This is a genomic window from Lentzea sp. NPDC059081 (assembly GCF_042738015.1).
Taxonomy (GTDB): domain Bacteria; phylum Actinomycetota; class Actinomycetes; order Mycobacteriales; family Pseudonocardiaceae; genus Lentzea.
Window position 1 is genome coordinate 44,099 of the sequence record NZ_JBHYGW010000008.1, and the last position, 114,467, is coordinate 158,565.

Annotated in this window: 99 protein-coding genes and 3 pseudogenes; 62 read left to right on the forward strand and 40 right to left on the reverse strand. The window is 69.8% G+C overall.

What is annotated here, in order from left to right; genetic code table 11:
- The first annotated feature begins 374 nt into the window (after positions 1 to 374).
- The 10 genes and pseudogenes from ACFWV3_RS20000 (at position 375) to ACFWV3_RS20045 (ending at position 6,535) form a co-directional block, all read left to right on the forward strand.
- Complete coding sequence (locus tag ACFWV3_RS20000) at positions 375 to 1,211, forward strand: YbaB/EbfC family nucleoid-associated protein (RefSeq protein WP_382412882.1); 837 nt, start codon at positions 375 to 377, stop codon at positions 1,209 to 1,211.
- A gap of 12 nt (positions 1,212 to 1,223) precedes the next feature.
- On the forward strand, positions 1,224 to 1,550 hold the full coding sequence (locus ACFWV3_RS20005; protein WP_382412883.1) for a WXG100 family type VII secretion target: 327 nt from the start codon (positions 1,224 to 1,226) through the stop codon (positions 1,548 to 1,550).
- A complete protein-coding gene (locus ACFWV3_RS20010; protein WP_382412884.1) occupies positions 1,547 to 2,047 on the forward strand; it encodes a hypothetical protein in 501 nt (166 codons plus the stop codon). Before ACFWV3_RS20005 ends, ACFWV3_RS20010 begins: the two co-directional genes overlap by 4 nt.
- Positions 2,040 to 2,606: a hypothetical protein gene (locus ACFWV3_RS20015; protein WP_382412885.1), complete on the forward strand. Its 567-nt coding sequence runs from the start codon at positions 2,040 to 2,042 to the stop codon at positions 2,604 to 2,606. Before ACFWV3_RS20010 ends, ACFWV3_RS20015 begins: the two co-directional genes overlap by 8 nt.
- A gap of 5 nt (positions 2,607 to 2,611) precedes the next feature.
- Positions 2,612 to 3,277, forward strand: coding sequence for a hypothetical protein (locus ACFWV3_RS20020; protein WP_382412886.1), 666 nt, complete (start codon positions 2,612 to 2,614; stop codon positions 3,275 to 3,277).
- 52 nt (positions 3,278 to 3,329) lie between these two features.
- Positions 3,330 to 3,764, forward strand: a complete 435-nt coding sequence (locus tag ACFWV3_RS20025; protein ID WP_382412887.1) for a hypothetical protein — start codon at positions 3,330 to 3,332, stop codon at positions 3,762 to 3,764.
- Positions 3,761 to 4,084, forward strand: coding sequence for a hypothetical protein (locus ACFWV3_RS20030; RefSeq protein WP_382412888.1), 324 nt, complete (start codon positions 3,761 to 3,763; stop codon positions 4,082 to 4,084). The genes ACFWV3_RS20025 and ACFWV3_RS20030 overlap by 4 nt, the downstream gene beginning before the upstream one ends.
- A 160-nt stretch (positions 4,085 to 4,244) precedes the next feature.
- Positions 4,245 to 4,448 (forward strand): annotated as a pseudogene (locus tag ACFWV3_RS20035) (cold-shock protein); the annotation flags it as partial.
- Positions 4,449 to 4,478: 30 nt separating this feature from the next.
- Positions 4,479 to 5,183, forward strand: coding sequence for a cold shock domain-containing protein (locus tag ACFWV3_RS20040; RefSeq protein WP_382413093.1), 705 nt, complete (start codon positions 4,479 to 4,481; stop codon positions 5,181 to 5,183).
- Between the two features lie 44 nt (positions 5,184 to 5,227).
- Positions 5,228 to 6,535, forward strand: a complete 1,308-nt coding sequence (locus ACFWV3_RS20045) for a protein kinase (RefSeq protein ID WP_382412889.1) — start codon at positions 5,228 to 5,230, stop codon at positions 6,533 to 6,535.
- A 205-nt stretch (positions 6,536 to 6,740) separates the two neighbouring features.
- Here ACFWV3_RS20045 and ACFWV3_RS20050 read toward each other — a convergent pair whose 3' ends face one another.
- The 3 genes from ACFWV3_RS20050 to ACFWV3_RS20060 form a co-directional block, all read right to left on the reverse strand.
- Positions 6,741 to 6,932 carry a hypothetical protein gene (locus tag ACFWV3_RS20050; protein ID WP_382412890.1) on the reverse strand — a complete coding sequence of 64 codons (192 nt, stop codon included), beginning with the start codon at positions 6,930 to 6,932 and terminating at the stop codon, positions 6,741 to 6,743.
- 1,071 nt (positions 6,933 to 8,003) lie between these two features.
- The gene (locus tag ACFWV3_RS20055) at positions 8,004 to 8,756 is read right to left on the reverse strand and encodes a sigma 54 modulation/S30EA ribosomal C-terminal domain-containing protein (RefSeq protein ID WP_382412891.1); all 753 of its coding nucleotides are present in this window, start codon (positions 8,754 to 8,756) and stop codon (positions 8,004 to 8,006) included.
- Positions 8,757 to 9,015: 259 nt separating this feature from the next.
- On the reverse strand, positions 9,016 to 9,336 hold the full coding sequence (locus ACFWV3_RS20060; protein WP_382412892.1) for a hypothetical protein: 321 nt from the start codon (positions 9,334 to 9,336) through the stop codon (positions 9,016 to 9,018).
- A gap of 538 nt (positions 9,337 to 9,874) precedes the next feature.
- On the opposite strand from ACFWV3_RS20060, the gene ACFWV3_RS20065 reads away from it, so the two are divergent.
- Positions 9,875 to 10,840, forward strand: coding sequence for a hypothetical protein (locus ACFWV3_RS20065; protein WP_382412893.1), 966 nt, complete (start codon positions 9,875 to 9,877; stop codon positions 10,838 to 10,840).
- On the forward strand, positions 10,833 to 14,015 hold the full coding sequence (locus ACFWV3_RS20070; protein ID WP_382412894.1) for an MASE1 domain-containing protein: 3,183 nt from the start codon (positions 10,833 to 10,835) through the stop codon (positions 14,013 to 14,015). Before ACFWV3_RS20065 ends, ACFWV3_RS20070 begins: the two co-directional genes overlap by 8 nt.
- 388 nt (positions 14,016 to 14,403) lie before the next feature.
- Here the strand turns inward: ACFWV3_RS20070 and ACFWV3_RS20075 are convergent.
- From ACFWV3_RS20075 to ACFWV3_RS20085, 3 genes and pseudogenes are all read right to left on the reverse strand, one after another.
- Positions 14,404 to 14,559: pseudogene (locus ACFWV3_RS20075) on the reverse strand (CsbD family protein); the annotation flags it as partial.
- A gap of 76 nt (positions 14,560 to 14,635) precedes the next feature.
- The gene (locus tag ACFWV3_RS20080) at positions 14,636 to 16,153 is read right to left on the reverse strand and encodes a catalase (protein ID WP_382412895.1); all 1,518 of its coding nucleotides are present in this window, start codon (positions 16,151 to 16,153) and stop codon (positions 14,636 to 14,638) included.
- A gap of 226 nt (positions 16,154 to 16,379) precedes the next feature.
- A complete protein-coding gene (locus tag ACFWV3_RS20085) occupies positions 16,380 to 17,156 on the reverse strand; it encodes an ANTAR domain-containing protein (RefSeq protein ID WP_382412896.1) in 777 nt (258 codons plus the stop codon).
- 341 nt (positions 17,157 to 17,497) lie between these two features.
- Here ACFWV3_RS20085 and ACFWV3_RS20090 point away from each other — a divergent pair, with 341 nt between their 5' ends.
- Positions 17,498 to 17,932: an STAS domain-containing protein gene (locus ACFWV3_RS20090; RefSeq protein WP_382412897.1), complete on the forward strand. Its 435-nt coding sequence runs from the start codon at positions 17,498 to 17,500 to the stop codon at positions 17,930 to 17,932.
- 291 nt (positions 17,933 to 18,223) lie between these two features.
- Here the strand turns inward: ACFWV3_RS20090 and ACFWV3_RS20095 are convergent, their stop codons facing one another.
- Together ACFWV3_RS20095 and ACFWV3_RS20100 are read right to left on the reverse strand one after the other, a co-directional pair.
- Positions 18,224 to 18,955: an NADPH-dependent F420 reductase gene (locus ACFWV3_RS20095; protein ID WP_382412898.1), complete on the reverse strand. Its 732-nt coding sequence runs from the start codon at positions 18,953 to 18,955 to the stop codon at positions 18,224 to 18,226.
- A 63-nt stretch (positions 18,956 to 19,018) separates the two neighbouring features.
- Entirely contained in the window at positions 19,019 to 21,685 is a 2,667-nt protein-coding gene (locus ACFWV3_RS20100; protein ID WP_382412899.1) for a LuxR C-terminal-related transcriptional regulator, read from the reverse strand.
- A 227-nt stretch (positions 21,686 to 21,912) separates the two neighbouring features.
- Between ACFWV3_RS20100 and ACFWV3_RS20105 the strand changes: the two genes are divergently transcribed.
- The 7 genes from ACFWV3_RS20105 to ACFWV3_RS20135 all read left to right on the forward strand — a co-directional run bounded on the left by ACFWV3_RS20105 (position 21,913) and on the right by ACFWV3_RS20135 (position 31,219).
- Complete coding sequence (locus tag ACFWV3_RS20105; protein ID WP_382412900.1) at positions 21,913 to 23,340, forward strand: phosphatase PAP2 family protein; 1,428 nt, start codon at positions 21,913 to 21,915, stop codon at positions 23,338 to 23,340.
- A 38-nt stretch (positions 23,341 to 23,378) separates the two neighbouring features.
- Positions 23,379 to 23,852, forward strand: a complete 474-nt coding sequence (locus ACFWV3_RS20110) for a DUF4904 domain-containing protein (RefSeq protein WP_382412901.1) — start codon at positions 23,379 to 23,381, stop codon at positions 23,850 to 23,852.
- Between the two features lie 70 nt (positions 23,853 to 23,922).
- Positions 23,923 to 25,578, forward strand: a complete 1,656-nt coding sequence (locus ACFWV3_RS20115) for an NAD(P)/FAD-dependent oxidoreductase (RefSeq protein WP_382412902.1) — start codon at positions 23,923 to 23,925, stop codon at positions 25,576 to 25,578.
- Positions 25,575 to 26,099, forward strand: coding sequence for a flavin reductase family protein (locus tag ACFWV3_RS20120; protein WP_382412903.1), 525 nt, complete (start codon positions 25,575 to 25,577; stop codon positions 26,097 to 26,099). Before ACFWV3_RS20115 ends, ACFWV3_RS20120 begins: the two co-directional genes overlap by 4 nt.
- A gap of 11 nt (positions 26,100 to 26,110) precedes the next feature.
- Entirely contained in the window at positions 26,111 to 27,496 is a 1,386-nt protein-coding gene (locus tag ACFWV3_RS20125) for a cation:proton antiporter (RefSeq protein ID WP_382412904.1), read from the forward strand.
- 50 nt (positions 27,497 to 27,546) lie between these two features.
- Positions 27,547 to 29,541: an FAD/NAD(P)-binding protein gene (locus ACFWV3_RS20130; RefSeq protein ID WP_382412905.1), complete on the forward strand. Its 1,995-nt coding sequence runs from the start codon at positions 27,547 to 27,549 to the stop codon at positions 29,539 to 29,541.
- A complete protein-coding gene (locus tag ACFWV3_RS20135; RefSeq protein ID WP_382412906.1) occupies positions 29,528 to 31,219 on the forward strand; it encodes an AMP-binding protein in 1,692 nt (563 codons plus the stop codon). Before ACFWV3_RS20130 ends, ACFWV3_RS20135 begins: the two co-directional genes overlap by 14 nt.
- Here the strand turns inward: ACFWV3_RS20135 and ACFWV3_RS20140 are convergent.
- Positions 31,196 to 32,353, reverse strand: a complete 1,158-nt coding sequence (locus tag ACFWV3_RS20140) for an MFS transporter (RefSeq protein ID WP_382412907.1) — start codon at positions 32,351 to 32,353, stop codon at positions 31,196 to 31,198. The genes ACFWV3_RS20135 and ACFWV3_RS20140 overlap by 24 nt on opposite strands.
- 301 nt (positions 32,354 to 32,654) lie before the next feature.
- On the opposite strand from ACFWV3_RS20140, the gene ACFWV3_RS20145 reads away from it, so the two are divergent.
- From ACFWV3_RS20145 to ACFWV3_RS20160, 4 genes are all read left to right on the forward strand, one after another.
- On the forward strand, positions 32,655 to 33,665 hold the full coding sequence (locus ACFWV3_RS20145; protein WP_382412908.1) for an alcohol dehydrogenase catalytic domain-containing protein: 1,011 nt from the start codon (positions 32,655 to 32,657) through the stop codon (positions 33,663 to 33,665).
- A 126-nt stretch (positions 33,666 to 33,791) separates the two neighbouring features.
- Entirely contained in the window at positions 33,792 to 34,886 is a 1,095-nt protein-coding gene (locus ACFWV3_RS20150) for an ABC transporter substrate-binding protein (protein WP_382412909.1), read from the forward strand.
- On the forward strand, positions 34,864 to 35,919 hold the full coding sequence (locus ACFWV3_RS20155) for a FecCD family ABC transporter permease (RefSeq protein ID WP_382412910.1): 1,056 nt from the start codon (positions 34,864 to 34,866) through the stop codon (positions 35,917 to 35,919). Before ACFWV3_RS20150 ends, ACFWV3_RS20155 begins: the two co-directional genes overlap by 23 nt.
- Positions 35,916 to 36,695 carry an ABC transporter ATP-binding protein gene (locus ACFWV3_RS20160; protein ID WP_382412911.1) on the forward strand — a complete coding sequence of 260 codons (780 nt, stop codon included), beginning with the start codon at positions 35,916 to 35,918 and terminating at the stop codon, positions 36,693 to 36,695. Before ACFWV3_RS20155 ends, ACFWV3_RS20160 begins: the two co-directional genes overlap by 4 nt.
- A gap of 109 nt (positions 36,696 to 36,804) precedes the next feature.
- Here ACFWV3_RS20160 and ACFWV3_RS20165 read toward each other — a convergent pair whose 3' ends face one another.
- From ACFWV3_RS20165 to ACFWV3_RS20175, 3 genes are all read right to left on the reverse strand, one after another.
- The gene (locus ACFWV3_RS20165) at positions 36,805 to 37,011 is read right to left on the reverse strand and encodes a hypothetical protein (protein ID WP_382412912.1); all 207 of its coding nucleotides are present in this window, start codon (positions 37,009 to 37,011) and stop codon (positions 36,805 to 36,807) included.
- A gap of 175 nt (positions 37,012 to 37,186) precedes the next feature.
- Positions 37,187 to 39,643, reverse strand: a complete 2,457-nt coding sequence (locus ACFWV3_RS20170; protein WP_382412913.1) for a M48 family metalloprotease — start codon at positions 39,641 to 39,643, stop codon at positions 37,187 to 37,189.
- On the reverse strand, positions 39,633 to 40,076 hold the full coding sequence (locus ACFWV3_RS20175; protein ID WP_382412914.1) for a hypothetical protein: 444 nt from the start codon (positions 40,074 to 40,076) through the stop codon (positions 39,633 to 39,635). The genes ACFWV3_RS20170 and ACFWV3_RS20175 overlap by 11 nt, the downstream gene beginning before the upstream one ends.
- Positions 40,077 to 40,466: 390 nt before the next feature.
- On the opposite strand from ACFWV3_RS20175, the gene ACFWV3_RS20180 reads away from it, so the two are divergent.
- A complete protein-coding gene (locus tag ACFWV3_RS20180; protein ID WP_382412915.1) occupies positions 40,467 to 40,907 on the forward strand; it encodes a hypothetical protein in 441 nt (146 codons plus the stop codon).
- An 881-nt stretch (positions 40,908 to 41,788) separates the two neighbouring features.
- Here the strand turns inward: ACFWV3_RS20180 and ACFWV3_RS20185 are convergent.
- The 6 genes from ACFWV3_RS20185 to ACFWV3_RS20210 form a co-directional block, all read right to left on the reverse strand.
- Positions 41,789 to 43,735, reverse strand: coding sequence for a tetratricopeptide repeat protein (locus tag ACFWV3_RS20185; protein ID WP_382412916.1), 1,947 nt, complete (start codon positions 43,733 to 43,735; stop codon positions 41,789 to 41,791).
- 11 nt (positions 43,736 to 43,746) lie between these two features.
- Positions 43,747 to 44,265, reverse strand: a complete 519-nt coding sequence (locus ACFWV3_RS20190) for an SEFIR domain-containing protein (RefSeq protein ID WP_382412917.1) — start codon at positions 44,263 to 44,265, stop codon at positions 43,747 to 43,749.
- A gap of 563 nt (positions 44,266 to 44,828) precedes the next feature.
- Positions 44,829 to 46,766, reverse strand: a complete 1,938-nt coding sequence (locus ACFWV3_RS20195) for a dynamin family protein (protein WP_382412918.1) — start codon at positions 46,764 to 46,766, stop codon at positions 44,829 to 44,831.
- On the reverse strand, positions 46,763 to 48,334 hold the full coding sequence (locus ACFWV3_RS20200) for a hypothetical protein (protein WP_382412919.1): 1,572 nt from the start codon (positions 48,332 to 48,334) through the stop codon (positions 46,763 to 46,765). The genes ACFWV3_RS20195 and ACFWV3_RS20200 overlap by 4 nt, the downstream gene beginning before the upstream one ends.
- A gap of 740 nt (positions 48,335 to 49,074) precedes the next feature.
- Complete coding sequence (locus tag ACFWV3_RS20205; RefSeq protein ID WP_382412920.1) at positions 49,075 to 49,944, reverse strand: hypothetical protein; 870 nt, start codon at positions 49,942 to 49,944, stop codon at positions 49,075 to 49,077.
- Between the two features lie 52 nt (positions 49,945 to 49,996).
- Positions 49,997 to 50,389, reverse strand: coding sequence for a hypothetical protein (locus tag ACFWV3_RS20210; RefSeq protein ID WP_382412921.1), 393 nt, complete (start codon positions 50,387 to 50,389; stop codon positions 49,997 to 49,999).
- Positions 50,390 to 50,445: 56 nt separating this feature from the next.
- Here ACFWV3_RS20210 and ACFWV3_RS20215 point away from each other — a divergent pair, with 56 nt between their 5' ends.
- Complete coding sequence (locus ACFWV3_RS20215; protein WP_382412922.1) at positions 50,446 to 51,225, forward strand: transposase; 780 nt, start codon at positions 50,446 to 50,448, stop codon at positions 51,223 to 51,225.
- Positions 51,226 to 51,349: 124 nt separating this feature from the next.
- On the opposite strand, the gene ACFWV3_RS20220 is transcribed toward ACFWV3_RS20215, so the two are convergent.
- Positions 51,350 to 51,688, reverse strand: a complete 339-nt coding sequence (locus ACFWV3_RS20220) for a hypothetical protein (RefSeq protein WP_382412923.1) — start codon at positions 51,686 to 51,688, stop codon at positions 51,350 to 51,352.
- Between the two features lie 254 nt (positions 51,689 to 51,942).
- Between ACFWV3_RS20220 and ACFWV3_RS20225 the strand changes: the two genes are divergently transcribed.
- The 8 genes from ACFWV3_RS20225 to cydC all read left to right on the forward strand — a co-directional run bounded on the left by ACFWV3_RS20225 (position 51,943) and on the right by cydC (position 63,701).
- Positions 51,943 to 55,731, forward strand: a complete 3,789-nt coding sequence (locus ACFWV3_RS20225) for a helix-turn-helix domain-containing protein (RefSeq protein ID WP_382412924.1) — start codon at positions 51,943 to 51,945, stop codon at positions 55,729 to 55,731.
- A 513-nt stretch (positions 55,732 to 56,244) separates the two neighbouring features.
- A complete protein-coding gene (locus ACFWV3_RS20230) occupies positions 56,245 to 56,538 on the forward strand; it encodes a hypothetical protein (RefSeq protein ID WP_382412925.1) in 294 nt (97 codons plus the stop codon).
- Positions 56,539 to 56,663: 125 nt separating this feature from the next.
- Positions 56,664 to 57,776, forward strand: a complete 1,113-nt coding sequence (locus tag ACFWV3_RS20235; RefSeq protein ID WP_382412926.1) for a sensor histidine kinase — start codon at positions 56,664 to 56,666, stop codon at positions 57,774 to 57,776.
- Positions 57,773 to 58,438: a response regulator gene (locus ACFWV3_RS20240; RefSeq protein WP_382412927.1), complete on the forward strand. Its 666-nt coding sequence runs from the start codon at positions 57,773 to 57,775 to the stop codon at positions 58,436 to 58,438. Before ACFWV3_RS20235 ends, ACFWV3_RS20240 begins: the two co-directional genes overlap by 4 nt.
- A gap of 105 nt (positions 58,439 to 58,543) precedes the next feature.
- Complete coding sequence (locus ACFWV3_RS20245) at positions 58,544 to 59,797, forward strand: cytochrome ubiquinol oxidase subunit I (RefSeq protein ID WP_382412928.1); 1,254 nt, start codon at positions 58,544 to 58,546, stop codon at positions 59,795 to 59,797.
- A 9-nt stretch (positions 59,798 to 59,806) separates the two neighbouring features.
- Positions 59,807 to 60,568 carry a cytochrome d ubiquinol oxidase subunit II gene (locus tag ACFWV3_RS20250; RefSeq protein WP_382412929.1) on the forward strand — a complete coding sequence of 254 codons (762 nt, stop codon included), beginning with the start codon at positions 59,807 to 59,809 and terminating at the stop codon, positions 60,566 to 60,568.
- Complete coding sequence (gene cydD, locus ACFWV3_RS20255; RefSeq protein ID WP_382412930.1) at positions 60,565 to 62,148, forward strand: thiol reductant ABC exporter subunit CydD; 1,584 nt, start codon at positions 60,565 to 60,567, stop codon at positions 62,146 to 62,148. The genes ACFWV3_RS20250 and cydD overlap by 4 nt, the downstream gene beginning before the upstream one ends.
- Complete coding sequence (gene cydC, locus ACFWV3_RS20260; RefSeq protein ID WP_382412931.1) at positions 62,145 to 63,701, forward strand: thiol reductant ABC exporter subunit CydC; 1,557 nt, start codon at positions 62,145 to 62,147, stop codon at positions 63,699 to 63,701. Before cydD ends, cydC begins: the two co-directional genes overlap by 4 nt.
- A 67-nt stretch (positions 63,702 to 63,768) precedes the next feature.
- Here cydC and fxsT read toward each other — a convergent pair whose 3' ends face one another.
- Both fxsT and ACFWV3_RS20270 read right to left on the reverse strand, forming a co-directional pair.
- Positions 63,769 to 65,964, reverse strand: a complete 2,196-nt coding sequence (gene fxsT, locus ACFWV3_RS20265; protein WP_382412932.1) for an FxSxx-COOH system tetratricopeptide repeat protein — start codon at positions 65,962 to 65,964, stop codon at positions 63,769 to 63,771.
- Between the two features lie 208 nt (positions 65,965 to 66,172).
- The gene (locus ACFWV3_RS20270) at positions 66,173 to 66,622 is read right to left on the reverse strand and encodes an SHOCT domain-containing protein (RefSeq protein WP_382412933.1); all 450 of its coding nucleotides are present in this window, start codon (positions 66,620 to 66,622) and stop codon (positions 66,173 to 66,175) included.
- A 237-nt stretch (positions 66,623 to 66,859) separates the two neighbouring features.
- Between ACFWV3_RS20270 and ACFWV3_RS20275 the strand changes: the two genes are divergently transcribed.
- The 3 genes from ACFWV3_RS20275 (at position 66,860) to ACFWV3_RS20285 (ending at position 69,689) form a co-directional block, all read left to right on the forward strand.
- Positions 66,860 to 67,396 (forward strand): FAD-dependent monooxygenase, encoded by a 537-nt coding sequence (locus tag ACFWV3_RS20275; RefSeq protein WP_382412934.1) that lies wholly within the window; start codon positions 66,860 to 66,862, stop codon positions 67,394 to 67,396.
- 58 nt (positions 67,397 to 67,454) lie between these two features.
- Complete coding sequence (locus tag ACFWV3_RS20280; protein WP_382412935.1) at positions 67,455 to 68,612, forward strand: PucR family transcriptional regulator; 1,158 nt, start codon at positions 67,455 to 67,457, stop codon at positions 68,610 to 68,612.
- 114 nt (positions 68,613 to 68,726) lie between these two features.
- Positions 68,727 to 69,689 (forward strand): phosphotriesterase, encoded by a 963-nt coding sequence (locus ACFWV3_RS20285; protein WP_382413094.1) that lies wholly within the window; start codon positions 68,727 to 68,729, stop codon positions 69,687 to 69,689.
- 50 nt (positions 69,690 to 69,739) lie between these two features.
- Here ACFWV3_RS20285 and ACFWV3_RS20290 read toward each other — a convergent pair whose 3' ends face one another.
- Positions 69,740 to 70,774, reverse strand: a complete 1,035-nt coding sequence (locus ACFWV3_RS20290; protein WP_382412936.1) for a GlxA family transcriptional regulator — start codon at positions 70,772 to 70,774, stop codon at positions 69,740 to 69,742.
- A gap of 70 nt (positions 70,775 to 70,844) precedes the next feature.
- Between ACFWV3_RS20290 and ACFWV3_RS20295 the strand changes: the two genes are divergently transcribed.
- Positions 70,845 to 71,531, forward strand: coding sequence for a DJ-1/PfpI family protein (locus ACFWV3_RS20295; RefSeq protein ID WP_382412937.1), 687 nt, complete (start codon positions 70,845 to 70,847; stop codon positions 71,529 to 71,531).
- A gap of 47 nt (positions 71,532 to 71,578) precedes the next feature.
- Here ACFWV3_RS20295 and ACFWV3_RS20300 read toward each other — a convergent pair whose 3' ends face one another.
- Positions 71,579 to 72,433, reverse strand: a complete 855-nt coding sequence (locus tag ACFWV3_RS20300) for a helix-turn-helix domain-containing protein (protein ID WP_382412938.1) — start codon at positions 72,431 to 72,433, stop codon at positions 71,579 to 71,581.
- 101 nt (positions 72,434 to 72,534) lie between these two features.
- On the opposite strand from ACFWV3_RS20300, the gene ACFWV3_RS20305 reads away from it, so the two are divergent.
- The 4 genes and pseudogenes from ACFWV3_RS20305 (at position 72,535) to ACFWV3_RS20320 (ending at position 75,330) form a co-directional block, all read left to right on the forward strand.
- Positions 72,535 to 73,284 (forward strand): SDR family oxidoreductase, encoded by a 750-nt coding sequence (locus tag ACFWV3_RS20305; RefSeq protein ID WP_382412939.1) that lies wholly within the window; start codon positions 72,535 to 72,537, stop codon positions 73,282 to 73,284.
- A gap of 677 nt (positions 73,285 to 73,961) precedes the next feature.
- Positions 73,962 to 74,156 (forward strand): annotated as a pseudogene (locus ACFWV3_RS20310) (LLM class flavin-dependent oxidoreductase); the annotation flags it as partial.
- Positions 74,157 to 74,280: 124 nt separating this feature from the next.
- On the forward strand, positions 74,281 to 74,547 hold the full coding sequence (locus ACFWV3_RS20315; RefSeq protein WP_382412940.1) for a hypothetical protein: 267 nt from the start codon (positions 74,281 to 74,283) through the stop codon (positions 74,545 to 74,547).
- A 216-nt stretch (positions 74,548 to 74,763) separates the two neighbouring features.
- On the forward strand, positions 74,764 to 75,330 hold the full coding sequence (locus ACFWV3_RS20320) for a TetR/AcrR family transcriptional regulator (protein WP_382412941.1): 567 nt from the start codon (positions 74,764 to 74,766) through the stop codon (positions 75,328 to 75,330).
- Positions 75,331 to 75,629: 299 nt separating this feature from the next.
- Here the strand turns inward: ACFWV3_RS20320 and ACFWV3_RS20325 are convergent, their stop codons facing one another.
- The 7 genes from ACFWV3_RS20325 to ACFWV3_RS20355 all read right to left on the reverse strand — a co-directional run bounded on the left by ACFWV3_RS20325 (position 75,630) and on the right by ACFWV3_RS20355 (position 81,569).
- Positions 75,630 to 76,502, reverse strand: a complete 873-nt coding sequence (locus tag ACFWV3_RS20325) for a helix-turn-helix transcriptional regulator (RefSeq protein WP_382412942.1) — start codon at positions 76,500 to 76,502, stop codon at positions 75,630 to 75,632.
- A 145-nt stretch (positions 76,503 to 76,647) separates the two neighbouring features.
- A complete protein-coding gene (locus ACFWV3_RS20330; protein WP_382412943.1) occupies positions 76,648 to 78,162 on the reverse strand; it encodes a hypothetical protein in 1,515 nt (504 codons plus the stop codon).
- Positions 78,162 to 78,467, reverse strand: a complete 306-nt coding sequence (locus ACFWV3_RS20335) for a type VII secretion target (RefSeq protein ID WP_382412944.1) — start codon at positions 78,465 to 78,467, stop codon at positions 78,162 to 78,164. Before ACFWV3_RS20335 ends, ACFWV3_RS20330 begins: the two co-directional genes overlap by 1 nt.
- A gap of 34 nt (positions 78,468 to 78,501) precedes the next feature.
- Positions 78,502 to 79,035, reverse strand: coding sequence for a YbaB/EbfC family nucleoid-associated protein (locus ACFWV3_RS20340; RefSeq protein ID WP_382412945.1), 534 nt, complete (start codon positions 79,033 to 79,035; stop codon positions 78,502 to 78,504).
- 85 nt (positions 79,036 to 79,120) lie between these two features.
- The gene (locus tag ACFWV3_RS20345) at positions 79,121 to 79,996 is read right to left on the reverse strand and encodes a helix-turn-helix transcriptional regulator (protein ID WP_382412946.1); all 876 of its coding nucleotides are present in this window, start codon (positions 79,994 to 79,996) and stop codon (positions 79,121 to 79,123) included.
- Between the two features lie 290 nt (positions 79,997 to 80,286).
- Positions 80,287 to 80,652 carry a hypothetical protein gene (locus ACFWV3_RS20350; protein ID WP_382412947.1) on the reverse strand — a complete coding sequence of 122 codons (366 nt, stop codon included), beginning with the start codon at positions 80,650 to 80,652 and terminating at the stop codon, positions 80,287 to 80,289.
- A 2-nt stretch (positions 80,653 to 80,654) separates the two neighbouring features.
- Entirely contained in the window at positions 80,655 to 81,569 is a 915-nt protein-coding gene (locus ACFWV3_RS20355) for an NADP-dependent oxidoreductase (RefSeq protein ID WP_382412948.1), read from the reverse strand.
- Between the two features lie 50 nt (positions 81,570 to 81,619).
- Here ACFWV3_RS20355 and ACFWV3_RS20360 point away from each other — a divergent pair, with 50 nt between their 5' ends.
- Positions 81,620 to 82,192 carry a TetR/AcrR family transcriptional regulator gene (locus ACFWV3_RS20360; RefSeq protein ID WP_382412949.1) on the forward strand — a complete coding sequence of 191 codons (573 nt, stop codon included), beginning with the start codon at positions 81,620 to 81,622 and terminating at the stop codon, positions 82,190 to 82,192.
- Positions 82,193 to 82,217: 25 nt separating this feature from the next.
- Here ACFWV3_RS20360 and ACFWV3_RS20365 read toward each other — a convergent pair whose 3' ends face one another.
- Both ACFWV3_RS20365 and ACFWV3_RS20370 read right to left on the reverse strand, forming a co-directional pair.
- Entirely contained in the window at positions 82,218 to 83,510 is a 1,293-nt protein-coding gene (locus tag ACFWV3_RS20365) for an MFS transporter (protein WP_382412950.1), read from the reverse strand.
- A 74-nt stretch (positions 83,511 to 83,584) separates the two neighbouring features.
- Positions 83,585 to 84,226 carry a TetR/AcrR family transcriptional regulator gene (locus ACFWV3_RS20370; RefSeq protein ID WP_382412951.1) on the reverse strand — a complete coding sequence of 214 codons (642 nt, stop codon included), beginning with the start codon at positions 84,224 to 84,226 and terminating at the stop codon, positions 83,585 to 83,587.
- Between the two features lie 111 nt (positions 84,227 to 84,337).
- Here ACFWV3_RS20370 and ACFWV3_RS20375 point away from each other — a divergent pair, with 111 nt between their 5' ends.
- From ACFWV3_RS20375 to ACFWV3_RS20385, 3 genes are all read left to right on the forward strand, one after another.
- Positions 84,338 to 85,186, forward strand: coding sequence for a shikimate dehydrogenase (locus ACFWV3_RS20375; protein WP_382412952.1), 849 nt, complete (start codon positions 84,338 to 84,340; stop codon positions 85,184 to 85,186).
- Positions 85,176 to 86,978: a bifunctional sugar phosphate isomerase/epimerase/4-hydroxyphenylpyruvate dioxygenase family protein gene (locus tag ACFWV3_RS20380; protein ID WP_382412953.1), complete on the forward strand. Its 1,803-nt coding sequence runs from the start codon at positions 85,176 to 85,178 to the stop codon at positions 86,976 to 86,978. Before ACFWV3_RS20375 ends, ACFWV3_RS20380 begins: the two co-directional genes overlap by 11 nt.
- Positions 86,979 to 87,166: 188 nt before the next feature.
- The gene (locus tag ACFWV3_RS20385) at positions 87,167 to 87,778 is read left to right on the forward strand and encodes an SRPBCC family protein (protein WP_382412954.1); all 612 of its coding nucleotides are present in this window, start codon (positions 87,167 to 87,169) and stop codon (positions 87,776 to 87,778) included.
- Positions 87,779 to 87,809: 31 nt separating this feature from the next.
- Here the strand turns inward: ACFWV3_RS20385 and ACFWV3_RS20390 are convergent, their stop codons facing one another.
- On the reverse strand, positions 87,810 to 91,319 hold the full coding sequence (locus ACFWV3_RS20390) for an indolepyruvate ferredoxin oxidoreductase family protein (protein WP_382412955.1): 3,510 nt from the start codon (positions 91,317 to 91,319) through the stop codon (positions 87,810 to 87,812).
- A 96-nt stretch (positions 91,320 to 91,415) separates the two neighbouring features.
- On the opposite strand from ACFWV3_RS20390, the gene ACFWV3_RS20395 reads away from it, so the two are divergent.
- From ACFWV3_RS20395 to ACFWV3_RS20410, 4 genes are all read left to right on the forward strand, one after another.
- A complete protein-coding gene (locus ACFWV3_RS20395) occupies positions 91,416 to 92,573 on the forward strand; it encodes a PucR family transcriptional regulator (RefSeq protein ID WP_382412956.1) in 1,158 nt (385 codons plus the stop codon).
- A 65-nt stretch (positions 92,574 to 92,638) separates the two neighbouring features.
- Positions 92,639 to 93,154 (forward strand): hypothetical protein, encoded by a 516-nt coding sequence (locus ACFWV3_RS20400; RefSeq protein WP_382412957.1) that lies wholly within the window; start codon positions 92,639 to 92,641, stop codon positions 93,152 to 93,154.
- A gap of 93 nt (positions 93,155 to 93,247) precedes the next feature.
- On the forward strand, positions 93,248 to 93,544 hold the full coding sequence (locus tag ACFWV3_RS20405) for a hypothetical protein (protein WP_382412958.1): 297 nt from the start codon (positions 93,248 to 93,250) through the stop codon (positions 93,542 to 93,544).
- Complete coding sequence (locus tag ACFWV3_RS20410; protein ID WP_382412959.1) at positions 93,541 to 94,179, forward strand: hypothetical protein; 639 nt, start codon at positions 93,541 to 93,543, stop codon at positions 94,177 to 94,179. Before ACFWV3_RS20405 ends, ACFWV3_RS20410 begins: the two co-directional genes overlap by 4 nt.
- A gap of 335 nt (positions 94,180 to 94,514) precedes the next feature.
- On the opposite strand, the gene ACFWV3_RS20415 is transcribed toward ACFWV3_RS20410, so the two are convergent.
- Positions 94,515 to 95,147 carry a TetR/AcrR family transcriptional regulator gene (locus ACFWV3_RS20415; RefSeq protein WP_382412960.1) on the reverse strand — a complete coding sequence of 211 codons (633 nt, stop codon included), beginning with the start codon at positions 95,145 to 95,147 and terminating at the stop codon, positions 94,515 to 94,517.
- Between the two features lie 60 nt (positions 95,148 to 95,207).
- Here ACFWV3_RS20415 and ACFWV3_RS20420 point away from each other — a divergent pair, with 60 nt between their 5' ends.
- Entirely contained in the window at positions 95,208 to 95,468 is a 261-nt protein-coding gene (locus tag ACFWV3_RS20420) for a hypothetical protein (protein ID WP_382412961.1), read from the forward strand.
- 334 nt (positions 95,469 to 95,802) lie between these two features.
- Here ACFWV3_RS20420 and ACFWV3_RS20425 read toward each other — a convergent pair whose 3' ends face one another.
- A complete protein-coding gene (locus ACFWV3_RS20425; protein WP_382412962.1) occupies positions 95,803 to 96,492 on the reverse strand; it encodes a hypothetical protein in 690 nt (229 codons plus the stop codon).
- A 417-nt stretch (positions 96,493 to 96,909) separates the two neighbouring features.
- Here ACFWV3_RS20425 and ACFWV3_RS20430 point away from each other — a divergent pair, with 417 nt between their 5' ends.
- Entirely contained in the window at positions 96,910 to 97,161 is a 252-nt protein-coding gene (locus ACFWV3_RS20430; RefSeq protein WP_382412963.1) for a hypothetical protein, read from the forward strand.
- A gap of 40 nt (positions 97,162 to 97,201) precedes the next feature.
- Positions 97,202 to 98,578: an amidase gene (locus ACFWV3_RS20435; RefSeq protein WP_382413095.1), complete on the forward strand. Its 1,377-nt coding sequence runs from the start codon at positions 97,202 to 97,204 to the stop codon at positions 98,576 to 98,578.
- 39 nt (positions 98,579 to 98,617) lie between these two features.
- Here the strand turns inward: ACFWV3_RS20435 and ACFWV3_RS20440 are convergent, their stop codons facing one another.
- Positions 98,618 to 99,217, reverse strand: coding sequence for a TetR family transcriptional regulator (locus tag ACFWV3_RS20440; protein ID WP_382412964.1), 600 nt, complete (start codon positions 99,215 to 99,217; stop codon positions 98,618 to 98,620).
- Positions 99,218 to 99,300: 83 nt separating this feature from the next.
- Here ACFWV3_RS20440 and ACFWV3_RS20445 point away from each other — a divergent pair, with 83 nt between their 5' ends.
- The 6 genes from ACFWV3_RS20445 to ACFWV3_RS20470 all read left to right on the forward strand — a co-directional run bounded on the left by ACFWV3_RS20445 (position 99,301) and on the right by ACFWV3_RS20470 (position 106,940).
- Complete coding sequence (locus tag ACFWV3_RS20445) at positions 99,301 to 100,467, forward strand: FAD-dependent oxidoreductase (protein WP_382412965.1); 1,167 nt, start codon at positions 99,301 to 99,303, stop codon at positions 100,465 to 100,467.
- A gap of 261 nt (positions 100,468 to 100,728) precedes the next feature.
- A complete protein-coding gene (locus ACFWV3_RS20450; RefSeq protein ID WP_382412966.1) occupies positions 100,729 to 100,932 on the forward strand; it encodes a hypothetical protein in 204 nt (67 codons plus the stop codon).
- Positions 100,929 to 101,801: a fructosamine kinase family protein gene (locus tag ACFWV3_RS20455; protein ID WP_382412967.1), complete on the forward strand. Its 873-nt coding sequence runs from the start codon at positions 100,929 to 100,931 to the stop codon at positions 101,799 to 101,801. The genes ACFWV3_RS20450 and ACFWV3_RS20455 overlap by 4 nt, the downstream gene beginning before the upstream one ends.
- Before the next feature lie 128 nt (positions 101,802 to 101,929).
- Positions 101,930 to 105,208 carry a BTAD domain-containing putative transcriptional regulator gene (locus ACFWV3_RS20460; protein WP_382412968.1) on the forward strand — a complete coding sequence of 1,093 codons (3,279 nt, stop codon included), beginning with the start codon at positions 101,930 to 101,932 and terminating at the stop codon, positions 105,206 to 105,208.
- 205 nt (positions 105,209 to 105,413) lie between these two features.
- A complete protein-coding gene (locus ACFWV3_RS20465; protein ID WP_382412969.1) occupies positions 105,414 to 106,016 on the forward strand; it encodes a DUF998 domain-containing protein in 603 nt (200 codons plus the stop codon).
- Positions 106,017 to 106,109: 93 nt separating this feature from the next.
- Positions 106,110 to 106,940, forward strand: coding sequence for an alpha/beta fold hydrolase (locus ACFWV3_RS20470; protein ID WP_382412970.1), 831 nt, complete (start codon positions 106,110 to 106,112; stop codon positions 106,938 to 106,940).
- A 79-nt stretch (positions 106,941 to 107,019) separates the two neighbouring features.
- Here the strand turns inward: ACFWV3_RS20470 and ACFWV3_RS20475 are convergent, their stop codons facing one another.
- Both ACFWV3_RS20475 and ACFWV3_RS20480 read right to left on the reverse strand, forming a co-directional pair.
- Entirely contained in the window at positions 107,020 to 108,168 is a 1,149-nt protein-coding gene (locus ACFWV3_RS20475) for a histidine kinase (RefSeq protein WP_382412971.1), read from the reverse strand.
- Positions 108,169 to 108,256: 88 nt separating this feature from the next.
- The gene (locus ACFWV3_RS20480) at positions 108,257 to 108,880 is read right to left on the reverse strand and encodes a hypothetical protein (RefSeq protein WP_382412972.1); all 624 of its coding nucleotides are present in this window, start codon (positions 108,878 to 108,880) and stop codon (positions 108,257 to 108,259) included.
- Between the two features lie 177 nt (positions 108,881 to 109,057).
- Here ACFWV3_RS20480 and ACFWV3_RS20485 point away from each other — a divergent pair, with 177 nt between their 5' ends.
- Positions 109,058 to 109,825, forward strand: coding sequence for a DinB family protein (locus ACFWV3_RS20485; protein WP_382412973.1), 768 nt, complete (start codon positions 109,058 to 109,060; stop codon positions 109,823 to 109,825).
- A 167-nt stretch (positions 109,826 to 109,992) separates the two neighbouring features.
- Here ACFWV3_RS20485 and ACFWV3_RS20490 read toward each other — a convergent pair whose 3' ends face one another.
- Positions 109,993 to 111,054 (reverse strand): questin oxidase family protein, encoded by a 1,062-nt coding sequence (locus tag ACFWV3_RS20490; protein ID WP_382412974.1) that lies wholly within the window; start codon positions 111,052 to 111,054, stop codon positions 109,993 to 109,995.
- Between the two features lie 99 nt (positions 111,055 to 111,153).
- Between ACFWV3_RS20490 and ACFWV3_RS20495 the strand changes: the two genes are divergently transcribed.
- Positions 111,154 to 112,164 (forward strand): DUF5937 family protein, encoded by a 1,011-nt coding sequence (locus tag ACFWV3_RS20495; RefSeq protein ID WP_382412975.1) that lies wholly within the window; start codon positions 111,154 to 111,156, stop codon positions 112,162 to 112,164.
- 611 nt (positions 112,165 to 112,775) lie between these two features.
- Entirely contained in the window at positions 112,776 to 113,843 is a 1,068-nt protein-coding gene (locus tag ACFWV3_RS20500; RefSeq protein WP_382412976.1) for an IS110 family transposase, read from the forward strand.
- 74 nt (positions 113,844 to 113,917) lie between these two features.
- Here ACFWV3_RS20500 and ACFWV3_RS20505 read toward each other — a convergent pair whose 3' ends face one another.
- Positions 113,918 to 114,283: a hypothetical protein gene (locus tag ACFWV3_RS20505; protein WP_382412977.1), complete on the reverse strand. Its 366-nt coding sequence runs from the start codon at positions 114,281 to 114,283 to the stop codon at positions 113,918 to 113,920.
- Between the last annotated feature and the right edge of the window lie 184 nt (positions 114,284 to 114,467).

Here is a 114,467-nt window from a genome sequence, read left to right on the forward strand (position 1 = left end):
GAGACAGGCGGAACAGGGAGTTGGGCTCAGTGGTTCTTTTTTTTTTTTTCCCCTCCCTTCCCCTCCCCCCCCCGTCTTTTTCCCCCCTCCTCGCCAGGGTGCGCCGTGCGAGCCGACATCACACCCGCCGCAACCTGAACGGCCCAATTCAGACATCAGGCCCTGCGAATATGACTTCGGACTTCATCGACCGCTCCTTTTCGTGGTCTAGATCATCTTTCTCGTATGTGCGACGAAGGAAAGCAATTCTTTCTTGATTTGGAATATCTTCGTTCTCGTCACCCTGAGCTTCGAAGGCCTCTAGTCTCGGTTTCCGCCTTGAAAGCAGCCCGGTTCTTCCGGGACGCGAGTCCGTTTTCGACTCGAGGGGGAATGTGAAACCGGAAGAGGACTACGAGGTCCTTCTCGACGAGCACCGGGCGCTTCTGGCCCGGGTCAGGGCCGGCGGCGGGACACCGGCAGACGGCGCCGGCGGCCAGGAGGTGGCAGGCACTTCCGGTGACGGCGCGGTGCGCGTGGTCATGCGGGATCGCCGGCTCGTCTCGGTCGTCGTGAGCGAGGCGGTGCAGGGGAAGCCCCGCCGCGAGGTCGTGGACCTGTTGCTGGAGGCGATCAACCCCGCGGTGCGGCAGTCGCTGGCGCTCTCCCCGCAGACCGGCGATCCGGGACCGGACCTCGCGGCCGTCGGCACCGGGCTGGCGGAGGCCGCCCAGGAGGGCGGGCAGGCGCTGCGGCGGATCCAGGACGCGGTGGAGCAGTCGATGGCGAAACTGGCCGGCAAGGCCGAGGTCCGCGGTGACGCGTCACCCCAGTACGTCGACTTCCTCTTCGACGAGGCGCTGGAGGTGGTGCGGTCCATGCGCGCCGCGCTCGGCAGTGACGCCTCGGCGCCGGTCACCGGTGAGGGGCGGGACGAGGCGAACGAGGTCGTCGTCGCCGTGTGCCGGGGAGAACTGAGCCAGGTGGCGCTGAGCGGTTTCGCGTTGCAGATGTCGCCGGGCGAGTTCGGGCGTGCCGTCCAGCAAGCGGTCAACGACGCGCTGACGGACTGGGAACGGCGCAGCGCGGAGGCGACGCGGCCACCACTGGATCCGGAGGCGCTGCGACAGCTGGCGGAGCGGGCCGGTGCCGTACGCCGGCAGAGCATGGAGCACTTGACCACCTACACGAACAGCATGACCTCGATCATGCGCAACGTGGACCAGCGGTGAGGGGGCTGCGCGGTGTCAGGGGGATTCACCGTTGATCCGGAGGAAGTGGGCAGGGCGGCCGGCAACCTGCAGGGGGCGGGACAGGCGCTCGCCGGTGCGGTCGACCAGTTCCAGTCGCAGGCCGCGGCGCTGGCCGACGCCTTCGGCGACGACGACCTCGGCTCGGTCCTCGGGATGATCTACGAGGTCGCCTCCGAGGCGGCGTTCGAGAGCTTCCAGGACAACGCGGACGGCCTGCAGGAGATCGGTCACACGCTGCGGGAGATGGCCGAGCACTACGCCGAGGTCGAGTCGGCGAGCCTGGAGTCGTTCCAGCAGGTGCTGGGAGGGCTGTCGTGACGAGCGGAGTCATGCTGCCACCCGAACTGGCCGGGCTGCTCACCACCCTCGGCTTCAACTGGCCGCTCAGCGACGAGGGCAAGCTCTTCGACCTCGCCGGGCAGTGGTCCTCGTTCGCCGACCGGCTGGGACCCGCCGCCGCCGAGGCCGACGGTCACGCCCAGCAGGTGCTCGGCGCCAACTCCGGTGCCGCGGTGGAGAAGTTCGGGGCGTTCTGGTCCGACGGCGAGGCGCCGAAGCAGAACCTCGACGACGGCGCGACGGCCGCCACGCTGATCGGGACCGGCCTCTACGTGTGCGCCGGCGTGGTGGTGGCCCTGAAGATCGCCGTGGTGGTGCAACTGACCATGCTCGCGGTCGAGATCGCGCAGGCCATCGCCACCGCCGTACCGACGGCGGGCGCCTCCCTGCTCGAGATCCCGGTCTTCAAGAAGATCACCGACATGCTGCTGGACCTGGCGTTGGACCAGGCCATCAACGCGGTGCTCAATGGGTAGGCGCAGGAGTGGGAAGGCGGCCAAAGCCGGCGCCGGCATCCTGAAGCCCGCCCTGACGAGGCTGCGCACGTCGAAACGGCCCGCCGCCGCGGCGGCGGTGAAGTCGGCGGCGAAGAAGGCCGCGAAACCCAAGCCGGTGCCGGGAGCGTGGCTCACCAAGCTCAGCGCGAAGGACAAGAAGAGCTACGCCAAACTCAAGGACGCCGTGAGCGCGTCCCGCAACCGCACACCCGCCCAGATCCGCGCCAGCCTCTCGCGCAGCCAGCTCAGCAAGGGCAAGCGGGAACCCTACCTGCGCTCCATGTTCGTGGGCTCGGACATCGAGAAGGACGCCGCCCGCCGCGTGCGCCGGGACACGAACATCACCCATCTCGGTACGAGTCAACCCGGCAAAGCGGTACCGGACTTCGAGATCGGCGGACAGCACAACGTGGATGTCACCGGTGGCAGCGCGTCGTCGTTGAGAACGCACATGAACAGGCCGTACTACAGTCACCCGGACCAGATATTGACCTACCCGTCGCTGCCCGCCTCCACGCTCAACGCCATCTTCCGGTAGGAACCATGCACAAGCACGAAAAAGAGGAACTCGAGTACCGCAAGATCATCGAGTCGCCGGCGACGATCGCGGACCTCGACTTCGAGCGGTGCTCCTTCGCCGGGGGAGTGGTCATGCCGCCGGCCGACGACCCGGCCTACGAGCTGGTCGTCCGCAACGTCGTCCTGCGCAGGTGCAAGGCGGGCAACGTGGAGCTGTACGGCGTGCGGTTCGAGGACGTCACGGTCGACACCCTGAGCCACCCCAAACCCGTCGAGATCGAAGCGTGCGTCTGCTCGCACGTCGTCCTGCGGGGCAGGGTCGGTGCCGTCCACTTCCGCCCGGCGGTCGACGACGACGCACGCGCGGTGCTGGCCCCGGCAGCCGCCAAACTGTACGAAGACGTCGACTGGGCGCTGGACATCACCGAGGCCGAGTTCAGCGACGCCGAGCTCTGGGACATCCCGGGACACCTGGTGAGACGCGATCCGGAAACCCAGTTCCTCGTCCACCGCGCGGCGGCCGCGGCGGCCGAGATCGACACGCTGTCGATCGACGCGCAGCTCATCGTCGAACGCGCCGCCGAGGCCCCGTACGAGACGAGCGTGGTCGCCGCGCCCACGCGGGCCAAGAGCTTCCGGGAGCAGCTCGACGCCCTCCACGAGCTGCGCGGCCTGGGCATCGCGGAATGACGCGGATGAGCAGGCTTTCCGTCACGTCCACCCCGAGCCGCACAGGAGCGCGATGATCACCGATGTGTTCAGCGCCGGGCCCGACACCCTGCCCGGCTACCGGGCCGCGGGCTTCCCCGACCCGGCGACGTTCGGCTACCGCGCGGTGCGGGCCAGGAGCCTCGACCCGGTGGCGCTCGCGTCGCTGGACGTCCTGCTCTCCGGCGTCGCGTTCGAGACCGCTCTCGACACCGCGTGCACCTCCCCGTCGGACAACCCGAACCTCTACGAGGCCCCGGTGATCACGACCCTGAGCGAACGGGTCGTGCGGTTCCTGCCGTCCGTCGACGAGAGCAGCCTCGACCAGCTGGCCGCGGACTGGCGGGACGCGCCGGAACTGGCCGATCGCGACCCCGCGGCGCTGAGCTCGTGGCTGCGCCAAGTGTCCGACCTGTGCCGCGCGACCGTGCCGGCGGGGAACCTCCTGTTCGTCTGGAACTGCCTGTGAACGTCACCGAACGCCAGTTCCAAGCCGCCCGGCGACACCGCTGGCTGCAGGCCGCCTACTACCACTACGACGTCGTCGAGACCACGCTCGGCAACCCGGCGATCGCCGGCGACCCCGACATCAGCACCCCCGGCCTCGGCGACGCGGTGCCACTGGACTACCCGGACGCGCTCGTCGGCGGCACCAACCCGGTCTACGTGACGCCGGAGACCGAGACCAGCGAACGCGCCCACCTCAGCCGGCCAGGGGTGACCGATCCCGATCAGCTGATCACCTATGCCCCGGCCACCGACGAGGTCCTGGCGGAAACCTTCCAGTGACCCACAAGTGTTGCGGGGCAACGCTCATGGGTGACCCACCGCAGTGGACTCGTCTTCGGCGATGTGCTCACGGGCGGAGCTGCTGCGCGTCGGGGTCAGCAGGTGGACACGGCTCCTGGGACACTGGACGCCTGACCACCGGCTAGACCAGGAGTGCATTGTGCAGCAGGGAACCGTCCGCTGGTACGACCTCGAGCGCGGCTTCGGCTTCCTCGCCCCCGACGACGGCAGCGACGACATCTTCGTGCACGTCTCCCAGGTGCGAGGTGAGGGCGCGGCGCGGGCGCTGCGTGAGGGGCAGACGGTGGAGTTCGAGCCCGGTGAGGGACCCCGCGGTCCGCAGGCGCTGGACGTCGCCGTCATCGGGGACGTCTCGCCCGGTGCGACCCTGGGCGTGCTCGCCACCGTCTCCTGGTACGAGCCGTCCAAGGGCTACGGGTTCGCCGTGCCGGACGGCGGGGGTGCCGAGGTGTTCGTGCACTCCTCCGCCATCGTCACCGGGGGCGTGCTCGCGGCCGAGCAGCGGGTGGCCTTCGTCGTCATCGCGGGGGAGAAGGGGCCGCAGGCCCAGCACGTGGTGCCGCTGAGCTTCGACGCCGGAGTCCGCCGAGCGCCCCTGGTCGCGGCCGGTGACGGTGCTGACGGCTCCGTGCTGTGGTTCGACGAGGAGAAGTCGTTCGGTTTCGTGGCCGCCGACGACGGGGCGGGCGACGTGTTCCTGCACGTGCGCGCACTGGTCGACGACCGGTATCTGCCGGTCGAGGGTGACCGGGTCTCGTTCGCCACGGTCACCGTGGACCAGGGTCGTCAGGCGCGGGACGTGCGGTTCGTGGCCGCCGGTGAGCCGGTGGAGGCCGCCGCGACCACCGGCCAGGCCCGTCCGGCCGCCCGATCCGCGGCCCGTGCCGGCGACGGCACGGTGGCCCGCTACGACGCCGACCGCGGCTTCGGTTTCATCACCCCCGACGCGGGCGGGCCCGACCTGTTCGTGCACGTCTCGGTGGTCTCCGGCGAGCCCCTGGTGGCCGGCGAGCGGGTGCGGTTCCGCATCCGGCAGAGCGACCGGAGCCCGCAGGCCGACGCCGTCGAGCACGCCTGACCGCCCGGTGGCCGTAGCTCCCCCCTTCCCAGTAGCGTCGGCACGTGCCAGAAGAGGGTGAGGTCATCGCCGAGCGGTACCGGCTGGTGTCGCTGATCGGGCAAGGATCCATGGGCGTGGTCTGGCAGGCGCGCGACGAGCAGTCGGGTCGCGTGGTCGCCGTCAAACTGCTCAGCACGGACCGGCGGTCCCCGGACGCGGTGGCGCAGATGCTGCGCGAGGGCCGGGTGGCCGGGCGGCTGCGGCACCCGCACGCGATCCGCGTGCACGAGGTCGTCGAGCACGACGGCAAGCCCTGCCTGGTGCTGGAGTACCTGCCCTCCCGCAGCCTCGCGGCGCTGATCGCCGAACGGGGCGCGCTGCCGCCGGGCGTGGTCGCGGCCGTGGGCAGGCAGGTCGCCGCCGCGCTGGCGGCGGCGCACGCCGAGGGCATCGTGCACCGGGACGTCACGACGTTCAACGTCCTGCTGGCCGAGGACGGCATCGCGAAGATCACCGACTTCGGCATCGCCCGCGCGGTCGGCGAGGGCACGGTGACCGACGCCCGCTTGATCGTCGGCACACCGGCCTTCCTGGCGCCGGAGGTGGCCGCGGGCGAGGCGGCGACGTTCGCCTCGGACGTGTTCTCGCTCGGCGCGACCCTCTACGCGGCGCTGGAGGGCACGCCGCCGTTCGGTGTGGACGACAACCCCTACGCGCTCCTGCAACGCGCGGTCCGGGGAGAGTTCGAGCCGCCACGGGTGGGTGGCCCGCTCGGCGAGGTGCTCCTGCGCCTCTTGCAGCGTGACGCGGCCCGGCGCCCGACGATGGCCGAGGCCCAGAAGCTGCTCGCGGCGGTCGCGGAGGGACTGCCGCTGCCCGCCGCGCCCCCGACGAGCGGGACGCGGATGCTGCCCGTCCGCCGCCCCCTGCCACTCCGGGCGATCGCGATGGTCGCCGGTGCCGCCGTCCTGGTCGCCGCCGGTGTCGTGATCGGCACCGTCCTGCGGGGCGACCGGCCCAGCAGCAGCGCCCAGACCAACCCCACCACGACGACGACCACGGCCACGAGCGCCTGCGACGCCCGTTACGAGGTGACCAACTCGTGGCCGGGCGGCTACCAGGTCGAGGTGACCGTGCGCAACACCAGCGCAGGCGGCCTGACCGGCTGGACCATCACGTGGCAGCCGGCCGCGGGTCACACCATCGGCTCTCTGTGGAACGGCACCCTGACCCAGAACGCGACCGCGGTGACCGTCACCAACGCCGGCTACAACGCCGTGCTCGCTGCCGGGGGAACCACCTCGTTCGGGTTCGTCGCCGCCGGCCCGGAACCCGCCCGTCCGGCCGTGGCCTGCTCCACCGCCAACTGAACGCCGGCTCGCCGGTCACCGGAAGCGAGGCGATGCCTCAGCTCCGGTACCGCCGAGCACCGCTCATCACGCCGGGCGTTCGCGCTCACAGCGTCGCTGGCGTCTCGACCACTGCCATCACGGCACTCGGCGCGGGCGCGAAAAGCCGCTGTCGACGCCGGCGTCGCGCATGCCTTTCCCCAGTAGGACGAAGAAGGCTGCCAATTCACTCGAAGGTGTGAGCGATTCGATGGCCGCGGCCGATCATCAGCACTCCGCGCAGTTCGCCGTCCGCGATGACGGGGCCGGCCACGGCAGGACCGACGTCGGACGACCTCGCGGCCTGCTCCGACTGCTCGTCCAGCACCACGTCGTCGATGGCGACCGCACCCCCTGCGTCGACGGCCGGAGCCGACACCGACCCCTCCAGCGGAAGCAGCCTGTCCTCCTATTCACGGAGTTCGCCCGCGGCGACGGCGATGCGCAACCACCCCTCCTGCTCCGCGGGGACCGTGAGCGCGGCGGTGGCCGCACCAGCGCTCAACCGTGCGCATTCCACCAGCTCGCGGACCAGATTCGCTGGGGCACGCAGCGGATGCCGATGTGCGACCAGGAATGCGAGCCGCTGACGCCAGTCGCTGTCCGCACACGTGCAACAAGAATGATCCCGCAAGGATGAATCGGATGTCACAGCGCTGTCCTGTCTGCGAAATCGCGACCCATGGCCGGCTTGTGGGACCGACCACGGTGGTTGACCACATCAAAATCAGGATAATCACGCCGATGGCAGATGACGACAAGTGGTCTCCGGCGAGGTGCCCCGATCGCCTGCGGCCAGACCGGTGCTCGGCTGGTAGACGGCTCGCGGCCTCCGGTGCACTCGCTGGAGTGAAATTTGCTCCCGCACCTTTTCGGGGGGCTGGATCGCACTGTGCAGCTGAATTATCGATTTTCTTTTCGTGTGGAATACCGGCACGTGCACGGGGGAATCTGCGAAGGGCGTGCGGGCATGCCGGATCGGAGCGCGACGAGCTCGTCGGTGACTTTCGCGCCACGGGCCGCCGGTATTCGTCGACGACGCCCGGCCGGGTGACGCGGATCGTCACCGGTCGTCGCCACGACGTCATCGAGCTGGTCCGTCTGACTGCCCGAGGACCTGACCGACTGGCTGCGGGCTTGGCTGGGACCCTCTGCCCACCGCCATGTCCGTTGCCTCGCTGAACTGCGCGGTGCCGGGCTGCTGGACCTGTCCGCCGCCCTGGTCCAGTCCACCCACCGCGTGTCCACACCGTACGACGCACCGCAAACCAGGTTGGTCCCGCGACCGCCGACCGAGTTCGTGATGCCCCTGGGAGACAGGGGCGATCCGGAGCAACGCCGGCTCGAAATGCGGCAAGGGCGTCGCAGCGATTCTCGCCCGTTGCTCTGGGACCAGACTCCTCTGCGAGCAGCTCGACGTGCCTGGACGTGGTTGTCGGCACGTGCGGGTTCACCTCGGCGCGAGCAACCCGTAGTTGCCGTCGTGGCGGTGGTAGAGCACCGTGCCCCGCCCGGTGGTCGCGTCCCGGTAGAACAGGAACGGGTACTCGGTGTCCGTGAGGCGGTGCACGGCCTGCTCGAGGGACAGAGCCGGGGTCGGGTGCGGCTGGAACGTCAGGGGCAGGCGCGGGGGTGTGGCGGGCGGCCCCGGCGAGACCACGCGGGCCAGGCGGTACCCGGTGGGCCCGACTCGGTAGACCACGCTGTCCTGCCCGCTGCCGGCGTCGACGAACAGGTGCACGTCGAAGTCCAGCAGATCCATCGTGAGTGCCGCGTCGTCCGGGGAGCAGCGGGCCGGCCTCACCTCCTTGCGGCGCACGACCTCCGGGTGCCGGGCCGACGTCCAGAGGCGTCCCCGGCGGCCGGGCTCCGGCCACCGCCGGGGACGCCAGGGCTCGGCCAGGCGCGCGACCTGCTCGCCGAGTCGTGCGCTCACCTGGCTGCCCGCCTCCCGCAGGAAGGCGGCACCAACCTGCGCGCGGACATCCCGCCCGCCGGCTTCGGCGTTCACCTGGGCCACCGCCGGCCACGCCGCGGCCGGTGAGGTCGCGGCGGTCAACCTGACCCGCGCCGCGGAACACCGGCCCGCGAGCCGGTGGATGACCGAGGCGACCTGCCGGCGGACGAGCTCCTGCTCGTCCTCGGCCACCTCGCCCGTCGTGGTGATCGCGATGTCCTCCGGTGAAGCCACCTGCCGGCTCACTCGACCCTCCTCGTTCCAGCCGAACAACGCGATCATCGTCTGACCGCCGTCTGCCGGGCAGCAGGGCCGAACGTCCCTACCCGATGCCCGCCGAGGTCTCTTGATCCGGACGGCGCCGAGGCGGTCGTCATCACCGCCGGACGACCGGAGCCGCCTCGCCGAGCACCACCCGCTCGGTCCGATGCCGTCCCGCTCGTGGGTGCCGGGTCCGCCGTCGACACCGGGCGCGCTCCGCAGCACCGCGCCGGGACGAGCCCTGTCACCGTGCTGCGGCGGAGGCCTTCCTGCGCCGGTTCGAGACGTGCCGGTGCGAGCCCAGGACGGCGTGCAGCACGCCGATCCCGGTGACGAAGCCGAAGTCGTACCAGTTGCCGTTGTTGCGGACCTCGTAAATGCTCACTTGGTCGGTGAACAACGACACCACGAACGTGACCGGATAGCTGAACCCGTGCCACACGCCCTTCCAGAAACCAGCGACCGGCACACCCTCCACAGAGGACACCATGTTCGGTCCGGCCGCACACGCCGCGACCACCAGAACCACTGCCGCGAGAAGCAACCACAGCTTCGACCTCGTCATGGCGAGCACCCCGTCCCGAGTTCCCGCCGCCCGAGCGGTCCGCCTGCCACGGCTCCGCACGGCCGGCTTCGTCCTGTCAGCGTGGTGCTCGCCCGCACGGCGGGACAGGGCCCCAGGTCCTCGTCCGCAGGGGCGCTCCTGCACGGGGCCTGGCCGTTGAAGGCGCACAATCGACGCCGGCTCCTCGAGCTCGTGGCTCGGCGGCACCGTCCTGCTGCACAGCGGGATGCACGTCCTGTGCGACCGCACGACCGCCGGGCCGCTCCTCGATCCGGAATCAGGCCGCTCATCGTTCGCGAGGCGTCGTTGTCGATGCGGGTGGCCTCATTCCACGCGCAAAAGAATCCCGTGGAATGAGGTCACTTCTCGTGAGGACCTTGGGCTCTGCTCCTGCCGTGACGGGCGATTCTAGGGTGTCGGCAATGCAGCGGAATGTCGGGGAGAAAAGGGGCTGCCTGACATGGGCCCTGCTGATCGATCATCGGACGACAGGTTCGCCGGGCGGGACCTTTCCGGTCGTCGGATCGGTGTGGAGGACGTGGCAGAGGTCGAGATGGCGACCGATGACGTCCGCACCTCGGACTACCGCGACGGAGGAGGCTGCGTCGGAATCGCGCTCAACACCCTGCTCGACGCCGGCGCCAGCCTGCTCCTGTGCGATGTGCGGGACGATCTGCGTCCGCGCCTGCTCAGCGCGGTCGCCGACGTGCACAACATCGCGGGCTGGGTCGAGTTCGACCGGGGCCTGACCAACTCGGCCCTGGGGCACCTGAGCCGGGCCCGTGAGCTCGCCGGAGCGGCGGGGAACGCGGACCTCCTGTCGAACGTCGCCTACAGGACGGGCCGGGTGCACCTGCACAACGGAAATCCGCGGTCCGCACTGGACTCGTTCGACCGAGGGTGCTCCGTGCTGTCCCGCAGCCGGCAGTTCCACGCTCAGAGCATCCTGCTCGCGAACTCCGCCTGGGCCTACGCCTGCACGGGGGACGTCGAGTCGGCACAGGACTGCATCTCCGGCGCGAGGGACTTCTTCGGGCTCGCGGAGACCAGCCAGGTGTCGGCCTGGTCGTGGTTCTTCGACGAGGTGGACCTGTCCGCCGTCACCGGTCTTGTGTGGATGGAGCTCGCCCGCGCGGCAGATCCGAAGTACGCGGCGTTCGCGATTCCGGCGCTCGAGCGCGCCTGCGCCGACTACCCGGACGAGATGCGCCGAAGCCGCGTGTTCGCCCTCATCGCGAGCGCCGTCAGCCACCTGCGGAACGGGGAGATCGGCCTCGCATTCGAACGCGCCTCGGTAGCCCTCGACCTGTCCGCGAGCGTCGCGTCGACGCGGGTCACGGACCGGTTCCGCCCCTTGCTCGCCGAGTTCGCCGCGGTGCCCGTGCGGCGCAGGAACGAGGACGTCCGCGACCTGATCGGCCGGCTGACCGCGACGGCCGGGGGAGAGCTCGGCGGACGACCGGCCGACCGCCAAGGTGTGTCGACGGACGGCCGTGATGTCTGACGGCACCTCCGTCGCCTTCAGGCGGGAGACGAGCGGCCTCGCCATCGCGGCAGCGGCCTGCCTCGCCGTGCTGCCCGGTCTTCTGGCGCGACACCAGTTCTACGGGGCCGTCCTGCCTCTGTGGCCGTCAAGCGGCATCGCACTGGCGGCCGCCCTGCTGTGGTGGCGCGCGTGGCCGCTCGTCCTGCTGGCTCTCGTCACGGCGAACCTCGCACTGGGTCGTCCCGTCGTGCTCTCCGCCGCCGAAGCGTTGACCGAGACCGCGGGCGCGATGCTCACGGGATTCGCGCTGACACGTCTCGGTCTGCACACGTCGTTGCGCAGGGCACGCGACGCCGTGCTCCTCGTGTTGCCGGGTGCTGTGGTGGGCACCGTTCCCGCCGCCCTGGTGGGGAGCACGGCCGCGCGATGGCTCGACCCGGCCGCCGCGGCGTCGTGGCTCTCTTGGTGGGTCGGTGACGTGCTCGGTGTGCTCGTCTTCACCCCCTTGATCCTGGCCACCTGCGAGTTCGTGCACCGGCACGGGCAGCGCGGGTTCCGCTCCTGGATCGACGCCGTCGCCCTCGGGGCTCCCGTCGACGCCGGAACAGTGGTCGTCTGCTGCGCCTTCACTGCAGCGGCGGTCGCAATCGGCGGGCTTCCGTCGCTGCTCGTCCTGCTCCCGTTGAACATCTGGGCGGCGTGGCGGCTCGAGTACGTCGTCACAGCGTGGTGCGTGCTGTTGTCGGCCGTCGGAGCGATCATCGCCCACGCACGTGGCACAGGTGCCTTCGCCCACCTCGGCACGACGCAGAACTTGGCATCGCTGGGAACATCCGGCGTCTCGCTGGTCCTCACCACGTTGCTGCTGACCGTCGCGGCCCGCGAGCGGCGCAGGGCACTGGACAAGGCCGCGAGGACCGGTGTGGACCTCGACCAGCGGATCCGCCTGGAAACGACGGAACTCGCCGGCGCTGTGCGGCGGCTCGAGCAGCGTGAGGACCTGCTCACCCGTGCGCAGGAGATCGGGCACATCGGGAGCGCGGAGATCGACCTGGTCACGGGAGCGGCGACGTGCAGCGCGGAGATGCTGCGGCTGCACGGCCTCGACGAATGGCAGGACGGAGCCGGCCACGAGTTCCTGCTGCGACAGCTGCAGCCTGCCGACGTGGAGGCGGTGCTGGCCGCCCACCGGCGTGCCCTGCGCACACACGGGCGGGCGGACGTGGAGCATCGGCTCGACGTGGCAGACGGCAGCGTGCGATGGCTGCACCGCAGGATCGCCGTCGTGCTGGACACCGCCGGTGATCCGGTACGGCTGGTGGAGACCGCGCAGGACATCACGGCGGCTCGCGCGGCGCTGCGGCAGGCGCGCAACAGCGAGCAGAGGACGCAGACGTTGCTGGACTGCGTCCCCGACGCGATCGTCGGCATCACCGCTCGAGGGCACATCTCCCTGACCAACGCCCCGGCGCGGGAACTGTTCGGCTACTCCGAGCAGGAGATGCAGGGGCAGCCGGTCGAGTTCCTCCTCCCGCACCGGCTGCGGGACCGCCACGAGGAACACCGCGACGGCTACCTGTCGCACTCACCCCCGGTCGCCAGACCCATGGGCGTCGGCCACGCCCTGGTGGGCATGCGCAAGAGCGGCTCCGAGTTCCCGGTCGACGTGTCCCTGCGTCCTCTGACGGGATCGGGCGCCGAACTGGGCCAGGCCGTCGTCGTCGCCGCCATCCGCGACGTGACCGAGCGCAAACGCGCCGACGACGCCATGCGAGAGCTCGACCAGGCGCGCGGGCACCGCAAGCAGGCGCTGGAGATCAACGACAACATCATCCAGGGACTGGTCGCGTCCCTGTACACGTTCGAGCGCGACGACGGTGCCCACGCGATCGACACCGTGCACCGCACGCTTGATGCCGCGCGCGCGATGATGCGCAACCTGCTGTCCGGCAGTTCGAGCATCGAAGCCGGCGACCTCGCCCGCCAGTCGGCAGCCGGGCTGCCCCGCGCCGCCGAACATCCACCCGAACACGTCGCGAGGACCGAGGAGGCCGACCGCGTCGACAAGATCACCGTCGTGCTCGCCGACGACAGCCCCGAGGTGCGGCTGGCCCTGCGGCTCGCGCTCGACGCCATCGACCGCGTGATCGTGGTGGGCGAGGCCGGCAACGGTCTCGACGCCATCTTCGTCACGGCCGAGACCAGCCCGGACCTCGTCCTGCTCGACCTCGCCATGCCGACGCTCGACGGCCTGCAGGCCCTGCCTCAGATCCGCGCGGCATGTCCCAGCGCGAAGATCGTGGTGCTGTCCGGGTACGGAACCGACCAGGTGGCACGACAGGCTCTGGAGCTCGGAGCCACGACCTACGTCGAGAAAGGAGGTTCACTGCGCAACCTGGCCGGCATGCTGCGGCGCCTGTTCCCGAACACCGGCTTCAGCCCGGCTCCACCGCCCGCGGACCCGGCGGACGAGCCGTTCCGCACCGCGGCGCCACAGCGGTTCGACCGGACGGCCGGCCAGAGCGAGATCGTCACCGCGTGCGCGCACGAGCTGAGAAACCCGATCACCGCCGCCGCCGGCCTGAACCAGCTCCTGGCCGAGCGGATCGGCCGGCTTCCTTCCGCCGCGGTGCGCGAGCTGATCGAGGCGATCGGACGCAACCTCGGCCAGCTCGACCGGCTGGTCACCGCGATGTCGGACGCCCAGCGCGCCAGCGCGGGAAACCTCGACCTCGTGCTGGAACGCCGTGACATGTGCGCCCTCACCCGCACCGTCATCGCGGAGCTGCGGCAGCTGACCGCCGACAACCCGGTCACGATCACCGGTCCGGACGAGGTGTCGGCGGCCGTCGACCCGTTCCGCTACCGTCAGATGCTCACGAACCTGCTGTCCAACTCGGTCAAGGCGAGCCCCCGCACCGCCCCGATCACCATCACGATCGGCGAACGGGACCAGATGGTCGTCGTGGCGGTGGCCGACCGGGGCGCCGGCATCGACCAGGAGCAGCAAGCCGCGCTGTTCACCAAGTACGGCAGGACGAGACGCGCAGGTCACGGACTCGGGCTGGGGCTCTACCTCAGCCGAGAGATCGCCCGCGCGCACGGCGGGGACATCGTCCTCGACGAGTCGGGCCCGAACGGATCGACCTTCAGCGTGCACCTGCCGCTCGTCCGCACGGCACTGGACGACTGAGCACGACCGCTGCGCGGGACGACGGAGGTCGTTCCTGACAATAGATTTAACCGGATTTGCCACGTCGACAGGGCGGAGCCAGTATGTTCTCGCCGCCGGCCACCATGGGCAGTTCGTGTGTTCATGCGCTGTTGGGCGGCTCAAGCCCGGAATAAAGTGGACAGTCCGCACGATTCAAAATTTACCGCTGGTTTGTGTCGACTGAGGTGAGTGGGCCTCGTGGTGAACTGGCATGGCGAATTCCGGTCCGGGAATCAGGCGCATTTTCAGGGATCTACCGCATCGGCAGTGGTCGAAAACCCTCGCGGCGGAGTCGTCCACAGGCGTCCTCGTATCCACTCGACCTGCGCGAACGTGGATCCTGGGATTGCGTCAGGACTTGCCCTGATCACGTGAAAAGGGCGGGTCCCCGCAGAATCTGCGGGGACCCGCCCTTTCGTCGAAGCGCGCTCTGCTTGAACGCGTCTTTGACCTTCTCGACCGCTTCCTTCAGGTGGCCCCTGGACTGCTCAGCCTGACCTTCGGCGCGCAGTCCCGGGTCATCGGTGGCGTTGCCGCCCGAATCCCAGGTGTGAACGTCCTACGTCCGGTTGCCCAGGGGTGCGTCGGTCGAAACGTGATCAGGCTTTCCCCTGCATGCTTTCGCGAGCCGGATTCGCCTGCTTTTCCGCCTTCGGGTCCTTCTCGTCCTGCTTCGCCCGAACGCCTTCCTCGACGCGCTTGCCGATCTCGGCGTCGACGTTGCGCCAGTACTCGAAGGCCCGCCCGAGAACCGGCTCGGACACGCCGTTGAGCAGGTGTCCCACGACGTTGTCGACCAGCCTCGCCCGCGCGCCGTCGTCGAGCACCTCGCGGACCATGGTGCGGGCCTGACCCCAGTCGTCGTCCTCGGCGTGGGCGACGTAGGCGGATCGCACCATGTCACCCTGCGCGCCCCACCCGGCAGTGGGGCCGTACCGCTCGGCGTCTGCCTGCGGTCCGCCCTTGGAGTTCGGCGCGTACACCGGGTCGGAGACGGTGGTGAACCGCATCGCCCCGTCCTTGCTGTAGCTGTGCACGGGCGACTTGGAGGCGTTCACGGGCAGCTGCTTGTAGTTGACGCCGATGCGGTAGCGGTGCGCGTCGGCGTAGGCGAAGAGCCGGCCGAGCAGCATGCGGTCCGGGCTGGCGCCGATGCCGGGCACCAGGTTGTTCGGCTCGAACGCGGCCTGCTCGATCTCGGTGTGGTGGTCGGTGGGGTTGCGGTCCAGCGTCAGCCGCCCCACCTCGGTGAGCGGGTAGTCGGCGTGCGGCCACACCTTCGTGAGGTCGAACGGGTTGAACCGGTAGCCCTCGGCCTCGTCGAACGGCATCACCTGGACGAACATGGTCCAGCTCGGGTGCTCGTCGCGCGCAATCGACTCGAACAGGTCGCGCGTGTGGTAGTCGGTGTCCGCGGAGGCGAGCTGGTCGGCCTCGTCCTGGGTGAAGAACTCCACGCCCTGGTCGGTCTTGAAGTGGTACTTGACCCAGAACCGCTCACCGGCGGCGTTGACCCACATGTAGGTGTGGGAGCTGTAGCCGTTCATGTGGCGCCACGTGCGCGGGATCCCGCGGTCTCCCATCAGCCAGGTGACCTGGTGAGCGGACTCGGGGGAGAGCGTCCAGAAGTCCCACTGCATGTCGTGGTCGCGCAGGTTGTTGTCCGCGCGGCGCTTCTGCGACCGGATGAAGTGCTGGAACTTCATGGGGTCCTTGATGAAGAAGACCGGCGTGTTGTTGCCGACCATGTCGTACACGCCCTCGGTCGTGTAGAACTTCACCGCGAAACCGCGGGGGTCCCGCCAGGTGTCGGGGCTGCCGCGCTCGCCGGCCACGGTGGAGAACCGCGCCAGCACCTCGGTCGTGGTGTCGGGCTGGAACACCGCGGCCCGCGTGAACCGCGAGACGTCCGCGGTCACCTCGAACCGGCCGAACGCGCCGCTGCCCTTGGCGTGCGGCTGGCGCTCCGGAATCCGCTCGCGGTTGAACTGCGCCATCTGCTCGATGAGGTAGTGGTCCTGCAACACGATCGGGCCCGCGGGACCGATCGTCAACGAGTGCTCGTCGCTCTCCACCGGGATGCCGGAGTCGTTGGTCGTGGCGGGGTGGTCGGCCATCTGTTCCTCTCAACGGGAATTCGGGAACGCCTGCGGGCAGGCGACCGTGCGCGATGGGTCGGCCCCCTGCGGGAGCGCGCAAACATGTCGCCGGCGGACGCGGTCCGCTTCGTCGCTGCTCCTTCCGGTCCGAACCTCCTCACGATGCCCGGTCCGGCACTCACCCGCACTCCGGCGCCACCTCGGCCGAGGCGGCCGGCGCCCTGGGCTTCGTCGCCCACGAGGGTCACGGATTCCGGAGGGACTCGATGAGCGCTCTGGCGACGTCGCGGAGCTTGACGTTCGAGTGCTGCGACCGCTGGACCAGCATGGTGAACGCGGCTTCCGCGGAGCAGGAGTGGACGGCCATCAGCACGCCTTTCGCCTGTTCGATCGTCGCGCGCGAGCGGATCGCCCGCTCCATGATCTGCAGCTGGTCGAGGGAACGTTGCCGGCGCTGGGCGTTGGCGATGACGGCCGACGCGGCTGTGGTGAACAGCTGCATCAGGCTCTCGTCGAAGGGGTCGAACGCGGCGGCGGTACGGCTGTAGATGTTGAGCGTTCCGGTCCGCGGTGCGCCGGAGGGGCCTGCGGCGTGCAGGATGACGGGAACCGACAGGTATGCGCTCAGGTTGGTCTCGCACAACGCGACCTGGAACTCCGGCCACTCCTCGGAGTGCTCGCCCGCGGTCGCGCGCACGGGCTTGAAGGTGCGCGCCGCGTCGAGGCAGGGCCCGCGGCGAGCGTGGTACTGGGCTTCGTCGATCCGGACGAGTCGCTGGTCCGTCGCGGTCGCGGTGCTCGGCCGACCGGGAGCGACGATGGAGATGGTCACGCCGTCGGCGTGGGGGATCACTGTGGTGGCGGTGTCCGCGAGCCGCCACAGTGCGGAATCGAGAGGTTCAGCGCCGGAGAACGTGTCGCGCAGGACCACCAGTGCGTTGGTGACTTCGTCCAGCCGTGTCAGCGGGTCCTGGCGGTCGTCGCGCGCTTGCCCGGGTGCTGAAGTCGTGGAGTCGTGCATGCCGCGGTGCTCTTTCGGGCCGGAGGTGGAGATCCACGGCGTTCTGCTTGCTGCGTGGCAGCAGAGCGTACGGCGATCGAAGTCCCCTGGCTCAGAGCCCTTCGACTCTGTTCACCAGGGCAATGGGCCATCCGTGAACCGCGGCCGGGCGGATGTGCCTCTGCACGGCGAGCAGGGAGAGCACTCGCGCTCCGCGTTCCATGATCTCGACGCGATCGCTGCAAGCCGGTGACGGACCGAACGCACGCCGACCCGTAGAGTTCAGCGTGTGTGGTCGTGTTCAATCGGGTAGCACGCCGCGTCCGGCTTCATGCGGCCTGCGCTCCCAGGGGTAGATCTCGGTGAACATCTCCGCCTCCAGCGAACTCGTCGGCGACCAGCCACCTCCGTTCTCGCTCTCCACGGTCGAACCGGGGGAGGTGTTCGTCGTGAGAATGGCCGGAGAACTTGACATCATCGCGGTTGGCGAGGTGTCGGCGGCACTCGACGCCTCCGTGAGCAGCGGGCTGCCGGTGATCGCAGACGCGACCGAGGTGCGGTTCTGCTGCTCCACGGTTCTGGGAGTTCTTTACAACGTTCACGTCCGCGCGACCAAGGCGGGACGGCGGTTCGTGGTCGTCACCGACAAACGGGCGTTGTTGCGGCCGTTGAGGATCCTCGGCCTGCTGGACGCGATGACCGTGCTGCCGGACGTGGACGCGGCACTACGGGAGCTGGAGCTCTGGGACCTCGCCCCGTCGGACCTGGGCTTCGACGATCAGGCACGCCGGTCGTGACCGGGTGCGTGGTGTGTCAGCGCCGCGCCGGGGAAGGATGCGAAGGCCTCCGGGTGTGAAGCGGTCCTCAGCAGTCCCGCTTCACACCGGAGGCCTTCACCTGCCGTCACCGCGGACCATCACATCCGGAACGACGTCCCCGGACATCGCACCTGGTCGAATCTGCACTCGGTCGCACTGCGGGAGGCGGTGGCACCGCGTTTCCGCGCATGGCCCTCGGGGCACGCCCTCCTCGTCACCTCGGAGGAGCGACCGAGCAGCGGAGGCGAGCCGTCGCCGGACCGGCATCCCTCACTTCGCCGCGGCGAGCGCCTCACGGATGACCTGCGTGCTCGCCCGGGTACCGGGGAGCTCCCCGTAAGCGCCGTAAGGAGTCACGTACACCGGGGTGTCCCGCTGGGTGCGCCAGTTCTCGGCGAGCGGTCCGGCGTCCACGGTGTCGTAGCCGAGGCTGTCGAAGAGCTCGGTGACGGCCTGCTTGGCGGCCGCGTCGTCACCGGAGATCGGCAGCGCCGACCGGTCCGCGCTCCCCGCCGGACGTGCCAGGTCACCCAGGTGCCCGGCCCAGATGTTGTTGAAGCCCTTCACCACGTGCGCTTCCGGCAGGTGCTTCTGCAGCAGCTCACCCGTGGTGGTGGAGCCGTCCTCCAGCTCGTCGAAGACGCCGTCGCGGTCCGGGTAGTAGTTGTTGGTGTCGATGACCACCTTGCCCGCCAGCGGCTCCACCGGAACGTCCCGGTACGCCCGCAACGGCACCGTCACCACCACGACGTCGCCGGCCGCGGCCGCCTCCGCGGAGGTCGCGGCGCGCGCCTTCGGCCCCAGCTCGGCCACCAGGTCCTGCAGGGTCTCCGGGCCACGCGAGTTGCTCAACACCACGTCGTGCCCGGCGGCCACCGCCAGCCGCGCCACGGTGCTTCCGATGTTGCCACTGCCGATGATGCCAATCGTCGTCATGTCATCCAGAACCCCGCCGCCCCTGAACCGATTCCGACCTGCGGCCCACGGTGACGTGCGGCACATCGATTGCCGGTTCGGGTCGCTGCGCGTGCGCTCGTTCCCTGTGTGGCCAGAGGTCGAGCGGGACTACTCGGACGAGCCGGCGAAGGTGCCGTCCTCCCCGCACAGCGCGGCCAGCTCCGCGCGGTGGGAGATGCCGAGCTGCGCACACGCCCGGTACAGGTGGTTCTCCACCGTGCGCACCGACACCACCAGTCGCTGGGCGATGTCCCCGTTGGACAGGCCGCCCGCCGCGAGCGTGAGGATCTCGCGCTGCCGCCGCGTGATCTTCGGTGGCGCGGCCAGCGCGACCAGTGCGGGAGTCCGAGCGCCTTCGCAGGCTTCCGCGAGCCGGCGGGCGCGCGCCGTCGCCGTCTGGGCCGAGCCGCGCCGGTTGTGGCGCGCGTAGGAGGTCGCCGCCTGCGCGGCCGCGTCCATGGCCAGGAGCAGGGCGCCCATCTGCTCCAGCCGCACCGAGACGGCCTGCAGTCCCGGACCGTCGTCGGCAGCCAGCGCCCCGGCGTGTTCGGCCGCGATCCGGGCGCGGGGTCCGTTCACCTCGGTCGCCAGCCGGGCCAGCCGGTCGGCCACCGTGCTGTCGCCGAAGCGGACGGCCGTGTGCAGCGCGAGGACCTCCACCGCCGGCTGCCGCTGTGAGACGGCCACCTCGGCCGCCTTGCGGGCCAGCGCGGTCGCCTCGCTCACGCTGCCCTCGGCGGCGGCCACCCACGCGCGGGCCAGGAGCACGTCCGGGGCCAGGTAGACGTAGGTGGGATGGTGCTCGGCCGTCATCGCCGGCAGGGCCCGCCGCGCGGGCGCCGGATCACCGTGCATCCCCAGCGCGGTGGTGAGTCCCACCAGCCCGGTGAACGACCAGCCGTTGGCATCCGCGCCCTGCTGGGCCGCCACGGCCTGGCGATACCCGCGCGCCGCCGTTCCCACCTGGCCGCGGAAGAGCGCCGACTCCGCCGCCATGAAGCTCGTGAAGACGTCCACGGGCCGGCCAGGCGAGTCCGGGCACCGGTCCCGGAAGCGCTGCTCGAGCCGGTCCGCCTGGTCCGGCAGGCCGGCCAGCAGCAGCCCCCGCATCGCCGACATCACCACCACGCCCCACTGGTGCAGCCCTGCTCCCGGCGCGTCGGACTCCATCCTCCGCAACGCCGCCTCGACCTCGTCCAGCCGCCCGAGCCCGCCGTGCGCCAGCGACAGCCCCCAGCTGGCCCACGGCACCGCGGCGGGTGGGCACCGCGGATGGGCCAGCACCTCGCCACCGGTCCTGGCGGCCCGCTCCGTGCGGCCCAGGTAGGCGTCCAGGACCGACCGGACACCGGTCAGCACCAGGTCGGCGGCCTCGTCGGTGGCGGCGTCGACCGCGGCGTCGAGCTCGGCCTCCGCCTCCGCCGGACTTCCCGACCACGCCAGCACCTTCGCCCGGACCACCGCGGCCTGCGCCTGCTGGACGCCCGTGCGCGCCAGGCCGGTCAGAGCGGCCCACTCGCTGCCGGCCTCGGCCACCCGGCCGGTCCAGCCGAGCGCGCTGCCCAGCAGCAGCCGCGGTTCGAAGCCGCCGCCGGCCGACACCGCGGTCCTGGCGAGCCGCTCGGCCAGCAGGAGATCACCGCGTTCGACAGCCCGGCGGGCAGCGGCGGTGAGCAACGCGGCGTCGGGTCGCGCGTCGGAGTCCAGCAACAGCACCGCGTGCCGCAAGGGATCGTCGGCGCGCCGGCCACCCGACGCGCTCAGCGCGGCCGCGATCCGCAGGCGCAGCCGCCGGGCGTACAGCGCGCCCGTGCGTCCCCGCTGCACTTCGGCGATCATCGGGTCGGCCAGCCGGGCCACCCACCGGCGTCCCAGCGGCAGCACCTCGATCAACCCCCTGGCCTCCGCCTCCTCCAGCGCGTGCGCGCCGGTCAGGTCCGTCAGCAGCGGCACCTCCATCGCACCGCCGAACGCGAGCAGGTCGAGCACGCCGTGCTGGCGCCGCGGCAGCTCGCCGATCCGCGCCGACACCAGCTCCACCAGGGCCGGCGACAACGTGAGCTGCCCCGACCGCCGCCACACCCCGGCGGACTCGCGCAGCCGCCCGGTGACCAGCTCGTGGTCGACCAGCTGCCGCAGGTACAGCGCGTTGCCCTTGGTGGTGGACCACAGCCGCCGCACCGACGTGGTGTCCACCGGGCCGCCCAGCCTCGTCTCCACCAGGTCCGCGGTCTCCTCGAACGACAGCGGTTCGACCTCCAGCCGCGGCAGGTGACCGTCCTTCCACAACGCCGTCACCGCGTCCTGCGCTGGGCGCCCGGTGCGCAACGTGAGCACCACGCTCGCCGCCCTGCGCAGCACGAGCTGGTGCACCAGCACCGCGGACACCTCGTCGAGCAGATGCGCGTCGTCGACCACCAGAACGACCCCTGCCGGGCCGGCCCCCGCCAGCAACGCCTCGGCGGCCTGCGACACCAGCCGCGCCGGATCCGGGTCGGCGAGTCGCAAGGTCGTCGTGAAGGCCCCCAGGGGCAGCGCTCGCGCCGAAGCCGTGCCCGTCACCCACCGGACGCGCGCGCCCCGCTGCCGCGCCGCCGTCAGCGCTTCCCCCGCCAGGCGGGTCTTGCCCACACCCGGCGCGCCGATCAGCACGATCCCGGCAGGACCGTCCCGCCGGCGGATCGAGGCGGCGATCCGGGTCAGCTCCTCGGCCCGCCCGGCCAGGGGCCAGGCCCCGGTCGCGGACGTCAGCGGGTCGTCGCGCACCGCGGTCATGCAGTTCCTCCGATGGTCTCCTCACCGACGACGTCATGGACACGGTGTGCCGAGCCCGGGCGCAGATACCCCTGTGGGGCGGCAGTTTCCCGGCGCGAGCACGTCGGGGAGCTGAGTAGCCGACTACTCACGCCACGCCATCCGGCCGCGGCGACAGTCGTTGGGGAGAACGTTCAACCAGAACGGCCAGGCCCGCGCGGCCGCCGTCGACGGAGGTAAAACCACCGATGGATCCCATCCTGTACTGGAACGAAGTCGCCGCAGAGGCCGACCGGACCACGCACACGACGCTCCCGGCGAGCGAGCTCGGCGTCCGCGGCGGACCCGGCGGAGCCCGCGCCAACGCGATCGTGCACCTGGCCATGCACGACGCCTACTTCGGCATCCACACCGGGCAGTACGAGCCCTACCTGGGCGACGACCTGCCCGAGGTGTCCACCGAGGCCGACGCCGCCGCGGCGATCGCCAGTGCCGCGCACGCCACGCTCAGCGCCCTCTACCCGACGCAGAAGACGTTCTTCGACGCCAAGCACACCGCGGCCGGCCTGATCGCCGGCAAGGCGGACGTGGCTGGCCACGACTTCGGCCGCAAGGTGGCCGCCAAGGTCCTCGCGCTGCGCAAGAACGACCCCGGCTTCGGCGACAACGGGCACAGCTTCTCGGTCGCACCCGGACACCACCGGCAGGACCCCGACAACCCCAAGCAGGGCTTCTACGGGCCGTTCTACGGTGCGCAGTCCGCCTGCTTCGCGGCGACCTCCCGCCACCACCTCGACGCGCCGCCGGAGCTGGGCAGCGCCGAGTACGAGCAGGCCGTCAAGCAGGTCCGCGCCAAGGGCATCGCGCCGCACCTGATGGGCACACTCCCGGCCGACCTGTTCTCCGAGCGCACGCCCAACGAGACCGCCATCGGCCTGTTCTGGGGATACGAGGCCGCCAGCGGCGTCGGCACGCCGACGCGGCTGTACAACCAGATCATCCGCAAGGTCGCGGTCGCGCAGGGCAACGACACCGCGCAGAACGCCCGGCTGTTCGCTCTGGTCAACGCGGCCATCGCCGACGCCACCATCCTCTGCTGGGCCGACAAGTACGTCTACGACCTGTGGCGCCCGGTGCTCGGGATCCGGGAGCACGACTCCTCCACCGGCCCGGCCGGGGTGGGCGACGCCGCGCTGGACTCGGACGCCGACCCGTTCTGGCTCCCGCTCGGGGCCCAGGCGACCAACGTCACCGGTGGCCGGAACTTCACGCCGAGCTTCCCCGCGTACCCGTCGGGCCACGCGACGGAGGGCGGCGCGGCGTTCCAGACCGTCCGGCACTTCTACGGCCAGACCCAGTACGGCCCGGACAACCTGGCGGACAACCTCGAGTTCGTCTCCGACGAGCTCGACGGCATCAGCACCGACACGACCGGGAACGTCCGGACGCGCGTCGTGCGCACGTTCCCCGGCGGCATGTGGCAGATGATGATCGAGCAGGGCTTCAGCCGGGTTTTCCTCGGCGTGCACTGGGTTTTCGACGCGTTCGCCGTGGACGAGGACGGCGACGTCGACCTCTCGCGCAACATCGGCGGCGTCAAGCTCGGCATGGACGTGGCCGACGACATCGCCACCAACGGCCTCAAGGCGGCCAACGCCGCGGGCCCGACCGCCTGAACCTGTTCTCGCGCAAAGAAACCACCACTGGAGCACGCATGCCCACGACCCAGACGCCGGCGGTCAAGGACGCCGGCGACACCTACCCGCCGCTCACCGTCCCGGTGGCCAACGGCAAACAGCTCGACAAGGAGACCTACCGCAAGATCATCGAGTCGTACTTCCGCGCGTTCGAGACCCACGACTTCTCGAAGGTCCAGTTCTCCAGCGAGGTCGAGTTCCTCGCGCCCATCAACAGGCTCGCCCTCAAGGGCCGCGACGAGGTCGAGAGCTTCATCGGTCCCGTGTCGAGCCGGGTGCTGGCGGTCAGGGTGCTCAACACCAATGTGGACTTCCCGACCGCCAGCGGCCTGTGGCAGATCACGACCACGAAGGGCGCGCAGTACACGGTGCACAACTTCTTCCGGCTCGACGGCGAGGGGCTGCGCTACATCTGGCCCATCATCGACCCGCTCGTCGTGATCAACGACCCGCTGGGCGTCGTCCGGTGGCTGACCGGCAACGGCTACTGAGCATTCGGCACGGCCGGGCCGGACCGACCTCGCGCCCGGAACAGAAACCAGGAAGGGAAAGGTGAGTCCGGTGCCGGCAATCGACCCCGCCGCGGCGGACCGGTACGACGTGGTCATCCTCGGCAGCGGCATGGCCGGTGGGATGCTGGGCGCGGTACTGGCCCGCAACGGGGTGAAGGTGCTGATCGTCGACGCCGGCACCCACCCGCGGTTCGCCGTCGGCGAGTCGACCATCCCCTACACGTCGGGGATGATGCGGTTGATCGCCGACCGCTACGACGTGCCCGAGCTGAAAGCACTGTCCCACCACGACGGCACCGTCAAGGTCGCGCCCGGCTGCGGGCAGAAGCAGAACTTCGGCTTCGTGTACCACAGCGAGGGCGAGCCGCAGGACCCCCGGCAGGTCAACCAGCTGGTGGTCCCGATCGCGTTCCGCACCGAGTCGCACCTGTTCCGCCAGGACGTCGACGCCTACCTGTTCCACGTCGCGGTGGGCTACGGCGCCGACGCCCGGCTGGCGACCAGGATCACCGACGTCGACATCGATCCGGCGGAAGGCGCCGTGCTGCGGTCGGACCGCGGCGAGGAGTTCCGCGCCGCCTACGTCGTGGACGGCAGCGGGTACCGGTCGCCGCTGGCGGAACGGTTCGACCTGCGCGAGACCCCGACGCGGGCACGGACGCACTCGCGGTGCCTCTTCACGCACATGATCGGCGTGCGCCCGTTCGACGAGTCACCCACCGGCCGGCGGCACGAGCAGCCGAACCCCTGGCACCACGGGACTTTGCACCACGTCTTCGACGGCGGCTGGCTGTGGGTGATCCCGTTCGACAACCACCCCGGCGCGCTCAACCCGTTGTGCAGCGTGGGCCTGACCCTGGACCCGCGCAAGTACCCGAAGGGCGACCTGCCGCCCGAGCGCGAGTTCGCGGACTTCCTGCGCCGCTTCCCGGAGATCGCCTGGCAGTTCGAGGGGGCGAAGGCGGTGCGTCCCTGGGTCTCCACCGGACGGCTGCAGTACTCGGCGAAGAAGGTCGTCGGCGAGCGGTACTGCCTCACCTCGCACGCCGCCGGGTTCATCGACGCGCTCTACTCGCGCGGGCTGGCGAACACCCTCTCGGTGGTCAACGCCCTCGGGTGGCGGCTGATCGCGGCCGCACGTGACGGCGACTGGTCCACCGAGCGGTTCGCCCACGTCGAACAGCTGCAGCAGGGCCTGTTCGACTTCCACGACGACCTCGTCTACAGCTCGTTCGTCGGGTTCGGCGACTACGAGCTGTGGAACGCCGTCAACCGGACCTGGATGCTCGGCACGATGAGCGGCAACATGATGCTCGAGGACGCGCATCACCGGTTCCGGCTCTCCGGCGACGACAGCGTCTTCGTCGAGGCGGAGGGGTACGGCCACCCCGGGTCCCCGTTGCCGATCAGCGAGGCGTTCGTGCGGCTGGGCACCCGGACCCGTGAGCTCTGCGAGGAGGTCGAGCGGGGCGCGCTGGCGCCGTCGGCCGCCGCCGCGGAGATCCTCGACGCCGTGCGGAAAGCGGACTTCTTCCCGTACGCGGACCAGTTCGGCCTGCCGGAGAACGGCTGCTACCACATGACGCCGGACCGGATCGACGGCGCGAAGCTGTGGGCCCGTACCAGCGCACCGGCGGACATCGGTCCGCGCATGCTCAACGCGCTGGAGAACATGGCCGTCGCCAAGGCGGAGGAAAGCTCGTGAGCGCGCCGGCCGGCGTCGACGTGCGGCGCCTGATGGCCGGGTTCCCCACCGGGGTCTCGGTCGTCACGGCGCTGGCCGCCGACGGCAGCCCGCGGGGGATGACGTGCACGTCGCTGTGCAGCGTCGCCCTCGACCCGCCCACGTTGCTCGTCTGCCTGCGCCACGGCAGCCCCACCCTGGACGCCGTCCTGGACACCGCGGCCCTGTCGGTGAACCTGTTGCACCGCAGCGCGCGGCCGACCGCCGAGCTGTTCGGCTCGGGCGCCGCCGACCGGTTCGACCGGATCGCCTGGGCCGCCGTGCCGGGCGGCGGCCCGCACCTGTCCCAGGCGGCGCACACCATCGCCGACTGCCGGCTGAGGACCTGTCACACGGTCGGCGACCACGTCGTCGTCCTGGCGGAGGTCACCAGGATCACCAGCCTGCGCAGCCCGGCTCCGTTGCTGTACGGCATGCGGCGCTACGGGACCTGGGCCGAGGACGACGACGCCGCTTTCCTCTCCTACGACTTCATCTCGTGAAAGCCGCAACCATGAAAGCACCCCGCGAACCCACCGGGCACGGGCGCACCACCGCGGCCGTCGCCGTGATCGTGGCCGCCGTGGCGGCGGGCATGGTCCACGCCGTCCCGGCCTTCGGACAGCTGGCGGCCCTCCGGCACGGCGGCTGGGTGCTCGTCCTGCGGTTCCTCCTCGCCACCGCGTTGATCATCGTGGCGGGGCGCCTGGGCGGCTGGGTCTCGACCCGGTGCCGCCAGCCGCGGGTCATCGGCGAGATGGCCGTGGGCATCGCGCTGGGCCCGACCCTGCTGGGCCAGGTCGCACCGCAGGCCCAGCACTTCCTGTTCCCGCCGGTCCTGGTGCCCCACCTCGGCCTGGTCGCGCAGCTGGCGATCATCTACTTCGTCTTCCTCCTCGGCGCCGACCTCCCGCTGGACCTGCTGCGCGGATCGGGGCGGCGGGTGGCCGCGCTGGGAACGACGATGGTGGCCGTCCCGTTCGCCTGCGGGCTCCTGCTCGCGGCCGGGCTGGCCGCCGCGTACCGGCCGGCGGGCGTCGGACCGCTCCCGTTCCTCCTCTTCGTCGGCACGTCGATGAGCATCACCGCGTTCCCCGTGCTGGTCCGGATCCTCGCCGGGCACGGCCTGGTCCAGACCCGGATCGGCACGCTCGGCCTGGCCACCGCGGGGGTGGGCGACGCCCTCTCGTGGTGCCTGCTGATCGTGGTGGTCGCGCTGGCCCACGGCGGGTCGGCGGCCGCGGTCCTGCCCACCGCGGGGTGGCTCGTCCTGTTCGTCGCCGTGACGCTCGTCCTCGTCCGTCCGGCACTGCGCCACCTCCTGGCCGCCGCCGAGGACAACGCCGGCTGGCGGCGGGTCTCGACCGCGGCGCTGGTGCTCTGCGCGCTCTCCGGGGCGGCCGTCACCGACTGGATCGGCGTCCACGCGATCTTCGGCGCGTTGCTGGCCGGCGTGATCCTCCCGCGGGAGAACCGCGTGGTGCGCGACCTCGCCCGCACGGTCGGGCGCGGGGTGACCGTCGTCCTCCCGCTCTTCTTCGCGGTGATCGGGTTCAGCGTGCACGTCGGTTTCCTGGGCGACCCGCGAGACCTGCTGACGTGCGGGCTGATGGTCCTGGTGGCCATCGGCAGCAAGCTGGGCACGACCGCGCTCGTCGGCCGGCTGACCGGGCTGACCTGGCGGGAGTCGGCCGGGCTCGGCGTCATGGTCAACTGCCGGGGCCTGACCGAGCTGGTGGTCGTCTCCGCGGGACTGTCGCTCGGCATCATCGGCCAGGACCTGTTCGTCATGTTCGTCGCGATGACGCTGGTGACGACGGCCATGACCGGCCCGCTGCTCGGCCGGCTCCAGCTCGGCGGCGTCCGGGCACCCGCCCGCGCGGTCGCCGACTTCGTCTGAGCGCCACGGCACCACTCGCACATTCCGCACAACACCAGGGGAGATCTGCCATGTCGAAGACCCGCTCCGAACTCGTCGTCGCGATCACCGGCATGGGCCCGCGCGGGCTGTCGGTGCTCGAACGCCTGCTGGTGCGGCTCGCGGACCGGCCGGGCCCGGCGGTGTCCATCTGGGTCGTCGACCCCGGCGAGCCCGGTGCCGGCCGCATCTGGCGCACCGACCAGCCGCCCTGGTTCCTGATGAACACCGCCGCCGGTGAGGTGAGCATGTACTCCGGCGACCCCGACGACGGGCCCCCGAGAGCGGGTGCGGGCCCCTCACTGCACCAATGGCTCTCGGCGGGCGGAGCAGGTCCACAGTGGACGGACATGGGGGAGAGCGGGTACGCGCCCAGAGCCTGCTACGGCAAATACCTGCGCGACGTCTTCGACAACCTCGTCGCGCACAAGCCCGACCACGTGACCGTCCACTCGGTCCAGTCCAGGGTGGAGCGGGTCGAGCGGCGCGACGGCCGGCTCCGCCTGGTCACGCGGTCGGGCCGGATCGTCTTCGCCGACAAGCTCGTGCTCACCACCGGACACCCGGTCACCGTCCCCGGTGCGGAGGAGCGGGCACTGATCGAGCACGCCGCCGGTCTGCCGGACGTGCGGTACGTCCGCGGCGACTCGGCCGCCGACCTCGACCTCGCACCGGTGCGGGCCGGCGAGCCGGTCGGCGTCGTCGGGCTCGGACTGACCTTCCTCGACGTCGTCATGGCACTGACCGTCGGCCGCGGCGGCGAGTTCGGCAGCGGGCCCTCCGGCGACGTCCGCTACCGGCCGAGCGGCCGGGAACCGCGGATCTTCGCGGGATCCCGCAGCGGCCTGCCGATGCTCGCCCGCGGGGTCAACCAGAAAGCCCCGAAGTACCGGTACGAACCGAGGTTCCTCACCCCCGGCGCGCTCGCGGAGGCCCGGCGCCGGGCCCGGCGCCAGACCGGCTCCGCCCAGCTCGACTTCCGCCGCGACGTGCTTCCGTTGCTGCAGCTCGAAGTCGAGCACGTGTACTACACGACCCTCGTCCGCGACCGCGCCGGCGAGGAGGCCGCCGCCCAGTTCGCCCGCGTCCACCTGGCCTGCGCCCGGCGGAGGCGGTCGGAGGTCTTCGAGAAGGCGCTGGTCGAGTTCGGGATCGCGCACGCCGTCCCGATCGACCTCGAGCGGACGGCCCGGCCGTTCTCCGGCCGGCACTGGACGGGCCGCGACGAGTTCCACCGGCACGTCCTCGGCCTGCTCCGGGACGACCTCGCGGAAGCCCGGCAGGGCAACGTGCACGGACCGGTCAAGGCAGCGCTGGACATCCTCCGCGACCTGCGGGGTGCCGTGCGCGCCGCGGTGGACCACGGCGGTCTGCGGCCGGGGTCCCACCGGGACGACTTCCTCGGCTGGTTCACCCCGATCAACACGATGGTCTCGGCCGGTCCTCCCGCGGTCCGGACCGCCCAGGTGCGGGCGCTCGTCGAGGCCGGGGTGCTGCACCTGGCCGGACCGTCCCTGCGGGTGGGCCTCGCCCCCGGCGGCTTCCTGCTGGACTCCCCGCAGGTCGAGGACACCGCCCAGGTCGTCACCACGCTGATCGACGCCCGCATCCCCAGGCCTTCGGTGCGGCACGACGCTTCGCCGCTGACGCGTCAGCTCCTCGCCGACGGCCTGATCTCCGAGTACGTCAACGCCACGCCGGGCACCGGCGACCGGTTCGCCACCGGCGCGGTGGCCACCACCCGTGCGCCGTTCCACGCGATCGGTGCCGACGGGCGGGCGCACCCGGACCTGTACGTGCTCGGCATCCCCACCGAGAACCTGCGGTGGTTCACGCAGATCGGCAACGGACGGCCGGGGCCGCTGAGCGCGTTCCACGCCGACGCGGACGCCATCGCGGCCGACGTCCTGGCCGGCTCGGCCACGACCGCCGCCGGGCCGGCCGGGAACGGGTTCGCCCACGGCGAGAAGGTCCACGTCGGCCGGCGGCTGGTGTGCGTGGCGGGAGGCGATCATGGGCGCCGCTGAGAACGAACGGTTCCGGGCCGCGCGGGACCTGCTGCTGGACCTGCGCGAGGACCACGACGCCGCGTGCGCCCGGTTCCGGTGGCCGCGGTTCGAGAGGTTCAACTGGGCCCTCGACTGGTTCGACCCGGTGGCCGGGGACAGCGCGAGGGAGGCCGTGCGCATCGTGGACGGCGACGCGGTGACGTCGGCGACCTACGCGGAGCTGTCCCAGCGGTCCGGTCAGGTGGCCAACTGGTTGCGCGGGCGTGGGGTCGCGCGCGGCGACCGGGTGCTCGTCATGCTGGACAACCAGCTCGCGACGTGGGAGGTCCTGCTGGCCGCGATGAAACTCGGCGCGGTCGTCGTCCCGGCCTACACGACGATCTCCGCCGGTGACCTGGCCGACCGCCTGGAGCGGGGCGGGGTCGGGCACGTCGTCACCGCCGACGCGCTCACCGGCCGGTTCGCGGGCATCGCCGACCACCTGACCCGGATCTGCGTCGGAGCGCCGGTGCCCGGCTGGGCTCCCTACGACGACGCCGGTGCGGAGTCGTCCGACTACACCCCGGACCGCGCCACGGACGCGGACGACCCGCTGTTCCTGTACTTCACCTCGGGCACCACCTCACGGCCCAAACTGGCCCTGCACACGCACACCAGCTACCCGGTCGGTCACCTGTCCAGCATGTACTGGAACGGGCTGCTGCCGGGGGACCGGCACCTGAACATCTCGGCGCCGGGCTGGGCCAAGCACGCCTGGAGCAGCTTCTTCGCGCCGTTCGACGCCGAGGCGACCCTGCTGACGGTCCGGGGTGGTGTCGCAGCGGCGCCGGAGGTCCTCGACGCGCTGGTCTCCCAGGGCACCACCACGTTCTGCGCTCCTCCGACCGTGTGGCGGATGCTGCTGCAGCGCGACCTCGGGCACCGCCCGGCCGCGCTGCGCGAAGCCGGCAGCGTCGGCGAGCCGCTCAACCCCGAGGTCATCGACCGCGTCCGGCGGGCCTGGGGGCTCACCGTGCGCGACGGCTACGGACAGAGCGAGACGACCGCGCAGATCGGCACCAGCCCCGGACTGCCCGTCCGGCCCGGTTCGATGGGCAAACCCCTGCCCGGCTACCGGATCGTGCTGCTCGACCCGGCCACCGGCGAGCCCGGCGACGAGGGCGAGATCTGCGTCGACCTCGCCGACCGGCCGGTCGGGGTGATGCCCGGCTACCTCGGCGACCCCGAGAAGAACGCGCGCACGTTCTCGGGCGGCGTCTACCACACGGGCGACGTCGCCCAGCGGGACGCCGACGGCTACCTCACCTACGTGGGCCGGTCCGACGACGTGTTCAAGTCCTACGACTACCGGATTTCACCGTTCGAGCTCGAGAGCGTGCTCCTGCGGCACGACGCCGTCGCCGAGGCCGCGGTCGTGCCCGCCCCGGACCCGATCGGCCTGGTGGTCCCGAAGGCGTTCGTGACGCCGGCCGAGGGGTGCCCGCCGTCGGCGGAGACCGCCCGGTCGATCCTGCGCTTCGCGGCCGGGAACCTGGCGCCGCACCAGTGGATCCGCCGGTTGGAATTCGCCGTGCTGCCGAAGACGACGTCCGGCAAGATCCGCCGCGCCGAGCTCCGGACCGCCCACCAGCCTTCGCGGGAACACCTTCTCGACGAGCCGGGCGGATTCCCGTCAGCGCCGGGCGGTCAGCAGTAACGCGACAGTCGCGGTCACCGCGAGGAATGCCGCGAAAATCGTTCCGGAAACGACGAGACCGAACGCCTCCGCGGCGATTCCGACCCCGATCACGGGAATCGAGATACCGGCGAAGAACGCCACGAAGTAGCCGGACGTCACCGCACCGCGTTGTTCCGCAGGCGTGCATTCGGCCACCGAACCGAGCCCGGCCCGGAATGTCAGTCCCTGTCCGGTTCCCGCGACGACCCCGCCCGCGACCAGCATCGCGAGAGAAGCGGCCGGCAGGCTCGTTGCGGCCAGAGTCGTGCCGACGGCCAGCAAGGCGCATCCGGTCGTCAGCGCGCGCCGGGTGCCGAGCGTCGACGACCAGGCCTGGCCGAGGATCGAGGCGGCGAACACCGACAGCACCACCACTCCCGTGACCGCGTGGTCGCCCTGGTGCAGGACGGTGCCGAGGAACGCGGGGGAGACCGCGGTGAACAACCCCAGCACCGCGAAGCCGGCGAACCCGGCCACCACCGCGCGGACGAACACGCCCCGGACCTCTCCCGGCACCGCGATCCGCTGCGGGCGCAACCGCGGTTTCCCGGTGCGCCGCACGGGTTCCGCCACGGCTTCGACGCAGACGGCGGCCAGGACGACCAGGACCAGGTCGGCCACGAAGCACAGCGCGAGCGGCCGCGGCGCGTACTGCGCGAGCACGCCGGCCAGCACGGGCCCGGCGCCGAGGCCACCCGCGTTCGCCGCGGCCGCGACCAGGCTCGCCCGGCGTTTCCCGGTGCCGGGGGCGAAGTCCAGGATCGCCGCGGTCGCCGTCCCCGTGAACAGGCCCGTCGACAGCCCGGACAGCACCCGGCCGGCGAACAGCCAGCCGGGCGCGTCGGCGACCAGGAAGGTCACGGCGGACAGACCGGACAGGACCACCCCCGCGCGCAGCACCGGCCGCCGGCCGACCTGGTCCGACCAGCCCCCGGCCACGAGCAGTGCGCCGACGACCCCGGCGGCGTAGACGGCGAACACCAGCGTCGTGACACCTTCGCCGAACGCGAACACCCGCTGGTAGAGGGGGTACAGCGGAGTGGGCAGCGTGGCGCCGAGCATCACCACCGCGAAGGCGCCCGCGACGAGCGCGCCGGCCGGCTCACCCGTCACACGGTTTCCACCGGACGCGAAAAGAGCAGACATCGCCCACCTCGGCACTGTTCCGCCTGAAATTCCCGCCGTCGATCGCGGCCGGATTCCGAAATCATCCCCGATAAGCGAGTGTACAACGGGACAACGCCGATCAAGGCGCATTTCTTTGTCTTTTTCGAACGTGATCACGTGCGTCCCGGGTTCGGAAGCAGGGTGCTCACGTCGTGGGCTTCCGCTATGCTGCGCAACGTTCACCTGGGGAGGGGAACGGACCCGTCTGCGGCTGCCGCCGTCGGGGCCGTCTGGTGAAGGGGTATTCATGCGCGCTGCCGTCGTAACCGATTTGTCGGCTCCGTTGGAATTGCGGGATGTGCCGGTTCCCGAACCCGGCGATCAACAGATCTTGGTCCGCATGGAGGCGTGCGGAATCTGCCACACGGACATTCACATAGCGTACGGCGACTGGCCGGTCGAACCGGCGCTGCCGCTGATCCCCGGCCACGAAGGCGTCGGCATCGTGGAGCGGGCAGGCCGCGGAGTGCCCGCGAGCATGATCGGGCAGCGCGTGGCCCTGCCGTGGCTGGGTTCGGCGTGCGGCCAGTGCGGGTTCTGCGTGTCCGGCTGGGAGACGCTGTGCGAGTCGCAGCGGAACACGGGCTTCTCGATCGACGGCGGGTACGCGGAGTACGCGGTGGCCGACGCGCGTTACGCCGTCTCCGTGCCCGACGGCGTGACACCACTGGACGCGGCCCCGCTCACCTGCGCGGGAGTGACCAGCTACAAGGCCGTCCGAGCAGGCCGAGTCGGTCTCGCGGACCGCGTCGCCGTGTTCGGCGTGGGCGGCCTGGGCCACCTGGCCATCCAGTACGCCCGCCACGCCGGAGGCTTCGTCACCGCCGTCGACGTGGAAGCGGACAAACTCGCGCTGGCCGGGAACCTGGGCGCGGAGCAGGTGATCGACGCGACCACGGCGGACCCGGCGGCGGTGATCCGCGCCCAGGGCGGCGCGGACGTGGCCCTGGCACTGTCGGCGGAGCCGAGCGCGTACGAACACGCACTCGCCTCCCTGCGCCGCGGCGGCCGCCTGGTCTGCGTAGGTCTGCCGGTCGGCGGCGTCCTCCCCGTACCGATCTTCGAGGCGGTGACCCGCGGCATCTCGGTGATCGGCTCGATCGTCGGCACCCGCAAGGACCTGGTGGAGGTGTTCACCCTGCACGCGGCCGGCCGGACCACGGTGACGGCCGAGCCCCGGAAGCTGGAGGAGATCAACCAGGCGTTCACCGACGTCCTGGCCAACCGCGTCCGGGCCCGCCTGGTGATCGAGTACTAGCTGGCTCGAACCGCCGCCGCGGGGTGCCGCTCGAAGGTGGGTGACCATGACCACTGGTGGGCTTCCCCTGTCGCGGAAGGAAAATTGCCCCGGAACTTTTCGGAACTGCCGCTCGACCACTCTGTCGTGACCACCAACCCGCCCGCCCGCCGTGGCGTCGCGCTGACACTGGCCGCCGCTCTCGCCGTGTTGAGCGCGTGCGGCAGCGCAGGGTCGACCACCGGTCCGGCCAGGGAGACCAGCGCTCCCGCGCCCGCGACCGCCGCGCCGACGACCTACCCGCTGACGATCGAGAACTGCGGCCGGAAGCTGACCTTCGACAAGGCACCCAGCCGCGTGCTGCTGCTCAACGGCGCCTCGGTGGCCGAGGTGGAGAGCTTCATCGCCCTGGGCATCCAGGACAGGATCGCGGCGAACAGCCAGTCCTACGGCGTGTCCGACGACCCGTCGCTGGTCGCGAAGGTCAAAGCCGTCCCCACCGGTGGTCTCACGCTCAACGACAACTTCGAGGTCCCACGCGAGCAGGTGCTGGCGCTCAAGCCCGACCTCGTGATCTCCACCTGGGCGGGAGGGTTCGACGACAAGACCGGCTCGATCACCCGCGACCAGCTCACCCGGGCCGGTATCACCAGCTACGTCACGCCGGCCAACTGCGGCAACGGCGACCCCGGCGCGAGCCCCGCCGACCAGCAGAGGTACCGGGACCAGTCAGTCGAGTCGTCGAGCGAGCTCCTCCTGCAACTGGGCCGGATCTTCGACGTCCAGCAACGCGCGGCCGACCTCGTGAACGGCACTCGCGCGGACATCGACAAGATCGCGCAGAGCGTCAAGGGCAAACCCAGGAAGAACGTCCTGGTCGTCTACCCCGGCATGTCGATGATGAACAGCAATGGGCTTCCGGCGGTGTTCGCCGGAGGCATCTTCGACGACATCGTCGCTCGTGCCGGTGGAGTGAACTCCTTCGCGGGCAAGACGAACGCCGAGCTCGCCGAGATCAACGTGGAAGCACTGGCGTCCGCCCAGGTCGACCTCCTGGTGGTGGGCGTCTACCAGGAGTCGGAGAAGGCCGACGTGCTCGCGCAGGAGCTCTTCACGAAGTTCCCGCAGTGGGGCGCTTCGAAGAGCAAGAAGTACACGTCGGTGTCGGACAGCGTCTACCTCGGGCCGCTCAACGCCCTGGCAGTGAAGAAGATCGCGGATGCAGCGCACGGAAACCCGTAGCCCGCACGCGGTTTCCGGCTCCGGCTACGTGCTCCTGCTGGCAGGCTTGGGCGTCACCCTCGTGCTGTCGGTCGCGTTCGCCATCGGCACCGGCACGGTCGAGGTCCCGGTAACCCGCGTCATCGGCATCCTCTGGAGCCACCTCGGCGGTGACACGACGGGCATCGACCCGTTGGAGAACCAGATCGTGTGGGACTTCCGCACGCCGCGGGTGCTGCTGGCCGCGGTGGCGGGCGGTGGGCTCAGCCTGGCCGGGGTGTGCCTGCAGTCGTTGGTGCGCAACCCGTTGGCCGACCCGTACCTGTTCGGCGTCTCGGCGGGAGCGTCGCTGGGAGCGGTGATCGCGATGACCACCGGCGGCGCGCTCGTCGCGGGCCTCGGTGTCGCGGGAGCGGCGTTCGCCGGCTCACTGCTCGGACTCGCCATCGTGTTCGCGATGGCCCAGCGAGGCGGCCGCCTGCTCGGCGGCAGCCTGGTGCTGGCCGGGGTCGCGGTCGCCTCGCTCGGCAACGCCGCCACCAGCTACCTCCAGCTCCAGTCCAACCCCACCGAGCTGCGCCGCGTGATGTTCTGGCTGCTCGGCTCGGTCTCCGGCGCCTCCTGGGACGACCTCGGCGTCCCCGCGGCCGCCATCGCCCTGACCACCGCGTGGCTGCTGACCCGGGGACGTTCGATGAACGCGCTGTCGGTCGGCGACGACACCGCGGCCGGGCTCGGCGTGAACGTCCACCGGCTCCGGATCCTGCTGCTCGTGGCGTCGTCCCTGCTCACCGCCACGGTCGTGAGCGTCGCGGGCGGGATCGGCTTCGTCGGCCTGATCGTCCCGCACGCCGTGCGACTCGTGGTCGGCCCCGACCAGCGCAAAATGCTCCCCGTCTCGGTGCTGGCCGGCGCCGTCTTCCTGGTGCTGGTCGATCTCGTCACCCGCACCGTCGACAAACCCAACGAGATGCCCATCGGCATCTTCACCGCGGCGCTGGGAGCCCCGTTCTTCCTGATGCTGCTGCGAAACCGGAAGAAGGTGTGGCGATGAAGGTCGTGGCCGACGGCGTGCACGTGCGCATCGGCGACGCGGTCATCCTCGGCAGCGCCGGCTTCGAAGCGGAGCCCGGCCGCATGACCGGGATCATCGGGCCGAACGGTTCCGGCAAGAGCACCCTGCTGCGCTGCCTGTACCGCGCTCTCAAACCGACCCGGGGGAGCGTCTACATCGGACAGGACGACGTGTGGCGTTCCAGCGCCCGCCAAGCAGGCCTGCGCACGGCCGTCGTCGCGCAGGACCACGACCTCGACAACGACTACTCGGTGCTCGAAGTCGTCGCGATGGGCAGGAACCCGCACAAACGCCTGCTGGACCGGGAAACCACCGCGGACGAGCAGATCATCGCCGACGCCCTCGACCGCGTGCGGATGACCTGGGCGGCCGACCGGATCTTCGCCACCCTGTCCGGCGGCGAACGCCAGCGCGTCCTCGTGGCCCGCGCACTCACCCAGCAGGCACCGGTGCTGCTGCTCGACGAGCCGACCAATCATCTGGACGTCGGCGCGCAGCTCGAACTCCTGGACCTCGTCCGGGAACTGGGTCTCACGACGGTCGCGGCACTGCACGACCTCGACCACGCCACGACCTACTGCGACCGGCTGATCCTCGTGCACGACGGCAACGTCATCACATCGGGCCCTCCGGACGAGGTGCTCACGCCCTCGCGAGTCGCCGAAGTGTTCGGAGTGGAGAGCGCGATCGTCGCGCACCCCCTGACCGGACGTCCGCACTTCGTCACGGCCTCCCGCGTGACCAGCCCGCGATGACCGGTCCGAAAAGGACACCGAGATTCGAAGCAACGCCACTTCGAACGGACCCGTGCCGGGCACGTGGCCCGACACGGGTGCCGATCCTGCAGCAGTCACCGTTGGTCGATCACGGGTAGTAGACCGTGCCGTATGCGCGGACGTAGGCGCCGCCGAGGTAGGAGGGCTCGATGAAGAAGCGGTACGTGCCGCCGCCGGCGTTGGAGGTCCACTCCCGGGAGTCCAGGCAGCAGGCGATCTGGGCTTCCCAGCTGAACTGACCGGCGAGCGCGCCGCTCTCCCCGCTCCGCGGCTGCGCCGAGGCCGTTCCCGTCACGCCGGCCAAGTCCGGTCGAGTGTGCGGCGTGGGAAGGGATCTCCGGACATCAGCGCGGCCACCGCCAGCGAGGCGCACTCGCGGGTCGCGTTCCCTCGTTCGAGAGGGGTCCGCTCAGGTTGCGTGCGGGCCCTCATCCGGTGATCGCCCGACCGCTAGCGCCGTCGGTCCCAGGTCAACTGCCGACGGTCCGCTGCCGCGCCTCATCCAGGCTCGCCATCAGGGACTGCACCCCGTCGGCTGCGCGCTGGAAGTACTCGGCCGCCCTGCTCCCGTCGCCGGTGGGGCTCATGCACTCGAGGGCGGCGTTCTCCTCGTCGGCGAGGACGTTCGTCCACGTCGCGCGCAGCCCCTCGTCCGGCAGCGGTGGGAACCCGCCGGCCGCGCGGACGACCGTGAGCAGCCGACCGCAGTCCTCGGCGGTGACGTCCCGGTGTTGCTCCTGGGCGGTCTTGAACATCGTGCCCGCCGCGACGACGACCGACCGCACGGTGGTCCACCCGCCGCCGTACACCCAGGTCGTGACCATCCGGTCGCGGTCCTCACCGGACCTGGCGGAGGGTGGCGCGATCAGTGGGGCCGAGGCGGCCGCCGACGGCCCCCACCAGACAAATGCGACCGACACCGTCGCGATCACCGCGAGCAGGGCGCCCGCCCGCGGGCCGGCCTCCCACGTGCGGTGACCGGGTTTGACGACGGCGGCGGCGAGCAGCGCGGCGACCAGCGCCAGGCCCGGCACCAGCTGCACCGGCCGCGCCGCCGGCACGCTGTCCACCGCGGCGCCGTGGTGGTGTGCGAACCAGATGCCGACCATGGCGAACAGGCCGACCAGCCAGGCCGCGAGCAAGGCGCCGACCCAGTTGGTCCGGCGTGCCGCCACGGCCGCCGCGACGAGCTGCACGGCGAGTGTGACCACGAGTCCCCAGGCGGTGCGCACGAGCGCGGCCTCCGGAGAGTCGGCGGTGCCCATCACCACCAGGACGACCAGCGCGACGAGTCCGCTTGCGGCACCGATCCATACCGCCGGGCTCGGCAGCGCACGGGTGAGGACGACGGGGACGAGCCAGACCAGGAGCAGCGCGATCGTGGTCACTGGATAGCCGGGGTTGAGCAAGAATGGGACCACCATCCCGTCCAGCACCACCCTGTCCAAAGCGGACGATGAGTAGCCGTGCAGGACGCCGATCGCCGGGCGCAGGAACTCCTGCCAGAGCCCACTGACAGACATGTCGACCGGATGCCAGGCCATCGTGCTATAGCACAGGAGGGCGACCGCAGCGGCGAGCAACGCGCGGTGCCACCCAGTCCGCACCCGCTGCGCGCAGTACCCCGCCCAACAACACACCAGCACCGCCGCTGCGGTGAGCCGCAGCCATCCCACCGTCGTCAGCGGGTTCAGCATGCCCTGGTAACGGGGGTCGAGGAGGTCGCCGAGCACGACACCGACACCGATGGCCAGGCCAGGCACGGCGAACACACCGCGTCTCGGTCGTGTGGCGCCGCGCAAGGCGATCGTCAGCACCAGCGTCCCGAACAGCGCCGCCCAGACGACGCGCAGCATCGTGTACGACCCGTTGTCCGCGTGGTACCAGGTCAGGTCGCTCAGCGCGCCGACTGTGTGGCGCCAGGCCAGGTGCAGGGCGAGCGCGGCGGCCGCGACCTCCCAGAAACCCGGCCGAGCCAACGAGTCCGGGTCGGCCATCGCTGCGCGGCGGGCGGCCTTGGCGGGGTGGATCGCGAGCCATCGGCGGACCCGGCGGGAGGGCACGAGGTCGCCATAGGGGTCCGTGACGCCCGTCCAACGCACGACTTGAGCATCGGCGTGGTTCTCACGCGAGCGCAGCACTGCCAATCGTGCGAGGTAGGCCAGCACGGCTGTCACGAGCAGCCGGACGGTAATGGCCCACTGGAGATTCCCGTAGTCCCAGCGGATGACCCACGGCGTGCTGCTGAGCAGCATCGGGTCGGCCAGGGTGAGCAGGTATGGCGCCAGGATGACCGCGAGGAACGCCCGCCACGTGGCCAGGGTCGCATAGGTCGTGGTCACGTCCGAGCGGACGTGCGCGAGTTCGTGCAGGACGATCGCACGGAACGCGGCAGGATCGCGCACGCGCAGGAGCGCGAGGCCCGCGTCCACGCACACGACCTTGCGGCGGTGGTTCCCGAACGCGACCCCGCCCGCCCGGACGCTGCGGGGGTCGAGCACGAACTCCGGGACCGCGCGCAGCCCGGTCTCGGCCACCAGCGCCTCGAGCGCCTTGCGGAGCTGGTCGTCGACGGGCACGAGTCCCGACCGGCGGATCCGCCACGCCGGCCAGGCCAGATAGATCGTCGCGGCCACCAGGAAGAGCAGCAACAGGCCGCCGACCACCCAGCCGAGCCGCGGCAGCAGCAGCCCGGACATGCACTCGCGGTAGGTGCTCCACCTGTTCTCGTCCGGGGTGACGGCGTCCGAGGCGACGAAGTAGATACCGGACCGAACCTGGCAGGTCGCGTCGTCGAGCGTCTGGCCCGCAGGCCACACGGACCCGTAGAAGCCGAAAGTCTGGAGGGTGACGGCGACGGCGAGCGCGATGAAGGCGGCGAACCGCAGCGTGGTGCCCGACGGCGGGCGCGTGGGGTCAGTCGCCACGTCTCAGGTGCTCGATCAGGGCGTCGGCGACCGCGGTCGCCTGCTCCTCGGACAGTTCGAGGCGGATGGCTTCCTCGCGGGTCGACCGGTGCAGGTCCGCCAACCGCTCGTCGGTGTACTCCGCCACCGGCGGGGACGGGCGGCGCAGCCGCTTCCAGAGTTTGCCGCCCGCGTCCACAGCCGCGTCGGCCGTGCTGTCGACGAGCCGGTTGTAGGCGGCGGTGGCCAGTGCGAGCGCGACCGGCGACACCATGCCGATCACGATGTCGATACCGGAGCCGAGGACCTGCCCCGGGCGGTCGCGCCGGGACGGAAACCGGCCCGGGTTCTTCAGGTACGCCTCGCCCATGTGCTCGAACACCGCAAGCTCGTCCGGCGAGACCGCGATGACGATGGCACGGGCGGCCGGGAGGACGAAATCGTCGTGATCCACACTACCGATGGTCCGGGCGCAACGGCGTAGCGTCACTAGGCCATATGGGCGTCACAGAGAAATAGCGAACGCGGTGGATGCTTCACCACCTGTCCTATCCGGTCGCTCGGTGCCGGTGAACGCACCTCCCACGCACACAGCCGACCAAGAGCGGCGCAACGGCCTCACGACGGTCGAGTTGGTTCCCACTCGGCTCAGGCCTGAACGCGCGATCAGCGGCATGAGCGGACGTTACGGCGTCTGGTTAGTGCAGGCCACGCTGCGGCATGGTGGTGCGCACAGGCGGTGGTCTCGTCGTACTTCGGGCGGCTGGTGAGGTAGCGCGGGCTCCGGTGTGCGGCGGCTGCGGGTTGTTGGCGGCGACGTGATGCCTTGTGCCACCATGCTGGGGTGGCACGGGACATCACTTTCTTCTTCGCCCCGGACGATGAGGCCGCCGCGAAAACGCGCTCAGCACATCCAGGCCGTGCGCTCACCGGTGTGAACTGCGCAGGTTTTGATCCGGACGACGCCGTCGTGGACTGGATGGCGTTCTTCGACGGCCACGTTCTTCGCGACGCGGAACGACGTGCCAGGGGCAAGTGGCCACGGTATGTGGCGGAAATCCTCAACGATGGCGTCGGCGTGTTCGTTGTTTCAGCTGATCTGGTCACCGCGCTCGCGGGAGCTGGGCAGGATGATCTGCGTGACCTGGCGTCGTACTGGGGAGAGCGGCTCGTGGAGCAGAATGAAAACGAACTGAGTGCTGCAGAACAGTTATCAGTGGTCGAGGATGTCGCCCGACTGGCCGGTTCCACCGGTGGCTCAGGCCTCTACTGCTGGCAGTGGTGAGAAGGCGCCTACTGGTCATCCCGCAACTGCGTGACGACCACGGCAATCGCCGGCGCAGCGTCTCGCAGCCTGCTGGCAAGCGGTGCTTGAGGAGGCCGGCGACCTCCCGAGACTTGAGGAATCAGGCGCAGCCCAGGCGATGCGCTGGCGGTCGTCGTAGGCCTGTGCGTGAGGCAGGCGCTCATGGCATGACGTCCGCTCATCGGCATGAGCGCGCGCCGCTCAGCACCCGACCAGCAACATGAACGGATGTTCGATCTTCACCGAGCCTGGGTCTCGCCGGGGCAGGTTCCACTCGAGTCAAGCGGTCGCTGCAGCTGCTCTGTGTCGTGGCGTTCAGCGGACTGGAACGCGTCGTGCAGCGTCTTGGGCTGTCCGCGTACGTCGTCCCGACGGGATGGAACGACGTCCGCGAAGCGCTGCCAGGTGCGAGATGCGGTGACGCGAAGAACACGGCCTGCCTCGCATCGGGCCTCGAGGGCAGGCCAACCGATGCGTTGTCCGGTCCCGTGGCTGGCGAGGGTGTTCAAGCCGTTGCGCCGGGACTGGGGAGCCGGTCAGCATCGTCGTATGAAGGAGACGTGGACGATTGACGACCTGAACGCAGAACTCGAGCGGTTCGAACAGGCGGCCCGAAGCGCCGGGCTGGCCGAGAACTCCGTTCGCACCTACGTCGATCGGTCACGAGTGTTCTTGCGATGGCTCACGGGTGATTTCCAGTTTCAAGGCCCCAGGGGTTAGGGCTGTGGTGCACTCACACACAGCGGCATGAGGTCGGTCAGCGGCCGAATTGCCGGACCGCACGAACCGATGACGGCGCGTGCTGAACGCGAGCTCGTCGTGGCCGTCGGCTGAGGCAGGGAAGGGACCCAGGCGCTCGGCTACCGGCCGTTCGCCACCCAGGCCCAGTGTTCGAGGGCCTGTCGGGTCAGTTCCACGTCGTCCGCGTCGGAACCGAGCACCCTGAGCCTGTCGTGGAACAGGTCGGCCAGCCAGTCGCGTGCGGATACGGCGTCACCGCCGACACCCGTCCAGTCGGCGTGGTCGTATCGGGCGCTCATGGTCAGCTCGTCGCACCATCCGAACAGGCGGCTGAGCTCGCCGGTCAACGCAGCCGCCTCGTTTCGGGCGGTTCTGACATCGCCCGAGGCGTAACGGCACTCCGCGCTGTCGAGGCGGGCGGCCAGGGTGAGCCTGTGCTCGGGACCGGCCGTGCTCTCCAGACCTGCGATCGCACCCGCGTACTCCCGGAGTGCGGTGACGTGATCACCAGTACGCCTCGTCCACATGGCCACCTGGGCCCATGCGGTCAACGTGTCCTCGTCACCTGGGCCGAGCGCCTGCCGGCACAGGAGAAGCAACGCCTGGTACTTGCGCAGCACGGTCTCCGGATCGTCGAAGTACTTCGACCAGTGCGCAATCCGCTCCACGCTCCTCACTGTGGTGCGGTGCCCGCCGCCCAGCACGTTCACCTGGTCCGCGTGCAGATCGCCGAAGAGGCGAACGGCGCCGGCGGCATCGCCCAGGAGACCTGTGATCTCGGCGATGTCGCATCGGAGATCGAGCACGAGCCGGTGGGTGTCGCCCAGCAGTTGTTCCAAGCGGGGGCGCAGGAAGGTGTACCTCCGCGCCGCCTCGTCGAAGTCGCCCGTGAGCTGGGTGGCTTTGGCGAGAATGTTCTCGATGAGCAGGGTGCTCTGGTGTTCGGCGCCGTAGTGTCGGCCGGCTTCGGCCACGACATCGGACAGGGCGGCCAAGCCGGCTTCGGGGTCCACGACGCGCAGCCACCAGGCCGCGATCACCCTGGCGTAGAGCGTGTCCAGGTCGTCCGGCCCGAGCGCCCGCAGGTGCTCGGCGACCAGATCGTCGAACTGGTAGAGGACGTGGCCGGGCTCGTTCGCCTTCGCCAGCCACTCGACGAAGTAGGACCACGTGCGGAGAGTCTGCCGGTCGCTGAGACCGAGAACGCGGATGTCGTCCTCCAGCAGGTCCTCCAGGTGGTGGGTCACCGGCACCATGGGGTCGGCTGACGTCGCGCAAATGACGAGACCGAGCCGGGAGCACAGGGTCAGGGGGTGGTCCGCCCCCAGCACGCGTGTCCGTGCGGGGACGATCTCGGCGAAGTGGTCGAGCGCCGTCTCGTAGTCACCGGATTGGTAGGTCCAGTGCGCCAGGTGGTGTCTTGCCGACAAGGTTTCCGGGTGCTCTGGCCCGAGGGTGCGAGTCCTGCCCGCGAGCAGCCTGCTGAAGTGCCGCAAGCGATCAGTGATCACGCGCACGTGCTCGGTGCGATCGCCGGGCATCGGTTCGTCTGCGATCGCGGCAGCCGCGGTGCCGGACAGCAGGTCGAACGCGCCTCGCAACAGCGGTGGCTCCACGACCGCCGGCCGGTTCAGGAGCAGCCGGAGCAGTTCCTCCGCGCCGTCCACGGAGAAGTCGCGCACGTGGTACACAGTCGCGCTGTTGGGGGAGAGGAAGTCGGGGATGCCGGCACGCGTCTCGCTCGGCAATACGACTGGGACGAACGTGGCCAGACCGTCCTGGTGTGCGTAGAAGGCGTCCCGGATCAGCCGGGCTTCCCACTGCACTCCGCGGCCGGCGTCAGGACCCTCCCTGCCTTCCGCGCGCTTCCGGTACGCGGCCGAGGCGACGCACAGCACCACGTCAGCTTCCCGGATCTGGTCGGCCATCCACAGGGGCCAGTCCTGGCGCTGGTGTGCGGCGGCGAGGTCGAGCTTGGCGTCGATGTTGTTGCACCGCAGCAGTTCCCACAGTTGCCGCACCTCGTCGCGATGCCGAGGGGACTCCTGCGCGTACGAGATGAACACGCGGGGCACGGTCACCGGCCCGGCTCGGGGGCGCCCAGCAGGGGTGCGCCGCCGAGCGGCGGCTCGACGACGCGAGGGCGGTCCAGCAAGAACCTGAGCAGGTCTTCCGCTCCCGCGACGGTGAACGCCGGGACGCGGTAGACCGTGGTCGACGATGGCGCGAGGAAATCGCGCACGCTCGTGGTGGGCTCGTCCAGCAGCACGACGGGCACGAACTTCTGGAGGTCGTGCTGGTGTGCGTAGAAGGCGTCCCGGATCAGCCGGGCTTCCCACTGCACTCCGCGGCCGGCGTCAGGACCCTCCCTGCCTTCCGCACGCTTCCGGTACGCGGCCGAGGCGACGCACAACACCACGTCGGCTTCCCGGATCTGGTCGGCCATCCACAGCGCCCAGTCCTGCCGCTGGTGCGCCGCGCCCAGGTCCAATCGTGCGTCGACGCCGTTGGCGCGGAGAAACGTCCACAGATCCTGCACCAGCCGTCGGTGCTCATCCGACTCGTGCGCGTAAGAGATGAACACCCGCTTGGTCACCAGCCACCCCACTCACCATTTGCCAGCACCCCGACATCGTCTGCGCCGCGCTGATCGTTTCAGTGGCTGGGCGGGATGGAATCGAGCCGCGCCAACGAATCGGGAATCGCGCGTGCGTGCACGTTCCGGAGCTCCACCAGCGTTCCGGCCGCAGGACGATCACCCGCTAGTCGGCGCCGGCCTGGCGGATTCCCGTGGGCAGGCCGGTGATCGGCGCCAACGCCTCCGCCCAGCGGTGAAACACCCAGACCGACGCCGTTCGACGGGATACACACATCTTGGTCACCGATGTGGATGTACCGGCTCATCGACTTGCCCATGGAGTGATCACCTTACGGCTGCCCGCCGGTGAGCCGAGATCGTGTTCGGGCGCGCGACAGCCGGACTACGGGTCGGCGTCCCTGGCCGTCCACACCGGCCAAGCGACTCGAGCGACCGCGACCACACCTCATCACCCCGCCGCGAGGCGGCATCTCGTCAGCTAGTGCCCAGGCAGCCTGACGTGCAGAACAGGCTGCCCGGACCAGGGCCTGTGATTCCGCCGGGCTTTGCGGCAGTGCCGCTCAGGCCTGGTCCCCGAGCGTCCGCCGGACGGCCTTGATCTCGTCGATCACGTCCACCAGCCGCTGCCGAGCACTCGACAACGTGTCCTCGCGGGCTCGGATGTCCTTCTCCTTCGCCTCGTGGTCGGCCAGAACGACCTGCACGGTGCCGCGCAGATTCTCGATCTCGGTGTCCAGCAGGCTCGTCACCTGACGGATCCGCCCGACCTCGCCCAGCACTCGCTCGGCGATCTGGACTGCCTGCTTCGGAGCTCGCTCCCGCATGGCCTGCTCAGTCCTCGCGGCCAGGTCCTCGCGGATCTTCGCCTCGATCTTGTTGTTGATGGACCACTGCCGGACCAGCTGCGTCACCACGAGCGCCGCGAGAATCGCGATCGGGCCACCGCCGAGGACGATGACGCCGATCATCACGCCCAGCTGGGGGGCGAGCGCGCGCAGGGAACCACGCAACCCGAACCGGGCGCCGTCGATCGCGCCCGCCGGACCGACGATCACCGTGCTGATCGCGGCCGCCAGCAGCCGTTCCGCCGTCGAGACGTCCTCTCCGCTGACCTTGACGCGATCACCGGTGGTCACCAGGTCGAGCCGGATCTGCTCGGCTTGCTCTGCGAACTGGTGCAGGTCCTCGTCCAACCGCTTGCCCAGCTCCGCCGCCCAGCCGTCGATCTCCGCCTGCAGCGGTCCCCGCTGCCAGGCCACGAACTCCGCGTCGAGGTGATCCGTCAGCACCTGCTGCAGCTCCTCCGCGAGGTTCTCAGCGCTCTCCTTCAGCTTGGTGGGCAGCAGACGGATCTTGGACTCGGTGGTCGCGTTGGCGATGATTTCCGGGCACCGGTCGGCCGCGGCGAGCAACCAGCGTTCCGCCAGGTGCTCCACCAGCCTCCGCAGGGACTCGAGCGCGGTGTGGACGACACTGCCGACGTGGTCGCGGTGCTGTTCGAGCAGCTGCAGCGGAACCTGTTGCTGCTCCCACCGTTCGCGCAGCTGCGCCTGGTCCTCCAGGCGCAGCCGTTGCTCGCCGGCCAGCCGCTTGTCGAGTCGTTCGGCGAGTTGCTCCGCCTGATGCGATTCCCTGACCACCTTCACCTCACCGCCGTGGCCGACCGCGAACTCCTCGAGTGCCTTCTCGAACCTCAACATGGCCGTGTCGTGATCCGGCTCGCCCCGCTCGCGCATCGCGAGGACGTCGGGCGGCACGATCACGAAGGTCTCGGCGTCCGTTCCGAGCGCAGCGCTCACACGGCGGAGCGCCACCGCCACGCTCTCGTCACGTTCATCCGGCGGAATCCGGTCGACGCCGGTGAAGACGATGAACGGCCTTTCATGGCCGAGCGCGCGCAGGTCCTGTGCCGCGTACTTCTCATCACTTTGGCCGAAGGTGTCCTGGAGTGCGGTCACGTACACGACTGCGTCGGCCAACTGCAGGGCGTTGCGTGCCAGTGCCTCCCGGACGTCGTCGTCATCGAGCCCCGGCGAGTCGGTGATCTCGACACCGTTCCTGCACAGCTCGAGCGGCCAGTAGATCTCGGCGGTACGATAGGGGCTGCTCCACTGGTCTTGCCGATCGAGGGGGATGGTGGTCAGCTCCGCGAGCCTACCGACGTCAACCTCCTCGGGCGGCCCCGAGACGGGATAGACGACACAACGCGGCTTCGGCCCCCAGCGGACGGTCGTCTCCACGGCGGTGTACGGCCTGCTGCGCACGGGCAGGACCCGGTTGCCGAGCATCGCGTTGATCAGCGCGCTCTTGCCGCGGTTCTTCTTGCCCACCACGACTATGCGCAGTGCATCGTTCGACAGTCGGCCGTGCAGGGCGTTCGCGTCGGCTGCGAACTTGTCGATCCCCGCGTCCGCGCAGATCTCGCGGAGACGTTCGGCCGCGCGCGTCAGCGCGGTCCTGGCGTCGTGCAGACGTTCGTAGGAGGGTCTGTCGGTCATCGTGCGTTCTCACCGGCCGACCGGATCCGGCTCGCGAGTGTTTCCGCTTCCCCTGCCAGGCGATGCCACTTCTCCACGTCCTGGGAGTCGGCGTCCAGTCTGCCCATCTCGTCGTCCTTTCCGGCGTGGTGCGGTTTCACCAGCTCGAGGCCGGCGCCCAGTTCGTGGTAGAAGACCTTGACGGAGATCAGGAGCTGGTCCGTGGCAGCGGTGAACGCTCTGGCCACCTGCCTGTCGACGTGATCCGCGTACTGCCTGCGGGTGCGGTCGGCGCTGCGGTCCAGCATCCACTCGCCCAGGCTCGTGGCCGCTTCCACGACGAGAGACAGGACCAGGTCGCGATGTCCGGCGGATGCTCCCGAACTCTTGCGCAGCGAAGCGATCGCGGCGACCGCTTTCGGCGCTAGGCGCAGGAGTGTGCGGTGCGCCTGCCACTCGCCGGAGGTATTGGATGGACGACGTCCATCCACTTTGGCCGATGGCGGCACGGGAGCGGGCGGTGAGCTGTGCGTCCTGCCGAACTGCTCGCCGAGCGCTTCCTCGTACCTGCCCTCGAACGTCCGGACGTCGCGGCCGAGACGCACCTCGATGTCGTTCGCCCACGCTTCCGCGACGAGCATGAACTCAGCGTCGAACTGGCGCTGGAACTTGGAGGTCCACCAGGTCGCGGCGTCGTCGGCGCCGCGCAGCTGCTCCCGCAAGCGTTGTGCGAGCCGGTTGTGCTCGCGCTTTCCCCAGTTGACGATGTGCTGGACGGTCTCCATCCGGAGCTTGTCGACCGCGTCACGAAGCTCGTCGACCCGCAGGCCTCGTCCCGCCTTCTCGTGCCGCCGCTTGGTCATCTCCGCGGCAGTCCGGCCGGCACGGGCGTCCGACGCGACCGCCTTCTCCAACGCGCGAACCCGCATGGTCGTGAGCAGGTTCTCCAGCTGGGTTCTGGCCCGGCCAAGTCGCGCGGTGAAGAGTGGACCCGGTTGCAGCAGTTCTGCGAGCTCATCGCGCAGGACGGCCAGTTCGGGCTCGGCCGGTTTCTCGGCCGGGCAGATCATGATTTGGTTCAGGTTCAACGCGCGTGCGCGACTGTGCAGGTGGCTGACGAACTCCTCGCGTTCGTCCTCCGGGATGAAGGCGACCCCGGTAACGGCCACCATCACGTGGCCCACACCGGCGACGGTGCGCAAGAAGGTCAGGATCTCGCGTTCCTCCGCGCCGAGTGCTCCCACGGCGTCGGTGACCAGCAGCACCAGGTCGGCGTCGCAGAGGCGGTTCCGCACCTGAGGCACCTGCAGTGCGCCGACATCCAGGGGAAGGTCCACCACCTCGCCGGCGCCGTCGACGAGAACGCCTCTGGCCACGTCGAGCCAGCGTGTCACCTTCACCGTGGTGGGATGACCGGCTCCGCGCAGGACGACCAGCAGAAGGCCACCGTCCCGTCGTTTCTCGATGCGGCCGAGATCGGCGCCGGACTCGGAGTCGCCCAGCCGAGAGGCGAGATTCGACGCGTGCTCGAGCAGCTCGTCGAAGGCGGGACCGTCGAGCGGTTCGTCCGTCGGCGAATCGTTGTCCATGGCAAACCTTCGTCCACGACGACTTCACTGGTTGCTGTCCGGGGGATGTCCGAGCGGTCTCCGGAAGCGTTACTTCTCCCACCTCAGCGCTTCGCGACCTCCGTCCGGTGATCGGCCTTTCTGTGATCGATGCCGTGGAATTCCCGGCCTCGCGTGACATCCGCCGGGAAATCATCTGATGAGTACGTGGACGGGTGAATGAGTCCACGAGATGAAGTCGTCATCCAGACGAACTTCCATGCCATTTCGGGTGGACTTCTGACTTCGCGGGTGCTGAGTAATGCGTCCGTTCAGGTTCGCAGTGTGCCGGCATGGTATCGATCATCATCGGGCATGATTGCGGCCGTGTTGGTCAGTTGCCCGTACCTCGCCGTATCTCAAGCCTTCGCCGCACTGTCTCTCTTGCATATGACCGAACGGGAGAAGGACGTCGAGATCCTCGCGTTACGCCGCCTCCAGGGCGTGCGAGTTGCTCAAGGCTGCTGGCGTCAATCCGGCTCCCGCCGCGCGACGGTTACCCGGGACCGACTTCTTGCGCTCTCGGACGGGGGGTGATCTTCGCGATCGATTTCATCGGGACTGTCAAGCTGACCGTACAGTGCCAGTACGTTCTCGCCGAACCTCGAGGACACCGGTCACGTCGCGCTGGTCAGGTTTCTCGTCCGCGATCGCGATGCCAAATATCCCCGCTTGATCGGCAAGATTCTCGACACCGCAGAGATCGGTACGGTGCTGGCCGGCTACGTCACCACGAAGGCGGCATTGCGAACGACTTCGTCGAGTGCGCGACGGTGGCCGTCGAGCCGGGTTCTGTTATCCACCACGAGCCGCTGTTGGGCGGAAACGTCGGCGTCCACCCATGTCCTCACGAACCCGGACTGGTTCTTGCACCTGATGTCGTCCAGTGCCGCCCGTCGTTCGGCATCGGTGGGTGGGATACCGCGCTTGCGCTGCTCCGGAGTCAGGTTTGGATGCGCGGCCATCCGCTGCGAGGTCCAGTACGAGTACGGCGCCAGTGCTGGGTCGTCGTCGAGATGATGTCCCCGCCTCGCCATGCACCGCTGCCAGTCTGCGGCCGCCCTGCGCACACTCGGGTCCGCCTTCGAGGAGTTCCAGGCCTTGGACTCCAGTGCTGGCAGCGGATCTCGCTCGCTCGCTGAGGTCTTGGCCCACCCGAGCGTGCGATCCGCGAGATCGCGACAGGCAATCGCGATGCCGAACAGCGGGGAGTGCCGGTCGATCCCTTCCTCCCACTCCGCGACGGTGGCACGTGGCCCGTCGAGCGAGTAGGCCCAGCCGCGTGCGGTCTTCTCGTCGTACATTCCGTACTGGTCCTGCCGTGACGGCCGGTTGCGCCCGTGCTGTCGTTGCGGCAGCACGGCACCTTGTGCACTCGTGCACCTCCGGGTCAGCATGTAGCGCGCCTGCAGCACGGTCTCCAGTTCCGCCTCGTTCAGGTCGAAGGACGCCAGTGGATAGGTGACCCGGTCGAGATCGACGATCTGACCGAGGGGTTCCTCGCTGGCATCAGAGCATCCGGAAAGCACCACCAACGTTGTTGCAATCGCACCTGCAAGATTGATTCTGGCCAAATCGATGGTCTCCCGCATCGCACTCGCTGCCGAGCCCGGCAGAGCCCGGCAGCACAGTGGAGAAGCCGGCCTAGCAGTTCAGCCAGGCCTTAAAACTCCTGTCGTTCTCTTCCGAAGACACGTCGTAGACACGTCTCTGTGTGATGATCGTCCGGAACACGAAGTGTCCGTTGCTGTCGGTCACGTCGGCGGTCGCTCCGCCGGTCTGGTTGTCCCAGTACGAGCTCGCGGCGTTCTTCATGGCGCCCGTGAAGTTGTGCGGCTCGCAGGTGGTCCAGCCCTGGTAATGACCCTGGCAGCCCGAGTGTTCGTAGAACAGGACCCAGCCGCTGTCGGGATTCGCAACGCAGGCCAGTGCGCTGCTCGCCGAAGTGCCGGGCGCGGCCGATGAAACCGGTGGTGCCACGAGAAGGCCGAGGCCGAAAGCGGCCACGACAAGATTGACGCGAAAAATCCTGCTCAATTGTTCTCCTAAAGGTTGTCCCGTAACGCCATCTCGGCGCGATCGATGATCTTGGTGTGGAGCGGGTGATCAGTGCGGACCGGCCGGAGTGGGTGCCGGTGTTCACGGGCCTGTCGGTGCCGGTGTTCCGCAAGCTCGTGCGGATCGTGGCCCGCCGGGGTGGTGAGCAGACCGGTACCGGACGCCGGTGGGGCCTGTCGCTGGCGGATCGGGTGTTGCTGGTGGCGGTGTACTACCGGACGAACCTGACGTTCCGGCAGGTCGCCCTGCTGTTCGGGATCTCGAAGTCCGCTGCGAACCGGGTGGTGGATCATCTGGCGCCGCTGCTGGCGCTCGCGCCGGTGACCTGCCGGCACAGCCCGGACACCGTGCTGATCGTGGACGGCACCCTCGTCCCGACCCACGACCGGACCATCTCCGCGTCGTCGAAGAACTACCGCTACTCGGTGAACATGCAGGTCGTCATCGACGCCAATACCCGCCTGGTCGTCGCGATCGGCGACCTCACCCCCGGCAACCGCAACGACTGCCGCGCCTACACCGACTCGCGCGTGGACCAGCAGTGCCGGGGCGCGCACGTGATGGCTGACGGCGGCTACCAGGGCAACCCCGAGGTGATCATGCCCTACCGCAAACCCCGCAAGGGACAACCGCCGCTGCCGCAATGGAAAGAAGACCTCAACACCGTCCACAAGAGCATCCGCGCACGGGTCGAGCACGCTCTTGCGCACATGAAGTCCTGGAACATTCTGCGCAACTGCCGCCGCAAACGCGACGGCGTCTGGCACGCCACCAGAGGCGTCGCCCAGATGCGCAACCTGGCCATGACCGGCTGAGCGACCACCGGCCGCAAGTAGCACCGCTGTCACCCCTTGCCCCGCCAACACTCTTGATCATTACGGGACAACCTTTAGTTCATCGAAGCTTCGACGGTGGCGGAGCGCCAGATCATCGTCGAGGTCAGTTGTCGCCGACCATCAGCCAGAACAGTCCCGACGACTCCGGGCAGATCCAGCGGTCCCACTGGTAGTTGTTCCACCCGTCGAACCCGTCCCAGTAGCAGGCGTCATAGGTGGGGTAGACCCCCACGAGCTTCCACTCCAGCTCGGCCTGCCGCACCGCTCCGCCGAACGGATCCGGGGCCGCGGAGGCGACCCCGGGCTCGGGCCGGGAATCCGGGACCCTGTCGACGGTCGGTCGCGGAGAGCGAACCTCCGTGTCCGCTGCGGCGGATCCGCTGAACGAGATGACGGCCGCCAGTGTCATGGCCGCGGCGGCGATGAGTCTTCTGCAGGACACATTTCCTCCCCAGTGTGTTCGATTGAGATGATTCACGCTATCCGGATTCCGTTGTTTGGCATCGGTGATTGCCGTTGAACAAACAGCGTTGTGAACAATCGGCGAGGAACTCGGCGAAATGTATATCGGGCGAATGTTGGCGGCTGGCGGGTCCGGCCGTATGTCGGCCTTTTGGCCTGCGTATGGAGTATTTGTGATCACGGAGCGAGACGTACGCCGCAAGATTCGCGACGATCGGTGTCCGGGGGTGTGGCATGCCTAGAGGGGAACGCCCGCTGGACGCGGGAGACAGCGCGCTGCTTCGATTCGCCCGTGACCTGCGACTGTTACGGGAAAGGGCCGGTTCACCGACCTATCGCGAGCTCAGCACACAGACGCACTACTCGCCGGCCGTGTTGTCACAGGCGGCTGCGGGACGCCGGTTGCCCAGCCTGCAGGTCTCGCTCGCCTACGTGCGGGCCTGCGGGGGAGCGGAAGCCGAATGGGAGGACCGCTGGCGCGAGGTCGCGGCGGAGATGGAACCACCCGAACCGGTCGCGGGGTCCGACACGTCGCCGTACGTGGGGCTCGCGGCGTTCCGGACCGAGGACGCGGAGCGGTTCTTCGGCCGTGAACCGCTGATCGGGGAACTGATGTCCCGGTTGGCGGAGCACCGCGTCGTGGTGGTCGTCGGCGCTTCGGGCTCGGGCAAGTCGTCGTTGCTGCGGGCCGGACTGGTACCGCGCTCGTCCAGCCCGGTCGTGCTGTTCACGCCGGGAGCGCATCCGCTGGAGGAATGCGCGATTCGCCTGGACCGGTACGCGGGCACGGTGACCGGCCCGCCCACCGAGGACCGGCGCGGTCTGCACCGCGCGGTCCGGCGCGTCATGCCGGACGACACGGAGCTGCTGCTGGTGGTCGACCAGTTCGAAGAGGTCTTCACGCTCTGCCATGACCCCGAGGAACGGGCCCGCTTCATCGAACAGCTGCTCACGGCGGCCCAGAGCGAGAACAGCGGATGCCGCGTCGTGCTCGGTGTGCGCGCGGACTTCTACTCCCACTGCACCACGCACCCGGAGTTGGTCGACGTGCTCCGCGCCGGGCAGGTCACCGTCGGGCCGATGACCGCCGACGAGCTGAGGCTCGCCGTCGTGCAGCCTGCGGTGCGCGCGAAGTGCACGGTGGAGACGGCGCTGGTGACGCGCATCGTCGCGGAGGCCTCCGGGCAGCCGGGCGTGTTGCCCCTGGTGTCCCACGCGCTGCTGGAGACCTGGCGGCGAAGACGAGGTACCACGCTGACCATGGCCGGCTACGAGCACGCGGGTGGCATCGAACACGCCGTTGCCCACACCGCCGAGACCGTCTTCACCGAGCTGACCGCCGAACGGCAACGCATCGCCAAGCAACTGTTCCTGCGCCTGTGCGAACTCGGCCAAAGCACCGAGGACACCAAGCGCCGCGTCAGCCGCAGCGAGCTCGACACTTCCGACCCGAACACGCGCACGATCCTGGAGAACCTCGCGAGCACACGTCTGATCGTGTTGGACGAGGACGGCGTGGAAATCGCGCACGAGGCGCTCATCCGCTCGTGGCCGAGGCTGCGCGGGTGGCTGGCCGAGGATCGCGACGGGCTGCGGATCCACCGCGGCATCACCGAGGCGACCGCCGGCTGGCTGGCGCTGCACCGTGATCCGGGCTCGCTGTACCGCGGGATCCGGTTGCACGCGGCGCGGGACTGGGCGGGACCCGAGGCACCGCTCAGCCCGGCCGAGCGGGACTTCCTCGCCGCGAGCAACTCGGCGCACACCGAGGAACAGGCCGCGATCCGGCGCCGGGCGCGCAGGCTGCGGCAGCTCGTCGGGGTGCTCACCGCACTGCTCCTCGTCGCGGCCGGGACCACCGTCTACGCCGTCGACGCCGGCCAGGCGGTCACCGGGCAGCGCAACACGGCGTTGTCGCAGAAGGTCGGTGCAGAGGCGGCGAAGCTGCGGCCCGGCAACCCCGGCCTGGCGGCCCAGCTCAGCTTGGCGGCGTTCCGGCTGGCACCGACCGCCGAGGCGCGCAGCAGCCTGCTCAGCGCGGCCGCCGGCCCGGTCACCACCCTGCTGACCGGCCACCGGGACATCATCCAGTCGGTGGCGGTCAGCACCGACGGGCGTCTGCTCGCCACGGCGAGCTCGGACCACATGGTGAGCGTGTGGGACATCGGCGACCCGCACCAGCCCGTCCAGCTGGCCGTGCTCACAGGGCACACCGACACGGTCTGGTCGGTGGCGTTCCACCCGTCGGGCACGGTGCTGGTCACCACGAGCGAGGACAAGACCGCCCGGCTGTGGGACCTGACCGATCCGCGCCACCCCGGCGAGATCGCCACGCTCACCGCGCACGACCGCCCCGTCATCGCGGCCGCCTTCACCTCGGACGGTGGCCTGCTGGCCACCGCGAGCGGGGACCACACGGTTCGCCTGTGGGACTCTACCGATCCGCGGAACGTCCGCGAGGCCGGCATCATCACCGGCCACTCCGGTCCGGTGGTCAGGGTCGCGTTCGGCCACGGGAAACGCATGCTCGCCACGTCCAGCTGGGACGGCACCGTCCGGCTGTGGGACGTTGCCGACCTGCGTGCGCCGCAGGAGCTGACGAGACTCGGAGCTCACGGCGACCGCCCAGGATCGCTGGTCTTCAGCCCGGACGACACCGTTCTCGCCGCCGTCGGCACGGACCACACAGTGCACCTGTGGCAGGTCGCCGACCCGAGCCGCGCCGAGGAACTGGCGGTCTTCGCGGACGAGGGCAAGTCGGTCTTCGCGGTCACGTTCAGCCCGGATGGACGCGTGCTGGCCACCACCAACCTGGATCGCACCGTGCGGTTGTGGGAGGTCGCGACACCGCGCCGGCCGCGCGAGCTGACCGTGCTGTCCGGCCACGCAGGCCCCGTGCTGACCGCCCGGTTCACCCCGGACGGCCGCACCCTGGCCACCGCCGGGTTCGACCGCGTCGCGCGGCTGTGGGACATCCCCGGCCCGGTGCTCACCGGACACGACTCCGCCGTCTACGCCCTGACGTTCAGCGCCGACGGGCGGGTCATGGCGACCGGCAGCTACGACGGCACGGTGCGGTTGTGGGACGTCCGCGACGCGCGACGGCCCCGGCAACTGGCGCTGGTGACCGGGCACACCGCGGCGGTCAACGCGGTCGCGTTCAGTCCGGACGGCCGGGTCCTCGTCACCGGGAGCCTCGACCACGCCGTGCGCCTGTGGGACCTGGCCGACCCGGAGCGGCCAGGAGCGCTCGCCGCGCTCACCGCGCACAGCGAGTCGGTGCAAGCAGTGGCGTTCGGCCCGGACGGCCGGACACTGGTGACCGGCAGCGCGGACCACTCGATCCGGCTGTGGGACGTCACCGACGCCCGGCAGCCGCGGCAGCTCGTCGTCCTGACGAGCGAGACCGACGTCGACAACATCGAGTCCGTCGCGTTCAGCCCGGACGGCCGCACCCTGGCCGCGGGCACGTCGGGACACGTCGTACGGCTGTGGGACCTCGGCGACCGGTCACACCCCAGCGAGCTCCCACCCCTCAAAGGACACGTGGACAGCGTCAAGTCCGTGGCCTTCAGCCCGGACAGCCGCACGATCGCGACCGGCAGCGCCGACCACACCGTCCGGCTGTGGGACGTCGCGGATCCCCGTCACGGCGAGGAGATCGCCATCCTGACCAGCCACACCGAGACGGTCCACGCGGTCGCGTTCAGCTCAGCCGGCGACACCCTGGCGACAGCGAGTGCCGACGTCACCGCACGGCTCTGGGACGTCCAGAACCCCGGCGAGCCAACGGAGACCGCCATCCTCACCGGACACGCCAAGCGGCTCTACGCGGTGGCGTTCCGTCCCGGCGGCCGCATCCTGGCCACCGGCGGTGAGGACCGCACGACCCGGCTGTGGGAGGGCGACGCCGAACGCGCGGCGGACTGGGTCTGCGCCAACATGCGAGCACTCACCCCGGGCGAGTGGAGCGAGCACTTCCCCGGCGTGGAACACCAGTCGCCCTGCGAGCACTCCCACTGATGACGTCCTGGCCGGGTAGCGGACCGTCAGGTGCGCGCCTCGCCCTCCTGACGGGTCGATGATCCGAGTCGCACTCGACCTGCTCGCCGGACCGCTCCGACGGCGATCCTCGGTCACGATCGCCTATCGGCAGTTTCGGATCACTTGATCAACTGGGCGGCTGCAGGCAGTACCGCCGTTCGTCGTGGTCCTATGTGGCGATCTGACCAACAACGTGCGCACTTGTCCAGCATTCAACTTCCAGCAGTGTGGCGCTCACCTTCCCGTTCACCTCCTGTGCACTTTCGCGAAGAGTGTCGCGGGCATGTCGGGGGGAGGAACAGTTGCCCGTTTTCAGTGCTATCGCACGGAGGAAAGCGTTGTCCGCTGGCGCTTGCTGGGTGGCAACAACCGGGTGCTCGGGGTCTGCGTCCGCGGTCATGACGACCACGGCAGGGCGTTGGGGGAGATCGAGCTGGTTCGACGGCTGGCCACGACGATGACCTACACGGGTTCGTCGTTTGCTGGTACCTGGTGTTCCTGCTGATGTACACGGGTGTCACGGCGTTGCGCCATCCGCGGCCGGTGATCGCCGACCGGGTCGCGGCGGCCGTCGTGCACGGGCTCGCCTCGCTGCTGGCGTTCGGGCTGATGCTGGCGGTCGGCTTCACGTTCTACCGCGGCGCGACAGCGTTGGGGTACCTGAACTTCGTTCGTGGACTGCCTGCGCACCGGCGAGGCGGCCGAGGTGATGCGCCAGTTCCGGTACCTGCCGTGCACCGACCAGAAGGTCTCCGACCTGTGCAGCGGATGACGCGGCCGGGCTGAACCGAGCGGGATTCGTGCACCCGCCTACATCCCAGGTGGTAGGCCGGGGACCGCGACGTACCCCATGAGATGCGTGTCCGCCGTTTCACGCCGACGTCTCAGCCGGCCGGACCTACGCTGGTCAGGTGGAAGCCGTCAAGAAGTCCCTGGCACCCCCGTGGACGGACGTGCTGCTGGCCGTCGCGGTCCTGGGGGCGGTGGCCTGGTGGGGCTGGGGCAGGCTGGACGCGCTCGGATGGGTCGTCGCCGCCGTGTGCAGCGTCGCGCTGTGCTTCCGCCGTGGGTATCCGCTGGCCGTGAGCGTCTTCACGCTGGTCGCGTGCGTCGTCTACTACCCGGCCAGCCAGGTCGACGGCGTCGTGTGGCCTGCCTTGGTGGTGGCGCTCTACACCGCGGCCGCCAACGCGCAGCTCGCCACCGTCGTGGTCATGACCGCCGTGGCGCTGCTGGCCTTCGCGGTCTTCGGCTACGGGCAGGAGATGCCGAACCTCGACGTGGCCGCGCCGTTCCTGCTGGCCGGCTGGTTCGTCGCGGCCGTCGCCGTGGGCGGGGTGGTGCACAACCGGCGGGCGTACCTCAGGGAGGTCCTGGAACGGCGGGAGGAGGAGTTCCGGTCGCGGGCCGCCGAGGAGCGCCTGCGCATCGCCCGTGAGCTGCACGACGTGCTGGGGCACAACATCGCCCTCATCAACGTGCAGGCGAGCGCGACCCTGCACCGCCTGGCGGAGCGGCCGGACGCGGCGGAGGCCGCGCTGACGGCCATCAAGGACGCGAGCAAGGAGGCGCTGCGCGAGCTGCGGGCGACGCTCGGCCTGCTGCGCCAAGCCGACGAGTCGGCGCCGGTCGCGCCCGCGCCCGATCTGTCCCGGGTGGGGGAGCTGGCGGACGTCGCGCGCGCGGCCGGGCTCGCCGTCACCGTGCGGGTCGAAGGGGAGCCGCGGCCGGTGCCCGCGGAGGTGGGGCTGGCGGGGTTCCGCATCGTGCAGGAGAGCCTCACGAACGTGGCACGGCACGCGGCGGCGTCCGAGGTGGTCATCACGCTCCGCTACGGTGCCGCCGAGGTGGGCGTGGTGGTCGAGGACAACGGGCGGGGTGACGTGGGACCTGTGCGGCGGCAGGGCGGCGGGCTGCTCGGGATGGCCGAGCGCGTCAAAGCGGTGGGCGGTGACCTGGTCGCCGCGTCCCGGTCGAGCGGTGGGTTCCGGGTGAGCGCACGACTTCCGCTGGCGCGGCCGTGATCCGCGTCCTGCTGGCCGACGACCAGACCCTCGTGCGCGCCGGCTTCCGGTCCATTCTGGACGGTGAGCCCGACCTCCAGGTGGTGGCCGAGGCCGCCAACGGTGGCGAGGCCGTGCGCCTCACCCGCGAGCTCCGGCCGGACGTCGTGCTGATGGACGTCCGGATGCCGGAGGTCGACGGGCTGGAGGCGACCCGCCGGGTGTGCGCCGACCCGCGGCTGGCCGGGGTGAAGGTGATCATCCTGACGACGTTCGACCTGGACGACTACGTCTACGGCGCGCTGCGGGCGGGCGCGAGCGGGTTCCTGCTCAAGGACACCGAGCCGAGCGAGATGATCAACGGTGTGCGGGTCGTCGCGCGCGGCGACGCGCTGCTGGCGCCGTCGGTGACCCGCAGGCTGATCGCGGACGTCGTGACGCGCGGACGCAGGCCCGACCCGAGCCCGCGGCTGAACGTGCTGACCGCACGCGAACGGGAGATCATGACCGTTGTCGCGGAAGGCCTGTCCAACGACGAGATCGCGGTCCGGCTCGTGCTCAGCCCGGCCACGGTCAAGACCCACGTCAGCCGGATCATGACCAAGCTCGGCGCCCGCGACCGCGCCCAGCTGGTCGTGCTGTCCTACGAGTCCGGGATGGTCACCCCCGGCTGGCTCTCCTAGACCTCGCGGGGTAGCCGCCGCGAGAGCCGTACACCGGTGGATGTACCGCCGATGCCCTCTCGGGCACGACGACCGGAGCGCCACCGCCCACCCAGCATTCGGGACGTGGACGCAGACACCCTCGACCTGGCCAGAACGCAGTTCGCGTTGACGGCCGCCACGCACTTCCTGTTCGTCGGCCTGACCCTCGGCCTCGCCACCCTGGTGACGTACGCGCAGACGCGGGCGACGTTCTCCCGCAGCCCCGTGCACGAGCGCATGGTCCGCTTCTGGGGCCAGCTCTACGTGATCAACTACGCCGTCGGCATCGTCACCGGACTGGTCATGGAGCTCCAGCTCGGCCTGAACTGGGGCGGGCTCGGCCACTTCGCGGGCAATGTGTTCGGCTCGTCGCTGGCACTGGAGACCCTCACCGCGTTCTTCGTCGAGTCGACGTTCCTCGGTCTGTGGATCTTCGGCTGGGGCCGCCTCACCCGGTGGGCGCACCTCGCGGTGATCTGGGTCGTCACGCTCACCGGCTACGCCTCGGCGTACTGGATCATGGTGTCCAACGGGTTCCTCCAGCACCCGGCCGGCGCGACCGTCGTGGACGGCGTTCTCCGGCTCACCGACGCCGCCGCCGTCCTGACGAACCCGAGCGCGGTCGTGGGGTTCGGCCACGTGCTGGCCGCCTCGCTCCTGACCGGCGGACTGGTGATGGCCGGCGCAAGCGCCTACCACCTGCGGCGGGAGCCGTCCGAGCTCTTCCTGCGGTCGCTGCGGATCGGGCTGGGCGCCGCGCTGCTCGCCCTCCCTGCCACCGTCTACCTGGGCAGCCTCCACTTCGGCGTGGTCGACGACACCCAACCCCTCAAGGCAGCCGTGTCCGACGGCGACACCGCGAAGATCGCCCAGCTGCAGGGCGAAGCGGCCGTCGCGTTCGGCACCGGCGACTACACGCCGTCCGCGTTCTGGGCGAACGCACTCGACGTCATGATGGGCAGCTGGGTGGTCATGACCGCCGTGGTGCTGGTGGGGCTGACCATCCGGCGCAAGTCCCCGAGCACGGCCCGCAAGCGGCTCCTGCTGGTGATGGCCGGGATCCCGCTGCCGTTCGTCGCTCTCGTCTCGGGATGGGTGTACCGCGAGACCGGCCGCCAGCCCTGGACCGTGTACGGGCTGCTGCGCACCAGGGACGCCGTCTCCGACCTCTCACCGGCCACCCTGACGGCGTCGCTGGTCACGTTCACCGTGCTGTTCGCCGCGCTCGCGGCCGTGAACTGCTGGCTGCTCGCCCGGTGCGCCCGGCGCGGCCCCGACGACGTCGCGCTCGGGGCACCCGCCGAGGACCCCGAGCCCGTGCCGGCACCGACCTTCTGAGAGGGAACCGTGGACATCGTCGCTGTCGCCGTCCTGGGCTTCTTCGCCCTGGGCTACCTCCTGCTGGGCGGTTCCGACATCGGAACCGGAATGATCATGCCCCTGCTCGCGCGCGACCCCGGCGAGCGGCGGCTGGTCATCACCACGATCGCGCCGTTCTTCCTCGCGAACGAAGTGTGGCTGGTCGCCACGGTGGGCGTGCTCGCGGGCGCGTTCCCGTTGTTGGAGAACTCCTTGCTGCACACACACTTCGTCCCGTTCGTCGTGCTGCTGGTGGCGTGGGTCGTGCGCGACATGGGCCTGTGGCTGCGCGGGCGGGTCGACGCACCCCGGTGGCGGGCGTCCTGCGACGCCGCGATCGTCGCGGGCAGCTGGGCCGTCGCGCTGAGCTGGGGCGTCGTCTTCACCGGGGTACCGGCGGGCGGGACGGGCGTTGCGGGAGTGGTGGGCGTGCTCGCGGTCGCCGCCCTGTTCGGCACCCATGGACTGGCATTCGCGTCCATCCGGCTGTCCGGGGAACTGCGCGACCGCGCCCGCCGCCTCTCCGGACCGGTCGGCGAGGTACCGCTGCTGGCGCTGACGTCCGCGGGGCTGGTCGTCCTGGGCGTGCTGGTGGGCGCCGGTCTCGCACCGGCCGCGCTGGTCGCCGACCACGCCACGCTCGCGTTCCTGCTGCCGCCACTGCTGATCGCCGCACCGGCGCTCGTGGCCGCGCAGGCCTGGGTGTGGTGGACGTTCCGGCATCGCGTCGTGAAGCCGGCCTACCTGTGAGCGCCCGCCTGGCCCGTGAGCTGCCCGCACGGACCCTCATTGCACTCGTGGCGTTCGCCGCCGTGCACGGCGGACTCGTGATCCTCCAAGCGCGGCTGCTCGCCGAGGCGATCTCCCAGCTCGACCCCGTCCGCCTTGCGTGGTTCGGCGTCGTGATCGGCCTGCGCGCCGGGCTCACCGGTGTGACCGAGTCAGTCGCCCGACGAGCCACCGCCGGCGTCAAGGAAACCTGGCGCGGACGACTCGTCGAACGGTCGGACGCGCACCGCGACGGCGGCCGGTTCAGCACCGCGCTCGGCACGGGACTCGACGCTCTCGACGCGTCTCTGTCGGGATACGTGCCGCACCTGGCCAGGGCGGCCGTCGTGCCGCCGCTGGTCCTCGCACAGCTGGCGTTCGCCGATCCCACCTCGGCGTTGATCGTGCTGGTGACGTTGCCGCTGCTGCCGGTCTTCGGTGTGCTCGTGGGACTGCGGACCCGTGACGCGACGCAGGCCCGCTGGGAACGGCTGCAACAGCTGGGCGGCCATTTCCGCGACGTCCTCGCGGGACTGCCGACGTTGCGCGCGTTCGACCGCACCACCCACCAGTCCACCGTGATCAGGGACGTGGCCGACCGGCACCGCGAGGCGACGACGGCCGCCCTGCGGATCGCGTTCCTGTCCGGGCTGGTCCTCGAAGTGCTGTCGTCGTTGTCGGTCGCCCTGGTCGCCGTGCCGGTCGGGCTGCGGCTGCTCGACGGCCGCCTCGACCTCACCACCGCGCTCGTCGTCCTGCTGCTCACCCCGGAGGCGTGCGGACCGATCCGCGCCCTGGGCACCCGGTTCCACGCGGGCGCCGACGGTGCGGTCGCCCTGGAGCAGGCCCGGGCCGCGACGGCCGCACCGTCACGGCGCCCGGCCGGGGTGCGCGAACCCCGGTGGCCAGGGGAGATCCGGTTCGAGGACGTGACCGTGCACTTCCCCGAACGGGACCGGCCCGCGCTCGACGGCCTGACGCTCACCGTCCGCCCCGGCGAACGGGTGGCGGTCGTCGGCCCGAGCGGCGCGGGCAAGTCCACCCTGCTGCGCGTGCTGCTCGGCCTGGTCGTCCCCGACCGCGGCCGGGTCCTCGTCGACGGTGCCGACCTGCGCTCCCTGGACCTGGCGATGTGGCGGCGGCACCTCGCGTGGCTACCGCAGCACCCCCACCTGTTCGCGGGCAGCGTCGCCGACAACATCCGCCTCGGAACGCCCGGCGCGTCACTCGCCGAGGTACGCGCGGCGGCGGGAGCGGCGCACGCCGATTTCCTCACCGACCTGCCATCCGGATACGCGACCCGGCTCGGCGACAGGGGAGTGGGCCTGTCCGCCGGCCAACGCCAACGCGTCGCCCTGGCACGGGCCTACCTGCGCGACGCGCCCGTGGTCCTGCTGGACGAGCCGACCGCCCGGCTGGATCTCGCCAGCGAGCAACACGTGGTGACAGCCGCGACCGCTCTGGTGCACGGCCGCACCGCCGTCCTCGTGGCGCACCGCCCTGCCCTGCTGGCCGCGGCCGACCGCACGGTCGTGCTCGATGCCGGGCGGAGAGTCCGATGAGACGTGCCGTCCTCTTCGCCGCCCTGGCCGAACTCTGCGCCGCCGGTCTCACCGCGGCGGCCGCGTGGCTGATCACGCGCGCCGCCCAGCAGCCGTCGATCGCCGATCTCGGCCTCGCCATCGTCGCGGTGCGCGGGTTCGCCCTGTGCCGGGGCACATTCCGCTACCTCGAACGGCTGACCGGACACGACGCCGCCTTGCGTGCCACCGCCGACCAGCGCGGCCAAGTGTTCGACGCGCTCGTGCGGCACAGGGCGACCCACCGCGACGGCGACCTGCTCACCAGGCTCGTCGCCGACACCGAAGCCGTGCAGGACCTCCTGCTGCGATGCCTGCTGCCCCTGTGCACGGCCGCGGTCATCAGCGCCGCCACGATCACCCTGACCGCCGTGCTGCTCCCCGCCGCAGCGCCGGTCGTGGCGACAGGACTGGTCGTGGCAGGCATGGTGCTGCCCGCGGCGTCGACGTTGGCCGCCCGCGGTGCCGGCGTCCGCCTCAGTGCGGCGCGGTCACGTCTGGCGTCCGCCGCGCTCGACCTGGCCGACGGCGCGGACGACCTGGCGGTGTTCGGCGCCTTGGAAGCCGCCCGCGACCGGGCACGAGGCCACGCCGCCGCGCTGGCCGCCGTCGAACGCTCGGCGTCCCCGAGTCTCACCACTGCGGCGGGCGTGCTCGTCCAAGGGCTGACCACCGCGGCGGTGGCCCTGGTGGCGATCCGCTCCGGCGCCGGTTTCGTCCTCGTAGCGGTGCTGGGACTGACGGCTTCGGCAGCGGTGGAGGCCGTGCTGCCCTTGGCCGACGCCGCCCGCCGGCTGGTGGAACTCCGACCGGCCAGAGCCAGAGTCCGCGCCATAACGGCCGCACCACAGGTCGAAACCGCACCGACTCGCACCGGACCGATCTCCCTCAGCGGCGTCCGGGTGACCTACGACCGGCCTGCCCTGGACGGTGTCGATCTGGTCATCGCCGAAGGCCGTTCCGTGGCAGTCGTCGGAGCGAGCGGTGCGGGCAAAAGCACGCTTCTCCAAGTCCTCGCAGGTCTCGTCACACCACACGAGGGCACCGCCGAACTGCCACCGTCACGCGCGCTGACCCAGGACGCCCACGTGTTCCGGACCTCGATCCGCGCCAACCTCACCCTGGCCAGACCGGACGCGACCGACGCCCACGTCGCCGAAGCGCTGCGCCTCGCGGGCTGGCAGGGACCAGGACCGGACGCCAGAGGTGACCAGTTGTCCGGCGGCCAACGCCAGCGGCTGCTGCTGGCACGCGCCCTGCTCGCCGACCCGCCCGTGCTGCTGCTCGACGAACCCGTCGAAGGCCTCGAGACCGGCCTGGCCGACGCCGTCCTGACCAACGTCCTCGCCGCCAGGACACGTCGGACCACGGTCGTCGTCACCCACCGGCTCGCCCCACTGCACCTGTTCGACGACGTGCTCGTCCTGGACGAGGGGCAGGTCGTGGATCGCGGCACCCACGACGAGCTCGTCGACCGGCCCGGCCCCTACCGGGAACTCTGGCGAGCCGAGCTGCTCGGGCGTCTGGGTGGATGAGTGTGTCGCGGGTCTTGGGGAAGATGATTCGCGCGGTTTGCCGCGAGACTTCGTTGTTTTCCGCCAGCTAGCGATGCGCCTCACTGGTCGAATGCCGATACGTGGTCGCGGCGGCGCTCAACCAGGCCGCGTCCTCCGCCAGGTCCGGTACACCTGTGGCGGCTTCCACGACGGAGAGCACGTGTGGCAGGAGCTGACGCCACAACGGCCACCCTGCCTCGCCCTCGGGGTTCGCGGTGAGTGCGGCTCGGAGGAACCCGGCGGCGACACTCTGCCACCGGTAAGCGCCGTTCTGGCCTGGTGGGAAGAAGTCGTTGGCCCGCAACAGGGTGGCGAGCACCTGGTGCATCTGCACGGCTTCCTGCCGGAGCTGCACCAGGGACTGGCTGCGCACCTTCGCCAGCAGCACCGGGAACAGGATTTCGTCGCCCGCCGCGCCCTTCAGCGGTGTCGGCAGCGCGGCCGCGTACCGGGTGAGGAGGTCGAGCGGCACGGGCTCGGGAGCGAGCCATGCCAGAAGCGTGACCAGCTGCATCGCTGCCGGCGACTGGACCGACAACGCCTCGAAGGTCACCTTGAACGCCGCCGCCACGGACTTGTGATCCCCATCGAGCTCGGCGGCAAGCACGTTCCTTTTCGGGTCGTTGAGCAGTTCGAGGTAGGACCGTGCGGTCACGTTGTAGTCGTGCACGAGCGCCGCCGCCTGTACGAGGGCGAGCGGCAGGTTGTTCAACGCGTCGGCGATGAGCTTCGCGTCGTCCTCGCTGAGAGCGGGGGCCAGCTTCCGCAGCAGGTCCACCGCCTCTCCACGGGAGAGTTCCGGCACGGGGATCGGCGTGCCGACCGTCTGCCAGCTCGGGTTCCGCGACGAGATCAGGACGTGTCCCGGCCCGCGCGGCAGGAACTCCGCCAGCGTGTCCGGGTTCGTGGCGTTGTCGAAGATGATCAGCCAGCGGTCGAGCCGCTGCAGTTGCCCGAACAGCTGCGCCACTGACGCCGAGCTGCCGTCGGACGGCGCGGCGATCCGCAGCGCGTGCGCGAGTTCGGCGAGGCGGTCGAGCACGACGGCCGGATCTTCTGCGGGCACCCGCCACGTCACGTCGTAGTTTTCGCTGAACCGGTCCGCGTACTCGAGCGCTGCGGTCGACTTGCCGACCCCGCCCATCCCGTGGAGCGCGACGACGCCGTCCCCGGTCGACAACGACGACTGCATGTCGGTCAGCAGGCTGCGCCTGCCGACGAAGGTCCGCGAGCGCATCGGCACGTTCGACACGGTCCGCAACCGAGACTCGGGCCGCGACCGCTGTTTCATGAGCTCGGTGAGCGCGTGCAGGATCACGGTTTCCAGCTCGTCCGGGTTCTCCACCGCCGCGGTGGTCAGGCCGCTGTCTTGGAGCTTCTCGCGGAACTTCGCCTGCCGCTTGCCGTAGTCGAGGTCGGCGAGTGTCTTGAAGGTTCCTAGTGTGTCCTCGCCGAGCAGGAAGACGAGCCGGGGCAGCTGACTGCTGGTGGCGGTCTCGAACTCGAGCTCGGTGTAGGAGAGCTCTGGCCGGTCGCGGACCGGTGACCCGTAGCGGTAGCCCGCGACCAGCACGTAGACGTCGCAGTCCCGCACCGCATCCACGCACATCTGCGCTGGAGGCCGATCGGCAGCGGTGAAGTAGGCCATGTCGCGCGGAGCGTGGCCGAGCCGCTTGATCGCGGACTCCGCGGCGTCCACGAACGACTTCTTCTCCGGCCACCGCCTCAGTTCCGACGTGTGGCTGAGGAAGATCCGCCAGGGGCCGCCGGACAGCTCCGGCAAGTCGCCGGGACGAGGGTCCGACTCCGGAGTTTCGGTTTCGCCGGAACGGATCCTCCGAACGACCAGGCCGGCCAGCTCCGCAGGGCTGTGCTTTCGGCCGTCGACATAGCCGACTGCGGAGGACATGCCGGGAATCTCGGTGTCGTCCAGCCGGACGGGCAGCACGAACTCGTCGCTCTCGCCCAGGGCGCGGGCCTGGATGGATCGGCGTTCCAGCGTTGTCCAGCGGTTGCGCGCGTAAGCAGCCGAAACGATCATCAGCACGAACCGTGATCGCACGGTGTAGAGCTCACTGAGGTATTCGGTGAGATCCTTGCCCCACAACTCAGTGGTCTCGTGGTGGTCGAACCAGATGCGAACGCCGGCCCGCCGCAACTCTTCCGCGACCGCTTGGGCGTACGCCTTGTCCTCGCTGGCGTACGACACGGAAACGTCGTAGGTCTCTCGGTCTTCGGGCATGTCCCCTCACGGCATCGCCGGCTTCACGAGGTCTTGGACGTGTGATCGTCGCCGGTCGAATGGTCCCGGACGAACGATCCGTCGCTGCCTCGGCAGCCATCGGCAGGGCAGACCGCGCAGAGCTCTCGCAGCCGTCAGTGAGCCCTGGCTGAGCTGAACTCCCCATCAGGAGTCCGGCCACGGCCGGGCTGGTCAGGTGTTACCGCTGTCAGTGCAGCAGTTTCGCCTTCGCCTGGGCGAACTCTTCCTGTGACAAGATCCCGTCGTCGCGCAGCCGAGCGAGCTTGGCAAGATCATCCGCGATGGTGTTCGGCGATGTGCCCTGCGGTACGCCCGACACCCCCTGGGGCACGTTCCCACGAAAGGACGGATGCGCCCGGATCCACGCTTCGATCTTCGCTGAAGTCCCGTGGTTGACCGGGCAGCTTGCGAGTTCTGTCCCGCTTCCCTGCAACGTCAGCATCTGCTGGAGCGCGCTCGCGCCGTTCTTCCGGTCCTGCCGGGTCGCCTTGCGCACCGAGAACCCGGTGACGTCGACGAGGTTGACCCTGAATGCCGGGAGCAGCTTGCCGGTCTGCCGGTACTCGATGATGCCATCACCGTGATCGATGATGCTGCCGTTCCCGATGCCGAGCCCGTGGCTCTGCGGCCTCGTCATTGCCGGTCTCCGTCCTGTCGCCGCGACCCCCGATGGTTGAACATCGCGAAGACGGGCGCATCGGTTACTCATGTCATATCAGCGAGGGGTTCGGCTGGTAGGTGCGATGGCCTCCGTCTGCATTTCGAGGCAGGCTTCTCCGCTTTTCTGCACACGGCAAGGCGCTGATGAAGGCATTGCGCGGCCAGGAACTCCACGCAGTGGTGATGGAAACGACTCCGCCAGGGTGGTCGATGCATGAACACCGGGCTCCAGGACGCGGCCAACCTCGGCTGGAAGCTCGCCGCGGCGGCACAGGGGTGGGCACCGGACGGGCTCCTCGACACCTACGAGGAGGAACGGCACCCGATCGGTCGTCTCGTGCTATGCAGTAGCGGCGCGATCATCCGGCTCGCCATGGTCGAATCCCGTGCCGGACGCCTGGCCCGCACCGTCCTGGGCGGCGCGGCACTGCGCCTGCCCCCGGTGGCGCGCAAGGCCGCGGGCACCATCTCCGGCATCGGCATCGACTACCGGCACGCACCCCGGGCTCAGGACCTTACGCTGAGGGACGGCGGCCGGCTGTACGAGGCGTTGCGCGACGGCAAGTTCGTGCTCGTGGCCCCGGAAGCGGCCGCGCCCGCCATCGCCGGGAGCCAGGACCGGGTCGTGCTCGCCCCTCTGGCCGACGCGGCACGCCCGTGGAGCCTGGTCCGCCCCGACGGCCACGTGGCCTGGCAGGGAGGATCCGACACCCTGCTCGCCGCACTCGCACGAGCCGGACTGACCAGGTGATCCGGAGCGGGATCGGCACGGAGCGGCCTCGCCTTTCAGGCACGAGTACCGTCGCGATGTGACCACAGCATCGCGACGCGGTCTGCGGACGGCCGTCCACCGAGCGGACCGGATCGCCGGAGTGATCGAGACGGAGGTCTTCCCCGCCGAGATCGGGAATGCGGCATTCCACCTGTCGCTCTCCGACTACGTCCGGTGCGCGGTGGACACGATCGTCGCGGCCGCCGAAGGACGTGAGGTCGTCCTGGCGAGCCGGGCGCCCGAACTCGGTGGATGGCTCGCCGAGCTCGGCTGTCCGACCTCCGCGGTGCGCGACGCGTACTGGGTGAGCCTGCGTCAGGTCATGTCCTGCTGGACGGAGGATCCTTCCGGCCTGTCGGTGGAGCAGATGACCCGCGCCACGACGATCGCGCTCGACTTCACGGAGACCGGGGTCCGCAAAGCGGTCGACGCTCACGACGCCGTGAGCGAGCTGCTGAGGCAGAGCACGGAGGACGACAAGTCCGAGCTGGTCAGGCAGATCCTCGACGGCACGTCCGCGGTCACGGCTGAGCAGGCCGAAGAGACGTTAAGCTATCCGTTGCGGGGAAACCACATGTGCGTTCTGGTCGACTCGCCGGAACGCGCGGTGGCGGCCCGTGTCCTCCGGCTCGCGCGAACCGCCACCGGTGCGCGTGGCACCCTGATGGTGGCGCTCGACGACGCGGGCTGGGCGTTGTGGCTCGCCGGCGGACGGCAAGGGTGGGACGAACTGCGGACCGGGCTCGCGCTCGCGGCCGTCCCGACGGCGATCGGCGGGCCGCGTGAGGGCATCGCGGGTTTCCGGCGCGCCCATCACGACGCTGTTCAAGCGCAACGACTCCGCCCGCTACTGGAGTCCGGTGTGGACAGTCTGGTGTACGAGGACATCGCGCTGGAAACCGTGCTGTTGAGCGATCCGGCGGCGGCCCGCGCGTTCGCCCTCGACCAGCTGGGACCGCTCGCCGCTGACAACGCCCGTGCGGCCCGCATGCGCGAAACGCTGTCCGTGTGGCTCGTCACCGGATCACAGACCGACACCGCCAAGCGCCTGAACCTTCACCTCAACTCGGTACGGCTGCGCCTGAAATACGCAACCGAGGCACTCGGCGAACAACGGCTCGGCCGCCGTACCGAACTGCTGGCCGCACTGCGCATCACCCAGGCACTCGGAGCGAACGGCCTGCTCGACCGCTGATGCTGTGCAGGTTTGCCAGTCTCCACGCCGAAAAACTGGCTGAGTCGCACGGTGGTTGCCGCAGGCACCGGCTTTAGTTTCGGTGGTGAAGGCAATCCAGCGAGGAGCGACACTGTGGCAACCGTGGAGACCGTGCGCGGTCCGGTTCCGATCGACGATCTCGGCACCGTTCTGATGCACGAACACGTGTTCGTGCTCGACACCGAATACCTGGCCAACCAACCGGAGATGTGGGATCGCCAGACCGCCGTCGCCGACGCGGTCGAGCGCCTGACCGAACTGGCGGGCCGCGGCGTGCGCACGATCGTCGACCCGACCGTCATCGGGCTCGGGCGCGACATCCACCTGGTGGCGGAGGTCAACGCCCGGGTGGACATCAACATCATCGCGGCCACCGGCCTCTACACGCTCGACACGATCCCGATGCACCTGCACTACCACGGGCCGAACACGTTGCTGGGCGGGCCCGAGCACATGGTCGAGATGTTCAGCCGCGACCTCACCGAGGGAATCGCCGGCACCGGTATCAAGGCCGCGTTCCTCAAGTGCGCCATCGAGGACGAGCTCACCCCCGGCGTCGAACGCGTGATGAACGCCGTCGCGGAGGTGCACACCAGCACCGGCGCCCCCATCACCGTCCACACCAGCGCGGGCCACCAGACCGGCCTCGTCGCACAACGGGTGATCCAGGCGGCGGGCGCCGACCTCGGCCAGGTGGTGATCGGGCACAGCGGCGACACGGTCGACCTCGACTACCTGCGCCGCCTGATCGACAACGGCTCGTACCTCGGCATGGACCGCTTCGGCCTGGACATCCTGCTACCGCTGGAAGAACGAGTGTCCACAGTGGCCAAACTCGCCGAGCAGGGATACGCCGAACGCATGATGCTCTCGCAGGACGCGTCCTGCCACAACGTCTGGTTCCCGAAGGGCGTGCGCGAAGCCGCCCTGCCGAACTGGAACTACACGCACCTGCACGACACCGTCATCCCGATGCTGCGCGAAGCGGGAGTGACCGACGAGCAGCTGCACACGATGCTCGTGGAGAACCCGCGGCGTTACTTCGCCAAACGCTGACAGCGGTAGCCGTCCAATTCACCCTCGCTCCGAAACGGGCCTGATCCTCCCTACCGCCCGCTCAAGTCCGCCTGCGCTGCGCCGGCAACCTCATCCGGCGAGGCGTGGACACCGGGTGGGGTGCGGGACGAGAAGGTGCGACGGTAGCCGGTCGGTGTGGTTCCGGTGGCGAGCCGGAAGTGGTGGCGGAAGTTCGCCGGCGTTCCCAGACCACATGCCCGGCCGATGTGATCAATGCCGGCGTCGGTCGTCTCGAGCAGTTCGCGGGCACGGCCGACTCGGGCGGCCGTGAGCCACCTCATCGGGCTGACCCCGAGCTGCGCGGTGAACATCCGCGCGAACGTGCGCTCGGCGACCGCGGCGTGCGCGGCCAGTTCGGCGACCGTCAGCGGGGTGTCGAGGCGGCGCAGGGCCCACTCCAGGGTCGCGCTCAGCTCGGTGCGGTTCGGTCGCGCCGGTGGGCGGGTCACGTACTGCGCCTGGCCGCCCTCGCGGTGTGGCGCGGCCACGATTCCGCGGGCGACCGACGTAGCCGTGGCCGCACCGCAGTCCCTTCGCAGAAGGTGCAGGCACAGGTCGATGCCGCTGGCCACCCCGGCCGAGGTGAGCAGGGAACCGTTGTCGACGTAGAGAACGCCGGGATCCACCTCGATGCGGGGATGCCGGCGGGCGAGCTCATCGGTGAGCAGCCAGTGGGTGGTCGCGCGCTTGCCGTCGAGCAGGCCGGTGGAGGCGAGGGCGAACGCGCCCGAGCAGATGGTGGCGATCCGCGCGCCCTGGGCGTGCGCCTCGAGGAGGGCGTCCCGTACGTCCGGGGTGGCATCCGGTGGGGTGTCGCGCTCCGAGCCCCGGTAGGCCGGCACGATCACCGTGTCGGCCGTGACCACCTCGTCGAGGCCGTGGGGCGCGGTGAGTGACCAGCCACTGAGCGTCTCGACCGGCCCGGCGGACTGCCCGCACAAGATGACGTCGTAGCGGCCTTCGTGGAAGCCGAAGATCTGGAACGGCATGCCGACCTCCATCGGCTGCACACCGTCCAGGGCGAGCACCGCGACGCGGTGGCGCCGTCGAGACGAACCGGTCATGGCGGAATCCTATCGATCATGGGCATTCCAGCTACTCGCCGCGGCGGGACGGGGTGCGAAGGATGAAGGCATGACAGACACGCAGCCCTACCGCATCACCGTGCTCCTCTTCGACGGCGTCGAGGAACTGGACTTCACCGGCCCGTGGGAGACGCTCCGGATCTGGCAGACGGTGGCGGCCCGTCCGGTGAGCGTGCGCACGGCAAGCATCGACGGGGCACCCGTGCGTTGTGCGTTGGGGCTGACGGTCACCCCGGACGGCGGGATCGACGACGAGCCCCAGCCCGACCTCATCGTGCACCCCGGCGGCGCGGGCATCGAGACGCTCTACGCCGACCAGGCCCATCTGGCCCGGATGCGGGCACTCGCCGAGCACGGCACGATCATGACCTCGGTCTGCAACGGCTCGATGGTCTACGCCGCGGCCGGGCTGCTCGACGGCAGGCCCGCCACCTCTCACTGGCTCGTCCTGGACGAGCTGGCCGGGCAGCACCCGAAGGTGGAGGTCGTCCGCGACCGGCGGTGGGTGGACGTCGGCCCGGTGGTGACCAGCGCGGGCATCACCGCCGGCATCGACATGGCCTTGCACCTGATCGGCCGGCTGGAGAACACCGACACGGCCCGCGCGGTGGCCGGCATGCTCGAGCACCCGTGGGACCCGCAGGCGGACATCGTCGCGGCGACCAGCCCGGAGAACCGCCACCACACGCTCACCACCATCGTTCCGCTGGTCCAGGCGGCCCGCCGGGCCGACTGACCGGGAGAGCCGCTCGCCACACTGGAACTGATCGTGAATGGTCGTTCTCACGCGTGATCCGACGCGGCCAAGGAGGCGAGCAGGTCGAGGGCGTCGGCGCTCGGCGAGCCGGGTTCGGCGGTGTACAGGTTCATGGTGAGGCGGGCATCGGCGCGCAGATCGAGGCTTTCCCAGGTGAGCGTCAGGTGTCCGACGACGTGGTGGTGGATGTCGACGACGCCGGTGTCGTGAGGGTCGACGCCGTGGGATTTCCAACGTCGGCGGAACTCGGAGCTGGTCGCTGACAGCTCTGTGATCAAAGTGGACAGTCCGGTGTCGTGAGGGTCGCGGCTCGAGCAGATGCGGAGGTTGCCCATGGTCACATCGGCGACCTGTTCCCAGTAAAGGAAGAAACGCCGGGCGCCGCCGTCGGTGAAGACGTAGCGGGCGAAGTTCGGGGTGGCCGCCGGATCTGCGAAGGCGTCGCTGAACAACGCCCGGCCGAGATGGTTGACCCCGACCAGGTCGGTGCGGCTGTCGATGATGGTGGCCGGTGAGGCGAAGGAGTCGAGGTTCCACTGCAGACTCGGCCTCATGTCCGCCGGGCGTGCGCGCCGACCGGCTCGCAGGACGGCGTTGCTGCCGTTCGCTTCCTGGGCGAGCCGCAGCAGATGCGCGCGTTCGGAGTCGTCGAGCCGCAGCGCCCTGGCAATCGCGTCGAGCACACCGGCCGACACGCCGCGCAGCGAACCGCGTTCCATTCGCGCGTAGTACTCCACGCTCACACCTGCGAGCGCGGCGACCTCATTGCGGCGCAGGCCCTGGACTCGGCGACGTCCCGACAGCGGCAGGCCGACGTGCTCGGGGGTGAGCCGCGCGCGGCGGGTGCTCAGGAAGTCACGTACCTCCGTCGGGTTGTCCACAGCTTCCACGCTACGGCGGTCGGCGCCTGTTAGCGGTGTACTGGTAGTACGCCACTGACAGTGACTTCTTGGCTGGCCTGTACTTCGGTTCGCTGGTCCGCATGAACAGTTCTGGAAACACCATCTTCGTGGCCGGCTCGACTTCCGGTATCGGTCTGGGCATGGCCCTGCGCTGGGCACAGCGCGGCAACGAGGTCATCGTCGGCGGGCGCCGGGAGGACCAGCTCGCCGCGATCAAGCGGGATCACCCCGAGATCGACACCGTGGTCATCGACGTCACCGACGCGCGGTCGATCACGGAGGTGACGGCGAAGGTGGTCGGTGACCACCCGGATCTCGACATGCTCGTCACGATGGCCGGCATCATGCGCGTCGAGGACCTGCGCACCCCTGAGTTCCTGCCGACGTCCGAGGCAGTGATCGACACGAACGTGCACGGCACCGTCCGGCTCATCGCGGCTCTGACTCCACACCTCATGACGCGGCCGAAGGCGACCATCATGACGGTCTCGTCGGGGTTCGGGTTCGTTCCCTGGCACGTGACGCCGACCTACAACGCCACGAAGGCGTTCGTCCACTCCTACACCCAGAGCCTGCGCGTCCAGCTCTCCGACACCGACGTCAACGTCGTCGAACTCATCCCTCCGGCCGTTCGCACCCCTCTCCTGGGGCAGGAGGACAACCTGGCGTTCCCGTCGGTCGAGGAGTACCTCGACGAGGTGTTCGCTTTGATCGACGCACAGCCGGAAGCACACGAGATCGCGGTCGAGGGTGTCCGGTTCTACCGGGACGCTGAACGGGAGGGGCGCTACGCCGACGTTTTCGCGGCCAACGTCGCCTTCGCTGTGTGAAAGCTCGGACGCGGAGCGGTCGGTTCCGCAACATGGCGTTGTGGCGTCGGTCTACCTGATAGGCGAGCGTAGCCCACGTTGATCAGGTCGTGATCCGTGCTGTTCCTGACTCGCTACTTCCGCGAAGTTGGGTGCGACTCGCGCCGGAGAGTCTGGCTGTTTACGTCTTCCTGAGATTGCTGTCACCAACACGCCTCAAACCGGCGGAAACAACCGGAGAAGCCGACTGAGACGCTCCTTATCCAGCGCGGTAACAGCGGAAAGCGGATCCAGGGGAACTTTGCCGGACAACCGCCTTGTCCCTGGGACACACAGTCCTACCTTCATATCGTAACCCGCTGTCATGGTGGTCCGATGGCCATCAAACACCCACGCTCAGTCGAGACCGGCTCCACGGTCACGGACAAAGGTCAGTTGCGCCCGCAGAACGATGGATTGGGCCAGAGGAGCCTGAGAAGGACAACGCACCACGAGAAGGTTGCACTGTGGGCAGAGGTGAAGTCCGTTCCTGCCTGCAAACGGAACAGCGCGGAGGATTCGGCCGCCGAACGATTTGCTGGACGGCTGTATGTTGCCACCACATCTCGGCCGCAGGGCCCGCCGACTCTTCCTCTCCCGCGCCGAAGTGATGCGCAAGAGCTCGCAAGTTGGATCACGATCGGCAGAGGTCTGGTTTCGTGAAGCTCGGATACTGGGGCGCCGGCAACGACGCCGCGAACCTCGAGCTGGCCAAGGAGGCCGACCGGCTCGGCTTTTCGGTGGTGTGGGCCGCGGAGGCCTACGGTTCCGATGCGCCGACGGTGCTCGCGTGGGTGGCCGCGCAGGCCGAACGCATTGATGTCGGTAGCGCGATCTTCCAGATCCCGGCGCAAGGTGTGCGTTTACAGCACCCGGACCGGAGAACTGCTGCATGTCTTCGACTCCGGTGCCAACTCCCAGACGTTCTACCGCATCAGCACCACATCCGGCGCTGTCGACCCGATCGATCTTGGCGGTGTGAACGACATCGACGCTGACGGCCTGCTGCTGCGCGACAGCGATCTGTACATCATCACCAACTTCTTCAACCCCGAGGGAGAGGTCTGCGTTCTGAAGGCGAGCAACGACTACTCGAAGGCCAACGTGCGGCGCCGGATCAGCGGCCAGGGCATGGATCTTCCGCCCATGGCGGCGTTCGACGGCGACGACCTGCTGGTGGTCAACTCCCAGAACCAGATCGCCGAGCTGAACCTGCCGTTCACCGCGATACGGGCGAAGATCTGAGTTCAGGATGAAACGGGCACCTCGACACCGATCACGTGGTTGCGATGCGCCGTCTCATCCATCGGCACGCGGTTGAGCTGAAGTCGTGACCAGCATCGGCATCCGCTGTGCCGCTTAGCAGACGCGCTCCGCGCGATACAGACGCCAGCGCGGCCGGTGGCACGAGCAGAACCGGCACACCCTCGAGCGGGATCCGGGACGTGGACGGGAGAAACGATGATGGGTGCGGTCAATCCTCGCCGTTCGGACACCAGGCGCAACCACGAACGCATCCTAGCGGTGGCGGCGGAGTCGCTCTCGTGTTCCGCAGAGCTGTCGTTCAACGCCATCGCGAAGAAGGCGGGAGTCGGGATCGGCACTGTGTACCGCCACTTCCCAACGTCGGAGGCGCTGATCCTGGCGGTCTACCAGCGCGAGTTGGGGCACCTGGTCGACGTCGTGCCCCACCTTCTCGCCGAGCACCCGCCGCAGGATGCGTTCAAGCTCTGGACTACCGAGTACCTGGCGCGCTACATCATGACCAAGCGGGGCCTGGCCGAGGCCATGATGGCTGCGACGAAGTCCCCAGGGCCGCTGTCCACGAACACGTACGAGGCTTTGGTCGGCGCGGTCGCGACCCTGGTGGACGCGAACATGGCCGCCGGTACCGTGCGCGACGACCTCAACCCGGTCACGGTCCTGCGAGGACTGGGCGGGCTGTTCAGCCTCAGCCCGGCCGAGCAGTGGCAGAAACACGCCGCAGATCTCACCGACCTGCTCTGGCGAGGCATGCGCAGGAACTAGTGCTCCAGCCGCACTTGTGTGAGTGGATGGCCACGACGTTTGTAGTGGCTGAGGCAGGCTGGGTGTTGACGTCACCGGCGTCAGCATGACCAGGGCCAGACATGGTCGACGCTGGCCGGCCGCGTATCGAACTTCATCCGGAAGAGGTGCGGCGTTCTGTTGATTCGGTGTTGCTGGCGGCAGCTTTTGCTGCTGAGAGCAGTTCGCTTCAGGTGGAGCATTTGCCTTGGCATGCGCATGGTTTGATCGCCGAGTGTTCCGGGTGTTTTCGAGAGTGGCCTTGTGCTTCGGTTTCGTGGTCAATTGTTGTGTTGTGGAATGGCGCCCGAGCGAAGCGACGCGAGGAGCTGCAGCCGTTCGGCGTCCGGACTGCCCGGCTCTGCTGTGAAGACGAGCAGGAAAGGACCCGGCCGGTGGGACAGGGGATAGGTGTCCCACGTCAGGGTGATCTTGCCGACCTCCGGCACGCGGAAGATCCTGGTGCCGGTGACCGTCTCGCGGACGTCGTGTCGTGCCCACAGGCGGCGGAACTCGGAGCTGCGGATGCTGAGCTCTCCCACGACCGCGGTGGCGCGGGGGTGAGTCGGATCGACGGCGACGGCGTTGCGCATCATCCCTATGTAGTTCAGCGCCTGGATCTCCCAGTTCGGGCATCTCCGTCGATCGGTGACCGACCTGTCGAACATCAGCGAGAGCATGTTCAAGCGGCCGGCGGGGTAGTCGTCAGGGGTGCCGTACAGCGCTTCGGCCAGTGGGTTCCAGTCGAGCAGATCGAGATGTCTGCCGAGCAGGATGGCCGGCGCGGCCATCGCCCGCAGCAGCCGTCGCGCGTTTCCCGGGACCTCTTCGTGGCCGTGCGTCGCTTGGCTCTGCGCCGGTCGCCGGGCGGCGCGAGCCAGTGAGAACAGGTACCTGCGGTCCTTGTCATCAAGGCCGAGGGCGTTGGCCACGGCATCGAGGACGTCGTCGGACGGCCGAATCCCACGGCCTTGTTCCATCCGCTGGTAGTAGTCCGTGCTCAGCCCGGCGAGCAGTGCCAGCTCTTCCCGGCGCAGCCCGCTGACCTTCCGCTTGCCGCCTCCCGATTCCAGGCCGACGTCCTGCGGGCGCAGCCGGCCGCGCCGGGCGCGCAGGAAGCTCCCGAGCTCCCGGGCATGCGGATGAGAAGCCATGCCGGCATTCTCTCGTGGCTTGGCTGCACGAAGGTAGGTCTGGCAGACCCACGGATGAAACGGCTGGGCCGAGACAGGTGGAAGTGCGCCCGGCAGGGAGGGCGCACTCCCACCTGCCTCCTGGATCAGCTCGATGCCGGGACGTTCAGGGCTGGGAGTTGTTGTGCTCCTTCAGGTCGGCCATGAAGTCCTTATTCTCGTCCTGGGCGTGCTTGTCCGCTCCGAGCTCCTTCCAGAGCTCGTGCACCAGGTGCAGGAACGAGCCGGTGGCGACCGTCTTGCCCGCCACCGTGATCTGGCCACCGGGGGCGGCGACCCCTTCGAAGTTCTTGATCCACTGGGTGATGCCGGCTGCCTCGTCTGGCGTCTTGCCGAACTTGGTGGTGAGCGTGCTCTCCAGGCGGTCCTTGCTGACCTTGCTGAGGTCGTCCACGTGCTTGGTGGCCTGGGTCCAGGCGCCCGGTGACGCCGAGCCTCCCGCGCCGCCCGGGCCTCTCGTGGCGGGAGCGTCCGAGCCGGAAGGCTTCGGCGCCGCGCTGTCCGGCTTGGGAGCACCCGGAGCACCGGGACCGTCCGCGCCGGGAGGCTTCGGCGCCGCGGAGTCGCCGGCGGGCGGTTTGGGCGTGCCGGCGTCACCGCCCGCCGGCTTCGGTGCCGCGTCGTCCGGCTTCACCCCCGCCGTGCCGGTGTTGTCGCCGGGCGGCTTCGTGCCGCCGCTGGAACCGCCCGGCCCTCCGTTGACCTCCGGCGGTTTCTGGACCGGAGGCGCGTCACCGGCCGGGGGCTTGGCGCCACCGGCGCCGCTGCCGCCGTTGACCGAGGGCGGGCTGTCGCCGGGGCCCTTGACCGGGGGTGGGGTCGAGACGCCTGAGGAGCTGCCGCCCTTGCCGAAGCGGGCGGCGTCGTCGCCCATCTTCGCGAGAGCGGCACCGAGGTCGTCGGTGGCCTTGGCCGACGAGGACAACACCGACTTGAGCTTGGTGATGTGCGTCAGGATCCGGGCCAGCGCTTCGAGCGCGGTCCCCACGGCGACGCCGACGAACGCCACGATCGACGCGCCGAAGGTGAACGGGGCCAGGCTGGCGGCGATCAACGCGCCACCGATCAGGCCGCCGACCACCATGGCGATGATGTCGCGGACCAGCGAGCGCACGGCGGTCACGACCGCGCCCATCGTGCCCATCAGCTTCGCGGAGGAGTTCACCGCGGAGCCGATGACCTCCAGCTCCTTGGCGACATGAGCCATGGAGGCGCGGAAGTTGTCGGCCGTCTCACCGATCCAGCCGTCGAGCTTCTTGAGGGCGTCGAGGTGCCCGGAGGCGAGGCCCTCGTAGTGCTCGGCGTCCTCCTTGAGCTTCTCGGTCTCCTGCCGGATCGCGATGTTGTCGCCGATCAGCAGGTCGAGCGGCTCGCGCAGGAAGAAGAGGTGGTCGATCAGCCAGCCGACACCGGCGGCGAGGAGGGAGCCGAGCGGGTTGAGCATCGCGCCGACCGTGTCGAACGCCAGACCGACGCTGAAGGCGGCGATCGAGGAGCTGTCCTGCTCGTTCACCGCCTTCACCAGGCCCGCGACCGTGTCGACCATGCCCGCACCGGCGAACTTGTCGTTGAGCTCGGTGTCGTCACCGAAGCCCGGCGTGAAACTGAAACCCGTTGTCATCAGGCGCCTCGCGAGAACGTGTCGGCATTGCCCTGGTCGACGTTGGTGTAGGTGTCCGCGGTCAGGCGCGCGTTCTTCGCGGCCTCACGCAGCCCCTCCTCGTACTTGGCGATGCACCCGGCCGCTTTCCCGACCTCGGCGGCCGCCGCCATGGCGAAGAGGGAACCGACCACACCCCACACCGTGATCTGGAAGGACACCCCGCCAAGCGTGGACTTCGAGACCTCGAGCTGAGCGGCGATCGCGTCCACGTTGTCGGCGAACGCCGTGATCGCTTCAGGATCCGCGTCGAACTGGCCCGCCATCAGCAGCCTCCCCGCGCGGCAGACGTCGATGAGGTCACCAAGGCTGACCGTCCTCGTCCTCGTCCTCGACTGCCGGGCGGCGTGCCGGCTGGACGTGTCGAGGCGGCTGCGGGGCGGCGGGTCGTCGATCCTCGACGGCGTAGCCGTCGTCGTCATAGCCGTACCGCGAGTCTTCCGCCTCGTCCTCCACCGCAGGTGGGAGGTACGACAGCACGAGGTCCATCGACTCGGTACCAGCGCCCAGCGGCGCGAAGGCCTCCATCATCTTCTCCGAAGCCGCGCGCTGACCTCTTCCGACAGCCTCCATGATCGAGGCCTGCAAGCGCAGCGGGCTCAGTCTGGCGGCGTGGTCGGTGAGCTGGATGTCTTGCAAGGCACCGGTAGGAGCGATCGTCACCCGCACCGCGTGGTCCTTCGACATCACGGTGGCGGACGCTTGCGTCATGTCCACCTGCAGCTGTGCCGACTTCGCCGCGAGGTCGGCGGCCTTCGTCTGTATCTCCTGCATCCACAGGTCAGGATCGACTCCGGCCATCTGTCGGCCGTCCATAGGAGCCAACGGATCCATCAAATCCCCCTCACGCCGTCGCGGCGTCGTTTCAAACTTCTACTTCACCGTGAAAATTCGGTTGCTGTTGATGTGTTGCTTCCTGTCATTCAGGAAATTCCGTCGCGGAGTGACCGGCCGTGCGCAATGATGTGAGAATCCGCAGTCGATCAGCGTCCGCGCCGCCCGGCTCTGCGGTGAAGATGAGCATGAACGGGCCTGGACGACCGGGCAGAGGGTAGGTGTCCCAGGTCATGGTGATGTCACCGATCTCCGGAACGTGGAAGGTATTGGTGCCACTGACTCTCTCCCGGACGTCATGCCGCGCCCACAGCCGTCGGAAATCGGCACTGCGAATGCTCAGCTCTCCCACGATCGCGGTGGCGCGCGGATGGGTGGGATCGAAGGCGATGGCACTGCGCATCATGCCTATGTAGTTCAGGGCCTGATTTTCCCAGTTGGAGCAGGTCCGCGGATCCGCGAACGACGGGTCGAACATCAGCAGGAGCATGTTCAAGCGGTCGGCGGGGTAGTCGTAGGGGGAGCCGAGCAGCATTTCTGCCAGCAGGTTCCAGTCGAGCAGGTCGAGGTGTCTGCTGAGGACGATGGCCGGTGTCGCCATCACTCGAAGCAGCCGCCGGGTGCTGTCCGGAACCAGGTCGGGGATATTTTGTGCGCGACGGCGCATCGGTTGCCGCGCGGCGCGAGCCAGTGAGAACAGGTGTCTGCGGTCCTTCTCGTCGAGCCCCAGCGCAGTGGCCACGGCGTCGAGAACGGCATCGGACGGCCGTATCTCCCGGCCTTGTTCCATCCGTTGGTAATAGTCGGTGCTCAGGCCCGCCAGCAGTGCCAGCTCCTCACGTCGCAGCCCGCTGACTTTGCGGTTGCCACCCGATTCCAGGCCGACGTCCTGCGGGCGCAGTTGCCCACGCCGGGCGCGCAGGAAGTCTCCCAGCTCTCGGGCATGCGGATGAGAAGCCATGTTCTTCAGTCTTTCGCAACTTCGCCCTGTGAAGGTAGGTCTGGCAGACCCAGGGAAAAACGAGAACCTGATGGACAAGGCCTGCCAGTCGCCCACGCGCCACTGCATACGAATAGACAGATTTTGTGAGCGAGAGGGCGCGAACCACGGTCACTTCGCATCGATTCGCGCGGAGTTTCGTGCACGATTCGTTCGCCGAGCACGTCTTCTGCCGCTATCGCGAGGCGTCGTCGATGCCGTAGGGCTCGCCCACGACGCGCTGGTTGAGAAACGACTCGCTCGCGGCGGCGTCAACCAGCTGCTGCGGCTGTTCCCGGACGCCCTCCGCCACCCGAGTAGTGCACAGCCTCCAGGTAGTTGTTCTGAGAGACCGTCACCCCGAGTTCGCGGAGAACGTCCAGCATCTCGATGCCGTCGTCACGCATCTCCTCCGCCGTCCTTCGGAGTGCCTCGGTGAGCAACTCGGCACTCTCCCAGCGTGCGACGTTGATGAACTGGAATCGCCCTTCGTCATCGAGGTAGCGGTGGAAGATCCCGTCCAGCAGGCCGGGCTGGCGCTCGACCACGGGCCGGATGGACTCCTGCCAGAACGCGAAGAACCGTTCGACGTTCTGCACCGGCATCGAGAAGTGGACGATCGTGGTGATGGCACTCATGGTCACTGTCCATTCCGGACGACGATGACGGTGCGGCCGGCGACGTGGCCCGTCTGGCTGGCCGCGTGCGCTTCGGAGGCCTGATCGAGTGCGAAGGAGTTCGCAACCGGAATGCGCAACTGGCCGGCTTCGAAGAGGCGCGCCGCCTCGGCGAGCGCGGCTGTGCGGTTGCCGCCGGCGCCGGTGTTGACCTGGGCGCCGTGCTCAGGGGCGGTGAAATCGGCGATGGAGAGCACCTTCGCGGCGTCGCCGGTGAGTTCGACGAGATCGGGGATGATGCCTGAACCCGCGATGTCGAACGCCGCGTCGATGCCGTCGGCAGCCAGTGTGCGAGCCCGATCGACGAGGCCGTGGCCGTAGACCACGGGGGTGGCACCGAGATCTGCGAGATAGGACTGGTTGGCCTCGCTCGCGGTGCCGATGACACGCACACCTCGGGAGATGGCGATCTGCACCAGTGCTGTCCCGACGCCTCCTGACGCGCCGCTGACCAGAACCGTCTGGCCGGCTGTGACGTGCAGTTGGTCGAGAATGCGATGCGCTGTCGCGACCGGGACGCCGTAACCGGCGGCCTCGGCGAAGCCGAGCATCCCGGGCTTGCGCGCCCAGGCTGACAGGACGGCGTACTCGGCGTAGGTGTCGGCACCGGTGCCGAACACGGCGGTGCCGGTCTCGACGTCCTCGACTCCGGCGCCGACTTGGTCGACGACACCTGCGGCATCCAGGCCTGTCCCCGACGGGAACGTGACTGGTGCGACCTCCTTTAGATGTCCCGCACGGATCTTCCAGTCGAAGCCGTTGACCCCGGCGGCGTGGACCGCGATCCGGATCTGGCCCGGTCCGGCCTGCGGCTCGGGCACGTCGACCAGCTCCAGGACCTCGGGGCCGCCGTACTCGGCGTAGCGGATGCTCTTCATCGATTTATCATACACAGTGTGTGATAGGCGACGTTGTGTATGATTGTCGGATGGAGACGCGGAAGGCGCCGGAAAGCGCGGTCGACCCGCGCGTCCAGCGAACGAAGTCGCACGTCCTCGCGCTCGCTCGGACGCTGCTGGCCGACGGTGGGCCGACCGCGGTGACCTACCAGGAGCTCTCGACGCAGGCCAGGGTGACCAGGCAGACGCTGTACCGGCACTGGCCGACCCGCGAGGCGCTGTTCGTCGACCTGGCACTGGAACACGCGGAGTCGGGAATGCCCGACGGTTCCGGCTCCGCGGAGGAGATCGTCGCCGCGTTCCTGTTCGGACTGCGCGACGGCATGAACGACCCGGCCAGCGCGGCGCCGCTTACGACCCTGATCGCCTGCGCCGACTCCGACCAGGGCTGCGCCGCCGCGCTGCGGGAGATCGTCGCCAACCGCAGATCCGCCCTGAACGCGTTGCTCGCGCCACGGGGAGCGCATCTCACGGCCGAGGAGTACGCGACGCTCTGCGGACCGGTGCTGTTCCAGCGCTTCCTCGCCCGGACTCCCGCGACCGACGACTTCCTGCGACGGCTTGCCGCCGAGTGGGCTTCGAGCGCCCGCGGCTCGTCGTGACAGTCCGGCGTCGTCCTTGTGGTCCTCAGGCCGGAATCGCCGACTCCCGCGGCAGCCGCCCGAGCTCCGCGGTCGGCCGCTGGAACGTCTCCCGCCCTGTCGCGATCGCCGCCGCGCTCAGCGCGCAGATCCCCGCCGTGAACACCGCGACGCCGAGCCAGTCCTCACGTCCTGAGCCGATCGCCGCGACCACGGTCGGCGCGAGACCGGCGATCGCGAACCCGATCTGCGTGCCGATCGCCATGCCGGACAGCCGGACCTCGGTGCTGAACATCTCGCCGTACAGCGACGGCCAGATGCCGTTGATCGCGGAGTAGGCCACGCCGAACAGCAGGATGCCGAGCGCGAACACCAGACCGTAGGAGCCGATCGAGATCGACCACAGGTACGGGAAGATCAGCACCGCGCACGCGCCGCAGCCCGCCAGGAACACCGGTTTGCGGCCGATCCGGTCGGAGAGGGTCGCCAGCGCCGGGATCGCCGCCAGTGCGACGACGTTCGCGAGGACGCCGACCCAGAGCATCGGCGTGCGGGCCAGGCCGATCGTGTTCACCGCGTAGCTCAGGGCGTAGACGGTGAAGATCGTGCTGACCGACGCGATCGTGGCGGCGACCACGACCCGCAGCACGTCCGCCCAGTGCGTGCGGAACAACGTCGCGGCCGGCAGCTTCGCGACCTTGGTGCGGCGGAAGGCCGTGGTCTCGTCGATCTTGCGGCGGATCACGAGGCCGACGACCACGACGACCGCGCTGCACCAGAACGGCACGCGCCAGCCCCACGTGAGCAGGTCGTCCTGGGGGAGTGCCGCCACCGGCAGGAAGATCGCGGTGGCGAGGATCTGGCCTGCCTGGGTGCCGCTCAGGGTGAAGCTCGTGAAGTACGCCCGGCGGTGCTCCGGCGCGTGCTCCAGCGACATCGAGTTCGCCCCGGCCTGCTCGCCCGAGGCCGAAAGTCCTTGCAGCAGGCGGAGAACGACGAGCAGGACCGGTGCGAGCACGCCCGCGGTCTCGTAGGTGGGCAGGCAGCCGACCGCGAACGTCGCGAAGCCCATCAGCAGCAACGTGAAGACGAGAACTTTCTTGCGCCCGAAGCGGTCGCCGACATGGCCGAGCACGAAGGCTCCGAGCGGCCGGGCGAGGTAGCCCACGCCGAACGTGGCCAGGGCGAGGAGGGTGCCCGTCGCGGGCGCGGCGGCGGGGAAGAAGACCTTGTTGAACACCAGTGCAGCGGCTGTGCCGTAGATGAAGAAGTCGTAGTACTCGAGGGCGCTGCCGATCCAGGCTGCCAGCGCAGTCTTGCGGGCCATCGATGTGGTCACGGCGTACTCCGATGTACGATCTAGTTAGTTAATCAAAAGTGGGATACGTCACCCCCGCGTGTCAAGGGTTGGTTTCAGCTGGTCAGGTAGTCGATCAGCATGTCACCGAGCATGCGTCGGTAGTGCTCGCGCCGGTCCGGGTCGAGCATGTCGCGGCCGAAGATCGCGGCGAACGTGTGCCGGTTCGCGAGCCGGAAGACGCAGAACGAGCTGATCACCATGTGCACGTCGAGCGGGTCGGCGTCGGTGCGGAACCGGCCGGCGGCGCGGCCTCGTTCGAGGATCTGCGTCAGTCCGTCCAGTGCCGGGTTCGCGAGTCCCGCCAGCACCTCCGAACGCGCGATGTGCTCGGCGCGGTGGATGTTCTCGATGCTCACGAGCCGGATGAAGTCCGGATGGGCCTCGTGGTGGTCGAAGGTCAGCTCGGCGAGCCGGCGGATCGCGTCCTCGGGTTCGAGGTGCTCGACGTCGAGCTCGGCCTCCAGGGCCCGGATCGCCAGGTAGGCCCGCTCCAGCACGGCGATGTAGAGCTGCTCCTTGCCGCCGAAGTAGTAGTAGATCATCCGTTTGGTCGTGCTGGTCCGCTCGGCGATCTCGTCGACGCGCGCGCCCGTGTAGCCCTTGTCCGCGAACTCCCGCGTGGCGACGTCCAGGATGTCGGCGCGCGTGCGGTCCTTGTCCCGCTGGTGCTCGGCATCGGATGACGGTGCGGCCACCGGGCCCCCTTCGATCTGCGTCCGGCTGCCAACTCTAGTGCAGCCCTTCCGGCTCGCAGGGTGGTGCGCTACGTTGAACTCACTAGTTCGTACATTAAGTCGGGAGGTCGGGTGACCCAGTACCTGATCGGGCTGATCGGCTCCGGCATCGGCCCGTCCCTCAGCCCGGCCCTGCACGAACGCGAAGCCGCGGAACTGGGGCTGCGCTACACCTACCGCCTGCTGGACCTCGACGTGCTCGGCCGACCGGTGGGCGAGGTGCTGGCGGCGGCGAGGGCGGAAGGCTTCCACGGTCTCAACATCACCCACCCCGGCAAGCAGGCGGTCCTGCCGCACCTCGACGAGCTGGTCCCGGAGGCCGCGGCGTTGGGCGCCGTCAACACCGTCGTGTTCGACGAAGGTCGCGCGATCGGTCACAACACCGACGCGACGGGGTTCGCCCGCAGCCTGAGCCGCGGCCTTCCCGGCGCGCGCCGGGAGTCCGTCGTCCTGCTGGGCGCGGGCGGAGCGGGTGCCGCCGTGGGCCACGCGTTGCTGTCGCTGGGCACGGAACGCCTTGGAGTGCACGACGTGGACCGAGAACGCGCCGAGCACCTCGTGGCGTCGTTGCGGCGCAGGTTCGGCGCCGGCCGGGCCGTCACGTGCGCCCCCGAGGCCGTGCGGTTCGCCGACGGTCTGGTGCACGCCACGCCCACCGGCATGGCCGCGCATCCCGGCCTGCCGCTCGACGAGTCGTTGCTGCGCGACGAGCTCTGGGTCGCCGACATCGTCTACCGCCCGCTGGAGACCGCACTGCTGGCCGCGGCGCGCGCACGCGGCTGCCGGGTGCTGCACGGCGGCGGCATGGTCGTGCTCCAGGCCGCCGAGTCGCTGCGGCTGTTCACCGGGGCCGAACCGGACGCCGCCCGCATGCTCGCGCACTTCGAGGAGCTGGAGGGGGAACCCGCCCATGCGTCGTGACCCGCGCACCGCCATCGCCACCGTGTGCCTGTCCGGCACCCTCGACGACAAGCTGGTCGCGGCCGCCGAGGCGGGCTTCGACGGCGTGGAGCTGTTCGAGAACGACCTGCTCGCGTCGCCTCGCAGTCCGTCCGAGGTCCGGCGGCGCTGCACCGACCTCGGCCTCACCGTCGACCTGTACCAGCCGTTCCGCGACTTCGAGGCCGTGCCGCCGGACGTCCTCGCCGCCAACCTCCGCCGGGCGGAGCACAAGTTCGACGTCATGGCCGGACTGGGAGCGGACACCGTGCTGGTCTGCTCGTCGGTCTCCCCGGACGCGATCGACGACGACGACCTCGCGGCCGAACAGCTGCACCTGCTGGCGACGCGCGCCGGCGAACGGGGCCTGCGCATCGCCTACGAAGCCCTGGCCTGGGGCCGGTACGTCCACGGCTACGAGCACGCCTGGCGGATCGTCCGCCGCGCCGCCCACCCGGCGCTGGGCGTCTGCCTGGACAGCTTCCACATCTTGTCCACAGGGGACGATCCGCGGGCGATCCGCGCGATTCCGGGCGACAAGATCTTCTTCCTGCAGCTGGCCGACGCGCCGACACTCCCGATGGACGTGCTCCCGTGGAGCCGCCACCACCGCCTCTTCCCGGGACAGGGCGACTTCGACCTGACGACGTTCACCCGCGACGTCCTCGGCACGGGCTACGAAGGACCGCTCTCGCTGGAGGTCTTCAACGACGTCTTCCGCCAGTCCGACCCGCACCGGACCGCGGTCGACGCGATGCGCTCGCTCGTCGGCCTGAAGGACTCCCTGGGACTGCTGGACGTTCCCGCCGCGCCCGTCCCGTCGGGCTTCGCCTTCGCCGAGGTGGTGGGAGAACCGGACCTCGCCGCGCTCGGCTTCACCCGCGCGGGTGTGCACCGCTCGAAACCGGTGGAGCTGTGGACCCAGGGAGAGGCTCGCGTCCTGGTCAACGCCCACGGCGAACCCGGCTCCATCGGCGCGCTGGGAGTCTCGGTGCCGGACCCGGCGGCAGCGGAGCAACGGGCGAAGGTCATGCTCGCCCCGCCACTCGCGCGCACTCCCGGTCCCGGCGAGGCGGCCCTGACCGCGATCGCCGCTCCGGATGGCACCCATCTCTTCCTGTGCGCCGACGACGAGTGGTTGAACGACTTCGTGCCGGCCGACACCGCGCCCAGTGGCTTCGCGCCCACGGTCGACCCGGCCCCGGACGCGGGCCTCACCGGCATCGACCACGTCGCACTGACGCAGCCCTTCGACAACTTCGACGAGGCCACGCTCTTCCACCGCCTGGTGCTGGGCCTGACCCCGGGCGCCGCCACGGAGTTCGCGGCCCCGTTCGGCCTGGTGCGCAGCCGGGGCGTGAGCGGCACCGGCGTCCGCCTGACCCTCGACTGCGCCCTCGTCCGCCGCGGCGGGTGGGCTCCGGCGGTCGAAGCGCCGCAACACATCGCCTTCAGCTGCACCGACGCCATCGCGTCCGCACGGGCGTTGAGGCGGCTGGGCGGACGACTGCTGGAGATCCCCGGCAACTACTACGACGACCTCGCCGCTCGCACCGCCTTGCCGGCCGACCGGCTCGACGCCCTGCGCGCGAACTCCGTGCTGTACGACCGCGATGAGCACGGCGAGCTCCTGCACTTCTACACCGCGCTGGCAGGTGCCAGGGTGTTCTTCGAGGTGGTGCAACGGATCGGCGGCTACCGCGGGTTCGGCGTCGCCAACGCTCCCGTCCGCATGGCGGCCCATCACGAGGCGCGCCGGTCCGCTCAGCCGTGACCGGCACTTCGGCGAGGAACGACCGTGCGGTACTAGGGTCGGTGCGGTACTGGGGTCGGTGCGGTACTGGGGTCGGTGCGGTACTAGGCATGTGCAACTAGGCACCGGTTGCCGATGTGCGGCTGTCCTCGCGCGGCCACGATCGTCCACGGCAGACGAAAAACGCACATCGATGAGGACGACCCCCGATGAACCTCAGTTCCACCTTCCTGCGCTGCGCGGGCATCGCCGCACTCAGCACGGCGGCCACCCTCGCCACCCTGCCGGTCGCGGCCGCCGACAACGCGCGACCGGACACCCGCGGACACGAGGTGTGCCGCCACGTCACAGTCGACAAGACCGCCCCGGTCATCAGCAAGGCGAGCGTGCTCGTCAAGGCGCCCGTATCGACGATCTGGCGTCTGCACACGGATATCGACGCCTGGTCCGCCTGGATCCCCGAGATCACCCCGGCGAGCAAGACCACGCCGGGCCCGCTGCGTCCCGGGTCGACGTTCACGTGGTCGCCGCAGAACATGAAGGTCACCTCGACCGTCACGGCGGTCTCCCCGCGGGTGTGCACCGCCTGGGCCGCACCGGTCAACGGCATCAACGGCATCCACCTGTTCACGTTCAAGCCCGTGCGCGGCGGAGTTCTCGTCACCACCGAGGAGTCCTGGGCGGGCGCTCCCGTCGAGGCCGACGTCCCCGGCAACCAGGCGAGCCTCGACGCGGGCCTGCGGGACTGGGTGAACCGCATCAAGGACACCGCCGAAGCACGGACGAACTGCCCGCGGCCGGTGCCGGCTCAGACCGACTGACCGACCGGGCAGCGCCGCCTCGCCGAGCACGTCACCCGGCGAGTTTCTCCAGGATCGCCGTGCGGCGTTCCTGGTACTCCTTCAACGTCCGCAGCTTGACGTCCTCGTATCCCCGGACGACGTCGGGCAACTCCGCGAGCTCGAGAACCAGGTCACGCGTCGCGGCCGAGAGCGCGGTGGCCGCGGTGGCCATGGATCGGACGTAGTCGTCGATGAGGTTCCGTTCCTCACGGCGCACCCTGTCGTAGCCGAAGATGTCGAAGCGCGTGCCGCGCAGGGCACGCGCCGCGTGCAGGCCTCGGAGCACGGGCTTGGCCCACCAGGACTGGAGGCGGATCTTGTTCTTCAGTCCCACTGCCCGCAGGATCGGCGGGTGGAGCAGGATCGAGTACCTCGCTCCCTCGCCGAACTCGTCGTGGATCTGGCGCTGCAGGGCCGGATCCACGTGCAGCCGGGCGACCTCGTACTCGTCCTTGTAGGCCATCACCTTGAACAGGTGCCGCGCAAAGGCCTCCGTGATCGCCGTGCTGCCGGGAAGCGCGGACTCCTCGGTCTTCCGGACGTTCTCGACTTCGCTCGCGTACCGCTGCGCCCACGCGAGGTCCTGGTAGGCGATGAGCTCGTCGACGCGCCGTAGGACGACGGCACCCAGATCGCTGTCCGCCGGGACGTTCACGGTCGATGCCACCTCGCCGGTGCGGCGGTGTTGCATTGTGGCCTCCGCACGGCCGGCAGGCGCCTCACCGAGGGCGTGACGCCTGCCGAGCCGGAACGCCTTGATGTTCCGCTCGACCTCGACCCCGTTGAGGTCCAGCGCCCACTCGACGTCCTCCGGCGACAGGGGCAGGACACCCGCCTGCACGGCGACCCCCAGCAGGAAGATGTTGTCGTACTGGTCGCCGTTCAGGTTCGCACCCGCGATCGCCTGGTGGGTGTCCACGAACACGTTCTCGGGCCGCGGACCCGACCACTCGATCCGCGCGATCAGGTCCTGGCGCTCTGGGAAAGACGTCTTGGTGTCGGTCACCATCTGCACCGTGGGCGTGACCGAGGTCGACACGACCGCGTAGGTGCGTCCCGCGCCCATGACGGCGAGGTTCGCCTCGGCCGCCGCGACGAGGACGTCGCAGCCGAAGTAGAGGTCGCAGGCACCCGGCCCGATCTTGTTGGACCCCGCGATGTCCGAAGTGGACATCCGGATGTCCGACACCACCGCCCCGCCCTTCTGGGCCAGCCCGAGCTGGTCGAGTCCCATGACCTTCAGACCCGCACGGGAAGCGGCCGCCGCGAGCACCTGCGCCACGGTCACGACACCGGTACCGCCGACACCCATGATCCGCATCGAGAAGTCGTCGGCCTTCACGAGCTGCCGAGGCGCGGGCAACGTCGTGACCGGGACCGCGGCCGGCTTCGAGGCCTGCTTGTTCCCCTTGCCCGGGACGACCTCGACGAAGGACGGGCAGTCGCCCTTGAGGCAGGAGAAGTCGAGGTTGCACGAGGCCTGGTGGACCGCCGTCTTGCGGCCGAACTCCGTCTCCGTCGGCCGCACCGACAGACACCCCGACTTGTCACCGCAGTCCCCGCAGCCCTCGCAGACCCGCTCGTTGATGAGGATGCGGCGCTGCGGTGCCTCGACGAGACCGCGCTTGCGCTTGCGGCGCAGCTCCGTCGCGCACTTCTGCTCGTGGATCAGCACCGTCACACCGGGAACGCGGGACAGCTCCTCCTGCACCGGGATCATGTCGTCCCGGTGGCGGACAACGACCTTCGAGGAAAGCCGCCACCCGAACGCACGCCTGCTGCGCTTCGGGTCGTCACTGGTGACCACGATCCGTGCGACGCCCTCGGCCAGCAGCGCGGTCACGATCTGCGGAACCTCCATCTTCCCGACCGCCCGCTGACCCCCGGTCATCGCGACCGCGTCGTTGTAGAGAAGCTTGTAGGTGATGTGCGCTCCACTGGCGATCGCGGCGCGGATCGCGAGCGACCCCGAGTGGTGGAAGGTGCCGTCACCCAGGTTCTGGAACAGGTGGTCCCGCGTGACGAACGGGGCCATGCCGGTCCAGGCGGCGCCCTCACCGCCCATCTGGCTGTGCCCGATCGAGGACCCCACCCGGTCCTCCGGCAGGAACGCGATCATCGTGTGGCAGCCGATCCCGGCACCCACGAGCGACCCCTCCGGCACCTTGGTGGAGCTGTTGTGCGGACAGCCGGAGCAGAACGCGGGACGCCGAGGGAGGATCGGCAGCAGGGTCGGCACACGCCGTGCCGACCGCTGCCGGTCCAACCAGGCGATGACCGACGCCGGGCCGTCGTGCCGGCGGATGCGCGGCGCCAGACGGGCGGCGATGTAGTCGGCCGGCAGGTCGCCGTCGGCCCGGAAGAGCTCCCCGCCCGCTTCGTCCCGCTTGCCGTGGACGCGCGGCGCCGCCGGCCGTCCGTACAGCAGGTCCTTGAGGGCCAGTTCGATGAACGCCTTCTTCTCCTCGACCACCACGATCTCGGTCAGGCCGTCGCTGAACCGCTCGACGACGCCGGGCTCGAGCGGATGCACCATCCCGAGCTTGAGGACGCGGACACCGCTCTCGACGATGGTCGTGCCGGTGATGCCCATGTCCGTCAAGGCCTGCCGGACGTCGCGGTAGGTGGCGCCCGCGCACACGATCCCGATGGTGGCCGCCGGATCCCCGATGATCTGGTTGATGCCGTTCGCGGCGGCGTAGCGCCGGGCGAGCTCGATGCGCTGCCGGACCTGGGTCGCCTCCAGCCTCCCGAGAACGGGTTGCAGCAGGTCACCGGTGGGCTGATGGACGAACGCAGCGCCGTCGAACGTGGTGTCGGGCGCCACCGGCTCGACACGGGCGGAGCTCAGGCTGACCGTGCCGGCACCGTCGACGACGTTGGTCGCCAGCTTCATGGCGACCCACAACCCGCAGGCACGCGACAGGGCGATCCCGTGCAGCCCGAGGTCCAGGATGTCCTGCGGATCGGCGGGGGACAGGCACGGCATCCCCAGCTCCGCGATGGCGGGCTCGGAGCTGCTGGGAACCGTGGAGGACTTCGCCGTCGAGTCGTCGCCGACCAGGGCGAGCACCCCGCCGCGGGGGTGGGTCCCGCCGAGGTTGCTGTGCCGGATCGCGTCGGTGGCGCGGTCCAGTCCCGGCGCCTTGCCGTACCAGATGCCGACGACACCGTCGCCGATGAGATCGGGTGACGCCGACGCGAACTGCGACCCCTGGACCGCGTTCGCGGCCAGCTCCTCGTTGACCCCCGGTGTGAAGACGACGCGGTGCGCGTCCAGCCGTTTCCGTTGTCGCGCCAGCTGCTGGTCGAGGCCGGCGAGCGGCGATCCCTCGTAGCCCGAGACGAAGACGCCGACGTCGAGACCGTTCCGCAGATCCAGCCGGCGCTGGTCCATCGGCAGTCTGACCAGCGCCTGGATCCCCGACAGGTGAACCTCGCCGTCCACGAGGTCGAACCGGTCGTCGAGGGGGCTGCCGGTCGGCACGACCGATCCGGGAACAGTTGTTCGCGTCATCATCGATCCTCGTGTCAGCTGGGGGGAATCCCTATTGTTGGGGACATCGACCGCGGTACCAACTGGTGAAAACGAGGAAATACTTGTCCGGAGGACGACGTGTCCGGTGATTTCCACGAGTCGGCCTGGGAGCCGGTTCGCCGGGTCTGCCTCGCCCTGGCCGACGAGAGCACCGAGATAGCCGACACGGTCACCTGGTCCATCCGCACCACCCAGCCGGTCTACACCGTGGTCCCCGAGGACGAGCACCGCGCGGCGGTCGTGGTGCAGCTCAGGAACAAGCTGCGCGCGCTCGCCGAACGCCGCGCGCTGAGCCCGTCGGAGCTCGCGGCGGCGACCGACCTGGCCGCCAGGCGAGCCGTCGACGGGATCCCCATCGACGCCGTCATCGCCGCCTACCAGGCCGCGGACACCGTCATCTGGAAGATGGTCGTCGAGCGGTCCACACCGGAGGCGGTTCCCCTCCTGCCGCACATCGGCACGCTGCTGTTCGAGACGATCAGGGAGACCACGACGGCGATGGCCGGCGCGCACAGCAGGGTCGCGCGGGCCATCGACGGCGGCCGGATCACGCTCGCCCACCAGTTCCTGGAACGCCTCGAAGATCTCGAGCAGCGGTCGGCAGCCGCCGACATCGCCACCCGGCTGCAGTTCGACCCGGAAGGCGACTTCGCCGGTCTGGTCTGGCTTCCCGAGCACGACGTGGTCCACCCGGCGATGGCACTGCTGCCGCCCGACTCCACCGCCGACGTCGTGAGCCGGGTCGTCGCGGGCGGCCGGTTGGAGATCGTCGTGCCCGCGCAGCAGCTACCGGCCCTGACCGGACGAGGGCTGGCCGAAGGGCACCTCCAGGGCCGCTGGGGCATCGGCCTGGTCCGCCGGGGGATCGCGGGCGCCGGCGAAAGCCTCCGCGACGCCCGCATGGCCCTGGCGGCCACCTCGGCGTCGCATCCGGTGCGGACGTTCGAGCAGGACTGGCACGAGGCCGTCCTCCTGGCCGAACGCCCGCGCTACGGCGGGATCGTGGCAACGGCTGTGGAGACCGCCAGGGCTCATCCCCACCTCGCCGAGACCGTGCTGGCCTTCGCGGCCGCGAACATGTCCATCGCGGCGACCGTGCCGGCCGTCCACGTGCACGCCAACACCGTCACCTACCGCCTCGACCGGTGGTCCCAGCTCACCGGCCTGGACGCACGCTCGTTCGCCGGGCTGACCCACTCCGTCACCGCCTGTCTTCTGTCCGAAATGGACAGATAGGCGAGCTCGCCGAGCCGGTTTGCCAAGCCGGTCCGGCCCGCTCCGGCCACCGCGATAATGGCGGGATGTCGCTACCAGACGTCGAACGACGTGTCGCGGAACTGGACGAGATCCTGCGTCCGATCGCGCAACGCCCGGTAGACCTGAACGATCCGAACTGGGCGGCCGACCTCGCCACCCGGATGCCGCCGGCCCAGGAGGCCGGGGTCGACGCCGAGGCCGGAGCTGCCCTGGCGGACCTGCTCGACCACTACGAGCGGGGTGACGAACCGGCCCGTGCCGCCGTGCGCGCGATCTTCGACCGCTACCCGTCATTCCGCTGGGCGGCGACGCTGCCCTTCGACGAGACCGAGCCGCAGAGCTACCGCTTACGACTCGTCAAGGTCTCGGCCATCGACCAGGGGACCGACACCCGTGACGTGCTCCTGGGGTTGTGGGACCTGGCTGACCGGGCACGCGCCGCGGGCATCGACATCGTTCCCACCCTCGTCGAGGTGGCCGAGATGTCCAGCGACGTGGACCGCTACGGCATGGGCTCGACGCGCCAGATCCTGCTCGGGTTGGTCGAGCGGGCGAGGTGAGCTGAACGGGTGGGATCCCCTGAACCGGCTAACGACGTCGGCCACCGGGACGACTGCCGGTTGACACTCCGTCCGCCGACAGAGGGATGCCCGATGGAGCTGAAGGAACCGGTGGCCACGACCGCGAAAGTCGAGGCCACCAAGGCAAATCCAGGCAAGCAGCCGACCGCCGCGGAGACAGGGGAGCGCGAGGCGTTCCGTGCCGCGCTGCCGTCGAAGGCGGAGTTCACCAAGGCGGTGCTCGCCAACCTGGAGAAGGACCTCAAGGCCGCGCTCGCCGCAGACCCCGACCTGAAAGGCGTCAGCAAGGACGACTTGGCGGCGTGGGTGGCCGCCGATGTCGACGAGGCCTTCGCCGCGATGGCCAAGCCCGGTTGGAGCGAGGCATGACCGCCCTCATCCCGGCCGCGAGCCGCCTCGCAGTGCGCCGGGCCGTGCTCGACAGCGTGTGGCGCACCGCGCGCCGGCACCGGCCGATCGTGCTGATCCGCCAGCAGTTCCCGGTGATCCCTCCGTACGCGTTCGACGAGTTCCGGGCGTGGTTCAACGCCAGCAGGCCGATGGTGTTCGCCGGAGGCGTCACCACCTGGTTGTCGAGCTGGTTCGCGACCCCGGCCACGCCGGCCCCGGCCACCCCGGCGGGACCTGGCGGCGGACGGCACCGCGTCAACGCCAAGCACCTGCTGCCGCACGAGATCAAGCGGTTGCTGGACAACACGGCGGACTACGTGTGCCACCGCACCGACAACGAGGCGGCGGGCACGTGCCGTGAGCCGGTTTACGGCGTCACCGAGCAGCACCTCAAGAAGAACCCGATGGCGCCCGACGGCGTGTGGGCGATCATCGGTGTGAAGGGCTTCCGGGACTACGGCAGGTATCTCGTCATCTACCCCCGCTTCAGCGGGGTCCGCACATGGCGGCAGATGGATCCTCCGGCCGTTCTCTGCGAGGTCGCGCAGCTCGATCCGGACGACGCCATCGGCTGGTGCACGCAGGAGGACCTCGACGAGGCGCTGACCCTGTGATCCGCCCGAGCCGGCCTTCCGTGCCGAACGGGTAGGACCGCTCCCCGGGCCACCGAGACGTGGTTGCCGGCCGTCGGCGACGAGGATGTGGTGTCCTCGTCGCCGACGGCATCAGTGCGGTGACCACTCCTCACTGATCGGGCGGAACTTGCCCTCCTCGAGCGTGCGGCCGGTGAGCCGATGCGCTGCGACATCAGGTTCCACATCTTCGTGAGCACCCTCGCGGGCCGGCCTGTGCTGGCTCGGCTGGCGCAGCGCGTCGCGGAACAGGTCGACGGATCGGTTCTCGTCGAGTTCCAGGCTCCGCCTTCCGCGGACTTGCTGAGGGATCCCAGTCAGTGCGGGCTCGGGGTCGCGGAGAGGTTCGCTGATGACTGCCGGAGTGGGAACACGGTCTCCAGCACGTGGGTGAGGATGGCGGCGGAGTCTGCGGGCGGGGCGATCGTGTGCCGCAGGGCCAGCCCGATCCTCAGTGCGCCGAGCATGACGGCCGCTTGATCGAGGGGCATTGCGAGGTCGAGGTGCAGACGTCGGGCGTGCTCGGTGAGCAGGGTGACGAGTTCCTCGTCGTGACGCTGCTGGACGGCGGCGATCAGGGGTGCGGTGTCGGGTTGCTGTGCCGTCGCGGCGAGCACCTCCGCGGCCGCGGCGCTCCACTTCGCCGCGTCCTCGTCGGCCGGGTCGACGGGAGTGAGGGCTGCGATCAGGCTGTTGCGGTCGGTGGCGTGGGCGAGGACTTCGCGCAGGTGTCGCAGGTGGGTGTCCGCGTCGGCGTCGATGATCGCCAGCCACAGTCCTTCCTTGCCGCCGAAGTGCTTGTAGACGGCGCCACGGGTGTAGCCGGCGTCGGCTGCGATCGCCTCGACCGTCGCGCCGATGAAGCCGTGGCGAAGGAAGGCCCGTCGTCCGGCTTGCAGCAGGTGTTCGTGTGTGCGTCGCTGCTGCTCCGCGCGCGTCAGCCTGGCCAACGTCCACCATTCAGTATCGGAGCGTTTCTGGAAACGCGATGTTACTGTACGTTCAGGCGCATGGAGTTCTGGGGCGCTGCGGCGGCGTTGCTCAGCCTGCCGCTCTGCTTGGCGGGGTTTGTCTGGTTCGCCGTGCGTGCACGCCGTGGAGGCGGTGGCCAGTCGCTCATGTCGCCGTTCGAAGAGATCTGGGATCCGATCGCTCACAGGACGAACATCGAGATCCAGCGCGAGGCGAAGCGGAGTCCGCAGGCTCCGGCACCCGGCGACCCGCCGCTGGTGCTGCGGCCGCGTCTCGACGGTCCCGCCATCGGTCAGTGACGATCGTCCGCTCATCGGCAGGAGCGTGCTCGAGCGACATGATCAGCGACGGCCGTCGAATCCAGTACGTGCACTGTTCGACACGGTGATCATCCGAACCTTGGTCCTGCTCGCGCCGCTGATGTCACTCGGGCGCGTGAGCCTGCGGCTGTCACGCTCAGCCGCACGGTCAGGTCTGCGTCGACCGTCTGCCTGACCTACCCCGACGTGCTCATGGTGCGTGGGCGTCCGGCGCGTTCCCGGACGGGCGGGGCCTGGCCCGCCAGTCGGTGCCGCTGTTCCGCTACTTCTTCACCCCGGTGCTCAAGGCCGAGTACGGGAAGGCCGCCGCGGGTTACTGATTCGGCTGGTTCGCCGCGTACTCCGCCCGGTTCCACAGCGCGAAGTAGAGGACGTCGGTCCACCAGCTGAGGCCGATCGGGTTCTCGGTCCTGTCGTCCCGCGTGTTGTCGAAGTCGTCGGTCAGCACGAGCCCGTGGAACGCGTCCAGCGGCGGCGCCGACCGCTCGGCCGCTGCCGCGGCGAGCACGGCCCCGGCCGCCGCCGCGTCGTCGGGTAGCGCGTCGATGGCCGCGCCCGCCGCCCGGCACAGGTCGAGGTGGCCCTCGATGAGCGCCCGCAGTTCGTCCTCGCCGCTCTCGATCATGGTGTCGAGCTCGACGGTCTCGAGCAGGACGTAGCGGTCGCGGTGCGCGTCGAGGAACCGTTCCGCCTCGGCGAGCCCGGCGTGCAGGCCTTCGGCGTCGCTCACGGCGCGCACGGCGGCGGCGAACTTCGTCAGCCGCGCGAACCCGGCGTCGAACTCACCGCTGATGGCGTACAGCGTGGTCCTGCTCTCCGGGGGCTCGCCGTCGAAGCCGTCGGCGATCAGGGACGCGCACAGCCGGGGATCGCCGGACAGGAGCACCAGGAAGGAGAACGGGATGGCGTAGGGCCATTCCGACAACCCGGAGACCGTCTCCGGCCGGTCCTCATAGGACTCCGGCCGGTTGCTGGTGCTGTACAGGTACGAACGGTTCGCCATGACCGGATCCTATGACGGGGCTGGACCTGGCCGAGGCAGATGGTCCGTTCCGGTTGCGGTTAGACGCGGGCGTTCTCGTTTTTCCCCTGCCCAGCAGGACTTGACCCTTGAGACTGGCAGGCTTCATTGATCGAGTAGTTGGTACTCCACGGTGAACCTCACTGTGAACCGCCGTTCGATGACCCCAGCGCGCTCGGCAGCATGAGAGTGCGTTCATGCGCGACCGTCGCGCATGTCATTGAGGACGGCAAGTCAGTCGTGCCGGGCAGGAAAGCCTGAGATCATCGACTGGTGCGGAAATGGTTGAGGCGTCGGAGTGCTGATGAGGGTGCCGATGCGCGCCGGCGCCAGGTGCAAGCCGACCCCGTCCGCGACGAGCAGACGAGACAACGACTCCTCGCCGGCCGGCAAGGTCTGGTGACGAGTCTCGAAGCCCTGCTGTTCCGCCACGACCCGATCGGCATCAACTTCGAACACAACAGCGACGAGTACCGACTCGAAGCTGAGACGATCGCACTGCGCCTGCCCGAGGCGGCAACCGAACGCGACCTCGAACGTGTCATCCACGAGGAGTTCGTCCGCTGGTTCGACGCTGACACCGCCGGCCCTGCCGGCAACTACGCCCAGATCGCCCACGAAGCCTGGCCACTCTGGCTGACCTACCGCTGACGACGACGGGTGCTGGCTCCCATCATCACGATCATCGATGATGGTCGCTGTGGACTTGGTCTGGCTCGACGCGACCGAGCTGGCGCGCCTGATGGCTGTCGGCGAGGTGACCGCGGTCGAGGTGGTGCAGGCGCATCTGGACCGCATCGAGGCGCTGGGCGAGCGGGTCAACGCGTTCGTCACCGTGCTGGGCGAGCAGGCTCTCGCCGCCGCCGCTCGCCCGCGTACCGGGCCGCTGGGTGGTGTGCCGTTCACGATCAAGGACTCGTTCGACACCGAGGGTGTGCGGACCACTCGCGGATCGTCGCTGTTCGCCGATCATGTGCCGGAGGCCGACGCCACGGCCGTGGCGCGGCTGCGGGCTGCGGGCGGCATCCCGCTGGCGAAGACCAACCTGCCGGAGATGTCGTACTGGACCGAGACCGACAACCTGGTCGCCGGCCGGACACTCAACCCCTACGACCCCGAGCGCACCCCCGGCGGCTCCAGCGGTGGCGAGTCCGCGGCCATCGCGGCGGGTCTGTCGCCGCTCGGCCTGGGCAGTGATGTCGCGATCTCCGTGCGCGGACCGGCCCACGACACCGGCATCGCCTCGATCAAACCCACCCACGGCCGGGTGCCGTGCACCGGTCATTTCCCGCACGTGCTGCGGCGCTGGTGGCACACCGGCCCGATGGCGCGCAGCGTGCGCGACCTGCGCTTGGCGTTGTCCCTGGTGGAAGGCCCCGACGGGCTGGACCCCCACGTGGTCGCCCTGCCCGCCGCCGCCCGGCGGGGCGGGCCCGTCCGGATCGGCTGGACCACCGACGCGTTCGGCCCGATCGACCCCGAGGTGGCCGCGACGGTGGCCGCGGCGGCCACGGCCTTGTCCGGCCTCGGTTTCCCGGTCGAGCAGGTCGGCATCCCGTGGCTCGCCGAGCACGACTGCACGCGGATCTCGGCGACGCTGTTCACCGCCGAGATGCTGCCCTACTTGCGCGGCATCACGGCCGGTCGGGAGGCGGAGTTGCATCCGGTGATCGCGCGGATGCTCCAGGCACCCGACGTCACGATCGCCGACTACCTCGCCGCCGAGCGCGAGGTGGAACAGCTGAGGTCGGTGTTCACACACTGGTTCCAGGCCTACGACGTGCTCGTCTGCCCGGTGGTGACGATCCCGGCGCCGCCGCATGCGCAATCCGGCTACGTCGTCGACGGGGAGAAAGTGCCGGCCCGCAACGTCATGCGAGCGACGGTGCCGTTCAACCTCACCGGCCTGCCCGCCGTCTCGCTGCCGTTCGGGACGACCGCGGGCGGCCTGCCTGTCGGTGTCCAGCTCATCGGCACCTGGTGGGCCGACGACGACCTCCTCGCACTGGCCGAACGACTCGAGTCGGTCAGCCCGGTCCGCGACCGTCGCCCGCCACTCCAGCCCTGACGTGCCCTCGTGGCTGTCCGGCCACGCCCATCTCAGCTGTCACATGCCGGACTGAACAGGCGGCGTGTCGGTCCGGTCGCGGGTGAGTGCGGTGATGGCGTTCTGGAAGGTCGCGTGTGCGGGCACGGAGCCCGGTGACGCGAGCCAGATGATCGACATGCCGTTGATCACGGTGTTGTAGAGGTGCGCGAGGCCGTCGAGCTCCGGTCGGGGCAGGTGGGGGTGGATGTCACCGAGGATGCCGGTGAGGGCTTCGACGGTCTGGCGCAGTGCCGGCGTCATGGTCGCGGCGGGGTCTCCCGCGCGCACCAGGCGGGTGAGGTGCTCGAACGAGGTGAGCAGGTGCGTGCGCACGGCGGCGAAGCCGTCAGGCAGCCGGCCGCAGAAGTCGGCGAAGGTCTCGCCGGGACTGGTGTCGGGCGGTGTGGAGCGGAGGGTTTGGTCGATCCAGCTGCCCAGGGCGTCACCGATGGCCTCTGCGGCGGCGTGGGCGAGGAGCTCGTCCTTGGTGCGGAAGTGGTAGCCGATGGCGGCCAGGCTGACGCCCGCGAGAGAGGCGATGTCGCGTGCGGTCGTGTCCAGGCCGCGTTCCTGCAGGCAGACACGGGCGGCGCGCAGGAGGTCTTCTCGGTTGCCCACGGTGCACAGCATACCGAGAGGCTCGCACAACGTCTTGCACAACGTCTTGCACATTGTGCAAGACGTGGATTACGGTTGGATTCGTGAGCACACCACGCGTTCTGATCAGCGGAGCAGGCATTGCCGGCAACGCGCTGGGCGTCGCGCTGGGCCGCCGGGGCATCACCGCCACTGTGGTGGAGCGTGCCCCAGGCCCCCGCACCGGCGGCCACACGGTGGACCTGCGCGGCCACAGCCGACATGTGCTGCGCGACTGGAATCTCCTCGACGAGGTGACCGCGCTGCGAGTAGCCGAGGAACGCATGGTTGCCGTCGGCCACGACGGCAACGAGCTGTGGCGCATGCCGGCTCAGGACGGCGGCATCGTGGCCGACGTCGAGATCGGCCGCGAAGACCTGAACGCCGTCTTGGAGAAGGCATCGGCCGCGGACATTCGCTACGGCGAACATCTGGTGGCCACCGGCGCCACCGCCACCGGTGTGCGAACGGAGACCAGTCGCGGTCACCAACTCGACGCCGACGTCCTCGTCATCGCCGAGGGCACCCGCTCATCGCTGAGGGCCCGGCTGTTCCCCGAGGCGAAATCCTGTTACCTGGGCGGCTATCTGGCCCTCGTCGCACTGTCCTATCCGGAGGAGTTCGGAGGTGACATGCGCGTCTTCAGCGCCGGCGGCGGGGTCATGGTCGCCATCCGTCCCGGCCGCGTCCAGGGCATGGCCCTCGTCGCCGTCCGCGCACCACAAAGGCCTGAACTGACCAACGACACCGCCGCGCAACGCCGTTTCGTCGCCGAGCACATCACCCGGGCCGGTGTCGCGGACAAGTGGTACGTGCCGTCCGTGCTGGACCGGATCGCCCACGATCCCGGGTTCCACTGCGAAGAACTGACGAAGGTCGTCGCCCCGTCCTGGTCGACGGGCCGGACCGTCCTGCTGGGCGACACCGCGTGGTCCGGCTCCGCGCTGACCGGTCTCGGCACAGCGATGGCGATCATGGGTGCCGAAGCACTCGCCGATGCCATCGCTACCCAACCGGGAGATCTCGACAGTGCTCTGCACGCCTACGAGACCAAGATGCGTCGCTTCACGCGCTGGAGTCACGCCGATGCGTCCCCGTCGATGCTGAAACGCTGGGCACCTTCCACCGAGCGACAAGCCCGGATGAACGCCCTCGTCATGCGCACCGTGACCCGTACCCCGTTGCGGCGCATGCTCACGCGCGCTGTCAGACCACCGGCATGGACCGCTTGATCGTCATCAGCTCCACATCACCCGTATGGTTGCTCTGCCGTCTTGACCGAGAGTCGGCATGCCGTCAGGGTTCGGTGGTCCAGGCTGGTACTCGTCGCGGCCGGGCCGGCCTCCGGCCCACAGTTCCCCGGCCTCATCCTCCGACAACGAGAAGATCGTGGTCATCTGCGTGCGGAAGCTGCAGCGGTGTGGGTTCCTTGGTTCCCGGCGGTCAGGAGCTCAACACGGGCAACATCATCGGACCGCTTCTATGATTCTGCGGTGAGCGCGGCTCTTCTGACTATTCGCATCGCCGGTACCGAAGTGCACGTCGTCAGCGCGAGCGCATCGGGCATCGACCTGGCGGAGTCGCTCGGCCTGATCCGCCGCTTGGCCGCTCCGCCGTACGACGCGCCGTCCTGCGAGAAGGCCGACGATCTCGTCGCGCACCTCGAACCGCGCGCCGCGAAGCTGGTAGTCCGGTGACCGCTTTCCTGCTGCGTCGCCTGCATGCCGCGGGGCTGGACGACGTCACGGCGGTGGAGCCGGTCGAGGGCGGGCTCGCCGCGGTGGCCGGCATCGCCGTGCGGCGTGACGGCTCCCGGTTGTTCGTCAAGTCATTCGCCGAGGTGCCCGCACAGGACGTGTTCGCGGCCGAGGCGGAGGGACTGCACGCCCTGCGGGACCGCGGTGGGCTCGTCACGCCCGAGGTCGTCGCCGCGACGCCGGACCTGCTGGTGCTGTCGGTCCTGCGTGAACGACCGGCGGACGAGGCGTTCTGGGAACAGCTCGCCCACGCGCTCGCCCGGCTGCACACTTCCACGGTGCACGACCGGTTCGGGTGGGAGCGCGACAACTGGCTCGGCCGCTATCGGCAGGTGAACACGTGGACTGCCGACGGGCACGAGTTCTTCGCGCGCAACCGCCTGCTGCGCTGGTTGCCGGAGCGGCGGGTCCGGGCGGCGCTGGACGAACGGGACCGGCGGGCCCTGGAACGGCTCTGCGAGCGGTTGCCCGACCTGCTGCCGGCGAACCCGGCCTGTCTGACCCACGGCGACCTGTGGGCGAACAACGTCCTCGCCACCGCCGACGGCGGGCCCGCTGTCATCGACCCGGCCGTCTCCTACACCTGGGCCGAGGTCGACCTGGCCCACCTGTGGTGCTCGCCGCACCCGCCGGAAGCGAAACGGTTCTTCGCCACGTACGCGGAGCTGACCGGCCTCGACGACGACTGGCGCGCCCGGATGCCCCTGGTCCAGCTGCGCCAAAGCCTCGCCCTCATCGCCATGTTCGACCACGACTGGGGCGCGGCGGACCAGGTCCGCGCCATCCTCAGGCCGTTCCGGGCCGGGTGAACCTCGCCGGCGCGCTCCTTCCGCGGTCCCGAACTCGTTGGTGAAGCGGACCCGCAGCTGCCGGCCACCACCGCGCGCACGCGGCCCCGGAGTTGGGTGTGTGCGGGCGGGCGCGCGATGATCAGGCGATGGACGGAGGTGCGCGGCTACGCGTGTCGTTGCTCAGCGCGTTCGAGGTCTTGCACGGCGAGGACGTGCTCGCCGTGACGGGCGCCCGGTTGCAGGGCGTGCTCGTCCGGCTGGCGCTCGCCGGAGGCCGGCCGGTCGAGCCGGGTGTGCTGATCGACGCGATCTGGGGCGAGCAACCACCGGCCGGTCCCGCCGCCGCCCTGCAGACCCTCGTCACCCGCCTGCGTCGCGCACTCGGTCCTGCCGACATGACTGGCGACGTGGTCGTGCAGGTAGCAGGCGGATACCGGCTGGCGGTGGACGCGGCGGACGTCGACGCGTTGCGCTTCGAACAGCTCACCGCCGACGGCAGGGAGAGATTGCGGGCGGGCGATCCGGAAGGGGCGAGCACCGCGCTCGCCGAGGCCGTGACGGTGTGGCGCGACGATCCCGGTGCCGAGCCCGCGGTGATCGCCGCGGTCGCACCGGCCCATGCGACGCGGCTGGCGCAGCTGTCGGTCGAGGTGCTCGCAGACCTCGCGGAAGCCGAGGTGGCGTCGGGAAGGGCGGAATCTGCCATCGCCCGGCTGACCGGCCTGCTGGCCGAGCACGCGACCCACGAGCGGGCGGCCGCGCTGTTGATGGACGCGCTCGCTGCCGCCGGGCGTCAGGCCGAGGCGTTGTCCGTCTACGAGAAGACGCGGGTGGCCCTGGCCGACGAGTTCGGCGCGGACCCGGGATCCGCTCTGCGGGATCGCCACCTGCGCATGCTGCGTCCCGAAAAGCCTGTCGCGGTGCCGGAAACGCGTCCGGACCCGGCAAGGCGATCCGTCCCCCTGCCGGCATCGGTGACCAGCTTCGTCGGTCGCGACGACGACCTCGCCAGGGTCAGCGCCCTGCTCTCCGCCAGCCGCCTCGTCACCGTCCTCGGTCCCGGCGGGGCCGGCAAGACGAGGCTGGCGCTGGAGGCAGCCCGCCGGCATCGCGACGAGTACCGCGACGGCGCCTGGCTGTCCGATCTCGCGTCCGTCACCGAACCGGCGAAGGTCCCCGCGGCGGTGCTCGGCGGGATCGGGCTGCGGGGCGTCGCGGTGCTCGCCGCCCGCAGGCAGGTCGACGGTGACGACCTGGACGTTCTCGCCGGCGAGCTCGGCGGCGAGAACCTGTTGCTCGTCGACAACTGCGAGCACCTGATCGACGCGGTCGCGCACATGGTGACGGCGTTGCTGCTGCGGTGTCCCGGCCTGCGCGTGCTGGCCACCAGCCGCGAGCCCCTCGCGGTCGACGGCGAGGCGCTGGTCCCGTTGGGGCCACTGGAACTGCCCGACACCGGCGACGGCGTCGACGAGGCCCGCCGCACCGCCTCGGTCCGGTTGTTCTTCGACCGCGCGGCCGCCGTGCAGCCGGGCTTCGACATCGACGCCTCGACGTTGCCTCTGGTCAGAGACGTCGTTCGCGGTCTGGACGGCATTCCGCTCGCGCTGGAGCTCGCTGCGGCCCGGTTGCGGACGTTGTCGCTGCCGGATCTCGCAGCCGGTCTCTCCGACCGGTTCCGGCTGCTCACCACCGGAAGCCGCACGGCGCCGCCCAGGCACCGCACACTGCGCGCCGTCATCGCGTGGAGCTGGGAGCTGCTCACCGACCACGAACGCACCGTCGCGAAACGGATCTCCGTTCTGCCCGGCGGCGTCACGCCCGCTTCGGCCACCGCCGTCTGCGCCGGCACACCGGTGCCCGCCGCCGACGTCCCCGACCTGCTCGCAGCCCTGGTCGACCGGTCGCTGCTGGAGCTCGCACCCTCCTCCGGCCGCTACCGGATGCTGGAGACCATCCGCGAGTACGGCGCGGAACGCCTGACCGACACCGACGACCTCACCACGGCCCGCGACCTGGCCGCCGCGCACTTCACCGACCTGATGGCACGTCACGACCCCCGGTTGCGCGGCCGCGATCAGCTGGCGGCCATGGACGTGGTCGGCGCCGAGCACGACAACATCCTCGCCGCGCTACGCCACCTGTGCACCACCCACGACTCGCGCGGTGCGATCGCCCTGGTCCTGAACATGACCTGGTACTGGCAGATGTTCGGCAACCACCCGGACGGCGCCCACTGGCTGGGCGAGGCCCTGGCCGTGCCCGGCGGGGAGCCGACGCCCGAACGCGACTGCGTCCGAGCCATCCACCTGCTCAACCAGGTGAACGTCATGGCGGGAACCACCGCCGACCAGGACGAGATGCGCGAGCTGGCGCACCGCCTGCTCGCGCACCACGGACTGCCCGGCCACCACCGCGTGTACGGCCCCGTCCTGCTGGCGCTGCTGGAGGACGAGGCGGCGCCGGCGAGCTTCCGGATCCTGGCCGACGGCGACGACGCGTGGCTGTCCGCCCTGGCCCACATGTTCCTCGGCGAGAACGCCGACAACGAGGGCGAGCTCGACCGGACGCGAACCCACGTGGAGGCCTCCCTCGCCCGCTTCCGGCAAGCCGGTGACCGGTGGGGCCAGGCGGCCACGCTGCCGATGCGCGCCCAGTTCCGGCGCTACGACGACCTCGACGGAGCACTGGCCGACCTGCGCGAGGCCTGGACGCTCGCCGGCCAGTTCGGCACGCTCAGCCCCGGCGACCAGCTCTACCGCGATCTCCAGTGGATCGACCTGCACCTGCGGCGCGGCGACACCGGTCAGGCGCTGGGGACGCTCCACTCCGCCCGTGAGCGGGCACGGCAGGCGTCCTCGGCGGAGATGCAGGTGCTCATCGACGCCAGGGAAGCCGACGTCCAGGTGCGGCTCGGTGACCTCGGCCGAGCCGCCGCCCTGCTCGACCGGAGCGACCGGCGGCTGCTCGACGGCACCGTCTTCCCCGCGGACCGCACCCGGATCCTGATCGGCACCGCGCGGGCCGCGCTGTGCCTCGCGCAGGGAGACCTGCCCGGAGCCGATGTGGCGCTGCGGCAGGCACACGCGTCCGCTGTCTCGACAGGGGAGATGCCGGTGCTGTCGTCCGTGGCGGTGAAAGCGGCCGCCCTGGCCGCGGCGCACGGACAGGACGACCGGTCAGCCGTCCTGCTCGGGATCGCGGCCAGGCTGCGCGGTGCTCACGACGCCACCGACCCGGAGGTCCGCGAACTGATCCGCGGAGCACGGGACACGCTGGGGGAGAAGGAGTTCGACGACGCCTACGCGCAGGGGTGGGACCTGGACACGATAAGCGCCGCGGCGGCGGTCAGCTGGGCACCTCGTCAGCCCACCGGTGCCAGTCGCACGGCCTTCCAGGGAGGATCTTCGAGCGCCCGGTCGTGATGTTCCAACCGGACCAGCGCGTGTCAGCGCGATGTCGGTGCCGTGTCAGGGGTCCCTTCCATCCTTCGCAGGTCACATCGCCACTGGCGAGCCGCTGATCAGCAGAGGAAGAAGAAACATGGCCGACAAGGCGCTCGGAAACGTTGCCCACCAACAGCCGCAGTCACCGTCCACCTCGGGGAACCGCAGAGCGGGAACAGTCCTCATGGCCAGCGCGGGCATCTACTTCGCCGCCGAGTTCATCGCCGCCGCGGCGTGGAAGGACCCGGCGTACAGCTACACCCACCACTTCATCAGCAACCTGGGGGTCCACGGCCCGACGACCGCGTTCGGCCAGTTCATGTACTCACCGCTCGCCTGGGTCATGAACACCGGCTTCGTCCTCTTCGGACTCACCGCGCTGACCGGCGTTGTGCTGCTGCGAGGCCTGCCCGCGAGGCGCCGCCGGCTGTACGTCCTCCTGGCGGCCGTGCTGGCGGCGGGCGGCGTCACCCTGGGGTTCTTCCCCGGCTCCGGTGAGCCGGCCGACGGCGGGACCGACTTCCACGCCCTGGGCGCCTTGGCGGCGTTCCTCAGCGGCAACGTGCTCTCGATCCTCCTCGGAGGCGCGCACCGGACCCTGGGCTTCTCCCGCCGGCTGGGGACCGGCCTGAAGATCGCCGGCGTCTACGGCCTGCTGTCGATCCCGGTCTACCTGACCGTGGCCTCCTCGGAAGCCGGGACTCTCATCGGGCTGGTCGAACGCGGCATCGTCGACCCGTTCCTGATCGGCTTCCTCGTCCTGGGGAACGCACTGCGCAGGACCTGAGCGGGGGAGTGGAAGTCGCCACGAGACCTCGGTTCGGCGGCGAGGCGGCCTGCCGTTCCCCTACTGTCACGGGCATGTTCTCCGAGGTCCTCGATGACTGATCCCGTGCCGGACCTCAGGGCCGGCCTCACCGCGGCCCCGCAACCGCGGACGGCCGTGCTCGTCGTGGACGACGGAACGGAGATCGCGTACCACCGCTGGGAACCCGACCCCGGGGTCCGGGCGCATTCCGTTCCGGTCGTCCTGCAGCACGGGTTCACGGCGAACACGATGGTGGACTGGGCAGACAGGGGCACCGTGGCGGCACTGACCGCGCTGGGCCGCACGGTGGTCGGAGTCGACGCCCGCGGCCACGGCCGGTCGCAGAAGTCCCCGGATCCCCGCCGCTACGGTGAAAAGCGCATGGCACGGGACCTGCGTGCGGTGATCGATCTTCTCGGCGCACCCGAGGTGGATCTTGTCGGCTACTCGATGGGAGCCATCATCTCGTTGCTCGTCGCGGCGGAGGAACCGAAGGTGCGCAAGCTGGTCGTCGGCGGCGTCGGCGCCGGTGTCGTCGAGCTCGGCGGGGTGGACACGCGGGTGTTGCCCAACGACGTGCTCGCGGAAGCGCTGCTCGCCGACGACCCTGAATCCCTCCCACCGGAGGTTGCCGGCATGCGCGCGTTCGCGGAGACAGTGGGCGCGGATCTCCCGTCCCTGGCCGCGCAGGCACGGGCGGTGCACACGGGAGGAGTCGAGCTCGCCCGCATCACCGCGCGGACGCTCGTCATCGCAGGCGACCAGGACCCACTCGCAGATCGGCCCGAAGTGCTCGCCGACGCGATGCCGGACGCCCGCCTCCTGCTCGTCGCCGGCGATCACTCGATCGTCGGCAGCAGCCCCGACTTCCGCACGGCGGTGGCGGACTTCCTCCGGGACTGATCGGACCAGCAGGTGACCGCGGCACGATTCGCGTGGGCCGCCGACGGACAAAAGGCCGCGAGGAGGACCTCCGCACGCCTCAAGGTCCCGTGGGGATGGCCACTCGCACGACGGTGGGGCCACCCACCGGGCTGTCGATCTTGGTCGTGCCGTCGAACGCGGCGATCCGGTGGTGGATTCCCCGCAGGCCGGTGCCCTGCCCGTCATCGGCACCGCCCTGGCCGTTGTCGGTGACCTCCGCGACGAGTGCGCCGTCCTCGGCGCGCAGGCTCACGGTGATCCGGTCGGCCCCGCTGTGCTTGACGGCATTGGTCAACGCCTCGGCCACGACGAAGTAGACCGCCGCCTCCACCGCCGCGGGTACCCGTGGCAGCGGATGTTCGTCGAGTGCGCACGAGATCGCGCACTGCGCCGCCAACGAGGCCACCGCCTTCGAAAGACCCCGCTCGGCCAGCACCGCCGGATAGATGCTGCGCACCACCTGGCGCAGTTCGGCGAGCGCGTCGGTGGCCGCGTTCTGGGCGCTGAGCACCGAGGGCAATGCCGCGGCGGGATCGCGGATGAGGGCTCGTTCCACCAGTCCCAGCTGCATCACCACCGCGACAAGGCGGTTCTGGGTGCCGTCGTGCAGGCTGCGTTCGATGCGCTGCAGCTCGATGCCGTGCGCCTCCAACGCGGCCGCCCGTGTCGCGGTGACCTCGGCGAGTCGTTCGGCGAGCGACTGCACCGACGGCGCCAGCCGGGCAGCGCTGACCTTCGCGTACCACCGGGCCACGTACGGAACCACAAGGACACCCAGCAGCCCGTATGCGGCGGCCGTGGCCAGCGTGAGGACCGCGTCGCTCCACGACTGCACCGGCATGCCCAACGTGGAGGTGACCTCGGGGATGAACGGCCAGAACGCCGCGATGAACACGTTCTGCGCGACGCCGGTCACCGACCCCACCGGCAGCAACCCCACCAGGATTCCCGCGGTGGCCTGCAGCGTGAGCCACCGGACTTCCCGGCGAACGGTCGTGGCGCTGTCCTCTGTGGACGGCAGAAGCATCGGGGTCGCCAGGTATCGGCCGACGCGGTCGCGTTCGTCCGCGGCGAGCCGGCCGACGGACTCCACGACGCGGGGCGGGTGCGGCAACACCATCCGGATCAGCAGGCCCAGTGCCCGCAGCCCCACGACCACACCGAACGCGAGGAAACGCCACGCGTTCAGGCTTGGCTGGTTCGTCACGGCGACTCCTTCTCGATCAACCGGGGGCCAATGGTGACACGCCCCCACCACCGCGATCGGGCCTGCGCCCTGGTCAAGCACTCCGGCCTCACGCCGTACGCGCGGCATGAGCGACGCCGACGGCCTTGCGGCCATCGGTTTTACAGCCCTGATGGGTGTGCGGAAAGCCAGCCGCTGTGCCGTGAGCGCAGTCGGTCGGTTCGCTGCTCGTGGCGAGGACGACGTCGGCGCCGCCGTCGTAGGGGTGGTAGATCCGTTGCAGATCGGCGTCGGTGATCAGCACTCCATGGGTGACGTTGCCGGCGACAGCACGCAGCAGCGCGTTGATGCTGCCGCGTTCCCAAGGGATCTGGCTGACGTACACGTGCGTGTAGATCGGATCGTCCGGGTCCGGATCTGTGAGGATCGAGGTCCAGTGATGTGCGTCTGGGTGCCACCGCGTCCGTTTGCGCGGGCGTTCAGGCGGTACCGGGGTGTCGGACCAGTCCGAGGTGGCGACATGGACGTCAAGGCCTGTGAACAGTTCGTCCAGCACGGTGTTGTAGCGGTCCAGCACGATCGTCCACTCGTCCTCGGTGTCCGGGTAGCGCTTGGACTCCGGCAGGCTGTGGAAACGTACCCACCGATCCCGCTCGCAGCGCAGCTCGTAGCCGATGGGCGGGCAGTCCGGCCAGCGTTGCTCCCATCGACGCAGCAGTTCCTCGTCAGGCACTGAAACACGCTATCCCGCACACCGTCGCCTGCTCATCAGATTTACGCACCAGGCCGGGCATCGCGTTGCGACTGCTAGCCCGTGTCAGTGGTCATTTCCTTGTTGTCGGAACTGCGGGCCCGCTTCAGACCTCTGCCGAACCTGGCGCGGGCGTGATGAGTGAGCGAGACTGCGCCGATGGTTTCCGAATACGCCCAGACCGACCAGTTCCGCGGCGCTCGTATCCACCTCAGCAACCTCGATGGTCTCGAGATCCGCGATTGCGAGGTGAGTGGTCTGAAGATCGTCGACTGCTACGGCAGCGACGTCTACCTCGGTGGCTACTTCGAGCGCCTCGTCGTCAACGATGTCGACGTGACCGCCTACGTCGAGGCCGAGCTCGACCGCCTGCATCCCGCGCGGGTGCTGGCGCGCGATGCGGCTTCCCCCGAGGACTACCGGGCTGCTTGGGACGCCATCGAGACTCTGTGGGGCGCGACGCTCGACCGGGCGAGGCAATTGCCCGAGGCCACACTGCACGAGCAGGTCGGCGGTGAGTGGTCGTTCGTCGAGACGCAACGGCATCTGCTGTTCGCCTGCGATGCCTGGCTCGGCAACGCCGTGCTCGAAGAGGAAGCGCCCTACCACCCGTTGGGTTTGCCCGCCGGAGGGACGCCGCCGGAGGAGGCGGCGAAGCTCGGCCTCACCCTCGAAGCCACGCCAACGCTGGAGGAGGTGCTGGAGCTGCGGCTCGCCCGCATGGTCGCGATGCGGCGTGTGGTCGACGGGCTCACTCCGGCCGAGCTCGACCGGGTGTGCGGGCGCAAGCCGGCCGACATGTATCCCGAGCAGGAGTATGTCGTGCGCCGCTGTCTCAAGGTGGTGCTGAAGGAAGAAGCCGAGCACCACCGGTACGCGGTGCGCGACCTTGCGGTGCTCGAGGCAGGTGTGTCTGGACGGCAGTAGGTCCCGCGTGGACTCCGACCAAGTGGCGACTCGGTGTAGCCGCGAATGACCGCGCGCTCGTCGGCATGAGCGTGTGTGCAACACGATCAGCGCCGGTGGCGGATGTCACGGGGCGCGCGGACATCGACACTGCATGCCGCATCTGGATCTACGTGCGTGGGTGAAGTTCACGGCGACGGAATGAGGCGGGTGGTGTGCAGGGCGGCGGCCAGGACGTCCGGGTCACCGGTGTGGTCGAAGGCGTCAAGGGCGGTGTCGGCGAATTTGATGACGTGCTCGTCGCCGTGCCGGGCGGCACGGTCGAGCACCTCGGTGGCCGGGTCGTTCCCGAGCGTCGGTGCCGACGGGGTTTCCGGTTGTGCCGGAGCATAGGTCGCGGTGACAGCCGCGCTGGCGTGCCAGGCCGCGGTGAAGCTGGGCACCCACATCGGCGTGGGGAGCACGGGCAGGACGTGGCGGACGGCGTTGGGGGCGGTCGCGGTGTGGACGAGGAGCACCGGGCTCGCCTGGCCGTGAGTGAGATAGCCGAGCGTGGCGGCGTGGACAAGGTCGGCCAGCCGGGCCGGCACGTCGGCCGGACTGTCCGCCGGCTGCAGGGCGGCCAGCGCGGCCGGCCACCCGGGAAGCTCGGCGAGCCGGTTCAGGCGATGCGTGATGAATCCGCTCTGCTCGGTCAGCCGGGGCACCGCGGCCAGTGCGGAACGAGCCGGCCGGACACCGGTGGGCGCGGCGAGACCGGGGAGCGTGCGCCACCGCGCTGCCCAGAAGGCCAGGCCGTGGCCCAGTTCGGTGGCCGCGATGCGATCCTGGTCCGCAGCGCGCAGGGCACGCACCGCGTGTCCGACCCGGATGACCCCGTGAGTCGAGCCGGCGATGAGGCCGGGCAGCAGCCGCGGCCACCAGGTGGTGAGTACCTGCTTCCACCGTTGTTCCGCGATCTGCCCGGTGAAGTAGACAGTCCAGTCACCGATCCGCCGCGGGTCGCCGAGAGCGGCGCGCCAGTTGTGCGTCGTGATCGGCTCGGTGGTGCCGGGCAGGTCGGTCAGCCGGTCCAGGTAACGGTCCAGCCACCTGTGCACGTCCAGATCAAGGCCCCGGCGCACCATCACCTCGACCGCCATCGGACCGTGGTTGCTCAGCCCGTGGTTGCCTTCCTCGTCCCCGCCGAACTCCGGTCCCTTGCCGTGCAACCGCTGGTACGCCTCATCAAGAACCGCGTTGGATGTCATCACTGCCTCGCCTTGCCGGAGCGCCGGTCGTCGTGTCACGACCATGCACGGCCGGCGACCGGACGGCCCAGGATTAGGTTGTGGCCTAATCTCGCAAGGATGATCACGCTGCGGTTCAGCGTCGAAGACCTCGGTGAGATCCGGTTCGCCACGTCCCCGCTGTGGGAAGCCGTGACCAGCCTCCGGACGCTCACCGCCGGTTCCACCACCGGACTCCACGCGCCCTGGCTCACGCAGGTTCGAAGGCGCATCGGCGACCACAACGACGGCTTGGACCTGCTCACCACCGTGGTCCGTCCTACCGGTTACCTCCCGGACTTCCTGCACCCGATCCCTCCGCAGCGGTCACCGGGCTTCGACACAGGGCTGGCGGCGCTGGCCGCCACCGATCCCCGCCTGGTCGCCACCGAGCTGGCACACCTCGCCCAGCACCCGATCGCCATGCGCGGACCGGGATATCGCCACCGCCGCGCGATGCTGAACGACCTGATCGCCGACCCCCGATCCGCACTCGCCCGGATCGTGGCCGCCCTCGAGGGCTACTGGCAGTTGGGCGTCGCACCCCACTGGCCGCGCATGCAGGCGCTGCTGCACGCCGATCTCGCCCACCGCCTGCAGGAACTCGCCGCCGGCGGCGTCCGCCAGCTGTTCCGCACCCTGCACCCGGCCGTCAGCTTCCACCGCAACACCCTCAGCATCGTCAAGTACTACAACGCGACGGCCGACCTACGACAACGCGGCCTGCTGCTGATCCCGTGCGTCTTCGCCTGGCCCGACGTCATCGTCCGCACCGCCGACCCACAACCGGCACTCACCTACTCCCCACGCGGACTCGGTCGGCTGTGGGAGTCCCAGCCCGGCACACCGCGCTCCTCCGCACTGACCAACGTGCTTGGCGGCAGCCGCGCCGCGATCCTCACCCAGCTCGACCTGCCGATGTCCACCACCCACCTCGCCGGTCAGCTCGGTCTGGCCGCCCCCACGGTCAATGCACATCTCAAAGCGCTCAGCCGAGCCGGCATCGTGACCTCCCATCGCGACGGGCACAACGTGCTCTACCAACGCACTTCGCTCGGTGACCAACTCCTCGCCGCAGCCGCACATCAGTGACACCAGGCCCAGCACGAAACGCTCGCTCATCGGCATGAGCGTGCATTCGGAGCTGCCGGAGGCGATCGTCTCGTCTGCTCCCCGAACTACTAAGTGCTCGCTTGTGTGGTATCCGCAGTACCCGTCCGTTCAGTGCCGTTGACCTGCGCTTCAGTGCAATTGAACGCCGTTCAGGCCGGTCCGAGGACTCCTTCTGTGTGAACTATGGCACCGACACCGTGCTGACCTGCGAAGACAGGACTTCTGCAGCTCGGCGCGGTTCCGTTCAGGTCCATTGAGGACAGTTGCGGCACGTTGAACGCATGGAGTTGCTCCCAACCTGCTCCCACTCCGTGCTCCCAAGGGGCGCCAGCGGTGTCGTGACTGTGGTCGGTCCGCGCGCTCAGCGGCTACTTGTTGACTGGCGGCACGATCGATGCCCGGCCAGGCTCGGTCGAGGTGTTCGACGGGACGCTCTCTCATCGGCTGCCCACCAGTGGTCCTGGGTGTGGCTCACTCATGGTGTGCGTCCCGTCGGAGACCGCGGCGGGGTTGTGGCTCAAGAGGGGTTTGCTCAGCTCGAAGTAGCGTTGCTCTCCTCGCCTCCCGTTCCCGGCTGGCGAGGAGACGACATGAGCCCAGTGATCATCGGTGTCGATCCGCACAAGCGGTCCGCCACGATCGAGATCGTCGACGGTCGGGAACGCACCCTCGGCCGAGGACGTTTCGGTACCGACAACGACGGCTACCGGCGGATGCTCGAGGAGGGCCGCCGCCGACCCGGCCGGGTGTGGGCGGTCGAGGGTTGCAACGGCGTGGGAAAGCACCTCGCGCAGCGCTTGGTCGCCAACGGTGAACCGGTTCTCGACGTCCCGGCCAAGCTCGCGGCCAGGGCGAGGGTGTTCGACACCGGTCACGGTCGCAAGACCGACGCCACCGACGCACGCTCGGTGGCCCTGGTCGCGCTGCGCACCACCGGACTGCACCGCGTGAGTCCCGACGACCACACCGTGGCTCTGCGGCTGCTGGTCGACCGCCGCGACGAACTCGGCCGGGCCCGCACCGACACCGTCAACCGGCTGCATAAGCTGCTCGCCGAGCTGATTGCCGGCGGTGCCAGGAAATTCCTGTCCGCCACGCAGGCACGTGCCCTGCTCGCCACGGTGCGCCCACGTGATGTCGTGGGCCGGACCCGCCGGCGCCTCGCCGCAGAGTTGATCACGGACCTGGCGGCGATCGATCGCAAGATGACCGCGGCCGACGCACAGCTGACCGAGCTCCTGGACGCGACCGGGACCGGTCTGCGCGCTCTGTACGGGATCGGCCCGTCCAGCGCTGCCAGGATCCTGGGTGATGTCGGCGACGTGAGTCGCTTCCCGGACCGCGGACGGTTCGCCAGCTGGAACGGCACCGCGCCCATCGACGCCTCCAGCGGTGAGCACCGACGCCATCGACTGTCCCGTGCGGGCAACCGGCGCATCAACCGGGTTTTGCACATCATGGCGATAGTCCGGCTCCGCAACGATACTCCGGGCCGGGCCTACTACCGCCGCAAGCTCGCCGACGGCAAGTCGCCACGCGAAGCCATCCGCTGCCTCAAACGACGCCTCTCCGACACTGTCTACAAGCGACTCGTCACCGACGCCAAGATCCGCACAGCCTCGACAGTTGAGCCGTCAAGCTTCTGCCTCTTGACATAGAGGGGAGCCATGAGCGCGCATTCTGGGGCTGATGACGGGCAAGCGATGCCTGTGCCGAGCGCGGCTGGTGAGGCCTATGGGAGGCAGCGCAACCACACCACACGTGGCCCACCGTTCCCTTCCTCGCCGGGCTCCACATCCACGATGCCCAACCGCACGCGGGTCTTCGTGGCGGTGTCGGTACCGATGCAAGTGGGCCCATCCGCGCCGTCGTGCCACAGGCCGTCCCGGCCGGCCCAGGACGCGCCGGTGACGATGTAGCCGCTACCCACACGGGTGTCGTTGCTGTCGTGCAACGAGACCGCTGTTCCGTGCGCGTTCGGCATCGCCCAGCCCTCGACGACATCGGGAGTCGCCGAGTGCCGCGTGGTGAACCCCCAGACTCCGAACGCGATCGCGACGACAACACCCACTGCTATTGGCGCGACGAACCGTCCCATGTCCATAGCTGTTCATACCAGCACACGTGGCCAGCCGGGCTTAGCGATCACTCTGCGGCATGAGCGGATGTTCGATTTTGCCGGAGCTGGATCTCGATCGCGGGTGATCACCTACCGGAACGTGATCACCTTCGACTCACCATGACGAGCCGTTCGCCCGATCCGCCGCTCGATCCACCACTGT

Excerpts from the sequence above, each read along its gene's own strand:
- ACFWV3_RS20420 (WP_382412961.1), top strand. The coding sequence starts at position 95,208 with ATGGAGTTCTGGGGCGCTGCGGCGGCGTTGCTCAGCCTGCCGCTCTGC.
- ACFWV3_RS20345 (WP_382412946.1), bottom strand. The coding sequence starts at position 79,996 with ATGGCTTCTCATCCGCATGCCCGAGAGCTGGGAGACTTCCTGCGCGCC.
- ACFWV3_RS20105 (WP_382412900.1), top strand. The coding sequence starts at position 21,913 with ATGGATCCCATCCTGTACTGGAACGAAGTCGCCGCAGAGGCCGACCGG.
- ACFWV3_RS20460 (WP_382412968.1), top strand. The coding sequence starts at position 101,930 with ATGGACGGAGGTGCGCGGCTACGCGTGTCGTTGCTCAGCGCGTTCGAG.
- ACFWV3_RS20275 (WP_382412934.1), top strand. The coding sequence starts at position 66,860 with ATGAACACCGGGCTCCAGGACGCGGCCAACCTCGGCTGGAAGCTCGCC.
- ACFWV3_RS20390 (WP_382412955.1), bottom strand. The coding sequence starts at position 91,319 with ATGATGACGCGAACAACTGTTCCCGGATCGGTCGTGCCGACCGGCAGC.
- ACFWV3_RS20505 (WP_382412977.1), bottom strand. The coding sequence starts at position 114,283 with ATGGGACGGTTCGTCGCGCCAATAGCAGTGGGTGTTGTCGTCGCGATC.
- ACFWV3_RS20360 (WP_382412949.1), top strand. The coding sequence starts at position 81,620 with ATGGAGACGCGGAAGGCGCCGGAAAGCGCGGTCGACCCGCGCGTCCAG.
- ACFWV3_RS20325 (WP_382412942.1), bottom strand. The coding sequence starts at position 76,502 with ATGGCTTCTCATCCGCATGCCCGGGAGCTCGGGAGCTTCCTGCGCGCC.
- ACFWV3_RS20485 (WP_382412973.1), top strand. The coding sequence starts at position 109,058 with ATGGTTTCCGAATACGCCCAGACCGACCAGTTCCGCGGCGCTCGTATC.
- ACFWV3_RS20020 (WP_382412886.1), top strand. The coding sequence starts at position 2,612 with ATGCACAAGCACGAAAAAGAGGAACTCGAGTACCGCAAGATCATCGAG.
- fxsT (WP_382412932.1), bottom strand. The coding sequence starts at position 65,964 with ATGCCCGAAGACCGAGAGACCTACGACGTTTCCGTGTCGTACGCCAGC.
- ACFWV3_RS20335 (WP_382412944.1), bottom strand. The coding sequence starts at position 78,467 with ATGGCGGGCCAGTTCGACGCGGATCCTGAAGCGATCACGGCGTTCGCC.
- ACFWV3_RS20125 (WP_382412904.1), top strand. The coding sequence starts at position 26,111 with ATGAAAGCACCCCGCGAACCCACCGGGCACGGGCGCACCACCGCGGCC.
- ACFWV3_RS20070 (WP_382412894.1), top strand. The coding sequence starts at position 10,833 with ATGTCTGACGGCACCTCCGTCGCCTTCAGGCGGGAGACGAGCGGCCTC.
- ACFWV3_RS20500 (WP_382412976.1), top strand. The coding sequence starts at position 112,776 with ATGAGCCCAGTGATCATCGGTGTCGATCCGCACAAGCGGTCCGCCACG.
- ACFWV3_RS20015 (WP_382412885.1), top strand. The coding sequence starts at position 2,040 with ATGGGTAGGCGCAGGAGTGGGAAGGCGGCCAAAGCCGGCGCCGGCATC.
- ACFWV3_RS20110 (WP_382412901.1), top strand. The coding sequence starts at position 23,379 with ATGCCCACGACCCAGACGCCGGCGGTCAAGGACGCCGGCGACACCTAC.
- ACFWV3_RS20290 (WP_382412936.1), bottom strand. The coding sequence starts at position 70,774 with ATGACCGGTTCGTCTCGACGGCGCCACCGCGTCGCGGTGCTCGCCCTG.
- ACFWV3_RS20305 (WP_382412939.1), top strand. The coding sequence starts at position 72,535 with ATGAACAGTTCTGGAAACACCATCTTCGTGGCCGGCTCGACTTCCGGT.
- ACFWV3_RS20355 (WP_382412948.1), bottom strand. The coding sequence starts at position 81,569 with ATGAAGAGCATCCGCTACGCCGAGTACGGCGGCCCCGAGGTCCTGGAG.
- ACFWV3_RS20330 (WP_382412943.1), bottom strand. The coding sequence starts at position 78,162 with ATGACAACGGGTTTCAGTTTCACGCCGGGCTTCGGTGACGACACCGAG.
- ACFWV3_RS20100 (WP_382412899.1), bottom strand. The coding sequence starts at position 21,685 with ATGACCGCGGTGCGCGACGACCCGCTGACGTCCGCGACCGGGGCCTGG.
- ACFWV3_RS20425 (WP_382412962.1), bottom strand. The coding sequence starts at position 96,492 with ATGGCGAACCGTTCGTACCTGTACAGCACCAGCAACCGGCCGGAGTCC.
- ACFWV3_RS20350 (WP_382412947.1), bottom strand. The coding sequence starts at position 80,652 with ATGAGTGCCATCACCACGATCGTCCACTTCTCGATGCCGGTGCAGAAC.
- ACFWV3_RS20130 (WP_382412905.1), top strand. The coding sequence starts at position 27,547 with ATGTCGAAGACCCGCTCCGAACTCGTCGTCGCGATCACCGGCATGGGC.
- ACFWV3_RS20160 (WP_382412911.1), top strand. The coding sequence starts at position 35,916 with ATGAAGGTCGTGGCCGACGGCGTGCACGTGCGCATCGGCGACGCGGTC.
- ACFWV3_RS20080 (WP_382412895.1), bottom strand. The coding sequence starts at position 16,153 with ATGGCCGACCACCCCGCCACGACCAACGACTCCGGCATCCCGGTGGAG.
- ACFWV3_RS20490 (WP_382412974.1), bottom strand. The coding sequence starts at position 111,054 with ATGACATCCAACGCGGTTCTTGATGAGGCGTACCAGCGGTTGCACGGC.
- ACFWV3_RS20205 (WP_382412920.1), bottom strand. The coding sequence starts at position 49,944 with ATGCGGGAGACCATCGATTTGGCCAGAATCAATCTTGCAGGTGCGATT.
- ACFWV3_RS20410 (WP_382412959.1), top strand. The coding sequence starts at position 93,541 with ATGACCGCCCTCATCCCGGCCGCGAGCCGCCTCGCAGTGCGCCGGGCC.
- ACFWV3_RS20400 (WP_382412957.1), top strand. The coding sequence starts at position 92,639 with ATGTCGCTACCAGACGTCGAACGACGTGTCGCGGAACTGGACGAGATC.
- ACFWV3_RS20060 (WP_382412892.1), bottom strand. The coding sequence starts at position 9,336 with ATGACGAGGTCGAAGCTGTGGTTGCTTCTCGCGGCAGTGGTTCTGGTG.
- ACFWV3_RS20135 (WP_382412906.1), top strand. The coding sequence starts at position 29,528 with ATGGGCGCCGCTGAGAACGAACGGTTCCGGGCCGCGCGGGACCTGCTG.
- ACFWV3_RS20200 (WP_382412919.1), bottom strand. The coding sequence starts at position 48,334 with ATGGACAACGATTCGCCGACGGACGAACCGCTCGACGGTCCCGCCTTC.
- ACFWV3_RS20155 (WP_382412910.1), top strand. The coding sequence starts at position 34,864 with ATGCAGCGCACGGAAACCCGTAGCCCGCACGCGGTTTCCGGCTCCGGC.
- ACFWV3_RS20495 (WP_382412975.1), top strand. The coding sequence starts at position 111,154 with ATGATCACGCTGCGGTTCAGCGTCGAAGACCTCGGTGAGATCCGGTTC.
- ACFWV3_RS20145 (WP_382412908.1), top strand. The coding sequence starts at position 32,655 with ATGCGCGCTGCCGTCGTAACCGATTTGTCGGCTCCGTTGGAATTGCGG.
- ACFWV3_RS20225 (WP_382412924.1), top strand. The coding sequence starts at position 51,943 with ATGCCTAGAGGGGAACGCCCGCTGGACGCGGGAGACAGCGCGCTGCTT.
- ACFWV3_RS20380 (WP_382412953.1), top strand. The coding sequence starts at position 85,176 with ATGCGTCGTGACCCGCGCACCGCCATCGCCACCGTGTGCCTGTCCGGC.
- ACFWV3_RS20470 (WP_382412970.1), top strand. The coding sequence starts at position 106,110 with ATGACTGATCCCGTGCCGGACCTCAGGGCCGGCCTCACCGCGGCCCCG.
- ACFWV3_RS20295 (WP_382412937.1), top strand. The coding sequence starts at position 70,845 with ATGACAGACACGCAGCCCTACCGCATCACCGTGCTCCTCTTCGACGGC.
- ACFWV3_RS20320 (WP_382412941.1), top strand. The coding sequence starts at position 74,764 with ATGATGGGTGCGGTCAATCCTCGCCGTTCGGACACCAGGCGCAACCAC.
- ACFWV3_RS20195 (WP_382412918.1), bottom strand. The coding sequence starts at position 46,766 with ATGACCGACAGACCCTCCTACGAACGTCTGCACGACGCCAGGACCGCG.
- cydC (WP_382412931.1), top strand. The coding sequence starts at position 62,145 with ATGAGACGTGCCGTCCTCTTCGCCGCCCTGGCCGAACTCTGCGCCGCC.
- ACFWV3_RS20465 (WP_382412969.1), top strand. The coding sequence starts at position 105,414 with ATGGCCAGCGCGGGCATCTACTTCGCCGCCGAGTTCATCGCCGCCGCG.
- ACFWV3_RS20085 (WP_382412896.1), bottom strand. The coding sequence starts at position 17,156 with ATGCACGACTCCACGACTTCAGCACCCGGGCAAGCGCGCGACGACCGC.
- ACFWV3_RS20270 (WP_382412933.1), bottom strand. The coding sequence starts at position 66,622 with ATGACGAGGCCGCAGAGCCACGGGCTCGGCATCGGGAACGGCAGCATC.
- ACFWV3_RS20405 (WP_382412958.1), top strand. The coding sequence starts at position 93,248 with ATGGAGCTGAAGGAACCGGTGGCCACGACCGCGAAAGTCGAGGCCACC.
- ACFWV3_RS20340 (WP_382412945.1), bottom strand. The coding sequence starts at position 79,035 with ATGGATCCGTTGGCTCCTATGGACGGCCGACAGATGGCCGGAGTCGAT.
- ACFWV3_RS20025 (WP_382412887.1), top strand. The coding sequence starts at position 3,330 with ATGATCACCGATGTGTTCAGCGCCGGGCCCGACACCCTGCCCGGCTAC.
- ACFWV3_RS20095 (WP_382412898.1), bottom strand. The coding sequence starts at position 18,955 with ATGTGCCGCACGTCACCGTGGGCCGCAGGTCGGAATCGGTTCAGGGGC.
- ACFWV3_RS20435 (WP_382413095.1), top strand. The coding sequence starts at position 97,202 with ATGGTCGCTGTGGACTTGGTCTGGCTCGACGCGACCGAGCTGGCGCGC.
- ACFWV3_RS20385 (WP_382412954.1), top strand. The coding sequence starts at position 87,167 with ATGAACCTCAGTTCCACCTTCCTGCGCTGCGCGGGCATCGCCGCACTC.